Origin of the sequence: Bacillus sp. FSL R12-0074 (genome assembly GCF_038005725.1) — a bacterium.
In the GTDB taxonomy this organism is placed as follows: domain Bacteria; phylum Bacillota; class Bacilli; order Bacillales; family Bacillaceae_G; genus Bacillus_A; species Bacillus_A mycoides.
In genome coordinates, this window is the sequence record NZ_JBBOTR010000001.1 from 3,463,124 (window position 1) to 3,578,466 (window position 115,343).

Here is a 115,343-nt window from a genome sequence, read left to right on the forward strand (position 1 = left end):
TAGCCTTCTTTTTCATTAACAATGCGCCAACCATGCCCTTTAACCGAATCACATACTGTAACAATTCCTTCTTCAAGAAGCACACGGCAAACAGTGCTAATTCCCGCCTTATTTTGCGTTGACGTTGTATATAACACATGTTGATCCACACTTAAATCTAAATAACTACTCGCTTTTTGTTCACTTTGACATGTATGCCAACCTATTTTATCACTTTCGATACTCTCATTTATTCTGCAAAAAGAAATATTTCCGCTAATCCCCTTGCACGATCCACTTGCCGCTACTAAATAGGAATTATGTATAGTCAACGCAGAAATCATCTGATTCATCGCTATTTTAATCCTTTTTAATTTACGTGTCTCTAAATCAAAAAGCCAAACACCACCATATTTAGTATGTATTTTCGTACCGATAAATAAGTAATGTTTATATAAAAATAATGATCGAATAGATGGTGCCTCACTACCGTAATTAAGAAATGGCTGAATAGTCTCCCATGTGGAACCAAAATTATTAGAATGATACAGTGTTTTATCTCCATGAGCAATTACTGTTCCATTCTCATTACTACATACATTCCAGCTCGTTGCTTTCGTTGGAAAGCGCTGGATCGTCCACGTTTCTCCACCATTCATACTACGAATAAAAACTCCTTCGTCTCCTACTCCGTAAACTACGTTACCTTCACTATGTAAATCTCGAATTCGTTTTTGGAAACCAGTTAAAGCCTGTTTCCATTCTCCATCTTTTTCAATGAATAAACCATTATATGTAGTAGCTAACAAAAGCTTTCCATCTCTTAACTTTGTAATAGCAGTTGCACTTAACATTGTTTCCACGTTGACACTCCCGTTCCTAGAACTTCTCGGCAAAAGCAATTGCAAAATCACTGCATTTTTCAACGTCTTCTTTATCTTCTGGAGCTAATTCAATTTTCAATCCTTCTTGTACAAGTTCTGCCCCGCATTTTACAAGACGTTCTTCAAATATCGTTACCGCTTCACAAAACAGTTCATACGCCGTATCACCTGATCCAAAAACAGCCACTTTTTTACCCGTCAAATCTATATTTTCTAACTCATCATGGAAATCTTCCGCTTCAAATGGTAATTCACCATCACCCCACGTATAAGATCCTAAAATGATTCCATCATAAGCTAATAATTCTTCAGCATCCATACCTTCCATCTCTTGTAATACTACTTCATGATCAAAGGCATCTAAACTTACTTTAATTAAATCAGCAATACTCTCTGTATTCCCTGACATACTTGCATACGCTATTAAAATTTTCGCCACTTTGGCATCCCCCTCTTACAATAAATGATTCTCATTCTCATTATATTAATAATGAGAATCAATTTCAATTATATTTTTTGCTATTTTATTTTATTCCATAAAAAAAAAGAACAGATGACTATACAATCATCTGTTCTTTTTTATTACTTTTTAAAAATACCAAAGGGTTTTCCAACTGGTAATACAACTTTTCCGAAGTGTGTATTTAACACAGCTGCTGCTGAACCATAGAAAGATAATAATGAAATACATAGTTCAGAATACGCTGCTAAATTATGCATTGCGTGCGGCATAACACCTAAAGTACTTAATGAAAGACCGATAAATAAGAAATCAATAAGGACGAAAATCATAAATAATACTTTATGTGTTTCCATTGCACCAATTGTCATAAAGATCGTGAAAATCAAGTATCCGATAAAGGCTACACCGAGCTGTTTTGAATCTGCAGTTTGGGCTAATTTTTCGCCAAATACTCCAAGTTGAATTAACCAAGTCATTCCAACACCTAACCAAAATAGGCCGTACGCACCAAATGCTGTTGTACCAAACGTATTGTTATGCTTTGCATCGTGAATGCATGCAAAGATTTGTGCAAATCCTCCTAAAAAGATTGCCCATGGTAATACAAGTGAAACGCCATCTGTTAAGCCTAACTTTTGAGATGATGCTACAAGTGTTACCATCGCTAATCCAAATAGACCGATTCCAGATGGATCTGCTGTTGTCATTTTCACATGATGTGTAGTAGTTTGATTGCTCATATAAACCTCCTGATTATAAACATACTCGAATACAATACTTAAATCAGAAGGCTATGTCAATGTTTTTTTTTGTATGTTGTCAGACCTTATATTCCATAATAATCAAATACACATTTGGCCACATCATAAGGTTTTACATTTAAATTTGGCAACTCATTTACCGGCATCCATAAAGGAATATAACTCCCTCTATCTTTCAGCTCGAACTCCTCGCCTTTACCACTTCCGAAAACTCCACCTATAATATGGGCATTATAATAATACTCCGTACCTTTATACTCCACCTTTGTAATCAGATGCTCCACTTGTATATGTACCCCTAATTCTTCATAAACCTCTCGCTTCGTTGCTTCTTCAGGCGTTTCTCCTTCTTCAATTCCCCCGCCTGGAAAAACAAAATACATCTCACCTTCTCGAACACGTTTTATAAGAGCGATTTTACCACCTTGTATAATTATAGCTACACCGCGATTTCTTCTCACTTTATTACCTCAACACCAATCGCAACTGTTCCCCATTCTTTTTCTTGTTCTTTCGTATATATTCCGTATGTACTTTCTAACATTTCTTTTACACTAAGTTCTTCACAATCAAATAATTTTTTATCAATTTGTTCGTACATTGCTTTAAAGCTTTCGTATCGTTTTATCTCCGTTACTTTTACAGCCATCGTTTCTGCTGTCGTAAGGTTCGTAAATACAATTTCATCGTCTTGTTTTATAAGTTGACGTTTTTTATCGTATAAGCGTACTTCATATACTTTTTTTCCTAATTGAATCGACTGAAAAGGTTTATTATATAATCCCATTTCGTATCTCATACATTTCACTCCCTTTTATTCATCTTGCCTACTAACATTTTTGCACATTACCATTTCATACAACATAGTTCGCCTTACTTCACCTTGCATATAATGTTCCATATCCATTACTTTCTTTAGAGAGGATGTTAAAATTGGTATGTTATATTTAAATCAAAAACCTGAATATAATAAATATGATATCGGTGATTATACTTACAGTAAAGTAGGCCCTATTATTTTTTCTTGGAATGATGAAACAAAATTAAAAATAGGTAAGTTTTGTTCATTAGGAGAAGAAGTCGTTTTCGTACTTGGCGGTGAACATCGTGCTGATTGGATAACAACTTATCCATTTAATGTCCTCTTCGAAGAAGGAGCACACATTTGGTAACGGGGCCATTATCGGGGCCAAGAGTGTTGTTACAAAAGACGTACCTCCATATGCAATCGTCGCTGGTAATCCTGCCAAACTAGTTCGATATCGTTTCCCGCAAGAAATCATTGAAAAACTAGAAAACCTTGCATGGTGGGACTGGGACATTTCCGTTATAAAAGGAGCTATTCCATTTCTACTCTCCAACAAAGTCAACGAATTTTTCACTTCTCCCGAAGAAGAAGCTACTTGATCTAAACAAAAAGAGCATCCTATTCTTTCAGGATGCTCTTTTTGTGTTTATTTTTTATTTATTCGCAACTGATTACACGGAGAACAGTGAAATGGAATTTTGTCTAAACAATTAAAGTTTGTTTCACAAATTTGTTCTATCGTTGGAACGAATGGAATGACAACTATGTTACTATCTATTATTTGTGTAACAGGTGGCAATACTGTGCCTACTTGATGTTCGAAGCGAATACTCGCTTGATTAATATAATTTCCTGAACCACTTGGTGCACTCTGAACTGTTACTTGGAACGAAACTGTCCGTGCTTCACCTGGATTTAAACTTCCTATAAGAAACCCTGATACTGGGCTTACATTTGGCACTGGCGTATTATCAACAGTTACACTTCCAGGAACAAATTGAACACTACTATCTAACATATCTTGAAAACGAATATTTTGTATCGCTGTATCTCCCGTATTTGTAATAACTGTCGTAAACGTAATAACATCTCCAATTGTTGCTGTTTGATGATCTGTCACTTTTACAACAGTCGTTGAAACATTCTGAGGAATAAACGGGATAACAACTGTATTGCTATCGCCTTCAACTACTACAGGCGGTTCATTTGGATTCACAGTTGCAAACCCACTCGCTGTCGCTGTATTTGTAACTAAGTTATTTATTTGCCCTCCTGTTATTACAACTTGGAAATTAATAATTGCTGCATCATTTGGTTGAAAATCACCTAACGGAATACCAGTATTCGGATTAGCAAATGGAAAAGGTACATCATTTACTGTTACCGTGCCATTTATAAATAACGTATTCGGATCAATGATATCCGTTAAAGCAATATTCGTCACAGGAACTGTACTATCATTTATAACAGCAATTCCGTAAGTGACAACATCTCCTACCATCGCTACTTCAAAGTTTGCTCCTTTTGCAACAAATAAAATTGCAGTATTTACCGTTACAATCACAGTATTACTCGTGTCCATTACTGTAACTGGCGGCTCTCCTGGTACTAAAATATACTCAGCTAACGCTCCAGCAACGTTCACTACCGTACTACCATCAGGAAAACTTGTAATTGTAGCTTCATATGTTACAATCGCCGTTTCACCGACTGGGATATCTGGTATCGTAAATCCAATCTGTGGATTTAACCCCGGCTGTGGTATTCCATTTATCGTTACACTATTTGGGACAAAATCAGCTTCCTGAGATAACACGTCTATAAATTGAACATTCATCGCATCAGCCGTACCAGTATTTAATATACGAACAGTATACGTTACCGTTTCTCCTACTCCAACAATTGGATGATCTACTTCTTTTAGCATATCTAAACTACCTCTATTTACTGGAGTTACTGTCGTATTACTCGAACTCGTAATTGTAAACGGTGGTTCTCCTGGAATAAGTTCAAAACTACCCGTTACACTCGCCGAATTCATAATGCTATTAGAAGGCGGGATTGAGATTACAGTTACTTTAAACGTTATGAGTACACTAGCTCCTACTGGGAGATCCGGTAATGAAAAGCCTACAAAAGGATCTAAACCTACTTGCGGAATCCCATTTATCTGTACACTCCCTGGAACGAATTCTAAACTAGGTGATGGAACGTCAATAAATTGCACATTTGTCGCTGTTACCGTTCCTGTATTTGTAACTTGCACACTATACGTTAACGTATCTCCTAATCGTGTCGCCTGTTTGTTGACAGTTTTTATAACATTGAATCGCCCTCTATTTACCCTTGTTATTGTCGTATTACTCGGCTCTGTTACTACAACTGGTGGTTCTCCTGGTACTAAAGTAAAACTTCCTGTTATATTTGCAACATTCGTTATCGTTCCTGAAGATGGAATATTTGTCACTGTCGCTTGGAACGTCACTATAGTCGTATTGCCAACAAGTATATCGCCAATTCCAAACCCAGTAATCGGATTCAAACCAGGTTGCGGAGTTCCATTTACCGTTACACTATTTGGGACAAGTGACGCTCCTGCTGAAATCGTATCAATAAACTGAACATTGTTAGCTGTTACTGTTCCCGTATTCGTTATTTGCACTGTATACGTTAATACATCGCCAACGAGAGTCGCAGCCCTGTTCACCTGTTTTATAACATTAAATCGTCCTCTATTTACAGTTGTGAGTGTTGTATTGCTTGGTTGGTTTACTATAACTGGTGGTTCTCCTGGTACTAATATAAAGCTTCCAGTCACATTTGCCGTATTGGCAATCGTTCCATTTGATGGAACACTGACAACTGTTACTTGGAATGTGACTTCTACACTTTCCCCTGGATTTATATCTGGAAGCGAGAATCCATTATTAGGATTGAATCCAGGTTGTAACACACCGTCTATCGTTACACTGTTCGGTATGAATGTTATAGAGGAAGGTAATACATCACTATATTGAACATTCGTCGCTGTCACCGTTCCCGTATTTTGAACTACTGTTGTATATGTGATTGTATCTCCTACTGCAACAACCGGCTGACTTACTGATTTTAAAACATTCAAACCAGATTCATTTATTTTCGTTAATGTCGTGTTACTTGTCGTTGTTTCAGTTATAGGCGGCTCTGTTTCACTTACAGCAAATGTAGCCGTAACATCCACAAAGTTAACTACTGTTCCACCTTGAGGTATGCTCGTTACCATCTCTTGGTATGTGACAAGTACAAAATCATCTACAGGTATATCTGGAACTGTAAAGCCTATGAACGGATCTAATCCTGGTGCCGGCACCCCGTTTATGCTCACACTTCCCGGTACAAATGCTACACCGGCGGAAGTAGTATCGATAAATTCAACATTGGTCGCTGCCACTGTGCCGAAATTAAAGATTAATACATCATACGTTAAAATTTCTCCTACAGTGGCTACTTCTTTATCTACTAATTTTAATGGGAAAATCGAAGCTATATTAATTGTCGTAACGACTAAATTCGTTAATATCGTTTCCGTAATCGGTGGTTCCTGAGGATTTGGTTGTGAAGTAAATGTAACGTCTGCATCATTTAATATGACTTCATTATCTGGAATTTCTGTAATCGTCACTTGGAACGTTACCTCAATACTTCCACCATTAATTAATAATGGGGTAACTGTAAATCCTATTTCTGGATTTAAACCAAGTTGCTGCACCCCACCTATCGTTACACTATCTTCTACAAATGTCGTTCCTTCTGGTATGACATCTTGGAAGAACACATCTGTAACAGGTATAATTCCTACGTTTGAAATTAGCACGGTATACGTTAATACATCCCCAACCGCTCCAGTTGCAACGTCAACTGTTTTTGTTGCTGTTACTTCACCAGGAGGAGGTAACGGTATCGTAACTACTGTCGTATTACTTGTATTCGTCGTTGTTACAGGGGGCTGTAAAGGATTTAATAAAAAAGTGGCTGTTGCAGATGCGGTGTTTAGTACGGCTCCGCGCGTGGATGGCGCAACTACTGTTACTTGGAACGTTACAGTCAATGATGTTCCAGCAGCAATATTAGGAAGCGTAAAACCTATATTTGGATCAAATCCAGGTTGAGGTGTTCCATTTATTACTACACTATTTGCTACAAATGTTGTTTCTGGAGCAATTGGATCAAGGAAAGAAACATTCATCGCTGTTACCGTTCCATTATTTCTAATGACAACAGAATACGTGTAAGTTTCTCCAAGTGCAGCTTGTTGTACAGATGAAGATTTTTGTATATTTAACTGTGCCGTATTTACCTGTGTCACTACAAAATTACTATTCGTAACAGTCGTTATAGGAGGTCCTGCCGGATTTATAAGAAAACTTGCAGTAACGTTCGATTGGTTTCTTATATTTCCACCGCTCGGAACGCTTGTCACTGTAACTTGAAACGTAATCGTAGCCGTTTGCCCGACCGGAATATTTGGTACTGGGAAACCTGCCATAGGATCCGCGCCTTGCTGTACGACTCCGTTTATTGTCACACTATTTGCTACAAACGCAGTACCAGACGGAATTGGATCCTGAAAAATAATATTCGTTGCAGGAACAGTTCCTGTATTTTGAATAAGAATCGTATACGTTAACGTATCTCCTACTCCTGCTTGTGGTGTATTTACACTCTTCATTACATTAAGTGATCCTACATTCACTCGCGTCACAACAATATTACTAATCGTTACAATTGTAATTGGTGGCTGGAGAGGACTTACTTGGAAATCCGCAGTTACATTCGCATTATTCGGAAGAACTCTATTTGGTGGTACACTCGTGATCGTCACTTGAAAAGTAACTGTTACCATCCCTCCTACTGGAATATTAGCAAGTGGAAATCCCGTTGTTGGGTTTAAACCGGGTTGAGATATCCCGTTTATTGTTACACTATTTGCTACAAACGTTGTTCCAGATGGAATAGGATCGAGGAATGATACATTTGTTGCTGCTACTGTTCCACTATTTTGTATACGAACTGTATACGTTAACGTATCTCCTACACCTGCTTCAGTAGCGCTTACACTTTTCATTACATTTAACCCTGAAGAATTCACGACTGTCATAACAGTATTACTTGGTATTGTTACAGTAATCGGTGGCTCTGTTGGATTTACAAGGAAATCTCCAGTTACATTCGCATTATTTACAACATTATTTCCTTGGGGAATTTCATCAATTAATACTTCAAACGTAACAATTACACTCGCGCCAGTAGGCAAATTATTTAATGGGAATCCAAGTTCTGGATCTGCCCCTTCTTGTAAAACACCATTAACAAATACACTGTTTTCAATAAATAATGTCCCTTGTGGAATTGAATCTTGGAAAAATACATTTGTAGCTGGTACACTACCTGCATTTATGACTTCGATTGTATATACTAAAACATCCCCTACCGTTGCAACATCCGTATTCACTGCTTTCACAACTTCAAAATTCCCTGATTGTACAGTTGTATTCACAATGTTACTAGGAACATTGATTGTTACTGGCGGTTCGCTCGGATTCACTTGAAAACTTGCTGTTACATTTGCTTGATTTAAAATATCTTCATTTTCTGGATCCTGTACAATTAATACGTCAAATGTGACTACAACGGTTTGAGCCGCAGGAATATTTGGAAGAGAAAATCCTGTATTCGGATTCAATCCACTTTGCGGTACTCCATTAATCGTTACAGTATTTGCAACAAATGAAACAGCGGAAGAAATAGTGTCTTGGAAAAACACATTTGTTAACGGAACGTTTCCTGTATTTTGGACGGCAATCGTGTATGTTAAAGTGTCCCCTACTGCCGCTTGCGTTGTATTCACTTCCTTTATTACATTTAAACCACCTGTATTAACTTGTGTTACAACTGTATTCGTTTGTCTATTAATCGTTACTGGCGGCTGATTCGGAATAACGACGAAATTAGCCGATACATTTCCACGATTCGCAATCGTCCCTCCCGATGGCGTAGATGTGACTCGTACTTGAAAAGTCACTGTCCTACTTCCACCTGGAGATATATTCGCTACTGTAAACCCAGTCGCAGGATTTGCTCCAGGCTGTGAAACCCCATCTACAGTCACACTATTTGGAATAAAAGTCGTTCCAGTTGGGATCGGATCTTGAAAAATAACATTTGTCGCAAGTACATTTCCTGTATTTTCAATTGTAACGGTGTACGTAAGAACGTCATTAACTGTCGCAAAAGCTCTATCCACTGTTTTTCTCGTTCTTATATCAGCTATATTAATAGTAGTAAATACAGTATTACTTGTCGCTTGACCTGAAATTGGTTGTTGGCCAGGCACTGGAGTAAAGTTAAATGTCACACTTGCACGGTTCGGAATTGGATTTACAAGAGGATTAGATGTTACTCGAACTTGAAAGCGCACTACAGTCGTTTGTGAAGCATTAATACTTCCAAGATTAATACTACTTGATGGATTCGCTCCTGGACGTGCTACTCCATTTACCGTAACACTATTTGCGACAAATGTTGTTCCTGCGGGTATACTATCAACAAAAATCACATTATTTGCAGCGACATTCCCATTATTCGTCACATTAACTGTGTACGTTAATACATCATTAAGTGTTGCCGTCTGTAAATCTACAGATTTTTGCAAACTTACATTTGCGCGATTTACCGTCGTCTGTACTGTATTTGAAGAAGCTGTACTTGTGATAGGAGGACTTCCAACAAAAGGACGGAATTGGTATGACACCATTGCACGATTTAAAATTGGATTCGGATTCGGGAATGACGTAACTCTCACTTGAAATGTAACAACTCTTTGCGTGTTATTCGGTATCGTTCCTAAATTAATTCCACTAGCTGGATTGGCGCTCGGCTGAGTTACTCCACCTACTGTAACACTGCCTGCTATAAACGTCGTTCCATTCGGAATACTGTCTTGTAATACAACGTTTTCTGCACTTCCTGTTCCTGTGTTCGGGACCGTAATCGTATAGGTGAGAGTATCCCCTACCCCTGCAACTGTTCTATTAACCGATTTAACAGGATTAATGATTGGACCTGTCGCATCAATTTGAACACCAAAACCAGCTGCAGCGTATCCATCTCCATTTGTGACAAAGCGAACAGTTGCTGACGTCTGATTGTTTACTAAAGAAGATGAGGCATCTACATTCGTAATATCCCACCCTTGTCTTCGGACCGCTAAAGCGATTCCTAACGGCTGATTCAAATCTCCAAATGTGCCGCTCGTATCTAGATTGCCACTATCATTACAAATTTGTGATTGAAAGAAATTATTCGCGGGGTTTCTCGGACCGAATAATGCAACTGTAGCATTTGCATTCGGTCCAAAGCGAAGCTGATCTCCAACAATGTTAGAATCACCTTCTTGAGCAGTTACGAGCACTCTTCCTGTAACAGCTCCTGTTGCCGGAGTAGCAAACCCTGAAATAGTAGCATCAACTGGCGGGGATGAAGCATCGATAATTTCTTGACCTGCATATACTGACAAATTCCGAAGTGGTAAACTTGCATTTTGATAAACTACCTCAAGCGTCCAGCCAGCTGAACGACTGATTGTTGGATCAGCTGAAGTTCTTGCAGCTGGCACGGCACCTGTTGTATATGTGCCTGCCCCACCTGCACTTACAAGATTCGTTACATTAGCAGAGCGAGCATAATAAAACTGGTTTCCTACCGAACCTTGCTGCGCAGTTGCAGGATCTGGTGCAACAGAAAATGTTCCTGCTGGTGTTGTAAATGAAATATTATCATTTAAAAATGCTGTAACATCCTCTGTATCGGTCCGGTATGTGCCGGCCCATACTAGTTCTGCGTATAAAACACTACTCCCTGCTGGAAGGTTCAAAATTGCACTTGAAGAATTTAATGGCCAGTCATTCGTTGTTCCTGCCGGGAATCCAGGTACTTGAAGCGATGTATTTATCGTTGTAAACACATCAATCGTGCCGAAGTTATTGTTTGGTGCAGGTGATGTAGGACTTAGTCCCAACGTGTTCCCAGTGAACGTGACGGCACCAGTTACTGTTGTTGTAAAACGATTCATAAAAGGCACACAATCATCTCATTTCATTTATAGTAAAAAGTGCTCTATACTATAAAATGTAGACAAACTATATAATGTACGTTGTCCAACAAAATTCCACACATATGAGAGGAGTTTGCTACACTATGCGCTACGTTATCGTAACAGGAACTTCACAAGGTTTAGGTGAGGCAATCGCCGTGCAATTGTTAGAAGAAAATACAACCGTTATCTCTATTTCTAGGAGAGAAAATAAACAGCTTGCAAAACTCGCAGAGCAAAACGACAGCAATTATATTTTCCATTCCATAGATCTTCAAGATGTACATAATTTAGAAACTCATTTTAACGAAATCTTTTCATCTATTCAAAAAGACAATGTCTCATCGATTCATTTAATTAATAATGCAGGCACAGTTGCACCAATAAAACCCATCGAAAAATCAGAAAGTGAACAATTCATTACGAACGTTCATATTAATTTAATCGCACCGATGATCCTTACTTCCACTTTCATGAAACATACGAAAGACTGGAAAGTAGATAAACGCATTATAAATATTTCATCTGGAGCAGGAAAAAATCCTTATTTCGGATGGGGAGCTTATTGTACAACGAAAGCCGGTGTAAATATGTTTACACAGTGCGTAGCTACTGAAGAAGTGGAGAAAGAATATCCTGTAAAAACTGTCGCTTTCGCACCCGGTGTTGTTGATACAAATATGCAAGCACAAATTCGTGAAACAAATAAGGAAGACTTTATTAACTTAGATCGATTCACCGCATTAAAAGAAGAAGGAAAGCTACTGTCACCTGAATATGTTGCGAAAGCTATTCGTAACTTATTAGAGACTGAAGACTTTCCGCAAGGCGAAGTTATTCGAATTGATGAATAACAAAGAGGCACGCTATAATAGCGTGCCTTTTCATTCTATTTCTCTAAAAATATAAGTACAGACTCCATAATCTTCTCATAACCAATTTCTTGATAAATTTTATTTGATGTTGGATTTGCCAGGTCCGTATATAATGTCGTTGTTTTGTAGCCTTCATCTAACATACGTTGACTAAGTGCAGCGACACAACTAGATGCGTACCCTTTTTTCCGAGCTTCTTTCGGTGTATATACGAAATTAACTGTTATATTGTTTGTAGTCGGTCTCGTTTTTGCAGCTACAGAAACAATCTTCCCGTCTACTTCCAAACCAAATAGACGATGATTAGTAATTAATGTATGAGCAGTTTGTTTCGCTTCTTCTTTCGTAGTAGGAAGCTTCACATCTTCGCAAAATTGATATATCCACTGCTCTATTAATGTTAGCTCATCACTACTTACTTCTCGAAAGATTCCATCTCCGTTCCACTTTTTCTTTACTTGTTTTAATTCATATATACCTTGCTCCATTGCAACATTAGTTTTCTTATTCTCTAACACTGCAATCTCTTCCGCTAATTTCTGTACGATTTTTTTATTACCAATCAATCCAGGAATATGTGGATATACTTTCGTTAACTCTTTTGCAAGTTCCTTAATAGCTACTGCCGAAATCTCAGACGTAGCAACAATTATTTGTTTCTTTTCTTCTGTTTGAAGAAATACAGCTGCAATTTCTTCCTCTTGTTTTGCTACTCCTATAAATATCGGCTCCTGGACCATTTGTAATACACCTAATATGAGATTATTTTCCTGCTCATTCTTCTCTAAAAATGGTTTAACCTCTTCTGTAAAATTAAGAATCTCTTCATATACATGTAATTGAATCATCGACAATCTCTTCTCTCTATTTATAGTTTCATTAAGTATTGGCGATTAATTCATTAAATCCTTCTTTTACGATTTAATAATGTTCGAAGCTAACGTATTCAAATCATTTTCAGCTTGTAAAATTCTTTGTTTTTCCTTTTCAAATACCTCTTCTTCTTTTTGAAATGACTCTTTTCGATTTTTAATCATACGCTCCATCTCTTTTTTACTCGGTCCACCATATACATTTCTTTTTTGAATAAAAGCTTCTGGTGATATAATTTCTTTCCACTCTTCTTCTAATAAATTTAATTTCAAATTTTCTTGTAAGTATACATTTATGTCTTTGAAATTTAATTCATGTAACTCCTTTTTCTGCTCCAATGACATATTCGCAATCACACTTGCTGCATGATGTGCATGCCGAAATGGTATTTCATAGTTTTTTGTTAAAACATCTGCGAAATCTGTAATCGTAATCGCGTGTTTATATGAACGACTTTTTAACGTTTCCTCTTCTACTTTCATCGTTCGAATAACTGCGTTCATCATACAAAAAACACGAATCGCCTTTTCGATCCCTTTATATAAATACGGCTGCAAGTCATCCTCCGTATCGACAATATCGCCAAATGGTGTATTATGAATCATTTGAAATACAGTAAATGCTTCCCCTAAAGCACTACTCGTAATAGCACGGGCATGTTCTATTGAAACAGGATTTCGTTTTTGCGGCATAATACTACTTATTTGCACATATGGCTTCGCTACAGTAATCCCATCATATTCTTTCGTCGCTAATAGTAAAAAATCATGAATCCATCTACTCGTATTCGTCATAATAACCATTAGTAACGAGCTAACTTCTAATAAATAATCTGCTCCAGCAACAGCATCATATGAGTTCTCAATTACATTTGTAAACCCAAGTAACTGTGCCACTCGTTTTCTCTTAATTGGGAAGCTTGTTGTAGAAAGGGCAGCTGCCCCCATTGGAGAATGATTTAAAAGATGATACGCTTTTTTCATTCTTTCTAAGTCTCGTTGCATCGTATCATAAATTGCCAAAACATAATGACCAAATGTTGTCGGTTGCGCCGGTTGTGTATGTGTATACGCGGGCATAATTGTTTCCATATGTTCACCGGCGAGCTCGAGCATACTTTCTTGCAGCAATAAATGATGTTCCATTAACCGCAATACAAATTGCCGTAAACTCATGCGATACATCGTTACACCCATATCATTTCTACTTCTACCGATATGCATATTACTTACAAATTCACACTTTGCTTCTTGAGAAAGCAAATGTTCAACTAAGAAAAAAAGATCTTCATGTTGCTCTGTATATAGCAACTTCTCCTTTGGAATCCCCTCTACTTTTTTAAGTGCGATTAATATAACTTTCGCTTCTTCTCTTTTCATTAGCTTCTCTTCAGTTAACATAGTAATATGTGCCCTATGCACTTGAAACATATCTTTTAATAAATAATTACGCTGAAAATTAAATACGTGCTGTAATACACAATCTACATATGTTTTCCCAGGGAAATCAGCGCCTTCATTCTTAATAAACTCTTCTTTACTCTGTTTCATCACCTTTTCCCCTTTCGCCTAAGTGTTACTACCCATCATACCCAAGGATGGTGAAAAAGTGCTTGTACATAAAAATAAACTCGGCGCTCATAGCACCGAGTTTATTTAATAAAAGTCGCATCATACTTATCACTTTGCAACACTTGAAAGTGTAGATTTGCTAAATGTTTACGTATTTCAGCACTGTCATCTTCATTTAAATTATTTGCCAAGAAAACAATTTCTGTACAGTTTCCGCGTTTATCCATTGCATAAACTGCTTTTGTTACCGTCCATGGTGTATAACCATTCTTTTGTCCAGCATGCCTGAATGTTTTACGATATTTCTTTGCGCTCATATCTGTTTCAACGATATTCGCCCACACTTTTTCTTCCGCTTCTGTAAGACCACCTTGATGATTTGCCTTTTGAAGCAGTACCATATAATCGTTAGCGGAAGCAGCTGGCAATCTATCCGACCAAATTTTGTCGTAACGTTCCTCTAAATACAGAGGAATTTCCTTCTGTAATAATGGTCCCTTCTTTTTTAAGCGTTCATGAATAATCATAGCATATTCACGATATTGCTCTTGAGACATTTCTTTTAACTTTTTCTCTATTTTATATTTTGGAACATGTAATTCTTTATGCAAATATCCCGGAATGTATAAAGATGAAACAATCGGAAATAGCGGTTGATGTGCAGGAAGTGCTAAACTTTGTAAATTCCGATTAATATTGTCTAATCCTAATACCTCCATTAAATATTCAGTATTTGCATTAGAACTAAACTTAACCATTCCTTTTGCAACTTCTTCTAAAGAAACCGCTCCTTCAGTTATCTTTTCTTTTTTTTGCAAATAATTTTGCCATCTATCTTGTGCACCACCATCTGTACCCGGCACATAATAACGATTCACATCATTAATTGAAACGAAACTAGACGGATCGATTTTCCCCTCTGTAACTTGTTTCGTATATTCAAGCGCCACAATTAACTTCATCGTACTAGCAACTGGCAATACAACATCCGGATTTACAGAATACACGACTTTATCATTTCTTTTTATTAAAAGTGCACTATTCTTTTCATCTTTATGTTCTTCAATAAAGGATGCTATGTACTGCGCATCATCATTATTTGAACTCCACACTTTTTTCACTAAAAAGTTACCTGATATCAGCAAAACGAAAATACCCACAATCACTGCGCATACTATAGTTTTTTTCAAGTAAAATTCCTCTCCTATTGTGTAACTCTTCTCTATTTATCTCTTAAAAACAAAATAATGGAGATGATTATTTAAACAATCATCTCCATTATTTTAACTTGTATGCTACTATTATGTCTACGTCATAATTTTCACAAAATCCTCTAGAAACTTTTTATAATGTAAAGACCAGCCAATTTTAACCCAATTTTTCAACGCTTTTGCTTCAGGTTGCGGGCGAAAATCAGCGATACTTTCCCCTTTCGCAACTCCAACCGTATCTACATCAACACGACGATACACGTAATCTAAAATAGATGGATTTGCCGCTACCATCATCGTTACTACATCATGCACTGGGCTCCCTGTTATTTTAGGATTCAGATTTTTATAAGCTTTATAATAATAATTGAAAATCGGTTCTATTAATTTCTTGAAATTCGTTTTAGAATGTTTCGTAATGTATTTCACCATCTCCGGTGTAATAATCGCTTCTGATGTAACGTTAAGCGGTATTAATGTCACATTTTTTGCATTTTGCATAACTAATTGTGATGCAATTGGGTCACCATGAAAATTGGCTTCCGCGACTGGTGTAACATTTCCGGGCATTAAAAAAGCTCCGCCCATTATATAATATTCTTTCACATACTTCATCATTGGTTTTTCTAAAATAAAGGCCGTCGCTAATGTTGTTGATCTGCCGGCATCAACAATGATTAGTTCTCCTTTATATTTTTCAATGATATCGAAAAATGCACAAAAAGGTTTAATATTGGGAGAAAAAGTTTTAGGAGGCTTAATAGGTCCTAAGCCATCTGCTCCGTGAATTTCCGGATAATATGTTACAAACTCCCCAGATAAAGGAATTTTCGCTCCATTAATAACAGGTATATCTTCCCGGCCCGCCATTTGCAATAAATACGCCGCATTACTCGTCGCCTTTTCCTGCGTTACATTCCCATATCCCGTTACTACTCCAACAATATCAATATCAGGATGCAATAATCCATACATAATTGCTAAAGAGTCATCAATTCCTGGGTCTCCTAAAAATAATATTTTTTTCATAGACCTCAACTCCATCCCATCAATTGTTATTACTTTATGAATACATGACGGAATACAGAATGAAAAAGATAAATTTTGTATAAACAAAAAACGTAGGAACTTCATATTAGAAGTTCCTACGTTTTTCTATATTTTTATGCTACTTTTTTCATCGTAACCATACTACCAATTATATAAGAGATAAATGCAAAGCAAATCGGGAAAACAACTGTATGTATACCGAATGGATTAGGGTAGCAAAGGTGAATAAACATATAGGAACCTACTCCAACTAAAATAGATGCGAGAGCTCCAGTTGCATTTCCTTTTTTCCAATATAGACCTAACACAATCGGCCAAATGAACGCTGCTTCTAAACCACCGAAAGAAAATAAATTTAACCAAATTAAAAAGTCTGGTGGCTTAATAGCGGCAGCATATACGAGTAATCCTACGATACCAGTAATCAATAGGCTACCTTTCTTTATCGTACTATCCGCGGCATCTTTATTTATGTAGTTCACATATATATCTTTAATAATTGACGAACTTACAAGTAATAATAATGAGTTCACAGTAGACATTATCGCTGCCATTGGTGCAGCTAAGAAAACTCCAGCTAACCAAGGTGGCAACACTTCCATTGCGAGTAGCGGCATTACTTTATCTGGTACCGTTATGCCTGGAAGGACTACTCTTGCAAACACACCAGTTAAATGCATACCAATCATAATTGTACCGACGACAACCGTTCCAATGATTAATGCTTGGTGCATAGCTTTTGAATTTTTATAAGACATAGCACGCACACTAATTTGCGGTAATCCAACGACACCAATCCCAATTAAAATCCAAAATGATGTGACATATGATTTCGTTAAACTTCCATCCGCTCCGAACGGTGTTATTAGATTCGGATTAATTTGAATAAGTTCCTGCATAATCTTTTCAACTCCGCCACCAGCAATGACAGTAGCAATTAAAATGATTGTTGTTCCGACTAACATAATGATTCCTAATAACGTATCTGATAAAGCGACTGCACGAAATCCACCAATTAACACATACACAAGTACAGAAAATGTAAATAAAAATAGTGCCGTTGTGTAGGAAAGTCCTGTTAGCGACTCAATTAATCGTCCGCCGCCAACCCACTGGGCTACTGTTGCTGAGAACAAAAAGATTATAATACATAACGCAGAAAGAACAACTACCGCTTTATTATTGTATCTGCCCTTTAAATAATCAATAAGCGTAATTGCTTCCATCTTTCTAGCGATAATAGCAAACTTTTTACCAATAACCGTTAAAACGATATATCCTGTTACAACTTGAATCGCTGATAACAGCACCCATCCAAGACCCATATTGTAAGCAATACCAGGCCCGCCGATAAAGCTACTTGCACTACCGTACGTAGCAATCATCGTCATAGCTAATAATAAGCCACCAAGTTCACGCCCACCAAGAAAATATTCTTGTAAAAATTTATTATTAGCGGTTGCTTGTACACGTCTTGATGCATATACACCAATTAAAAACACAACGATAAAAGAAATTATCATTGGGATTATTACATACCAATTCATCTATCATTCCTCACTTTTTTCTTCCTCATCGAGTGAAATATCTTGAAATAAAAAACGAACAACTAAAATAAGCAAAATAACCATTACGATAAATCCAACGATACAGCTATAAAAAAACCATGCTGGAAAACCTAATACATATGTATATTCACTCGGATCCTTACTTCCAAGCCCATAAGCAAATCCATACCATATTATAAAATTAATAATAGCTAATCCAAGACCAATTAACGCTTCTCTATGGGCAACTCGAAAGCGCGGATCATCATGATAATTCTTCATTTTCCCCCTCCTCTCACGATGTATAATTGTACCACTGTTTTTCTAGTTTTTCCTACTAGAAAACAAAAACGCGCAGGATTTTTTGTAATTATATAGAATACAATGTTTCATTACATATTTTTTACAATTGTAACGAAAATGAAATTTGAATTTTCAGCATTTTTTATTTATGATTTTAAGTAGAGGCTTTTCATCTAGTTCCCACATCCTTGATTTCGGAATAAACGCCGTCTCGTACTGCGTTTAAATTATATTTTCAAGGGGGTTATACAATGAGTCAACTAGCTGTAAATCTTCATGAAAAGGTAGAGAAATTTCTTCAAGGCACAAAGAAACTATATGTGAACGGAGCGTTCATTGAAAGCGCTTCCGGAAAAACATTTAAAACTCCTAACCCAGCAACTGGTGAAACACTCGCTATCGTTGCTGAAGCTGGTCGCGAAGACATTCATAAAGCTGTGGTAGCTGCTCGAATGGCTTTCGATGAAGGTCCTTGGTCACGCATGAGCACTGCTGAACGCAGCCGTCTTATGTACAAGCTCGCTGATTTAATGGAAGAGCATAAAGAAGAGCTCGCACAGCTCGAAACGTTAGATAACGGAAAGCCAATCCGTGAAACAATGGCGGCAGACATACCACTTGCAATTGAGCATATGCGCTATTATGCTGGCTGGGCGACGAAAATTGTTGGTCAAACAATTCCTGTTTCCGGTGATTACTTTAACTATACACGCCATGAGGCTGTTGGTGTCGTCGGTCAAATTATCCCTTGGAACTTCCCACTTCTTATGGCAATGTGGAAAATGGGAGCTGCGCTTGCTACAGGATGTACAATCGTTTTAAAACCTGCAGAACAAACTCCACTATCCGCTCTATACTTAGCTGAATTAATTGAAGAAGCTGGATTCCCGAAAGGTGTTATTAATATCGTTCCTGGATTCGGTGAATCAGCTGGACAAGCACTTGTTAATCATCCACTCGTTGATAAAATTGCATTTACTGGTTCTACTCCAGTCGGTAAACAAATTATGCGACAAGCATCTGAATCATTGAAACGTGTTACTTTAGAGCTTGGCGGTAAATCACCAAACATTATTTTACCAGACGCCGACTTATCTCGCGCGATTCCTGGTGCACTTTCTGGTGTTATGTTTAACCAGGGACAAGTATGCTCTGCTGGATCACGCTTATTTATTCCAAAGAAAATGTATGATAATGTCATGGCTGATCTCGTCCTCTATTCTAAAAAACTAAATCAAGGTGTCGGTCTTAACCCTGAAACAACAATCGGTCCTCTCGTTTCCGAAGAACAACAAAAACGTGTAATGAGCTACATTGAAAAAGGGATTGAAGAAGGCGCTGAAGTACTTTGCGGAGGAAGTAATCCATTCGATCAAGGCTACTTCGTTTCTCCTACAGTATTCGCTGACGTAAATGACGAAATGACGATCGCAAAAGAAGAAATTTTCGGTCCAGTTATTTCTGCAATACCTTTTAACGATATTGATGAAGTAATTGAACGTGCAAATAAATCACAATTCGGCTTAGCGGCTGGTGTGTGGACAGAAAATGTTAAAACAGCACACTATGTTGCAAGTAAAGTACGTGCTGGTACTGTATGGGTAAACTGTTATAACGTCTTTGATGCAGCATCTCCATTTGGAGGATTTAAACAATCCGGTCTTGGCCGCGAAATGGGATCTTACGCGCTGAACAACTATACAGAAGTGAAGAGCGTTTGGATTAACTTAAATTAACGAGAAAGAACCTGACCTACTCGGTCAGGTTCTTTTCATTATGTATTCATTTACACTTGCAACCCACCGCTCACATTTAATACCTCTCCTGTAATGTAAGACGCATACTCTGATGCTAAAAAGGCAGCTGCGTTTGCAATATCTTCCGGCGTTCCGATTCTTCCAACTGGAATCGCTCCAACCATTTTCTCTTTTACTTTATCCGGTATTGTTTTTGTCATATCAGTATCCATAAACCCTGGACAAATCGCATTACACGTAATACCAAAACTTCCAACCTCTTTCGCTGCTGTTTTTGTTAAGCCTACAACCCCTGCTTTTGTAGCCGCATAATTTGCTTGTCCAATGTTTCCTTCCCTACTAATAGAAGAAATATTAATAATCCGTCCATACTGTTGTTGTCTCATATAAAGAAGTGCTGGCTGCATACAATAAAAAACGCCAGTTAAGTTCACTTGTAATACTTGTTCCCAAGCAGACTTCTCCATCTTATGTAACATTGCATCTTTTGTAATCCCAGCGTTATTCACTAAAATATGTAATGTACCAAATTTTTGCACCGCATATTCAATTAACGACTTCGCTTCATTTTGATTACTCACATCACATCGATATAAACTCACATCATACCCTTCATCTGATAATTCACGTGTCGTTTCTTGTAGCTTCTCTTCATTTACATCACTAATTAATACTTTGGCCCCTAGTTTTGCAAAAACTCGTGCGATTTCTTTTCCAATCCCCTGCGCAGCACCCGTTACAACAGCTGTTTTCCCATTCAACAATTCCATCTCTATCCCCCATTTCTATTAGTTATATTGTATATTTCGGCTCTATGCTTTCCAAATCCTCTTTGTATAAAAAAGTCTATTTGTGTCAAACTAACTTTGCAACGCCGCATAAAGTGAAACTTTAATCAGTGAGGATTTTGTTCATCCCCCACTGATTATTAGCCCTCACCAATCGGGCATTTACGGGCAGTTAATCTCCCACCTAGCTTCTTTGTTCCATCTGAATTTTGAGGTGGGAGTTTTACTAACCGTTTATGCGGGATAAAACACAAGGAGATTGTGTCGAATGAAAAAAAAGAATGTAAATCGAAACAAAGCTGCCGATGGCATTGATGTTGAGTTCGCTCGCGAACTCGCTGACCACAATGACTTAGAAGCAAACGCACGTGCAAATGCCGCTGATGCACGTCAAAAACGCCAATCAACAGAAAAATAAGGAACTACAAAGTTCCTTATTCTTTTCAACAGGGACCTACTACCCATCAAAATAAACCGAGAGTATCTCTCGGTTTATTTTCCATATTTCTTTACGTAGTGCGCTAAAGCAAGTAACGGATATATATGTCCATAACTATGATAGCGAATATAAAAGCCCCCCGGTAACCCTGTACCAGTAGGATATTTTTCATTCATAGTAGACTGCGCGAGCAAATATGAAATTCCTTTTCGAATAATCGGTGTTTCTTGATCGTAGTAAGAAATGAGTGCATCAAGTGCCCACGCTGTTTGTGACGGCGTACTAAAGGGTAAAGAAATAAATTTTTTCTCTACACTACTTTGACAGGATTCTCCCCACCCTCCGTCTTCATGCTGCAAATGTTCGAGCCATGAAGCTGCTTTTTTCAACGATGGATGAGTAGAAGGCACTCCTAATGCACGTAAGCCTGTCATCGTTGCCCATGTCCCATATATATAACATATCCCCCATTTTCCATACCATGATCCATTCTGTTCCTGTACATCCATTAACCATTTGATAGCTTTCTTTTTTTGCTCTTCAAGCAACTCATTCGGTGCATACGTTCCGAATAATTCTAACACCCTACCTGTAATATCTGGTGTGGACGGATCGGTTATCATATCACTCGCATTTTCAATCGGCAAATTCGATAGTAACTTGCTCGTTACCCCTCGTTCAAAAGCTCCCCAGCCTCCATCATTGTTTTGCAATCCTTTTACCCATTCCACACCTCTTCCCCACGCATCATCTACTCTATCATTCCCTCTACTTCGCGCTAACGCTCTAAGGGCAGCTGTAGTATCGTCTATATCAGGGATCGTCGTATTAACATCTGAAAATCCCCAACCGCCAGCTACAAGTGATGATGCATGTACGCTCCAATCTACCTTTTTAGTTTGTTGTTTTTGCAATAAATACTCCGTCGCCCTTTGAATCATCTTATTTTCATTTGTAACTTTAGCTTCTTGCAATGAATAGCTAAGTAAAGCGGTATCCCATACGGTAGAAGGAGAATTTTGCAAATGACTTCCTCTGTCCATCTTCCATATATAAGATTTTAATCCTGTCACAGCTTTCTCAATAATTGGAGACTGAATAGAGTGCCCTAATGCAAGCAAAGCATAAATCATATAAAACGTAGCACTGGCGTAACTATATAATGTTCCATTTTCATCTATACGCTCCTTCATAAAGCGCTCTACTTCTTCGTATCCTTTATGATGTAACGATAATGGATAAGATATTACCTTTTTCACATCACCTAAAAACGATTGAAACAGCGGAGACCGCTCCTCTCGAAACCATTGCCCACCCCCGCCTGCAATATGATTTAAATTTGGCAATAACTTTTTCTCTACACGGAATCTCTTATTCATACAAATCATCATCGGAATTAAATGTATACGCGCTGAGCTGCTTAGCCCAAATATACTGAGGGGGGAGTCATCTTGTAAAAATAAGATTGGCGTTGGAAAGTGAAAAAGCGCAGGAAATTCATATTCTCCATGAATCGCTAATAAAAATTTAGTCATAAAATGAGCACGAGAAACTCCCCCGTGTTCCTTAATAAACATTTCAGCTCGCCTCATATTCATATCTTCTTTCGAATATTTTTCCGAAGCAAGTAAAGCAGCATATGCTTGAATCGTCGCGGATAAATTCCCTCCCTTTTCATCTTCGTATAATTTCCAAGTCCCTTCATTTGTTTGAAGAGATACTAACCTTTTCACAAACGGTTCTATTTCGTCATTTCGCCCTAATAATTTGAGTAAAAAAATCATGTGACAATCCGTTAGCAAAGCTCCTTCAAAACAAAATTGCCACGTTCCGTCTCGCCTTTGCATCGTTTGAAGTGCAGTCGTTCTCCGCTCTATCTCCTCATGCACTTTGTCATATAGTAGCACACCGCTCACCCACCCTTTCTAAGTCCGTATACGATATTCGAAAACTCATCTAAATATGTATGAAAACAAAGAAAAGCAGAACGTGTATTACAACATTCTGCTTACAAACAATACCCAACCCCGACAACAATTCCTAATAGTGCACCAACAACAACTTGATACGGTGTATGTCCAACGAGCTCATTTAACTTTTTATATTCTGTTTGTCTACCATGAAAAAAATCATTCAATATTTTCGCTTGCTTACTTACCGCAAGCCTTACTCCTGAAGCATCGTACATAACAATAATGGCAAAAATAGCGGCAACCGCAAATATTGGACTCTCCACTCCTTCCACCACTCCGACACCTGTAGCAAGTGCAGTAACAGTCGAAGCATGCGAACTTGGCATTCCACCTGAAGCAAAGAACTTAGCAAAATCAAACTCGCCTGTTTTTATTAATTTAAAAACGACTTTCGTTAACTGTGCTAAAAACCAAGAAATTATAGCTGCTATAAGTGGATCATTATGTAAAATTGTTTCCATGTTTTTCAGCTCCTCACTGACTATAATGGAATTTCTATATAATATAAGTATAAAGAAAAATGCGTAGAAAATACTACGCATTATGATACTTTTGCTGATTTATTTTTAATAAATTTTGGTTGCTTCTGTAGTAGAAACTTTGTTTTCGCCATTGAAAAGACAAATAAAGCAATCCATATACAGAAAAACGCAATCATATGAGTAGATGTGAAATGTTCACCAAAAACGAACACACCTAAAATTAAACTAATAGTCGGCGCGATGTACTGTAAAAATCCTATCATATAGAGCGGAATAAGTTGTGCTCCTTTAGCAAAATAAAAGAGTGGTAACGCTGTAACAATACCCGCCCCTATTAAAAGAAACGTTAATATTGCCGAAATAGAACCGAACGAACCAAAGCCATGAACTCCTGTCATAAACAAATATATAAGTGCAAATGGCGTCACTAACATCGTTTCCATCGTAAGCCCAATTGTTGCATCATAATTTAATAATTTTTTCGTTAATCCATATAATCCAAATGAAAAAGCAAGTGAAAGAGAAACCCATGGAATTGATCCGAAACGTATCGTTAAAATAACAACGCCCAATCCAGCTAAACCAACCGCAACATATTGCCAAAAATTAAGCTTCTCTTTTAGAACAACTGTACCAAGTAAAATACTTATAAGTGGATTAATATAATACCCAAGACTTGCTTCGATTACATGGTTATGATTTACGGCCCATATGTATACAAACCAGTTTCCACTAATAAGTACCGAAGCAATTGTTAATGACATTAATAATTTAGGTCGTTTAAAAAGGGCCACTAACTCCCCACCAAACTGACGAAACCTCTTCGTTACTCCTAAAACTAACAACATAAAAACAAATGCCCAAACGATGCGATGCGCTAATATTTCATCTGCCGGTACTTCCTCCACCCATTTCCAATAAATCGGAAGGACTCCCCACATCGTATACGCACCTGCTGCATATATAATCCCCTGCTTTTGCTCTGCTGTTTGACTCCCCATCTTCCTTTTTCTCCTCTTCTCTTTTTTTCTTCATTATAAAGTCTCACATGCTTACTTTACCAATATTCAATCTGCATTTCTTTCGACATTCCTCTTGCAAATCCTTTATATGTATAAAAACACTCCTACTGTTATAATAACGAGCACTGGAATACCGAAGACAAATTTACTTTTATGTGTCTTATGATGAAACATATACATACCAATCCAAGCTCCAACCGCTCCTCCAGCTGCAGCTGATAAAAACAACGTACTTTCTGGCGTTCTCCACTGTTTTTTCTTTGCTTTTCGCTTATCAAGCCCCATCATACTAAATGCTATAACGTTAATAATAATAAAGTATATCCATTTCATCTTATTCTCTCCCTTAAAAAATTCGCTTTATTGTAACACGAAAAAACCACGCAGGCGAGTAGCCTGCATGGTTTTATAATTCAGTCTCTTGATTTTCTTGTTCTTTCTGTTCTTCCATTTGTTGTTCAGCGATTTCCGCTGAAATCATTCCATAATAAATTTCTGGATATAATCCAAATATTTGATATACACTACCTAAAAACGGCATCGGAATCCCTCATTTCTAAAGTTGTATTGTCATTCTTAAGGATTCCCTTTTCACTCATTATACATTCGTTTTTGGCACTTCTTCTTCATCGGGAACATGTAATATATTTTGCCATTTTTTATAAGGCGCACTATTTGGATCCACATACCCTTTCGCATACGAACGATCCCACAATTGTTTCATAAACATCTCTTTCTCTTTCTTTGCAACCATATCTGCACCTGTTCCGTAATAGTTTTGGAAATACAGCTCAATTTCATCAAGGAATAACCTTAACAAATCGTCAGATGTTTCTTCTAACGTCGGGTCATATTTTGCCTCACGGTCATACATTAAAATCATATCTAAAATATTATGAACATGCTCTTTACGGAGCCATCTTATATCTTGAGCGCCTAATACAAATGCATGTGTATATAAATGTCCACCTTGTATCATTGCCTTTTCTTGTTCTTCTTCAAATCGTGACAAGATGTTTTCATAAATAAACGGATTATGAAGCAATGCTCTGTGCAACTTATAACTTTCACTTGAAATATTTTTCCCCATCGACTGAATTAAAAAGCTACGGCCAACACCATTATATTGATACACGAATTGTCCATCAACAGCAACTAAGCTAATCCAGCGATACATATACGCGTATAGAAGAGCACGATTACATTTGTCGTAATCTAACTTCGTTTGCGTTGCATTCAAGTCTGGCATAAAGGCTGGTAAGTGCCAATATTTATCTAAATGCGGCGTCAAACTAGATTTTTTACTATTTAATTTGTTCACGCGGCGATAATACGATTGAAAATAATCACCTTTATCGTTCATAAAACCATTCGCAATATGTCCAGATGAAAGCTTAGGAAAATCTTGTAGCGATAATCCGTAATGAGCACGATAACAAATCACTTCAAATGGTGAAAACGCCTCGTTTACCGTATCTTTTTCTTTAAACATTTCTTGCAATAACTCTTCTTGCAATTCTTGTTTTAAAGATGGATGTACGCCCCAATATTGTAATTCTCTATGATGAGAAACTTTCGGAACGAACGGACTTGCTAAATGGAAAAGATCTTCAATTTTTTCACGAACGTATTCATCACGATCACGCTTCTTGAAATCTGCTTCTTTTCGCAATGCTTCAACGATATTAAGCTCTAATTTGTCACGATAGCGCACTTGAAGTTCTTCATAACAATAACTCAATATATGTTCACGATAGAAGTCTTCCACCTTTTTCGACTGAATTTCTTCGGCTTTCGCATCACGACAATATTCCCCGTACAAGCTCATATAAATTTCGGACGATATATCTTTCGGTAATACACCTAAATTTAAATGTTGCTGCATATCTTGCCAAATCTTTTCTTGCAATTTCTCTTCAGCTAATACGTATACATTCGTCGGGTTCGTTTTCCCCTCAAATTCCTTGCTTCGCTTTTGGATTTCAAACAATAAATTTTCACGTGTTTCGTATAAATTATCAAAGAATCTTTCCCAATATTGAATCATTTTATCAACTGCTTGGTATAGCGATTGATACACGAGTTCTAACAACATTTCTTTACGATACTCACTTAATTTGTGTACGTACTGCGTTACAATATCTTCAAATTCTTTTTTAAACAAACGCTGCTGATTATTAATCATTTTTCCAAACCAGCCTTGTTGCTGCGCAATTTCAACGCGGCGAACAGCCGTTACAGTTCCATCAATATTACTCACATTAAATTTCTTATCGTAGTTTTGAATTAAATTACGCTTTTGTTCATTATTTTCATGTAGTCGATTCATCTTCTCTACTAACTGCTTACGAATTTCATACAGCATAAAACGTGCTGCAACTGGATGAACTGGATCCGTTTTCTTTAAAAACCATGTATTTAATTGGTAAGACTGTCCTTCTGAGCCACTCGGTGTAAAGCGGTCTGATTCGATCATGTCATATAAAAGGGTAGTAACATGCTCATGTACACGGCTCGGAATGGCATAAGCATATAAACGAACCGCATGATCAACTCTCGCTACTTCCCCCTTCATTTGTTCCATCATTTTAAGCTTTGCAGCCGATATTTTGCACTCATGCTGCAGGCGGTTTAATTCCTCATCTTTTTGCACTGTACGGTGTACGTAACTCTCTACAGCATCTAAAAACAATTTTGATTTTGCAACACCGAGCTTACCACCCTCTGCCCCTTCACGTGTTTCATGGTACATTTGTCTATAAAAAATATGAGCTTGTTCTGGCCGAGTAGCAAGATGCTCTAAGTCTTCTAAATAACTTTTCCCGCGCTCTGGCTTTTCACGCTGCATACCACGTTTGACATCTTGGTCGTATCTTTGCTTTTTTTCTTGAAACAGTTGATCTAAATGAAGCCAAGATTCATCTAAACCTTGCACCGCCCATTTTAAAGCACAGTATTTCAAAACGTGCTCATACGGATAAATAAGTTTTGCCGTTCCTGCTCCGCAATATCTCCCTTTCCCACTCGATTCTGCCAATTGCTGAATTTGATTATCTTCTTGTGCAAAATGATTTGCAGACATTGGACTAAATAACTGTAAATAAATCGTATTTGCCATTTGCTCCATATAATCCGATAAATTGTGCAAATGGTGCCCATGTAAATTTTCATAATCATATAAGAAACAATAATTGTACGGTAAATGATGCTGCTTTATCGTATGGTTTGTTCTTCCGTCCTCATCCACTTGATCAGGACGATATTCTAATTCAATCGTTACGCCGCCTCGTTTTGATAATTCACCAGTCGATCCAAGCGTAATAGCATGCAACTCTTTTAACGATGCATAACCATTCGCTTGCACAGTTTCAAACTCTTTCGCACTAACCGTTCTCGTCTTAACTAAAACATCTGGCATTAAAAACGCACCGCGAATTAAAATGTTATGATGCTGCAATTTCTTCCGGAGCATCTCACGCAAATATAATGCGATTTGTAAAAACATCCCTGAGCCTGTTCCGCCGGCTAGTGATGTTACAATAATGACACGTACACCATATTCCGTCTGATCACTTGTAACTGGAAAAATCTTCTCGATTTCTTGCCAAAACGATGTGAGTTTATCTTCTTTCATCGCAGCACGTAACGCTAACCGTGAAATGACGCGTAACTGTCCAGCCCCTTCTGTTAACGGTTTATCAAGTATAGTCGGGTCCATCGGAAACCACTCTGGAATCGTTGGATCTCCCGCAATATACTCTCTCGGTGTTTTACTCGAGCTCGTTTGCGTCTTAAACTTCCGAATATGATCAAATTTACTCAATGTATTCACATCTGTATCAAATACATGCATCGCTACCTTTTTACGACGCTCCTCAGGTAATCTTTCATATATTTGATGTGTGACAGTACTACCGATTCCACCTAAGCCAATTAAAATTGTTGGAACTTGTAATGTCATGTGAACCACCTTCCTATTCTTGCTTGTTTGAAAAGAAGAATAAAGAGAGCCGGGCCTCCTCCGCCCCTCTTACACCCTATCTACTATTCACATTCGTACCGGTAAATCTCCTTACCATATCCTCTATCAATTACTAAAAGTTCATTTGGATACAACGTCTTATGCTCCATTCCTACCTCTTCCTCTGTTATAAACATCCCATCAATAATCATCCCAACCACTTGCGATTCTTTCGCTACAAATATAGATTTCGATCCTTTTTTCGCTATTAATGTTACAGATTGCACAGTCTTTCTTTCTGCTCGGAATGGAATGCCAAAATAGTGCTTCCACCATTTATTTTTAAGTAACTCTGGTTCAGATTGATAAAGCCAATCTTTCGCTACTTCTTGATCCCATTCGTAATATAGTAATGCTTTCCTATGAAATCTCGGACGAACAATCCATCCTAAAATAATAATTCCTACTATTAAAAGTAATAAAGTGATAGGAATTACAAATTTAAAAATGAGCGCATACTTCTCAAAAAACGGCGCATTTTCAATGTGCAGTACAATCTTTTCCTTTACTTCTTGTAATGTTGAATCATTGATCGTGATGGTAGCCTCTACGGTGCCGGTATCTGTAAAATTGAATGTGTCGGAGTAATAAGGTCGAGGATAAACATAAACTTGACTACCATGCTGTTTTAATTCATAGTTGATCGATTGATTCGATGTGACACCAGTAGATTTTAATAGTTTCTTTACAGCCTCTTCTGTCATCGGTTTACCATTTAACTGGGGCTGTAAAATAAATGGTTTACTATTTTCTAAATTTGTTACCTTTTCTTCATAATCTTTCGTAACAGCTTGAAGTGTTAATTTTGGTTTTTCAGCTGGTTCAATCTTGAATTCTTTCGTCTGTCTATAAAATCCCTTTATATTCATATGGACTTTCCCGCGTACTAACGCTTTACCAACCTGTGTCTCGTAATAAAACACATGTCTTTTATCATCCCACTTCATCGGATACTGCTTTCCATCTATTTCTACTTCTGCTTCGAAATAAGAAGTTTGAATTGGTAATTCAGTAGGTTTCGCTTCAATAACAGCTGTCACACCTTCATACATTTTCTCAACATTTTTTCTATCTTTATCATCTTTGTCGTACGTAGAAACAGTATAATTAAGCGCTGGTTCAACAAGTACTTGTAATCCCTCTTTCTCAATGTCCTGATCCACTTCTATCGTATATGTCCCTGGCTTAATCACTTCCTGGTTCGTTGTACTTACATGCACTATATTTCCGAATAATTTAGCTTCTCCTGGTGCATGTATAGAAAAAGAAGACTGCAATTGTAACGGTTTGGAAAGTTGCATAACTTTATAATTAGACAAAGAAGGTGATTGTCGTACAAGCGTCATACGCTTTAATGGAAACGGTGTTGTAATCTCTACTTTTTTCCCTACTATTTTCGTTTTGACAATCGACTCAACAGAAGAAAATGGATCACGATTTGCAACTAATGCTGCCACTTGATTCACACTTTGTACAATACCATCCTCACCGCTAGACGGCATGACAACTCCATTCATTTCTTTTTTCCAAATCTCTTTAAACGTATTTAACTGCAGCTTCTCTTGCTGCCCTAAATCCTCTTCCATCGTGATTAAGACTGGATGTAAAGAGATCTTTTTCGAATCCATTTCTTTCTTAAACTGCGCTAACTTCTGTGTAATTTGTTCTTTTCCGCCAATCTTATCTTTCTCCAAATCATTAAATGCCCCGTCAGTTAATACAATAAGCCAAAATTCACGTTTCCCATCTATATCTGCTTCCTTTTTTATAGATTGCATCGCCGTTTCTACTGCGCTAAATGGAGTATTTAAATATGTTTTCCACGCCCCAATCCCCTCAATTTCTGTTTGCCTTTGATCCTTTGTTAATGAAATGTTTAATGGAGCATCCGGCTTACTCATTGGAACGTAAGAAAATTTATCTTTCTCATCTAATAGCGCAACTAAACTTTGCAAGGCGTAATTGGCATACTTCCAGCGATCGTTATTTCTCATGCTGCCCGAATCATCATATACAAGTGAAACGACCCTTTCCTTTGCCTCCTCTCCTTTTGCAAAAACTGAAAAAGGTAAACATATAAATAGAAACAGCATGAACGTGGCACAAATTCGAATTTTCATGATGAGGCTTCGCCACCTTTGTAGACAAATTCCTATGTTTAAATTTATGAGAGGAAACAAGATATATGACTTGTATTTTAGGACAACGAACGCACCTTAACTTTATTATGTAAACATATATATAACTTGGTAATATTCCTTCTAGCATTTTCTATCCAATTATATAGGTAAAAAAGCCTGTTTAAGCTCCACCCTTAAAACAGACTTTTCCTACTTTTAAAATTGAAAACTCTTAACAAAAAGTTTGATTTTTAATCAGCACATCACTTCAATTGTATATCCTCCAGGTGCTTCAACATAAAATGTATACGCATGTGCATGTTTAGGCGGTTCGACTGAAAATCCGTCTTTCTTCAATCTTTGATTAATTTTATTAACTTGTTCTTCATTTTTTTGTGGAAATCCTACATGAAATGTTTTTGGATAATGAACTTCTTTTCCCTTCATTAAGGTTAATATAAACCCATCATTATCACGCATAACTGCGAAGCCATTTCCCGTTGTTCCACCACAAGTTAAACCAAAATACTTTTCTAAAAATTCTCTAGCAGCTGTTACATCTGTAACTGTTAAATTAAGATGATTAATTTTCAATTCACTCACCTTCTTTCTTAATTTTCTAACATTTTATCATATAAATAAAAAACACGCCTTTCACAGCGTGTTTCATTGCTTCACATATACCTCAACAATTGGATTATCTTTATTATCTGCATGTAAACGTATATTCTCTTCACCCGTATTATAAATGCTAGCTACCAGCATAACTGTTAACAAATTCGGTATTTTCGCATCACTCCCATATTTTCGTTCAAGAGCTTCTGTATACTCGAAATCCAAATCACCCTGCACATATGTATACACTTCAAAACCATCTTCCAAATTACAAACTACTGTATCTATAATATCCGCTCCTACTTGCTTCTTCATTTCACCTCGCAATGCTTCTATAAATTCTTCCCAAGGAACTTCGTACGTCTGAAATTGATCTGTAGATTTCATTTCATTTCCTCCTCACTATATATCCTGTTCGTATATTTCCCCTTTCCTATAACAATTATGATAGATAGGTCATTCGTACAAGCCGCACTTGTCCCCCTTACATATCGTATTACTGTAATGGGGGAAGGAGGAAAGAACATGCATAGACAAAAATGTTATAATACATGCCAACGTTATTTCGGAAAAGTTGTTCGAATTGAAGATCGTGATGGTCATATCCATTTAGGAAAAATAATAGACGTGACAAATGATTCTGTTTGGATTGAGCCAGTACAGCAGCGTTCATCTTTTGATACAGGATTTGGATACCATGGCGCATATTCAAACGGCGGATGTGATATTTGCGGCGGTCTTAGCAGATGTGATAACTGTGGATTTGGATGTGGTGGTGGATTCGATGGTGGATTCAGTGGTGGATTCAGTGGTGGATTCGGTGGCTGCGGATGTGGCCGTCGTGGTTGCGGCGGTTGTGGCTTTGGTGGCGGCTGGGGATTTGAACTCGGATTTGGCTTTATTTTTGGAATTACTTTGGCTGCATTATTTTTCATCTAACATAGTAAAGAGTTGACTATCTTTAGCCAACTCTTTTTCTCTATTTCTCACATATAAAAATGCGATGCCCTAAAATATGTTGATACATAAGCAGTACTTGTTCGTGTTGCACCCACGCCTCATACAATTCTTCCGGAATAAACGGTGATACATTCCACTCTGGCTCTTCCATATGTCCTGCAACTGTTTCTGCAATAGTTCCGCCACCCAAAATTGTAATTTTTTTAAAATTTGCTGCTTTAAATAAATGAATCCACTCATTCTCAGTTAATAATTCTTTCATACCATATAACTGTCCAATCTTTTCTTCCTCTTTCTTCTCAATATGTTTTTCGGTAATCATTTCAATGACAACAAGCTTTCCATCCTTTTGTAATACACGATAACATTCCGAAATAACCTTTTCTTTATTTGTAAAAGCGAGGATAGATTCTCCAAGTACAAGCTCAAATGAATCATTTAAACACGGTAATCCTTCTACATCTCCTTGAATCAATTGTATATTTAAACCATCAAACAACCATCTATCTTTCGCTTTTTGAATCATAATTTCATTCTTTTCAACCGCTGTCACTTTATAACCCAATTCTTTTGTCATATACGCCGCTGTTTTCCCCGTGCCGCAACCTATCTCAAGGACACTAGCCCCATGTCTAAGTGGCAATTGAGATAATAATTGTTTTGTTAACGTAAATCCACCAGGATGAGCACTCCCTATTCCGTAATAAGCTAAGAAGTCGATGTAAGTATTCCGTTCCATACGATTCTCCCTTTTTTATTTTATATATTCCAGGAAGGAAGAAAAGTGCATAAAAAAAAGGCGCATCGCGCGCCCTCTCTCTTACTTATCTTCACCAATATATGCCCATTTGTAGCTGTAATCTCCACCAACTGGGTGGTGAATAATACCTTTTACTTTCGCTCTTTGAACTAGAGCATCACCACGTTGGTATAACGGTGCAATTGCAGCATCTTCAAGTAACATTTTTTCAGCTTTCAGTAAGCTATCCCAACGATCTTTCGTTTTCGTTAATAGCTCGCCTTTACCTTTTTCTACAATTTCATCATATTTCGGATTTGAATATCCAGTTTGGTTATGAGGTCCATTTGTAACGAACATATCAATGAATGTCATTGGATCTAAGTAGTCAGGTCCCCAACCAGCGTAAGATAAATCATAATCTAGATCTGATTCTAATTTTAATTTTTGTTTAAACGGTTGGTTTTTCAAATTCACTGTTAAGCCCGGTAAGTTCTTCTCAAGCTCTCCTTTTAAGAACTCACCTACTTTTTTCGCATTATCGCTATCGTAGTTTAATAGCTCAATCGTTACTTGCTCTTTTCCAAGTTCTTTTTTCGCTTTTTCCCAATGCTCTTTTGCTTTCTTCACATCTGTTTTTAAAATATCTCCGTTATCTTTACGGAAGTCTTTTCCATCTGGACTCTTCGCAAATTCTTTTGGTACTAAGTAATCTGCAGGTGTAGATCCGTCATTTAAAATTACATTCGTTAAACCTTTTTTATCATATGCCATTGCAATCGCTAAACGTAAATCTTTGCTCTTTAATACTGTATCTTGATTACCACGTTTTTGGTTTAATCGTAAGAAGTACGTTGACGGTGTTTTTTGTGTAAAGAAATCTGGATTTGATTTATATTTGTCAACCATTTCAGATGTAAGTGCTGCACGATCGATTTGTCCACTTTCATATAAGTTGACACGTGTACCGCTATCTTTTACTACGTTAAAGTTGATTTCTTCTAATTTAACTGTTTTATTATCCCAGTATTGTGCATTTTTCTTTAACTTCCAACCTTCTTCATGTTTCCAGTCTGTTAATGTAAATGGTCCGTTGTATAACGTTGTATCTGATTCTAAACCGTATTTTTCTCCTTTTTCTTTTACGAATTTTTCATTTAACGGATAGAATGTTCCGAATGAAGTTAATTCTACAAAGTAAGGAACTGGATTTTCTAATTCTACTTCTAATGTGTAGTCATCTACAGCTTTTACACCTAACGTATCAAGTGGTGCTTTCCCATCATTAATTGCTTTTGCGTTCTTTAAATCAAACATAATGTATGCATATTCCGCTGCTGTACTTTTATCTACCGCACGTTTCCAAGCAAACACGAAATCTTTCGCTGTTACAGGTTCTCCATTTGACCATTTCGCATTTTTATTTAATGTGAATGTATATTTTTTACCATCATCACTCTTTTTATATGATTCAGCAACCCCTGGTGCTGCTTTATTATCTTTATCAAGTCGATATAAACCTTCCATTACGTTGTTTAAAGCAAGAAACGATACTTGGTCTGTCGCTTTAGAAGAATCCATAGATGGAATCTCTTGACTCTCTGTTAAATTAAGCACTTGCTTCGCTGCTAATTTTCCGCCTTCTTTTTCACTACTTTTCGGTGTTGTGTTCGTCTTTTCTTTTTCCCCTGATCCCGAGCAAGCTGTTAATGCCATACTCATTACTAGAACTGGTGCTACAACCGCTGTTAATTTTGTCATCTTTTTTCTCTTCATTTTTTTGTACCCTCCCCAATTATATGTACGATATTAACATTTAGAGATTCTCTATTAACTTTCGTTATCAGAAAATTCTTATTAATTAATATTCTACTATCTTTTTGAGTTTTGTAAAGTATTTTTGTAAATTTTCTAAATATTTATTTTTTTATTATAGTAACTTGTTGTTTTAATTACTATATGAATTATCCCCCGTCTACTATATGTAAACATATCCCCTCTTATTCTTCTCTATTGCCATGCTCTATATTTTTCTCAACAATATGAAATCTCTGCTATCATTTATCTATCCAATTGTTGAATTCCTTTCTAATTTCCATGTGCCTTATTCTCTTATTCATACAAAAAAAAGCATTTCAAAAGCATATTAGCCGCTTTTGAAATGCTTTCATGTTATTTCTTTCCGCCATCCTCAGTTACATACGCCCACTTAAAGCTATATTCTGGACTAATGTTGTGTTTCACAATTCCTTTTACATTCGGTTTCATTACATATGATCTTCCTGTTTGATATAAAGGAACTAATCCTGCATCTTCTTCAAGGAATAATTTTTCTGCTTTTCCTAACGTTTCCCAACGCTTCTTCGGATCAGACAGTAATTCATTACCTGCTTTTTGTACCATTTCATCGTATTTCGGGTTTGAATAACCCATTTGGTTATACGGGCTCTTCGATTCAAACATATCAATAAATGTCATTGGATCCGAATAATCTGGGCTCCAACCTGCAAATGAAACTTCATAATCTTGCGCTGACTCTAATTTTAATTTTTGTTTGAATGGCTGAATTTTCGTGGTAACTGTTACACCTTTTAAGTTTTTCTCAATTTGATCTTTAAAATAATCGGCAATCTTTTTCGCAGTTCCATCATCATAGCTTAGTAATTCAATTGTAACTTGATCTTTTCCGAGTTCCTTTTTCGCCTCTTCCCAAGCTGCTGCGCCTTTTTTCACATCATATTTCAGACCATTTTTAAATGTATCTTGATAATCTTTACCATCCGGTCCCGTCGCAAGCCCTTTTGGAACCAATTGATCCGTTGCTTTTGATCCATTATTTAATATAACGTTTGCTAAACCTTTTTTATCAATGGATAATGCGATTGCTTCACGAAGCTTTTTACTCTTTAACGGTGTATCTTGTCCGTTACGCTTTTGATTTAAACGTAAGAAGTACGTACTTGCTTCTGAATACTCACCATATTCATCTTTGTTCGATTTATATTTATCTACGAATTCTCCTGATAGTAGTGTGAAATCAATTGATCCTGTATCATATAAATTTACTTTCGTAGCAACTTCTTTTACTACACTATAATTAATTTCTTCTAATTTCACAGTCTTATTATCCCAATATTTATCATTTTTCTTCAACTGCCAACCTTGTTCATGTTTCCACGATGCCATTACAAATGGCCCGTTATACAATGTTGTATCTGCTTCTAAACCGAATTTCTCTCCTTTTTCTTTTACGAACTTTTCATTTAAAGGATAATATGACGGGAATGCTAATAAATTTAAGAAGTACGGTACCGGTTTTTCTAATTCTACTTCTAGTGTATAATCATCTACCGCCTTCGCTCCTAATTCAGTTCCAGGTTTCTCTCCTTTATTAATCGCTTCTGCATTTTTAATATAGTAAGCAATAAATGCATATTCTGCCGCTGTGTTTTTATCAAGTAAGCGCTGCCATCCATATACGAAATCTTTCGCTGTTACAGGCTCTCCATTTGACCATTTTGCATCTTTACGCAGTTTAAACGTATATTTTTTACCATCTTCGCTTTTCGTACTTGATTCTGCAGCAGCCGGAATAGGCTTATTATCTTTATCAAGACGATATAATCCTTCCATCGTGTTCCCTAAAATTTGTGCCCCTAACGTATCAGTAGATTTAGAAGTGTCCATCGTCGGAATTTCTTGATTTTCCGTACGATTTAATACTTGCTTCGCTGCATATTTAATATCAGATTTTTTTTCTTCCCCACTATTAGATGTAGTAGTCGTTTTCTTCTCCCCACCTGATCCAGAGCATGCTGTCAATGCAACACTCATTGCTAAAACTGGTACTACAACCGCTGTTAACTTTTTCATCTTTTTTCTCTTCATTTTTGTACCCTCCCCAATTATATGTACATTACCAACCCTTGAGAGACCCCTTGCTAACGATTAATTTTCTGAAAATTATAACTAGTATTATTCTACTCTTTTTTTCGCGTTTGTAAATAGTTTTATTTTTAATATTCTGATTTTCACTTTCGTAATTTAGTATGATTTATCCCCCATCTACTATATGTACATACTATACGCCTTATTCTTCTCTATTTAACTGAGCTAAAAAAAAGCATTTCAAAGTAACTAAGCTACTTTGAAATGCTTTTTTAACTCTATTATTTTTCAGTCACGTATGCCCACTTAAAGCTAAATTCTGGACTGATATTATGTTTTACTACACCTTTTACATTTGGTTGTAAAACATAAGAATCCCCACGTTGATATAAAGGTACAATCGCTACATCTTCTTCAAGTAATGTTTTTTCAGCTTTTCCTAACTCTTCCCAACGTTTCTTCGCATCGCTCATTAATTCTGTTCCAGCTTTCTTCACCATTTCATCATATTTAGGATCTGAGAAGCTCATTTGGTTATGAGAATGCTTAGACTCAAACATATCTAAGAATGTCATTGGATCTGCATAATCTGGATTCCAACCACCGTATGAAATATCATATTGTTGCTCAGATTCTAATTTTAGTTTTTGCTTAAATGGTTGAAGTTTAATGTTAACTGTTACACCTTTTAAGTTTTTCTCAATTTGGTCCTTAATATATTCTCCAACTTTTTTCGCATTACCAGTATCGTAGTTTAAGAATTCAATTGTAACTTGATCTTTACCAAGCTCTTTTTTCGCTTCTTCCCATGATGCAGCAGCTTTTTTAGCATCTGGTTTCAAACCATTTTTAAACGTTTCTTGGAAGTCTTTACCGTCCGGTCCAGTCGCTAATCCTTTTGGCACTAAGAAGTCAGCTTCTTTTGATCCATCATTTAAAATTACATTTGCTAGATTTTTCTTATCGATAGAAAGTGCAATTGCTTCACGCAATTTTTTGCTCTTTAATGGTGTATCTTGTCCATCACGTTTTTGGTTCATACGAATGAAGTACGTGCTCACTTGTGAGAATGTTCCGAATTCGTCTTTCTTATTTCTGTATTTATCTACGAACTCTCCATTTAATAAAGCAAAGTCAACTTGACCGCTATCATATAAGTTAATTAGCGTTGCTGCCTCTTTTACAACACTGAAGTTAACTTCTTCAAGTTTTACAGTCTTTTTATCCCAATATTGATCATTTTTCTTTAATTGCCATCCTTGTTCATGCTTCCAATCTTTAAGAACGAAAGGTCCGTTATAAACTGTTGTATCAGACTCTAAGCCGAACTTCTCCCCTTTTTCTTTTACGTATTTTTCATTTAATGGGTAGTACGATGGGAATGCTACTAAGTTTAAGAAGTACGGTACTGCTTGCTCTAATTCAACTTCAAGCGTAAGATCATCTACCGCTTTCACTCCTAATTCAGCGACAGGTTTTTCTCCTTTATTAACCACTTCTGCATTTTTAATTGGGAATGCGATAAACGCATACTCAGCAGCTGTTTTTGGATCTAATAGACGTTGCCAAGCATATACGAAATCTTTCGCAGTTACTGGATCACCATTTGACCATTTTGCATCTTTACGTAGTTTAAATGTATATTTTTTACCATCTTCACTTTTCGTACTAGATTCTGCCGCAGCTGGCATCGGCTTATTATCTTTATCAAGACGATATAACCCTTCCATCGTATTCCCTAGCATTTGTGAAGATACTGTATCTGTTGATTTAGAAGAATCCATCGTTGGAATCTCTTGTGTTACTGTTCGATTTAAAACTTGTTTTGCCGCTAATTTCCCCTCTGACTTGCTATCTCCACTTGAGTTTGTGCTTGTCTTTTTATCTCCGCCTGATGTAGAACATGCTGTTAGTGCCATGCTCATTGCTAAAACCGGTACTACAACTGCTGTTAGTTTTTTCATTTTTTTCTTTTTCATTTTTGTACCCTCCCTAATTCTAAACGATAGCTATTTAAGAATTTTCTGATAATTCTGTTTTTCTTTATATATTTATCAGACGATTCTTACTACTTCTTATTCTACTAATTTTTTAAAATTTGTAAAGTGTTATTATTGAAAATTATTAAAAAATTATTTTCTTACAGTAATATTCATAAAAATTCCATATAGTTTTTTAACATCGTTTTTTATCGTTACATATACACTAATTTAATAGTGTTAATGATACTTCCCAATAAATAGACTGTAGATTGTCGTTAATAAATAATGTATATTCTAGAGATCTCTTTCCTACAAAAACAAAAAAAGCCCACTTTCTCAGTGGACTTTCTAATTTACAACGGTAAATCCCTCTTCCTAAACACTACAATTGCTACTATGAAGATACAAAGCGCTCCAGCAGTTAAGCCTATACTTACTGGCCATATATTATATATTCCTTCAGCAATTTCTTTCGGACGAAACAATGTAAATAAAGATATATTTCTCATCCACTCTAACTTATCACTTAATTTCCCTACCATATCTAATACGAAAAATAAGATTGTTAAACTGGCTGAGTAGCTAAGTGCCTTTCTTTCATCATTACATATACAAGAAAAGAAAAATGAATAGGCACTAACTACTAAAAATATAAGCCCTCCGACTATGTTTATTTTCAAAAATAATTCTCGATTTAAGTTATTATCTTTTAAAAACCATTCTGCACCTAATATACCAGCTACATAAGTAACAATTACAATTATTAGTAGCCCCAATATGAGAACAGCAGCTTGTGTAATTGCAATTTGCACCCTTGATACAGGTGTTGCTAATAAATATGCCATCGCCCCTTTATCTACATGACGAGCAATTAAATGCGTTGCAACCGTGACACAAAAAATTGTTAAAATGATAATAAACAATAGACTATAATATTCACCAGCTAAAAAATCCATTACATTTTGAATCGGACTTTCCATTCCAACAATTTTTTTCACACTATCAGGCATGGCACTTATTAATTCATTTAAACCTTTGGCTGAAACCATCGATGGGAATATCCAAATTAATAACCATAAATAAAGAGCTGCACCAGTAGCATAGCTCAATATACTTTTTTTCGTTTCTTTCAAACTAGCTAAAAATAGTTGTTTATTCATGCTTTACCCCTTCTTTCTTCTCGTAATAATGCATAAATAAATGTTCTAAATCCGTCGCTCTCGTTTGAAGTGCAGTTACATTATAGTTTGAAAGTATTTGTAGAACAGTTTGATAGTTTCCTTGCACAATAATTGACGCCTCTCTAGCTTTCACTCCTTCAAATTGCAAATCACATTGTTTAAGAGACTCGATTTCTTCTTGAGATGATACTGTTACATCTATCACCTGTCTTCTCATGCCTTGTAAATCATGAATGTTTTCAACGGTTACAAGACAACCATCTTTAATAATAGCTACTCTGTCACAAGTTCTCTCAATTTCAGTGAAAATATGTGATGACATAAGGATTGTTTTTCCTCTTTGCTTTTCCTCTAATATTAAATCTATAAATACTTGTTGCATAAGTGGATCGAGTCCTGATGTCGGTTCATCTAAAATTAACACTTCTGGATCATGCATAAATGCCGCAACTATACCTACTTTTTGTTTCATTCCTTTAGACATTTTTCGAATTGGTGTTTTCACATCGAACTGCAAACGTTCTATCAATTCATCTCGTCTTTTTATATTTTTTAACCCACGCATTCCTTGCATCAAATTTAAAAACTCTAATCCATTCATTCCTTCAATAAAAGAAATCTCTCCTGGTAAATAGCCAACTTCTCTTTGAATTTTCGCAGCATCTTCCCAACAATCTAATCCGAAAATTGTCGCTTTACCAGCCGTCGGTTTTATAAATCCCATTAAATTACGAATCGTTGTTGATTTCCCAGCACCATTTGGTCCTAAGTAGCCAAAAACTTCTCCTTCTTTCACTTCAAATGTAATATCAAACAAGCCTTTTCCATTTGAAAACTGTTTTGTAACATTTTGAACTGAAATCATAAACCCACCTCATTTTTTGAAATATTTAACATGTGATATTTCAAAATTATTGTACTCCTCATCTTTCATATTCGCAACAACTTTTTGAAATATTTATATGTCCATATTTCAAAAATATTGTTTTCAATTATTTTTTCTTGTATATTTTAAATGAGGTGATTGTATTGAACGGCTTTGAAAAAGTGAAAGAAAAGAAAAAACGTGCCATTAAAGATGCGGCCTTTACATTATTTTCAGAACGTGGATTTAATGAAGTGAAAATAGAACATATTGCAAAAAAAGCAAACGTTTCTCAAGTGACAATTTATAATCATTTCGGAAGTAAAGATGCGTTATTTAGGGAACTTATACAAGAATTTATAATATCTGAATTTCAATATTATAAAGAGCTTGCAGAAGAAAAATTACCTTTTCATGATATGATGCAAAAAATGATTGTAAGAAAAATGAATACTGGGGGGTTATTTCAGCCTGATATGTTACTACAAATGATGCAAAGAGACGAAGCGCTCCGAGAATTTATTTATAGTTATCAAAACGAAAAAATCTTGCCTTGGTATTTAGAAATATTAGAACAAGCACAGCGCAAAAATGAAATTAATCCACACCTTTCAAAAGAAATGATGTTACTTTACATTCAAATGTTCACTAAATTAGGTGATGATTTCGGGGCACAGCTTCTTGAAGGAGATCGCGAAAAACATATACAAGATATAGTTACGATGTTCTTTTACGGACTTTCTGTTCCAGAAAAATAATTTTTTCTAAAGAACAAACAAAATCATAAAAAAGCCCTTTGGATATTTAAATCTCAAGGGCTTTTTCATGTCGAAAAGAATTATTAAAACTAACTTTATCTCAAAGAAGTTAAATGATGTTTTATAGATACTACCTTATTATAAATTAAATCTTTCAGCATGACAGGCTGAATTGAGATAATCGTTTTTCCGAAATTCAAAAAATAACTTGAAATAAAATCAATTTCTTTCTTGTTAAAATAGCCTGTTATAATGTAATTTTCTTTTTCTTTTTCTTTTTGTATCCTCATGGAAGGATAATTCTCTTTATCAAAAATGTCTTTTCCTTCTTGATTAACAATGACAATAAAATCAATTGCATCAGGCTTTCTGTGAAAAGTAGTAAGATAACTTAATAGTTCTTCGAGCTTTTTTGGATTAGTATTGCTGGTTTCCATAATAGAAAGAATTTTATCACATCTAATTATTTGAACATTACTTGTCTCAAAATTAAAAATTTTAGCATACCACTGTCCAAATTTAGATTCTATTCGAATAAATTGGGCGACCAATGCTTTCTCCTCATCTTTTTTCAAATATGTTAAACGATAAACCCGTTCAGCAAAAATCCCCTGTAAAAGTTCTTTTAAGAACGGACTAAAGTTACTATGATTTGTTACTTCAAAGGAAAGTGTTCGTTCCATGATTGAAATATTTTTACTCACATTATCAGGTAATACATGTTTAAATTTATTTTCAAGCGCAATACTTTCTATATTAAATGGCTTTGTTTTGTAACCATTTAATGTAAGAATCGAAAAGTATAACGCATACATTTCATCCACACTAAAATATATTGGTGATAACACACTATTTTCTATAATTTTATAACTCCCATTTCTACCTAGTTCAGAATATATCGGTACACCTATTTCTTCCAATGATTGAATGTCTCGTAGAGCGGTACTTTTAGAAATATCATATCTAACCATTAAATCTTTTAAATTAAAATATCTTTTATTATTTAAGAAAATAAGCATATCATTTATTCGTTCAGTTTTTTTCATATTTCCCTCCATAAAAGGTGTCATGTATTGAAACCTTTTTAGTCTATATTATAATTATTAACTAAAAAAGGAGTTAGATATTTATGACATTAGAAATAGCTATTTTTCTTTCAATGAATGGGCAAGCAAAGGAGGCAATTAATTTTTATACACGTAATTTAGAAGCCAAGAAGTTAATGATTGTTACGTATGAAAAACTGGCCAAAAGAGATAGTTCTTTTGAAATTACAAATGAAAATAAAGATCATATTGCCCACTCTGTTTTACAAATTGGGAATACAAAGCTAATGATAGCCGAAGATACAATGAACCCTACTGAACGTTATAGCGTTGGAAATAACATGTCACTTTGCATTCAAAGCGCTGATTTAGAAGAAATACAAAGATTTTATAATAATTTAATTTCCGATAAGCATGTGAAAATAATCTCTCCACTAGAAAAAAATATATTTAGTGAAGCATATGGTATTATTGAAGATCCTTACGGCATACAAATCCAATTAATGTATGACAAACGACTAAAATAAATAATGAGTCATATTCGCATATTCCTAATAAAAAAAGACACGAAATTCGTGTCTTTTTTATTTTACCGCAATGACTCTACCCGTTTCACTACTTTCAGTCGCCAATTGAATCAATTTAATAACGTCTAAACCTTCTTGAGCAGTTACAGGTAGTTTTTCACCATTTAATATGCTATCTCGCACACCTTTATAATACATGTCATAGCAGCCGACTTCTGTTGGAATACGCTCTAAGCTTTCTTCTGTTTCTAAAGTAGCAAAATTCTCTTCAGAGTCTGCTCCATAACCATTATCCCCTGGCTTCATTCCAGTCTTTAATTGTTCTTCCTGTGAATCCATACCATACTTCACGATAGAACCTTTATCTCCATGCAGTGTAAAATGTGGTCCAGCTTGCTTTACGTAACTGCTACTATGTAAAATAACGCGCTTCACTCCATAGTGAAGTACAACATGGAAGTAATCATCCACTTCTGCACCTGGTCGTTGTTTTATTACATCTGCGCTTATCGCATCTGGTTTCCCAAATAATGATAATGCTTGGTCAATTAAATGCGATCCTAAATCATATAATATACCTGATCCTGGTAAGTTCTTTTCTCTCCAGCGATCGCGTACATGTGGGCGGAAACGATCGAAATGCGCTTCATATGCGTATACATTCCCTATTCTTTTTTCTTGTAATAATTTCTTTATCGTTAAGAAATCATTATCCAAACGGCGATTATGATACACACTTAAAACGACATTATGTCGGTTCGCTAATGAAATAAGTTCTTCTCCTTCTTCAATTGAAACAACGAATGGTTTTTCCACAACAACATGCTTACCGTGTACAATTGCTTCTTTTACATATGGAAAATGGGTTGTATTCGGCGAAGTAATGACCACTAAGTCAATATCAGCTCGATTTACTAATTCATCAATTGTACCAACAACTTCAGCATTTGGTAATGCTTGTTTCACTACTTCTTCTTTTGATGATAAAATAGCACGAATATCGTATTCTTCTATCGTTTGTAATAACGGGATGTGAAATGTTGTACTAGAAAATCCAAATCCTACAATCCCTACACCTATTTTTTTCATGTTGCCCCTCCATTTATCCCGCTTTAACGGGCAGTAAGATTCCTAACTCAAAATTCAGCGAAAGCAAAGAAATTAGGTGAGGAATCAACTGCTCGTAAAAGCCCGATTGGTTCAACTAATAATCAGTGGGGATAAAGAAAATCCCCACTGATTAAAGTTTCACTTTATGAGAACGATTTCATTTCATCATTATAACAAGATTATTTTTATATACATAATGATTTGCTTAGAAAAAAGCATCTTGCTATCATTCATAGCAAGATGCTCCCTTTATCCCGCATTAACGCGCAGTAAGACTCCCACCTCAAAATAAGGGGAATGCGAGGGAGTTAGGCGTGAGACCAACTGCCCGTAAAAGCCCGATTGGTGAAGGCTAATAATCAGTGGGGGATGGAAAAACCCCCCACTGATTAAAGTTTCACTTTATTCCGTTCTTTTCTTTGTCCACGTTTCAATTACTTCACCAGTATCATTAACATCTAGTACTAAACTACCATTACTATACCGGTCTTTATTTCGAAACGCTTTCGGATCAATTTCTTCTACAATGTGTTTCTCTGTCTTCATGTAAACTAATTCATCATCTCGAACAATTTCAATACCGACAATGCGGTACGGATTACGTTTTAACTCTTTAAAAATTACAAGGCCTCGCTTCGCCCTCGTTGATTTCTCAATTTCCGATGCCTTTATACGTTTCACAGCACCTCGCTGCGTAACGAGAATAAGTTGATCTTTTTCACCATTTAACGGTTTACCAGAAGCAACATAGTCATCTTCTTTTAAATTAATTGCTTTCACACCAGCTGCTCTGACACCAACTGGACTTACTTCTTCTTCATTGAATACAAGTGCATATGCACCATGTGTTGCAAGAACAATATCACTTGTCCCATCTGTCGCAAATATATCAACAACTTCATCATCTTTTTTCAAGTTTACAGCAACGAATGCCCGTGAATAACGCTGCACTTTATATTGGTTTAATTCTGTTTTCTTAATCATACCGTTTCGTGTAACAAATACGATAAATCGTTTTTCTTCTTCAAAATTCGGTACGACTGTTGCCCAAATTAACGATTCATCTCGCTCGAGCGAAACAAGATTCGCAACGTGTTGACCTAAATCTTTCCAACGAATTTCTGGCATTTCATACACAGGAAGATAAATATAATTTCCTTTGTTCGTAAATAAAAGAACGGTTTCTGTCGTGTTTGTATCGAAACGCTCAAGTAAGATGTCACCCTCTTTCATACCGAAGTATTTCCCGTTCGATGCATTATGCGAACGCCAACCTGTTCGTTTCACATAGCCTTCTTTCGTTACAGTAACGATGACATCTTCTTGCGGAATCATAACTTCCACATCGATTTTAATTTCTTCAATTTCCTCTTCAATTATCGCACGGCGATTATCACTATATGTTTTCTTTACTCTCTTCAAATCTGTTTTAATAACTTGAAAAAGTCTTTTTTCACTTTGTAAAATTGACTGTAACTCTATAATTTTCTTACTAAGTTCCGCTGCTTCTTGCTCTAGCGCTGTAATATCTGTATTTGTTAAACGATATAATTGCAGTGAAACAATTGCTTCTGACTGCGCCTCTGTAAATCCAAATTTCGCACTTAAATTATCTTTCGCATTACGCTTATCTTTAGACCCACGGATCGTTTCAATCACTTCATCTAAAATTGATAATGCTTTCTTTAAACCTTCTACAATATGCTGACGATTTTCTGCTTTTCTTAATTCATATTGTGAGCGTCTTGTAACAACTTCTTTCTGATGTCCAATATATGCATCCAAAATCTTAGGTAATGTCATAAGTGTCGGACGACGATTATTTATCGCTACCATATTAAAGTTGTATGGAATTTGCAAATCTGTATTTTTATATAAATAATTTAAAATACCTTCAGCATTCGCTTCTTTTTTTAATTCTACAACGATACGAAGACCTGTACGATCTGTCTCATCACGTACTTCAGCAATTCCATCTAGCTTTTTATCTATACGTAATTCATCCATTTTCTTAACAAGATTCGCTTTATTTACTTCGTACGGAATTTCTGTAATAACGATTTGTTGCTTCCCGCCACGAATCGTTTCAACCTCTGCTTTTCCGCGAATAATAATTTTACCTTTACCTGTTTCATACGCTTTTTTAATGCCATCTATCCCTTGTATAATACCACCTGTAGGGAAATCTGGTCCTTTAATAACTGTTAACAAGTCCTCCACAGAACTATTCGGTTGATCGATACGCATAATTGTAGCATCAATTACTTCTCCAAGATGATGCGGTGGAATTTCTGTTGCATAACCAGCGGAAATCCCTGTAGATCCGTTCACTAATAAGTTCGGGAACATTGCCGGTAATACAATAGGTTCTTCACTCGTATCATCAAAGTTTGACACGAATTCTACTGTTTCTTTATCAAGATCACGTAATAACTCAGATGCGATTGGTGATAAACGTGCTTCCGTATAACGCATTGCCGCTGCTGGATCCCCATCAACACTACCGTTATTTCCGTGCATTTCAACTAAAACATTACGTACTTTCCAAGTTTGACTTAAACGGACCATCGCCTCATATACAGAGGAATCACCATGTGGATGATAATTACCGATAACATTACCTACTGTTTTAGCTGATTTACGAAACGCTTTATCATGTACGTTTCCTTCTACATACATAGAATATAAAATACGTCTTTGTACCGGTTTTAAACCGTCACGCGCATCTGGAAGCGCGCGGTCTTGAATAATATATTTACTATAACGTGCAAAGCGGTCACCTAACACGTCTTCAAGCGGGAGGTCATGAAACTTCTCTGCCTGCATGTTATTCCACCTCCGTCTCCATAATCATTTCATTTTCTAAAATATTTCCTTCTTCTTGCATACCAAATTGTACATTACGCTCAATCCATTTACGGCGAGGTTCTACTTTATCCCCCATCAATGTCGTAACTCGGCGCTCAGCTCTTGATGCATCGTCAATTTTCACACGGATTAACGTACGTGTTTCAGGGTTCATCGTTGTTTCCCATAATTGATCGGCATTCATTTCGCCAAGTCCTTTATAGCGCTGCAACATGTAGCCTTTACCGACCTTTTTCGTTACATCACCTAATTCTTCATCAGACCATGCATATTCAATTACTTCACTTTTCCCTTTTCCTTTACTTACTTTATATAAAGGTGGAAGTGCGATAAATACTTTACCAGCTTCAATAAGTGGTTTCATATAACGGTAGAAGAACGTCAGTAGTAACACTTGAATATGTGCTCCATCCGTATCTGCATCGGTCATAATAACAACTTTATCGTAGTTAATATCTTCAACAGCGAACTCATTCCCTACGCCTCCGCCAATTGCGTAAATAATCGTATTGATCTCTTCGTTCTTAAAAATATCAGCAAGCTTTGCTTTTTCCGTGTTAATTACTTTACCACGTAATGGTAGTACCGCTTGGAAACGACGATCTCGCCCTTGCTTTGCTGAACCACCAGCCGAGTCACCCTCTACTAAATACAATTCGTTTTTCTGAGGATTACGTGATTGTGCAGGTGTTAACTTCCCGCTTAAAGTACCTTCTGATTTTTTCTTCTTCTTACCAGTACGCGCTTCTTCTCTCGCTTTACGAGCAGCCTCACGTGCTTGTGCTGCTTTAATTGCCTTTCTCACAAGAAGTGTAGCTACATCCGGGTTTTCTTCTAAAAAGTAAGCTAAATGCTCAGATACAATTGCATCAATTGAAGAACGAGCTTCACTTGTACCTAGTTTCCCTTTCGTTTGCCCTTCAAACTGGAGTACGTCTTCTGGTACACGTACAGAAACAATCGAAGCTAATCCTTCTCGAATATCTGTACCCTCTAAATTTTTGTCTTTTTCTTTTAATAAAGAAACTTTACGAGCATACTCATTGAACACACGTGTCATTGCTGTTTTAAATCCAGCTTCGTGTGTACCACCGTCTTTTGTACGTACATTATTTACAAACGAAAGAATGTTTTCTGAGTAACCATCATTAAACTGAAACGCTAACTCTGCTTCAATTCCATTTTGCTCACCCGAGAAATATACAACTGGATGAATCGAATCTTTCTCTTCGTTTAAGTATGAAACGAAAGCCTCAATTCCTGTTTCATAATGAAACACATCTTCTAAATCATTACGTTCATCTTTTATCGAGATTTTCATTCCTTTTAATAAGAATGCAGATTCACGTAATCTCTCACATAATGTTTCATAATTATAATTTGTTGTGCTGAAAATAGTTGTATCTGGTTTGAAGTGCATCGTTGTACCAGACTCTTTCGTTTTCCCGATTTTCTCTAACGTCGTTGCAGGAGTACCACCATTTTCAAAGCGTTGTTCATAAATGCTACCATCTCGCTTAATCGTTACTACTAGCCATTCTGATAAGGCGTTTACAACTGATGCCCCAACACCGTGTAAACCACCACTCGTTTTATAGCCTCCTTGGCCAAACTTACCACCAGCATGAAGTACAGTTAAAATAACTTCAGGTGTCGGCTTTCCAAGCTTATGCATTCCCGTAGGCATTCCTCGCCCTCTATCAATTACGCTAATACTATTATCTTTATGTATTACGACAGAAATTTCGTCGCCAAATCCCGCTAATGCTTCATCAACGGAGTTATCTACTATTTCATATACTAAATGATGCAATCCACGGCTATCCGTACTCCCGATATACATACCCGGGCGTTTTCGAACGGCTTCAAGTCCTTCTAACACTTGAATTGCATCTTCATTATATTGGAACTGATGCTTCGCCAAACTCCTTGCCCCTTTCCTAATCAAATCAGAACATATGTTTCTATTATAGAATAACGCCTCGACTATAGTTTTGGCAAGTTATCTTATCTCTTTTATATACTATTTTCAATAGAAAAATCCTTGTTTTTTTTCACAAGGATTCCTCTAGGCTACTATTTCAGAAAAATAATCGTTTGTCAACGAGAAATGGATATGTATTCCAACATTATACATTCCAAACCTTTATCATGATCCAAATGATCAATATCCAAAATGGGATAACAAGTAACAATCCCCAAAAACAGCCTTTAAAAAATCTCATGATGAACACCTCGTTCATCCGCCCTACTTATGTAAAAAGTGAGGGCTGAATCAATCTTTCTATCTTTAAAATCTATACTATTTTGTCATTACATGCTCTACTTTAATGCAACGATCCATTATTACTGTGTAGCCTTTTTCTTGTAAAAGTTTATATGTATCTTCATCTTGTACTCCTAATTGTGCCCAGAAAACATCTGCATCAATCTCTACAAACTCTTTCGCAACATCCTTTAAAAATTCTGAGCGACGAAACACATTTACAATATCAACATGTTCTTTAATATCCGTCAGTGAAGAAACTGCCTTTTCTCCGAGTACTTCATCTACTGTTGGATTTACTGGAATAATGCGGTACCCAGCATCTTGCATTGCTTTTGAAACCATATACGATGTGCGTTCTGGCTTATCTGATAATCCAACAACTGCAATCGTTTTACTTTTCTTTAATACTTCACCAATTTCCGTACGAGTTGGGTTTTCAATTATCATAATTTATCCCTCCTATTCCTTTAGTATATCCGATAAAGAAAGTCTCTTTCAACATGAAAGAGACTTTCTTTTATTCCGATTATTGATTCTTTGTAGCTGAATTATCTGCTAATGTAGCTGTTTTCGTCATTTTTTGGCCATTGCGATAGAATGTAACTTCTACTTTCTCGCCTACTTTTTTCTTTTCATATAAATATTTACGGAATTGAAGTGAATTCTCTACTTTTTGATCATCTAACGCTACTACTATATCATATTGCTCTAAACCAGCTTTTTCCGCTGGTGATATTGGATAGATTTTACCTAATACAACTCCATTTGTTACTTCTTTTGGCACTTTTAATTGATTTACTGCATAAGCTTGCACATCTTCTAATGAAACGACACCTACTCCAAGAGCTGGACGTTTCACTACTCCGTCTTTTTCAAGGGATTCAATAACTGGCTTTGCAATATTAATTGGAATAGCAAATCCAATTCCTTCAACTTCTTGTTGTGCAATTTTACTTGAATTAATCCCAATTATTTCACCGTTTTGGTTAAATAACGCACCACCACTATTACCTGGGTTAATCGCTGCATCTGTTTGAATAACTTGAGCATTCCAATCTGCACGCTTATCGCCATCAATATCTACTGGAATTTCACGTTCTTTGCTACTAATAATACCTTCTGTTACACTTCCATCAAACCCTAGTGGGTTACCGATTGCAATCGCTTTTTCACCCGCACGAAGTTTACTTGAATCACCTAAAGTGGCAACTTTATTTACATTAGATCCATCAATTTCTACAACCGCTAAATCTAACCAAGGGTCTTTCCCTACAAGCTTTGCATCTACCTTTTTACCATCACTTAGTTTTACAGCAAGTTTATTTGCTCCATCTACTACATGGTTGTTCGTTACAATATACGCTTTATTTCCTGCTTTTTTATAAATAACACCTGATCCTGAGCCAGCTTGTTGCTCTTGGCCTGTCGGTTGCATTGCAAATGGATCAACACTTTGTTGCATATTAATAACACCTACAACAACATCCTTCGCGCCTTCGATCATTCCCGGTAAATCAGTTTCATTTTTCGCTTTATTTACAACTGGAACTACAGTTCCTTCTACTTGTTTATTAGAATTGAATGACGAAACAGCTGCATCATTATTTTGCACCCATGGCATGTACGGTGCTGCAAAACTAATCGAAACCGCCCCGACTACAGCTCCAACTAAACCTGTGAAAAAATATCCTTTTTTACTACCTGATTTTTTCACTTCTCTCGTTTCACTATGCTCTTCATTCAAATTCGGTCCGTCGTAATATCCCATGTTTTATTTTCCCTCCCTGGTGAATTCTTACTTTCAGTATAGTCACATTTTGTGTCCTTCTTGTGAACTCATCGTGAAATCCAATTAAAAAAATACTCCTATCTACCATTGTAGACAAGAAAAGTATTTTTTGTACATTCCACCTACAAAGGAGAGTGTAAATTTGCTATATCCCAAAGCCGGGATGCATAGTAACTTAAAGGTTATTCTTCGAATTTGTAACCTACTCGAATAACAGTGCCGATATGCTTCGCCTTATCTCCTAGCTTATTTCGCAGTTTTTTAATATGTGTATCAACCGTTCGGTCATCACCGTAGTAATCATACCCCCATAACTGATCTAATAAATGTTGACGTGACAACACAATTCCTTTGTTCTCCATTAAATAAACAAGAAGTTCAAACTCCTTATGTGTCAATATAATTTCTTCACCATCTACTAAAACTGTTCTAGATAGTCGATTCACTTCTATTCCAGCTAAAGACATAGTATTTTCTTCTGATACTCCTACCGCTCCATCCGCACGTTTCAATAACGTCTTTGCACGAGCTACTAACACTTTCGGACTAAAAGGTTTTGTTACATACTCATCTGCACCTAGTTCAAAGCCTAGTAATGTATCATCCTCATCAGAACGTGCTGTCAGCATAATAATTGGTACCGCTGACTCTTTTCTAATTCGTCTACAAACAGACCAACCATCTATTTCTGGTAACATAATATCTAACATAATTAAATCAATTGTATGTTCAGCAAATAATTCTAGCGCTTTTTTTCCATCTTCCGCTTCGATTACTTCAAAGCCTTCATTACGAAAATAATCACTAACAATTTCACGTAATCTTCTTTCATCTTCAACAAGTAATACTGTTTTATTCATATAACCTATCCCGCCTTTTTACTCTTTCAATCGAATAATACGTTGATTGGAGCTTCCGCGAAATGGAAGTGTTAAATCTTTTTTATCAAGTTCAAATCTTCCATCGACCAAAACATCCCCATAATGTAACAATTCTATCATATCATTATTTTGAGCACTCTGTATCTCTTCTAACCTGTAACCTGTATAAATCCATAGATTTTTTCTCAAATCCTTCACTGCTTTTGCTACTTTTTTCACTTCAGCAGCTTGAAAAAATGGATCTCCGCCTGAAAATGTTACATCGGTTAATGAATTTTTTTCAATCTCTTTCACAATTTCTTCTACCGTCATTTCAGTTCCATTGCAAACATTCCATGATTTCGGATTATGGCAACCGATACAACGATGCGGACAGCCCGCAAAAAACACGACTGTCCGCAATCCTTCTCCATCTACTACACTATCATGAATGATATTCATAACTTTCATTTATGCTTCACCCGATCCATCTCTTCACTACGTTTCGCGCTATTCCACTTTGACATATCTCCAACAAGATATCCTGTTATGCGGCGAATTCTTTCTATTTCATTCTCATCTTCATTCCCGCAACTCGGACATTCATTCCCGATAATGCCATGATAACTACAGCACTTACAACGATCAACAGGATGGTTAATTGAACCGTACCCCACTCCGTACTGCGCCATCGCTTGTACAATTTGCTTTAACGCTTTTTGATTATGCACAGCTGCACCATCTAGTTCAATGTACGTAATATGTCCGCCATTACAAAGAGCGTGGAACGGTCCTTCTAATCGAATTTTATCTACCGCTTGAATATTGTAATACACCGGTACATGGAACGAATTTGTATAATAATTATGATTTGTCACACCGCTAATTACACCAAATTCTTCTCTATCTTTTTTCACAAACTTTCCTGATAACCCTTCTGCTGGCGTTGCAATTACAGAGAAATTGAGTTGATGTTCTTCCATCGCCTTATCCATTCTCTCTCTCATAAAGGAAATAATTTCATATCCAAGCTTCCACGATTCTTCATTTTCTCCATGATGCTTTCCAGTTAACGCTACTAAACATTCTGCAAGACCGATAAAACCAAGACTTAACGTCCCTTGTTTTAAAATCGGTGCCACAGCATCTTCAGGTTGTAACGTCTCTCCACCACGCCATACACCTTGTGAATATAAGAACTGAAAATCTCTTGCTCTCTTTGTACATTGATAAGCAAATCTCTCTAATAATTGCTTAACGCCTAAATCTAAATAATAACTTAGCGCTTCAAAAAACGCTTCTTTTGAACCACTAATTAGCGCTAATTTCACTAAATTAATAGAAGTAAACGATAAATTCCCTCTTCCAATTGCTGTTTCTTCCCCATGTATATTAGACATAACACGAGTACGGCACCCCATATAACATACTTCACTTTCAGGTCGACCATCATAATGCACAGCATTAAACGGAGCATCTAAAAACGAAAAGTTAGGGAATAATCGCTCAGCGGTCGTTTCTAACGCTAATTCAAATAAATCATAGTTCGGATCACACTCTTCAAAGTTCACGCCTTTTTTCATTTTGAAAATTTGAATAGGAAAAATCGGCGTTTCCCCTTTACCAAGTCCAGCTTGCGTCGCTTTTAAAAGTTGCTTAATTAAAAGTCTTCCCTCTTTCGATGTGTCTGTTCCGTAGTTAATAGAAATAAATGGTACTTGTCCCCCGCCCCTACTATGCATACTATTTGAATTATGAACGAAAGCCTCACACGCCTGATACGTATCATTTTCTGTCTCTTTCCATGCAAATTCCTCTATTTGTTCTTTCGTAAGCGGATATGACTGTAGTCGTTTTTTATGTCTCTTTACTGTTTTTCTCACATATGGAGCTAAATCAATATCAAAGAGTGCAAACGATTGACCACCGTGCTGCATATTTTGATTCGCCTGAAAAATAATTGAAGAAAGCGCCAACGCACTTTTAATGTCTTGCGGTTGTCTCATATGTCCATGTCCAGTATGAAAACCGTTAGCTAGCATTTGCGCTAACGGAATTTGCGAACAAGTCGTCGTTCCTGTTGCATAAAAATCTAAATCATGTGGATATAATATATTTTGATCTATCGCTTTTTTCACTTGATCTGATAATAATTTTTCTACTGCATAATACTTTGCGCTCTCAGATGCGAACGTTCCCATTACTCCCATTGGAGATCGACCATCTACATTTGCATTTTCCTGCATTAAATCTTGTTCATTACCGTGGATAATTGTCTCAAATACTTTCATTAATTCTTCTCCACGTACATTTTGTTTCAACATTCATAACCCTCCACCAACATGTTGTTGTCTTTTGATTAAAATCATACAACATATAGTTCTTCTGTTCCTGTGAAAAATGTAACATTCCTGTGAAAGTTTTTTTAAAAATTAATGACTTTTTCATTTATAAAAAAGAAATGTGCTCTTTACAAATGTATGGTACAATAAACGGGAAAAACTCTTTTTACCCTTTATCAACACATTTGTATAAAGGAGACTGAACTCATGGTTATTACATATCTTTTATTTATCGTTGCCTACTTACTTGGCTCGATTCCGTTTGCATTAGTCGTTGGAAAAATTGGCTATGGAATTGACATTCGTGAGCATGGAAGTGGTAATCTAGGCGGAACAAATACATTCCGTACATTAGGGAAAAAAGCAGGTTTTATCGTTACAATTGCTGACATTTTAAAAGGCACATTAGCAACAGCTCTACCGATTATTTTCGGATTAGATACGCACCCACTATGGTTTGGATTAGCCGCTGTTCTTGGACATGTCTATCCAATCTTCGCAAAATTCCGCGGGGGGAAAGCAGTTGCAACTTCTGCTGGCGTGCTATTATGCTACTCACCAGTTGTATTTGCAATATTAGCTATTGTATTTTTCACCCTTTTATTTACAACAAGATACGTATCACTTTCTTCTATGGTAACAGCTGTCGTTGCTGTTATTGCATCCATTGTTAGCGGGGATAAAATCTTCATTATTGCGATGTGTTTATTAGCAGGTATGGTTATTTATAAACACCGTGCAAATATCGGACGAATTATAAATAAAACTGAACCGAAAGCAAACTTTTCAAAAAAGCAAAAATAAGATCTTAACCCACATAACGCAAAAAGAAAACGTGAAGCATATTAATAGCGTCTTTTTGCGTTATTTTTTATACTAAAGAAAAAGCAACATAATTTGGAGGAACTATACATGAATCTTTCCGTAACAAAAGAAGCAGCACAATGGTATAAAAACGAATTAAACTTACAATCGGGTGAAACAATACGCCTTTTCGTACAATACGGCGGTTGCAGTACTGTGCAAAAAGGACTTTCTTTAGGTATTCGTAAAGATGACCCTGCACATCCTGCTGTTCAAACTCAAGAAGAAGGTATTAACTTCTTTATTGAAGGTGATGATGAGTGGTTCTTCGATGGACATAATTTATCTGTTACACTTAACGACGGTGATGATTTCCCTCAATTTAATTATGAAAAATAAAAAAGCGTGGCTTCTGCCACGCTTTTTTATTTCTTTTTAATTTCCTCATATTTCGCATACCACTCAGGATATAATTTTTTAAATGATACAGGGCGGAATCCTTCTTTTTTCGCACAAATATTCGTTGTACTTGCAGTAATGCAAAGCTCACCATCACCGTTATATATTTCATAACCATATACAACACGAAGCGGGCTCACAGTATCAACCCACGTTTTCACAATAGCTTTTTCTCCGTAACGCATCGCTTTACGATATGAAATTTGCAAGTCTAATACAGGAGAAATAATTCCCTCTTTCTCCATTTCAACATATGAAAATCCTAATTCTTGTATAAGTTTAGTGCGCCCAAGTTCCAGCCACACTAAATAGTTTGAATGGTAAACAACACCCATCTGGTCTGTTTCCGCATAGCGGATTTCAACTTCATGTTCTGCTACAAACATTTCTATTCGCCTTCTTTCACTTCTGCTACCTTGCATACATTTAATCATAATACAGTGGAATCAAAAATAAAATAAAAACAGTGAATCTTTTACCGAAAGGGGCAAGCACATGATCCAAATTGTAACTGTTCGTAGCGGTGATAGTGTTTATGGTTTAGCATCAAAGTACGGATCTACACCTGAAGAAATTGTAAAAGACAATGGACTAAATCCAGCTGAAACACTCGTTGTTGGTCAGGCACTTATCGTTAATACAAAAGGCAATAATTATTATGTACAGCCAGGTGACAGCTTATATCGAATTTCTCAAACGTATAACGTTCCTCTCGCTAGCTTAGCTAAAGTTAATAATCTTTCATTAAAATCTATTCTCCATGTCGGACAACAATTATATATACCGAAAGGAACAAAACGAGCAGTAGAATCCATCGCTTATTTACAGCCTTCAACAATACCGATAAAAGAAAGTTTAGTAAATGCTACACGTGCTATTAATCCATTTTTAACATATTTAGCCTACTTCAGCTTTGAAGCAAAAAGAGACGGCACTTTAAAAGAACCGACGGAAACAGCGAAAATCGCTAATATTGCAACGCAAGGTAACACCATCCCTATGCTCGTTATTACAAATATTGAAAATGGAAATTTCAGTGCCGATCTGACCTCGGTTATTTTACGCGATGCAACAATTCAAAACAAGTTTATTACTAACATTTTGCAAACAGCTGAAAAATATGGCATGCGAGACATTCATTTCGATTTCGAGAGTGTGGCACCTGAAGATCGCGAAGCGTATAATCGTTTTTTACGAAATGTGAAAACACGCTTACCTAGCGGGTACACATTAAGTACAACACTTGTACCGAAAACGAGCTCAAATCAAAAAGGGAAATTTTTTGAGGCTCACGATTATAAAGCACAAGGACAAATTGTAGATTTCGTCGTCATCATGACATACGACTGGGGTTGGCAAGGCGGACCACCGATGGCGATTTCCCCTATTGGTCCTGTAAAAGAAGTACTTCAATATGCAAAATCTCAAATGCCTCCACAAAAAATTATGATGGGGCAAAATTTATATGGATTTGATTGGAAACTTCCTTTCAAACAAGGGAATCCACCCGCAAAAGCAGTTAGCTCTGTCGCAGCTGTTGCACTTGCTCGTAAATACAATGTTCCTATCCGCTATGATTTCACAGCCCAAGCTCCACATTTTAATTACTTTGATGAAAACGGCGTACAACACGAGGTTTGGTTTGAAGATTCGAGGTCTATTCAAAGTAAATTCAATTTAATGAAAGAACAAGGCATTGGCGGTATTAGTTACTGGAAGATTGGTCTACCATTCCCACAAAATTGGCGTTTACTCGTTGAAAACTTTACAATTACGAAAAAAGGCTGACGAAAGTCAGCTTTTTAAATATTTTTATAATATTATCAACACACAAAAAGGAGAATGATGACATTCTCCTTTTTTTAACCGTTATCAACAATTGGTTGTTTGCCAGTTTGGTCTTGCATTTGCTTCCCTTTATTGCCACCAGCTTTTTTCGATTGTGTTCCAATTTGATTTGGTGCAAAGTCTTTTGAATTCTTTTTCGGATTACCCATTACTATCGCCTCCTTAACACTAGTATCGTACTAGTGTTAAGAATTATTCAGCCTGCTTAAAAAGTTTCATTTCATAACGTTTTTCAATTCGTTTTTCAATTCGATCCATTGCATCACGATCGCTTAATAATTGTTGTTTATTTTCATTTACAAGTTCTTCAAACGATCTACGGCGACTTCTTCTCATGTTGCTCACCCTTTCTTCTACGCTTTCTTATTACATAGTATGAGCAAATGAAAAACTCTTTAATCAGATTTGTAAGAAAATTTTATGTTTTGATAAAAAATCCCATGCGCATATATTGCACATGGGATTTTTTACACCATCGTATTTAAATATTTTTTAATTTCTTCATCCGCATTTACTTTATTTGCTCTATATTCATCCAGCGCTCGTAATACAGAATCGTATTCTGCTACAATGTAGCTCTCTAGCTTCAAAATGTCCTCTACACTGTCAATCATAATTCTCGTGTTGCCAATCTCACTTTTCAATGCTGCCTCGTATGTTAAGTTCGTACAAATTTCTCTTACATCGTCTTCCATTTTTTCTGTTAACACATATTTCTTTCGCCCTTTGACCTTTAACCTTATAATTGGGTAAAAAGCTTTTATATCTAAATAACTCCCAACATTCATACAACGAATCCACTCAATATCACGTTTATTTCGTACAAGCATTTCTTTTACCGCTTCAAATACCGCTGTTTCATCAAGTACTTCCTTATTCGCTTTTCTTTTTCCTTCTTCTTCAACGGCTGCACATTTTTGATAAACAGCCGCACACGTAATACAGTCGTCAAATGCATTATGAGAACTTAAGCGAATTCCAAGCATTCGTTTTAACGTTTCAAGTTTATGATTAGGCGCATGCTTCATATATTTTTTCGCTAAAAACACAGTATCAATAACGTTATTTTTAGGCTCAGGTAGTCCAAGCATATTTACATTACTCTTTAAAAAACGCATATCAAAAGAAGCATTATGTGCCACGATAATATTTGTATCTAGAAATGCCAAAAACAAAGGCAATACTTCTGCAATTGTTGGTGCGTCTGAAACACGATAATTCGTAATACCTGTTAAACTCGTAATTCGGCTCGGAATTGGACGCTCTGGATTCACATACGATACAAATTGATCTACTAGTTCATGATTACGATATTTCACTGCTGCCACCTGGATAATCTTATCATTATAGGGGTTAAACCCTGTCGTTTCAAAATCAATTACAACATAATCTAATGGTAAGGATACATTCCCCAATCCATACACTCCCTCATCTGTTATTAACAGTTACATTTCTTTTACCCCGCTATTTACGGGCAGTAAGACTCCCACCTCAAAATTCAGCTGTAAAGCAAAAAGGTTTAGTGAGAGTCAGGCTGCCTGTAAATGCCCGATGGGTGCGGGCTAATAATCAGCGGGGGATGAACATCCCCCCCACTGATTAAAGTTTCTCTTTATCATATCACGAAGTCATCACTCCATGAAAAAGAAAAGGCAGAAATGGTCCATTTCCATCTCTGCCTTTTTACTAATTATTTTAATTTTGCGATCCGTTTTTCCATCTCTTTTTGTGTCATCGGTCCAATAAACTTATCTTGAATAACACCTTCTGTATCAATAAAATAAGAAGTTGGAATGGTAATTACTTTATACGCTGTTGTCACATCAATGTTCTTGTCCAATAAAATAGGAAAAGTAATTCCTTTTTCTTTAGCGAAGTTCCTTACCTTTTCTTCTCCCCCTCCTTTTTCTGAAGGAGTATAGTTTATAGCTAAAATTTCTACGTTTTCTTTATGTTCTTTATAAAAGGCCTCCATATCAGGCATTTCTTGCTGACAAGGCCCACACCACGTTGCCCAAAAGTTTAAAATAACTTTCTTTCCTTTTAAATCGGATAACTTTACATTCGTTCCATCTATCTTTGCTAATTCAAAATCTGGTGCGCTCTTTCCAATTTCAATACCGTTCCTTGCGAAAATCTCTTTCATAGCAGCTTCACTTTTGGCAGGTTTTTCTTGTACTACTTGATCCTTTTCCGCAAATTGTTCATAAGCTGCATATCCCGCTAAACAAAGTAACACTACAATAATGGTAAGCTTCCGCCACATATTATATCACCCTTACGTGTTTATCTTCTTATAACATAATCACCAAAATACTATATACCTTATTTTAGCTTATACGGTCAAGCTTGGAAATATTCACATTCGAAATAGTTAGAATATTTTCGGTTAATATGAAATATTTACCTTTTTATCATATAATTAGAAATAAATACAAAACCTGCGAGGTGATATGTATTTTACAATTACTTATCAACCCTTTTACTTTTGTTTTCTTCACTTTACCGTTACTATGTATTTTTTTTAGCGCCTTACTATACAAATTCAAATGGGCTGTAATTATTATTTCTTTTACTGTTCCACTTATATTTTTCGTTATCGTCTCGGGATTTGATATACACCTCGCTTTACAAAACTTAGACGCTTGGATTGTTTATAGTGCTGTTTATTCTGTACTTTCCTACATAACGCCAGCGCTAATACGAAGAAAACTGCACATGTAGAACTTTCAAAAAGGGGGATTTTTATGAATCTATTTGAAAAAATACTATTATATATTCTTAGTTTTATATTTTCCCCAATCGGGATTATCACTTGGATCATCTCGCTCTTCAGTAAAGATCCTGAAAAAAAGCAAGTTGGGCGTATTTGTCTCTTTATCGCTTTAATCTCATTTATCCTTTTAGCCGGTCTCGGTATTCTTAGTTTCTTCACGATGACTACCACTACTATACAATAGTTATAGAAAGGATGATTATTTTGGGAGAACATCCTATAAGTAAAGAACTTCGCTATATACGAATATGTTTAGTTGTTTTAGTAATCGTTCTTTTATTTTTCAACGGTGAAAGAGTTGTTGAAATTTCTACAAATCATGATGCCGTAGAAAACGTTTCAACCAGTAATATGACACAGATTGCTGAAAATACATTTGCTATTCAAGAATATAATCCATCACTAAGTAGTGAACGTACGCTCAAAATTTTCAAATATAATCCGGATACAAATCAACTTACTCTAGTCAAAGAGTTTAGCACTAACGATACTGATTCTTATACGTATCAACTTAATAAGAGTGAATAAAGATAAGAGCGCTATATAGCTCTTATCTTTTTATTAGCATCTCTTTAAACAATGACTTACAATTTAATAATTCTCTAGGATCCCCACATTCCACAATAATTCCATTCTTCATGACAACAATCCGATCCGCTATCATCGCCCTCTCGACATCATGTGTCGTCACAATTCTCGTTACATTCTCCTCTAGCCCTTTAAGCATATTCCAAACCACTTCTTGATTGCTCAGATCTAATCCCGCAGTCGGTTCATCTAGAATAATGAGATTCGGATTTGATACAATCGCTCGCAATAATGCAAGACGCTTTCTCTCTCCTCCCGAAAACTCTTCACCGCTTTTATGTAGTACAGTCTGAATCCCTTTAGATAAACTCCTGATAATTGACTTCGCATTTACAAGTTCAATATTTTTTTCTAACTGTTTTTCTAAGACCCCTTCCCCAAAATACATATTCTCTTTTACTGTCGTTCGAAAAAAACGAGGTTCCTGCCATATAGTAGTCATACGAGCTTTATTACCGTAATAAGCAATACTACCAGTAGATGGTTTATATAAACCCGTGATTAATTTTAAAAGCGTCGTTTTTCCTGCACCACTTTCCCCCACAATAATAACGAGTTCACCGGGAATAATTTGCAAATGTATATTTTTAATTCTACATCTCTCTTCACCGTTCTCTTGAAATGAAACGTTTGTTAATTTCATTCCCATCGCTCTTTCTACATTTCTGTATTCAGCCGGTATATCTAAAAAGCCAAAAACTCGATTTGCCGAAGCAATAGCAACTTGTGTCATCATCAATAAATCACTCGCATAACGAACGGGGAAAAATAACATCTCAATTGTAGCTAATACCGCCACAAGCGAACCGACTTCCATATCCCCTTTTATTATTTTTTTTGCTCCTATAATAAGAACAACTATATATGCTCCTGTTTCTTTTACCGTTCCAACTATCCCAATACAATGTTGTATCATCGTCTTCTTTACTTCTGTTTTATAAGATTGTGCCGTCACTCCTTTAAACAAATGAATTGCCCATTTTTCTTTTTGTAAACTACGTAAATCTTGTATACCTTTTACAAACTGTGACATCATCTCTACAACACTTGATTGATTTTTTTGAGCAATACTTGCAATATTTCTTACTTTTCCCCCCATAAGCATTGGAACAATTGCACTTAAAAATAAAAACGGGGTTATCCACCATATGAACTGTACATCGATATGTTGTAGAGCTATGAACGCACCAATAAATTGTGCAATGGCGTGGATGTATTCTATTAATATAGATCCATATAACCTTACCCAATTCGGAATATCAGAAACGACTAATGTTTCTAACTCCCCTTGTTTTACCTTCTCACTTTCTTCAAACGGTAATAAGAAAAAATGACGTAATACATCTATACGCTTCTCTCGTAATATTCGCTGACTTACTTTTGAGCTTACATAATTAAATAACAGATTGTTCACCCACATCAAAAAGCGGCTCCCCGCAAACAAAGCAATATATACATACGTACCTTTTAACTCCCGCTGAATAAGGTTATCTACAATTAGCCCCATAAATAGCGGACGGGATAAATTTAAAATGGCAGCTACTATTCCGCTACAAATCGCACTAATTAGCAATAGCTTTTCTTGCAACAGCGGCAACATTATTCTTCTATACTCATTCATTGTCATTCCCCCAATTTTGCATAATAAAAGGAAAGGGATGAAACCAAGTGGTTTCATCCCTTTCCCTCTGTACATAAAGTAAGGAAGCTAACAAATGTTAGCTTCCTTATCATTCATTTCAATTATTTAGTTTGATACTTTAGACTCTTCGATTTTCGAACGAAGAACCATTTGCAAGATACCACCGTGACGGTAGTAGTCAATTTCAACTTCACTATCGAAACGAGCTACTACTTCAAATTGCTTCTCTTTTCCTTCTGCATCGATTGCAACTACTTTTACAAGATCACGTGGTCTAACCGTTTTGTCAATTTGAATTTCAAATGACTCGTCACCAACAAGACCTAATGTTTCAGCACTGTCGCCATCTTTAAATTGTAATGGTAATACGCCCATTAACACTAAGTTACTGCGGTGAATACGCTCGAAGCTTTCTGCGATTACTGCTTTAATACCTAATAAGTTTGTACCTTTCGCAGCCCAGTCACGAGAACTTCCCATACCGTAGTCTTTACCAGCAACAACTAGAAGGCCTGTGCCATCTTCTTTATATTTCATCGCAGCATCATAGATAGATGTTACTTCACCAGTTGGCCAATATGTTGTATATCCGCCTTCTGTTCCTGGTGCGATTTGGTTTTTAATACGGATGTTTGCAAATGTACCACGCATCATAACTTCATGGTTACCACGACGAGAACCGTAAGAGTTAAAGTCGACTGGTTGTACGCCGTTTTCTAGTAAATAACGTCCAGCTGGCGTGTGCTTACCAATTGAACCTGCTGGTGAAATGTGGTCTGTTGTTACAGAATCACCAAATTTACCAACTATGCGTAAACCTGATAACGTTTCAACTTCACCTGGCTCTTTAGATAATCCTTCGAAGAACGGTGGGTTTTGAATGTATGTTGAATCATTATCCCAAGTATATAAAGCTTCATTTGAAGTTTGGATTTCATTCCAGCGCTCATTGCTGTTAAATACTTGTGCATATTCTTTTTTGAACAATTCAGATGTAACAACACTTTGAACTACATCTTCAATTTCTTTAGCTGATGGCCAAATATCATTAAAGTAAACAGCATTACCATTTACATCTTTACCGATTTCATCATTTTTCAGGTCAATATCAACAGTACCTGCAAGTGCATATGCCACAACAAGTGGTGGTGATGCTAAGTAGTTTGCTTTTACAAGTGGATGAATACGACCTTCAAAGTTACGGTTACCAGATAGAACAGATGTTACTAATAAATCATTTGCTGCGATTGCTTCTTCTAATTCCTCTGCTAATGGACCAGAGTTACCGATACAAGTCGTACAGCCGTAACCAACTGTTTGGAAACCTAATTGATCTAAATACGTTGTTAAACCAGACTTATCTAAGTACTCTGTAACAACTTTAGATCCTGGTGCTAACGATGTTTTTACGTAACCAGGTACTTTAAGTCCTTTTTCAATTGCTTTCTTCGCAACTAACCCTGCTCCAATTAACACGTACGGATTTGACGTATTTGTACAGCTTGTAATTGCAGCGATTGCAATTCCACCTGTTTTCATCGTTACTTCTTGATCTTTCAATGTAACTTTCACTTCTTTATCAAACTCTTGCTCATTGAATCCAAGTCCTTGTGTTCCAACTGGTGCTACAACAGCTTTATGGAACTCCTCTTTCATATCTGAAAGCGAGATTAAATCTTGCGGACGTTTCGGTCCAGAAAGGTTAGATTCGATTGTATTTAAATCAATTTCAACAAGATCAGTATAGATTGGATCTTTACTATCTGCTGTATAGAATAAACCGTTTGCTTTACAATATTCTTCAACAACGCGAATTTGCTCTTCATCTCTACCTGTTAAACGTAAGTATTCTAATGAAATATCGTCGATTGGGAAGAATCCACAAGTTGCACCGTATTCTGGTGCCATATTTGAAATTGTTGCACGGTCAGCTAAAGGCATGCTCTTTAGTCCACTACCGAAGAACTCAACAAATTTACCAACTACACCTTTTTGACGTAACACTTGTGTTACTTTTAATGCAACATCAGTTGCTGTTGTACCACTTGGAAGTGTACCAGTTAATTTCACACCGATTACTTCAGGTACTGGGAAATATGAAGGCTGTCCAAGCATTCCTGCTTCTGCTTCAATACCACCAACGCCCCATCCAAGAACACCAATACCATTAATCATTGTTGTATGTGAGTCAGTTCCAACTAATGAATCTGGGTATGCAACTAAGTCACCTTCAGCATTTTTCACCGCATGAACAACCGGTGCCAAATATTCAAGATTTACTTGGTGTACAATACCTGTTGCTGGTGGAACTGCACGGTAGTTATCAAATGATTTCTGTGCCCAGCTTAAAAATTTATAACGTTCTTCATTACGTTTAAACTCTAAGTCCATGTTGAATGCAAGCGAGTCCGCTGTACCCGCTCTATCAACCTGTACAGAGTGGTCAATTACAAGGTCTACAGTAATTTCTGGATTAATTTTATCAGGATCTCCGCCCATATCTGCCATTGCTTTACGAAGCGAAGCCAAATCTACAACAGCTGGAACACCTGTGAAGTCTTGTAAGATTACGCGAGATGGTTTAAACGGAACATCGATATCTTGAACATCTTTCGTTCCCCATTTCGCTAAATTTGTAACGTGTTCTTCTGTAATTACGCGTCCGTCTACTTGACGAAGTACAGATTCAAGTAAAACTTTCACGGAATATGGTAATTGAGATACGTTGCCAACCCCTGCGTTTTCAAGCGCTTTCAATTGATAATAATGATACGTCTTTCCATCTAGTTCAAAAGTTGCACGTGATTGAAATGGATTATGTTTGACCATTATGTTTCCCCCCTGTTAAACGTGACTAATTTGTCTGAATATAAAATGTAGACAAACTTTTCAATACCTTACGATAATATCTTATTACAACTTTCTAAATAAGTAAATAATAAGAAACTTATGGATTATCATAAGTTTTCTTTATCTTTCTAAATTTGAATAGTGTCCATGCTCTTTATTAATACTATTACTATAAAGTAAAGCACTCTTTCAGCGTTTTACTTTACGTTCATATATGCTATGAACGACTCATAGTTCGTCTATAAAAAACATTATAGAGGTGAGAAAAATGGGTAAACGAAAAGCCAATCATATTATTTCAGGAATGAATGCTGCATCCGCCCAAGGGCAAGGAACTGGCTATAATGAAGAGTTCGCAAATGAACCTTTAACTCCGGCAGAGCGACAAAATAATAAGAAACGAAAAAAGAATCAGTAACGAAAAATCCCAAAAGGTATACCTTTTGGGATTTTCTCTAATGTTTATAACGTAACAACTCCGAAACTGTTACAAATCGATAACCCTGCTTTTTCAGCTTAGGTAAAATTTTTGCTAATGCCGCCACTGTTTGACTACGATCACTTCCTCCATCGTGCAACAGTACAATATCTCCACTTTTAGCATTTTTCACAACATGATTTACTATGGATTCTGTACCTGGATTCGCCCAATCACGAGGGTCTTGATGCCATGACCATAGAACAATTTGATACCCAGCTCTTTTTGCCGTAGTAAATACAGCATCATTAATATATCCACCTGGTGGACGGAACAATAAAGGTTCTTTCACCCATTTTTCAAAATATTTCTTTCCATTTAAAATATCATGTTCTAATTTTTCATCTGATGAATTACTCGCATAAAAATGATTCATCGTATGATTTCCGATTTCATGCCCTTCTTTCAACACTTGCTTTACTAAGTACGGATTACGCTGAACTCGAAAGCCAATCATAAAAAAAGTCGCTTCCGCTTTATATTGACGTAATAACTCTAATACTTGCGGTGTATAAGTTGGGTCCGGTCCATCATCAAATGTAATTGCGATAATTTTTTCATTATTTGGCACTTCCCATGTTACATAGCCAGTTGGCTCTAGCTCTTTTCTTAACAACATTTTAGCTTCCACTTTGTCCACTTGAAATATATGTACTGCACAAATTAAAGAAAAAATTGATAGAATAATTTTTCGTTTCAGCATAGTAGCACTAAAAGTAATGAGGTTGTTGAATTCACAACAACCTTTTTCACTTTTCTATTTGATCTACATTTCGCATAATATTTTGGAGATTACTTTCATATTGCTCAAGTTGTGGACGCTGCGTTTCTGATGCTACTTCAAGTGCATTTTGAATCTGTTCGTACGCCTCTTGCACTTCTTGGCGTAACGCTTTTAAATCATGGCCGTAATTCGGGTCATTTTTCACAATATTATTGAATATATTTTCCGCTTGAACGACCCCTTGCTGCGCGGCCTGAAAAGCCTGTTGCTTATCTTTATGATATGGCATAACACTTTCACCTTCCTATATGAGTTAGTCCTACTTATCTTTACCCGTTTCTCAAAAAACATTCTCGTATAAATTCGCAAACTTCTCTCATTCTAAATAGGGAGAGGAGGTGTAAAATACAATGGGTAAAAACAATAATCAATCTAATCGTCAAAACGAGAAAAAAGGGCAATCTTCTGGACAGCCCGAACCTTTAAGTGGATCTCACAAAGTTAAAAATCGTAATCATTCACGTCAAAAAAATCATGCACATCATGATATGTAAAGCAAAAGCATTCACACACACTGTATCTTTCACATAAAATGTTTATATTTTTCTATTTGTTCTTCACCTCTATTTCATTCATGCATAACATAGTATGAATTGAGATTTTACGGAGGGTGTCTTTCATGGGCAAGAAAAAGAAGGATTGTCTTTTTCATGTTGATGGTTTCGAAGAATGGATGGATCAATTTTGTTCTGATTCTTGTAGTAACTTTAGTTTTCCAAATCAAATTCATATTGACCTTTGTGAAACAGAACAAGAATACATTTTGGAAACAGATGTACCAAATGCAACTGCACAAAATGTACTCATTAAAAAGATGGAGACAGGCCTAAACATTTGTATACTTTATAAAAACACTTCTTTACAGCGGATTGTTCCTTTACCTACTAATATCATTTATAACAAGATGCTAGCCTGTTTAGAGAATGGATATTTAGCCATTCATATTTCCAAAAACGAAGTTGCCAATAAACATGAAAAGAAAGTTCTTTTTTCAAATTAAGGATTACTATAAACACAAACATGAGCCCGAGCAACCTTCTAGTTTGCTCGGGCTCATGTTATTTCGCATGTATTTCTATTTTAGAATTTCTAACATATCTTTTTTTCATTAAACCTTTTGTCACTAAAAGAACTGGGAACGCTACGCTTGAAAATATAGCTAATATTAAAAATACTATAAGGCCATTTTGATATCCATAATGATCGAGAAGTATCCCGCCAAACCAAGGACCAATTACTACTCCAATTCCTGAAAAGCCCATAGCTCCAAAATATGTCCCTTTCAAATGTGAAACAGCTATCTCATCAATAAATACATCTGTCATTGAAAACATTAATACTTCTCCGAATGTAAAAATAATTGTACATATAGCAGCCCCTAACATAGATTCTACTAGTCCAAATCCAAACAATCCCCCGCTCACAAATAACGTTCCAACCATAATAGATGCTAACGGCGTATACTTTTTACACATTTGAATAACAGGGTATTGAATAACTACTACTGTAATCGCATTTAAAGTTAGCATATATGAAAACAACTTTACTCCATCTTGAAATATATGTGCGTTTGCAAAATATTGAGATAGTGTCGTCGTTAACTGTGAAAAACCACTATTACTCAAAATGATTCCGACTAAAGCAACTAAAAATACTATGTCTTTTCGCAAAATCCGAACCGCACTTAACATTGTGACCGGATTTTCTGTAGTTACTTTCTTTTTATCAAGTGGATATTTCTTAAATTGAAACGCTAATATAACTGTATATAAAATGTACACTCCAGCGGCTACTAAAAAAGGAATCGTTGATTTTGCACTTCCAATCTGTAATCCAACAAGTGGACCCATCGCTACTCCAACATTTATTGCACCGTAACGCAAATTATATACGAGTAAACGATACTCTGGTTTCGTTAAATCTGATAATAAAGCTCTTGATGTCGGTTCAAAAAAAGAACGACATAATCCATTCAAAGCGTTTAATAGAAAGAAACTAAAAACATGATCTGCAACTGAAAACCCTATAAATACAAACACCCAAACAATCATGGACCATATTATAATCATCTTTCGACCAAATCGATCCGATAAATTGCCTCCAATAAAACTAGCAAACACTCCAACAAGCGCACTCGTTCCAATGATAGCACCGGTCATTCCAGCCGATACGTCTTTAACAGTCGTTAAATAAATCGCTAAAAAAGGAATGCTCATTGAAGTTGCAAACCTAGCAAATAATGTCCCTATAATGATACTCATTCCAAGTGGATGAATATGCTGTAACTTCCCCTTCATCTTTAAACCTACTCTCCCTTTTCCTACATAAAAAAAGAAAGCAAAGGATCTGCTTTCTTTTTCCTTTTTCTATACTTGAGATGTTTATACCCGAGCTGTTCTCGTTATTTCCATATCAATTCCATATGTAAACTGTAGTTCTTTACAAACATCTTTAATCAAAATAGCTACATTATACTTTTCATTAAATTCTAAAACAATGCTTTCTACTTCTTCATATGTATACTTATATTCGCCAGTAATTACACTTTTTAAATCAAAGCATTCATTAATACAAAGCTGGACGAGTAATTGTTCATACTTCTCTATGACATCTTCTTTTTTCCAAAGTAACTCCTTTACATATAACCGATCAAATTTCACACTTTCTCGATTACAATCCGTTAAAATCCGGGTCATCTCATTTAATTCTCGATATAATTCGGAAATATTTCTGCTTAAACTAAGCAACTTATCTACGCCGTTTTCATATGGCATTTTCATTCCCCCCCGCATTTTCTTCTTATTATAGCAAGAAAATTCTAAAAATAGTTTCTTTCTTCTGAAATATTAGGAAACTAATTTCAATTGCTTTACAATGAAACTAGCTAACACGAAAGGGGAAAGAAAATTGGAGAAAAAATTATATTACATCGACGCTTATAAGAAAGACTTTACTACTAAAGTTATAAAGCAAGATTATTGTACAGAAGGAAACTTATATGTTGTCTTAAATGAAACTGCATTTTATCCAACAGGCGGCGGACAACCACACGACACTGGAACTTTAAATGGTATTCCGGTAAGTAACGTTGAAGAAGTAAATGGAGAAATTCGTCATTTCATAATAGAACAATTACATACGGAAGAAGTAGAGGGTAAAATAGATTGGCAACGTCGTTTTGACCATATGCAACAACATACGGCTCAGCACATTTTATCCGCTGCTTTTTGGGATCACTTTAACATACCGACGATCGGGTTCCATCTTGGAAAAGAAACTATAACCATTGATTTAGAAACTGCCAATCTTTCTACAGAAACTGTTGAGAAGGCCGCACAAATTGCTAATCAAATTGTTTTTGAAAACCACCCTATTCGTATTGAATGGATGAACTTAGAAGAGGCCAAAGCATTACCCCTTCGCAAAGAACCAACTATGACAGAAAATATACGGGTTGTTATCATCGAAAACTATGACTACAACGGTTGTGGTGGAACACACCCGAAACATACAGGTGAAGTAGGCCCTATTCAAGTACTAGGATGGGAGCGCAATAAAGGTGGTATACGCTTAACATTTATCGCTGGTTGGCGCGCTCTTAAATTAATGGGACAACAGCAACAAATTATGAAAGATGTTTCTAAACAATTGAACAGTAGCGACACTGATATTCCAGCAAAAGTAGCACAACTTCTTACCTCTCAAAAAGAAAACGAAAAGGCAGTACAAGCAATGAATGAAAAACTATTATTTGTAGAAGCAAATGAACTATTACAACAATCGGAAGAAATACATGCTGGAACACTTATCTCTCGAGCATTTACAAATCGTTCCATGCAAGAAATCGCAAAACTATCCGCTATTATTACAGAACAACAAGAACACGCAATTACATATTTCGTTATTGAAAATGAGGACAAATTACAATGTATTCTTGCTTGTGGTAAAGCAGTGACACTCGATATGAATACACTTTTAAAAGATGCCCTCCCTTCTATTGAAGGAAAAGGCGGAGGAAATAAAAAGAGTGCTCGTGGTGGTGGGAAAGCGATTATGAGTGGGGATGAGTTTTTAAATCAACTTGTTTCTTCTTTACAGTCAGCAGTGTAAAACATGTTTATGAAGGGTAGCTAACGGCTATCCTTCAATTATTTACAGGCCTATATTTTGTTTCAAGCCTTGATAACTCCCTGCACTTGCAAAACCTTCACTTATAAGAGTTATAAAAGTTTCCGAAAAACTATAATGACTTAAGTCTTTAATCGGTACAATTTGCACATCATGAATCGGATTATGGTCAAACTCGTTAGAAGGTAGCGTAATTTCACCTTCAATCCTTTCAAGCAGAAACGTAATATGCAATAAAGATGGGATAGCATCTGGTTTATCACAAACATAGAGTAGTCTCTTAATCTTAACTTCTAATCCGGTTTCTTCTCTCATTTCTCGAATCATCGCTTCTTCTAACGTTTCACCGTTCTCTACTCTTCCTCCAGGTAAAGACCAATTCCGATTAGCGACTCTTTGTTTTACTAACAATACTTTTTCATCTTCAATTAAAATTCCAGTAACACGAACTTGCATTACATTTTCCATATGTAATCTCCTCTTCCCATTAAATTTATAAATTAATCCTCCCACAAAAGGAACGTACGTTTTATAATTAAAGAAAATTATGGAAGAAAGAAGTTGTTATATGCATGCGCCCACCTTTAACGAAGTCTATATCTCTTGAAGATTTCCAAAACTATTATTGGTTAAAAACAGAACTGCAAACATTTTGTCGTGAGCATGATTTACCAGCTAGTGGCTCTAAGATTGAAATAAGCGGGCGTATCTCACATTATTTAACTACGGGTAAAGTATTAAAAAACAGTTCTCATCAAAAAGTGAGTAAAGCTTCCCTCTCTTATAAAGATCTTTCTCTTCAAATAATTATTACTGAAAATCACCGCTGTAGTGAAGATGTGCGTGCTTTTTTCAAAGAAAAAATTGGAGCAAACTTTCGCTTTACAGTAGCTCTTCAAAAGTTTTTTAAAGAGAATATTGGAAAAACATATGAAGACGCGATAACGTTTTGGTACGAAGAAAACGAACGTAAAAAAGAACCATCCTATAAAACAACTATCGGTACACAGTTTGAATACAATCGCTTTACTCGCGACTTTTTCGAAGATCCAAATAACAAAGGAAAATCAAAAGCTGATGCTATCGCTGCTTGGAACAAAATAAAAGCAAAACCTGGTAACAACGCCTATATTCCTGAAAAAATAGAAAACTAGTTATCTTGCTAGTTTTCTACTTTCTCAAATAATAGAGCAAGCCCTATCCCTCCCCCAATTCCTAATGTAGCAATTCCATATTTCATATACTCTCTTTTAGCCTGATAAAACAAGCGCGTTACAAGCATAGCTCCAGACGCACCGTACGGATGACCAAGTGCTATTGCACCACCATTTACATTTAACTTTTCATACGGAATTTGTAACGTTTGCGCACATGCAACAACTTTAGCGGCGAACGCTTCATTCATCTCAATACAATCAATATCTTCTATTACTAAATTCATTTCTCTAAGTAGTTTTTGTACGGCAAATATCGGACCAGTTCCTGGAAGATTTGGGTCAACTCCAACTACAGCACTATGAACGAAACGAAGAACTGGCTTGTACCCTAATTTCCGAGCTTGCCCCTCTTCCATTACAAGAACAGCACATGCCCCGTCATTTACACCACACGAATTCCCTGCTGTTACCGTTCCATTTTGTAAAAATACAGGTTTCGTTCTCTTAATCATTCTTTCATAATTCATTTCTCGCTTTATAGATTCATCTAATAATCCATTAAAATAATGAGGTAATATCTCTTCTTGTATATATCCTTTTTCTAATGCTTGCAGCGTTCTTTTATAGCTAAGATAAGCATATTCATCTTGCATCTCTTTTGTTATGTTATATTGCTCTGCAACATACTCAGCCGCTAATCCCATATCTGGATCCCCAATTGTTTCAGGTGAAAACCGCGCTCTATTTTGAAAAGGTGACGTACTTGTACTCTCTACGCCCCCAGCAATATAACAATTACCTGCATCCCCTTGAATAAAATGACACGCAGTACGAATTGCTTCCAATCCAGCGCCGCATTGCCGGTCAATCGTTACACCAGGTATATGATAACCAAGCCCAGATTCTAAAGCAGATAATCTTGCAACATTACCTCCCGGTCCAACAACATTCCCTAATATAACATCGTCTATTTCTCTCTCAATTCCTCTACTTAAAAACGTAAGAAGTGGTGCTGCTAATTGCTGAACTTCAAAATCTTTCAACATCCCGTTTTTTTTACCAATAGGTGTTCTTTTCGCTTCTACAATAACCGCCCTATTCATATATCTTCTCCCGGTTTTTAATCATACTTTTTGCTGCAATACGAGCGATTTTCCCGCTATTTGTATACGGTATTTCATCTACAAAATGCCATTCTTTCGGTATTTTAAACGAGGATAATCGTTGTAAGCAAAAACTTTTTAATTGTTGCTTCGTAGCACTTCCTTTTACGATGGCGACAGGTTTTTCACCCCAGTAACTATCTTCTACACCAACCACAACTATTTCTTCAACAGCTGGATGTGTCTGTAATACCCTTTCTATTTCTTCTGGGAAAATATTGATTCCTCCAAATAAAATCATATTCTTCTCTCTACCAACAATATATATAAAGCCTTCTTCATCTTGGTAGCCCACATCTTGCACTGTCATCCAGCCACCTTCGGACAATTGCGGGATTATAGCTCCATCCGATACATAGCCCATAAAAAATTGATCACTTTTCACATACACAGTTCCTATCTCACCTGTCTGTACTTCTTCTCCTACTTCATTACATATTCGAACTTGTACATTATGACAAGGTTTCCCTACTGAATTCGGTTTTCTTTCACTCTCTTCATCAACCAATGCCGTTACAAAGCTTAGCTCAGACGCACCATAAAACTCATACCTTTTTGCATAAGGAAACACATTCTTCATCTTCTCTTTTGCTTCAGCTTCCCATTTCGCTCCTGACGAAATAATTTTCATTTCACTTTCAATTACTTTATTTTCTTTATACAAAGACTCAAGCATTGTAGGAACTGTATACATTACAGAAATATTCTCTATCCTTATACTAGATAGCACTTGAACTGGTACAAACTTTCTCATTATGTGTACCGTTTGCCCTAAAAACAATGCACTTATTGCGCCGTATAAGAAAAGAGAATGAACGAGCGTCCCAGCTATTAAAATAGAATCTTCTTTTTTCATATGAAAGTCATGTATATTGCAATCAAAACTATGAACCCACGATTGTTGTGCACGTAAAAATGCTTTTGCCTTCCCAGTCGATCCTGATGTAAATCCCATATAAAACGGAGCATTTTGTACACTTTCTACAGGATTATATGTAGGAAGATAGTTCTCTATCATTCTTTTCCACTCATCAATTTCAATTACTCTTCCTTCTTCATCCGGTAGATCATTTACCTTATATCGCTCTGTCACAATCACATCCGGATTACTAATTGCAATTCTTTCTTTGAGCTCATCCTCTTTCCACTTTATATCTAACGGCACACAAACCCATCCAGCCATCGCAGCACCAGCAAATAGTTGTAAAAACTCCATACTATTTTCTAATACAATTGCTATCGTTTTATTCTGCGATTCTTTTTCATTCAACCAGTTTGCTACTTTACAAACTGACTCCAACCAACCTTTATATGTTAATACTCTATCATCTTCTTTAATCGCTATTTTATTTGGTTGTAAAGAGGCATACTTTTTATATTCTTTTGTAATCCCCATATGAGACGTCCTTTCTTTACAAAATAATAAAAAGAAACACGCAAGTAACGTGTTTCTCCTTTTTCTTACCCTGCATTTGTAATTTTTTTATTCTTCAAAGCAGGCGTAATAATATGTTTCAATGAACGATGTAATTTCGTTACAAGAATTGCTGCTATAATCGCTTTTATGCAATCACCTGGTAAAAATACGGCACTTACTTTCATCGTCTGCCATATAGAAACATCCATAAAGAAAGCTTGTACAATAATACCAAATACATAAACTACGAAAATACCACCAATTATATTAATACATAATACCTTTATTATAGAAACTTCACGTAAACGCTCAATTAAATAACCAATGACAAACGCTCCAACGATATAACCAAGTAAATATCCTGCACTTGGCCCAACAAATACGCCTGGACCACCGCGTCCACCAGCAAGTAATGGTGCTCCAACTCCAACTATAAGTAAGAAAATAAGCTGACTTAACGCACCAAGACGTGATCCTAACAATCCACCAGCAAGCATAACACCGAGTGATTGTAATGTAATCGGAACTGGTGTAATAGCAAGAGCAATTGGAGGTATTAACCCTAACACTCCCATAATAGAACTAAATAAAGCGACGAAAACTAAGTTTTTTGTATTCATATTTGCTTCTCCTATTTGTAAACTTAAATTAGATTTTAGATAACATATTATAGGAGTTATCTTATCTTTCTATCCACCGTCTGTCAACCTTGTCTCCATATAAGTTTACAAACGTAAATTCAATTATTTCTCTTTATGCAAATGCTCAAGTTCTTTCCGAAGCGCCTGCTTTAAAAACTTCCCAACAGATGTTTTCGGAATTTCCTCCATAAATACAATATCGTCCGGTAACCACCATTTAGCAAACTGTGGTTTTAAAAACTCATATATTTCTTCTTTTGTAACCGTACTATTTTTCTTTTGAACAACACAGGCAACTGGGCGTTCTTGCCACTGCGGATGAGGAATTGCAACGACAGCCGCTTCAAATATAGCATCATGTGCCATTAAAGCATTTTCAAGATCCACTGAAGAAATCCATTCTCCCCCGCTTTTAATAACATCTTTCGTACGATCAACAATTTTCACGCAGCCTTCCTCATCAACTGTAACAACATCACCAGTATATAACCAACCGTCTCGGAATCCTTCGACAGTACGATCATCGTTATAATAGCTTTCAGCGATCCAAGGTGCTCGTAAACATAACTCTCCCATCTCAGTACCATCCCACTTCACTTCACCATTTGTACCGACTACTTTCATCTCTACACCAGGGACAAGATATCCTTGTTTTGAGCGGATTTCTAATTGCTCTTCATATGATAATTCTGTTTCATAACTTTTTAAACGTGCAAGTGTTACGAGTGGGCTTGTTTCAGTCATACCATATGCATGTACGAAAGGAACATTATATTTTTGCTCAAATGCTTTAATAACGCTTTTCGGTGCAGCAGCACCACCGCATAATATTCTCGTTATACTAGATAAATCGTAACTATTATTTTCTAACTCTTGTAATACACCGAGCCAAATTGTCGGCACACCTGCTGCTATCGTTACTTTTTCAGCTTGAATCATCTCTAATAAAATTTTTGGAGTAAACATTGGTCCTGGCAGAACTTGTTTAGTTCCAAACCAAGTAGCTGCAAAAGGAAGCCCCCAAGCGTTCACATGGAACATCGGTACAATTGCCATCGCCGCATCACTTTCCGATAAAGCAGCTGTATCCGCTAAACCGAGTGCCATACAATGCAATACAGTACTACGATGCGTATATACAACACCTTTTGGGTTTCCTGTAGTTGCTGACGTATAACACATACCAGCAGGTGTATTTTCATCAATATCTTTTACAAATTGGAAAGTTGGATCGCCTTCTTCTAATAGCTTTTCATAATGATATACAGGTTCTAGCGTAGTATTGGGAAGTTCACCTTTATCAGTCATAATAATGTAGGCTTGTACAGTTGATAATTGTGATTGAATATTTTCAACAAGTGGTACGAGATCTTCATCTATAAGTAGAATTCGATCTTCTGCGTGCTGAATAATGTATGAAATATGTTGAGGAGATAAACGAATATTAATTGTGTGTAAAACGGAAGCAATACCTGGAATAGCAAAATACGCCTCCACATGTCGATGATGATTCCACGCTAACGTTCCTATACGCTCGCCTTCTTTAATTCCTAATTTTTTTAGCGCACTTGAAAGTCTTCTCGTCCTTTCACCTAACTGCTTATACGTTAACGTCGTAACTTTATCATGTGTCCGTGAAACAATTTCTTTCTTCGAAAACAGTTTCTCTGCTCTTTCCATCATAGAACTAATTGTTAGCGGTACATTCATCATCATATTGGTTATATCCCCCTTTAAAGCGTTTTCATTTTTCGTTTATTATAACAGACTTCTACAAATGATTACGATATTTTTCTGTATTTTCTGAATTATTTCTTTGGAAATAATTCAGAACGATAAAAAACATGTTTTGAATACATTGATTCGAAACATGTTTTTTATTTTTTATAAACTATCTACCTTTTTTCTTACTTTCTTTTTCATTTTAAAAATAAAACGATTACTGTATTCCTTATTTTCTACTAAAATTCGATACATCTCCCACACTCCTACAACACGAACAAAAAGATAGACTCCAATAGCAATAAGTACAACACAGTACGGATAATACTGCACTAATTCTCCTGAAGTGATATGCTTTTTCTCAAATAAAAATGGTATCGCTCCTGCTGCTATAAAACAAAATCCAACGATCATTACTGCAGCATACTTCTTTTTAATAGTCGCATATCTTTTTGTCAATTCTTTTAAAAAGCTTGGATCAAATAGTAATTCTTCTTTTTTTAATACATTGTATCGACTCTCTTCTATAGTTACAGGTACCATCATTGCTCCAATTCCAAGGACAGCAATGATAATAACAAGGAATGTCGACATTGTTGCATTTTCTTTAAATAATAAATACGGTATTGTCGATAAAATGAGCAAACTAAATCCTAACGCAATATATTTAGAAATTTTTTGCCCATACACTATATACCCTTCCGCCATTTCCTGACTTACATAATAACCATTTTCCTTTTCATTACTTTGCTCAGCAGTTTCTTTTAATAAGTAATCAAGAGATACTTCAAATACATTTCCAATCATTATTAGTTTTTCGGTTTCAGGAAAACCTTGACCATTTTCCCATTTACTAACCGCTTGTCTTGTTGTGTTTAATTTCTCAGCTAACGCTTCTTGAGAAAGGCCTTTTTCCTTTCTTAATTTAAAAAGCTTCTCACCAAATCCCATATGTGTGTCCCCCTTTGTTTTCTTAACTAAATTGTAGGTAAACATTGCTCTTATCTCTATCTTCCTCTGGTTGCACTTTGTCAACTTACGGTTGCGATTGTGTTATATAGCGGTTTTGTATACGATTTAGCTAGTTTTCTTCTATGATTGTGGTATTAAGAAAAACAATATTTCTCAATAACCAATTATAACAATTAAAGGTAATTATTGTTATATGTAAAACAAAAACCCCCTTATTCAATTAAAGGAGTTTTCAATATAAAATATTTCATTGATTCATATATCTTTTCCTAGATATACAATACCGTTTTGTATCACGATACTTACCTTTAACGAACAAATCATCTTGAATCGTACCTTCATACTTCATATTTAAACGTCTCATTAATCTTTCAGATGCTTCATTTTCTGAATTACATCCCGCTTCAATGCTATTAAGATGTAACTCATTAAATCCATAACTAAAAAAAGCTAACGCAGCCTCGGTAGCTAATCCTTTTCCCCAATATTTTCGCGATAAGGTGTATGCAATTTCCGATTTATGTATAGTTGAATCATAACTTATAAATCCACATGTCCCTATGAGTTTCTGCTTCTCTTTTAATACTATTCCAAGAGGAGCGACTTTTTCTTTCTCATATCTTTCCATGATTTCATAAATAAACTTTTTCGTATCATTTAACGATCGATGTTCATCCCATACCGTATAAGTTGTTAATTTATTATCCGAAGCATACTCGAATATATGTAAAATATCACTCATATCAATTTTTCTTAAGATAAGACGTTCTGTATACAACGTTGGATACGACCACTTCTCAACAATCATAACGGCTTTTGTTTAAACTTTTCATAATTTCTTACTTTTAATGAGAGAATATGGCCACAATCCGTACAAATATAAGCATCTACTGGCGATGATGTGAACATCGTTTCCTTTTTCCGTATTTGTGCATAACCGATAAACTCACCTTCTCCTATGTTTTGAGAACCGCAATGAGAGCATGTCTGCACGTCTTTCTGTTTCATGAGAGCACCACCTTTAATCTGTTTCCACTCCCTTCGACAGTTCGCTTCCATTTCCCTTCCAAAAAACCTCTTATTCTCTTACATTTCAACAGGAATCTCAGAACAAACATCGTATATGTACTATGAAATATATTTATTGACGGAGGAATCGTATGAGTAGAATTATGACAGTCAATACAGCACAAGAAATTGAGAACGCAGAAATACATATGCTTTCTTCTAGATTAGAGGCACTACAAGAAATAAACGGAAATCCAATGCAAGTACAAATGAAAAAGTTCGGGAGTGCTACTGCCTTTTCATCAAAAATAATTGCTGGTCCTACTTTTAACACAGTAAAGGGCATTGCATCTACAAATACAGATGAGATAGATGAAATCATCTCTTATTATCAATCACTACAAATCCCTTGCCGTTTTGAAATTACACCGGCTCAAGGCACAACTGAACTATTTCAATACTTATCTCAAAAAGGCTTTTACCAATCTAGCTTCCATACCGCTTTATATAGTATACCGGGACAAGATTTTTTACTTCCCCCTTCTAACATTTCAGTACGCAAACTGAAAGAAAATGAGTTTCATACTTTTGCAGATATTTATGTACGTGGATTTAATATGCCGTCCTTTACAAAAAATGGTGTTCGTCAAAATAATGAAATTCTTTACAATAAACCAGGATGGCATTTTTTCATAGCCGAAGTTCAAAACACTCCTGCTAGTATAGGGGTACTTTATATAAATAAAGGTGTTGCTTCATTAGCTGCTTCTGCTACTTTGCCAGAATTTCAACGTAAAGGTTGTCATACCGTATTAATTCAAAAACGAATTGAGACCGCTGTTGCATCCAATTGCAATTTAATAGTTGGACAAGCTCGATTTGGTAGCGGCAGTCAAAATAATATGGAACGTGCCCATATGAAAATTGCTTATACAAAATCAATATGGACTGCGAAAGACATATAATTAACTTTCTTTTTCTTTCCATTACGAATGTATACATTTTATGACAACTACCTTTCTATCCTGTTACTCATTTGAATATTCAAACTAAATTTGTTACGCTATTACTAGATACATCATTCAACTTGCAATATGAAAAGAGAATTCTACTCAAACTACAAGGAGGAGAAATGTATGACTAAACATGATCATGGTTTAAAAGAAAAAGTAGAAGGTGCCATTGATAAGGTAAAGGGTGAAGTAAAGGAAGTTGTCGGGAAAGTAACTGACAATAAAAAATTACAAGCCGAGGGAAAATGGGATAAGGTGAAAGGCACTGCTAAAGATACTGTCGGTAATGTAAAAGAAAAAGTACATGAATATAAAGAACATAAAGAAAACAAATAAAAAAAGAGCCATCTGGCTCTTTTTATTTACCCTCATTCTTCTCTAACACATACAAATCTTCTTCAATATTCGTTAATTTCTCACTTACAAGCTTTCTTGCATCTCCAATTGCTTGATTGTATGCAAATGGTCCTACTAACTTTATCATTTCTTCTATTAAACGTTCTGCTTGGAAACGTCCAATTTCATCTAAATCTTCTTCAACGAAAAATTGCTGAATTTGTGCTACAAGCTCTTCTTTTTTATCATTCGCTATTTTTATGTTCATCATCATTCGTTACTCCTCTATATTTAAGATAATACTTTTCTTAACTCTACCATAGAAAAGCGATTTCCTGGACAAGTTTTTGTAACCCCTTCTAACTCCCTATGGCCGAGTATATTTCCTTTCTCTATGGCAAACTGCTTCATAAACATTTTACATAAAGAATATAATGAATTCATTTGTGCAGTATTTGGATCATATTTATCAAAATTTCCCGTCATACATATTCCAATTGTGTCACTATTATTATCTTTCGCATGTGCTCCAATATGTAAACCTCGCCCTTCGACTACAGTTCCATCTTCTTCAATAAAATAATTGTAACCAATCCCGCTCCATCCTCTTACCTTTTGATGAAATTCGTGGGTTTTATACACATCCCATCCATCTTCTGACGTATGGTGGACAATCAGTTTATTTACTTTCTCTAAAGGAACTAATTCATCTTGAAATGTTAAATTTACACATTTAATTTCCATTTGAACTTCCTCCCCTTAAAAATCAATTATAATAATTGTTTTATCATCTGGTCTTATTCTATTTTCTCCTTCTAGCCTTTCAATGATTGCTACATATTCTTTTATACTATTCTTTCTTATATATGCTACAGTTTGTTCTAACGACCACTCTGGGTGAAACAATCCGTCTGAACAAATAAAAATCCCACTTACTTCAGCTACATGTAATTCACCATATTGTAAATAATCCATAGCTTCTTTCATCCCATTTGCAACTGAGTAGCCGTTTGGCATATTTGCAAGATAGCGATTGTATTTTAACTGCTCCCGAACATCTTGAAAAACGTGTTCCTCAGGTACAGGTAATCCCTTTTCTCTATCTTCCTCTCTCTTCTTTTTTGCACGTTTACTAATTCCTTGAACCGTATCTTTCGTTAATACTCTCATCGCTCCATCCTGAAGTATTGCAACGATCATACAATCACCTAACTGTGCATATTCAAGTTTTTCGCCTTCTATTTGAACTGCTGCAATACATGTACACCACAGATGTTCTTTTTTTCTCGTATCAACCTTGTACTCTAGCATCTTGTTTTGCAATAATTCATTCGCCTTTGCAACTTCATCTTGTAAACTATTGATCTCTCGTAGCGAAGTAAAATGACTTGCAAATAAATGTGAAGCGATGTATGCTCCATTATGTCCTTCTTCATCACAAAATGGAACTAACGGTGTTGCTCCATCGCATACACCGTAAATCATTTTATCTTCATTACAAAAAAATGAATCCTCACACTCTTGTTTTAAAGGACTCTTCTGTTGATACGTCGTTATCTTCATATCTGTATCCCCTCCCAATTTATCAAACACTCGAACTATTTAGATTAATCTAATTTTCCAAAATAAACTGTTTTCCCCAAAAACTTTCAATTTCATATATAATCTTGAAATAATATGATTATTTAGTGAAGGACGGGAAATAGATGGTCAGATTTCTTGGTGTTATTTTTGGTTCTATTATTATCGCAATTGCCTTTAATCTTTTCCTTATCCCCCATAAAATTTTAAGTAGTGGAATTGGCGGAATTGCTATCATTTTAGGGATTGTAACCCCTGTAAACACAGGTATTATTAACTTTGTATTGAACTTACCTATCCTTATTTTAGGATACATAGGTCTTGGAAAAAAAGTAATTTTTAACACGGTTGTTTCTGTAATTGTATTATCTGTTGCATTATACTATGTTCCAGTAAAAGTCGTAGCAACAGATCCACTTTTATCATCTGTATTTGGCGGTGTCATCGCCGGAGCTGGTATTGGTCTTGTCTTTAACTGCCATGGTTCAACTGGTGGATTTGATATTATCGGTATGTTGTTATCTCGTAAGCGAGATATTAAACTTGGTGGATTCCTTATTGCATTAAATACTATTGTTGTTGTCATTGCAGGATTTTTCTTCACTTGGGATGTTGCCCTTACAAGCTTACTTTCAATTTATGTAACTGGTAAAGTAATTGATGCCGTTCATACGAAACATCGTAAAGTTACACTTATGATTGTAACAAATCAAGCAGAAGAAATGAAAAAAAAGCTTCTTTCAACTGTAGTACGTGGAATTACGTTACTTGATGGTGAAGGTGCTTATTCAAACGAGAAAAAACGTGTACTTATGACAGTCGTTTCACGTGAAGAATTGGCAAGTATGAAACTAACGATTTCGGAAATTGATCCTCATGCATTCGTTAATATTACGGAGACTGTTGAAGTATTAGGATTGTTTAGAAAAGTGTAAAAAACTAGGTGGACCTCCACCTAGTTTTTATTTTCCATAAATTCAATTCGATTTCCAAACGGATCTGACACGTAAAATCTGATTACATCTGGTCGTGCATGATCATCTATTACTTCAATACCTTGCTTTATTAACCCTTGTTTAAATTCATTAATTTTCAAAACATAAACAGCTGGATGCGCTTTTTTAGCTGGATTAAAATTTTGCTCAACTCCGATATGAATCTCTTGATTTCCACACTTAAACCAACACCCACCACGCTTCTTTAATTCCTCTGGCTTTGGAATTTCCTCCATACCAATTTTATTACCATAAAATTCTCGTGCTTCTTCTTCACATCCTACGGGTGCAGCTACTTGTACATGATCAATTCCTTGAATATAATTTTTCATATTCCTTCCCCCTCTTCTATTCTAATATTATAAAGAAAACGCATCTCTGTAATTTACAGAAAATTAATAAAACAATATAAGATTCTCTTATTACTACCTTTTATACCTTCCACTAAAAATAAAAAAAGAAAATTTACTATGTAATTTCCATTTTTTATAGAAATATATGTCACACCTATATTATAGTTATTAATAGATTAATCTTTTTTAGATGCTAGTTGTACGGAGGAAATATTATGAGTCGTAAAAAATATTCATCTACTCAAAAAAAGCGTCATCCGAACGTATCTGGACGCTTGCGAAACCATATACAAAATCGTTCTTTAGCAGAAATGTATGCATCTCTTTTTGAACATAATCCTGATAGTATTATTTCATTGAATTTAGAAGGAGTTATTTTACATATTAACCCCGCTGCTGAAAGAATATTAGGTTATACTTCTAGCGAATTAGAGCGAAAAATAATCACTTCTATTTTAGAAGCACATATTTCTGATCAAGTACTACAATACATAAAAAATACTGCAGCTGACAATCAAAAAGAGTATATCGTCTCTATTTATCATAAAGACGGATATTCACTAGATGTCGTAACAAAATTAGTTCCTATTTTTGTTGAACACCGTTTAACAGGTGTATACGCCATTATGAAACCCCTTGAAAAATCAGAAAGAATTGAGAAAGTATTACAAGAGAGTGAGAAACGATTACGCACATTAATGAATTCAATGCCTGCATTTGTTATTTTTAAGGATCATGAAGGGCGCTGGCTTGAAGCGAATGACTATGCGCTTTCTTGTTTCAATTTCCATAACGTTCCTTATCATGGAAAAAGAGATAATGAACTCATTCAATATAACGAAGCGTATCGGGAAGCTTTTTTGCATTGTGAAGAAGTTGATGAACTAACATGGCAAAAAGGACAAATTCTTCACGGAGAGGAATTTATTATACATAGAGATGATTTCGACCTAATTTTAAGTATTTCAAAGGTCCCACTCTTCCACCCTGATGGCTCACGCAAAGGTCTTATAGTGATGGGAAGGGACGTTACCGAACTAAAAGAAACTGAAAAGTTATTACGAAAATCCGAAAAGCTTGCAGTAGTAGGACAACTGACAGCTGGAATTGCCCATGAAATTAGAAACCCACTCACTTCATTAAAAGGATTTTTAACATTATTACATCCAGAAATAAATGAGGAAAATAAATGGTATGTAGACGTTATGTTGAGTGAAATTTCACAAATGGAATCTATAACAAGCCAATTTATGGCGATGTCTAAACCACAAGTGTTATCTATTCATACATGCAACGTACAAACATTAATTGAAGAAGTTGTAACTTTTATTTTACCAACAGCAGTTATGCATAGCGTTCATATCATCATGGATCATTTCGATTATATTTCTGACATTCAATGTGACAGTAATCAATTAAAACAAGTTTTGATTAACATATTAAAAAATGCAATCGAGGCGATGCCTGATGGTGGTAACATATTCATTCAAACAGCTTCGTTAGAAAATGATTTTGTTTCAATACGCATTATGGATGAAGGTTGTGGGATTCCTGAAGAGCGCATGGCTCGTCTTGGCGAACCTTTTTATAGCTTGAAAGAAAAAGGAACTGGCCTTGGCTTAATGATGTGCTATAAAATCATTCAAGAGCATCACGGAAAATTATTCATTTCCAGTGAATTAAACATAGGAACAACTGTCGATATCCAATTACCGATTGCTACAGCTCATCCTGTAACAAACTCGTAACTATACATCTACAAGATATTATAAGTAGTTCAGTTGTTGTTGAAAACATCTACACTAAAAAGCTCAAAGTCCCTATATGACTCTGAGCTTTATTTTTGTATAAAACGTATTTCATTACATCCATTCTCTTCCATGTTTACGAATAAACTGAATATCATTTTCATAATGTTCAAGATGCCCTTCATCTATCATCTTTTGGAAGTTCATATCACCTTCTAGTGCTTTTCTTTTCATGTATTTACATAATCCTTCTAATCGTAGAAGTACCATCTCCAAATAATCCTCGGCGATGCCATCACTTTTATAGGACTCAAAAAACAATTTAACTCTTTGCTTTATGCGGTCTGCATGCTGTAATGAATTATAATAAACCGCCGCACCTGTTTCCTTATAATAAACTCTACTTAATGGGACACAAGTGTAAAGAGTATAGGCTATGTCCCAAAGTCTTGGTCCAGGACCAGCAACATCAAAATCAATAATACCTACTGGTTTTTCGTTATTAAAAATAATGTTGTATATTGCAAAATCATTGTGGCATACAACCTCTATTTTATTTGGAGTATTATCCATCGGTTTCCAATCATCTGATAACGGGAAATCACTCACAGCATCATGATAAAGACGGAGCATCTTCGCTATTTCTTTTAAAACATCATTAGACCACATGTACTCTTTTAAAGGGTAATTACCAGCTTCTCCTTCAATAAATGATAATATCTCTCTATCTTTATCATCAATACCTAAAAACTTTGGTGCATAACTAAAACCTTTGTTTTCCAAATGGTTTAATAGCTTATGAATTCGGGTACTGCCTTTCTTTAATTCTCGTCGAACAGTATCTTCCGAACGATATACGTTTGAGACATTCCCTCCCGTTAGCATTTCTTCATTTTCGTAGTTTGACATCTAATAGTTCCCCTCCATTATTCTACATTTTCTTTATATTTTAACATAACTTTCCTATTCTCTTTTAACCCCTTAAATTGCAACAAAAAAATCGAGTATAAAATCTTTATGATTTTACACTCGATTTAGTCTACTATTTATGCATGTGAAAATATTTTTTCATACCATTCTGTTGCCTTCTCTACTTCATTCATCGTTAATTGATGTCCTCTATTTTCCCAATGCATTGTTACATTAGCATCTACATTTTCTAATATCATCTTCAATTCCTCTGACTCAGAAGGTGAACAAATTGGATCATTTGTTCCAGCAGCGATAAACACGAATTTCTCTGCTAAATTAGGTAATTGTATTCCTCTTCTAGGCACCATTGGGTGATGAAGGACTGCACCTTTTAATGCATTTTCGTAATGGAATAATAAGCTCGCCGCAATATTTGCTCCATTTGAATACCCAACAGCTACGATATTATCTCTATCAAATTCATATGTTTTTGCTGCTTCATTTAAAAATTCATTTAATTCCTTCGTACGGAAAACAAGATCCTCTTCATCAAAAATACCTTCTGCTAATCGGCGGAAGAAACGAGGCATCCCATTTTCTAATACATTTCCACGAACACTTAATACAGAAGCTTCCCGATCAATTCTTTCTGCAAGCGGTAATAAATCTAATTCATTTCCTCCTGTACCATGAAGCAATAACAACACTGGTTTTGACGTATCTTTTCCTTTTTGAAAAACATGTTTCATCATATTCCTTTTCCCCTTTCAATCACTTTAATCTAGATTTCTCACTTCAAATGGTAAGAGTGTCTGTTCAATTTGTTTTCTATGTTGTTCATATCGATCCGGTAATTTTAACTCCTCACCCATCGTCTCTAAAGATTCGTCATGGGCAAAACCAGGAGGGTCTGTTGCAATTTCAAATAAGATTTCGCCGTGTTCTCTAAAATAAATTGCGTTAAAATAGTTTCGGTCTTGTACAGGGGTTACACCATATCCAAAGCGAGAAACATGCTCTTTCCAGTCTAATTGATCAGCATCATCACTCGCTCTCCAAGCAATATGATGAACTGTACCAACACCCATTTGCCCACGTCCAATTGTTGATAATCTCAAATCGATAATATTTCCAATATCAGCAGAAGAACGGAACCGCATAAACTCTCCCTCTTCTCCTACTTTCTCAAGACCCATAACATGCTCTAACAATTCAGCAGTTTTTTGAGGTTGTGCAGATAAAAGAACAGCACCGCCAAATCCTTTAATTGCTACTTCTGGCGTAACTTCCCCAAAAGTCCAATTATTTAATTCGCCCTCTTCTCTTTCAACTAATTCTATATGCAAACCATGTGGATCATCAAATTCTATATACTGTTCTCCAAACCGAGTCATTTTTGTATACGGTACGTCGAATTTTTCTAATCTATTTTCCCAAAACTCCATTGTACCTTTTGGTACGACATAAGACGTAATGCCTACTTGACCGTCCCCAATAATACCTTGACGAGCACCTGCCCATGGGAAAAACGTAATAATTGTTCCAGGCTTTCCTCCTGTATTACCAAAATAAAGATGATACGTACCTGGATCATCAAAATTCACTGTTTGTTTTACTAAACGCAATCCTAATACACCTGCATAAAAATCTACATTTTCTTGTGGGTGTCCTACGATTGCTGTAATGTGATGAATTCCCATTGTTTTCTTTTCCATTTTCTCCGCCCCTTTTTATTTCATTTTAAAAACTTTTATACATTAAAATTCATTATTCATTTTGTCCATACTGCAAAGTAAAATCCATCGTTATGATTTTATCTTTAATTCGAGATATAAGCTGTGAAATTACGCATTATCTTCTATATCACTGAATTCATCTCGAATTCGAGATAATTCCAAAAAAATATTTACTCCATCTAAAATCTTTATTCGGAAATAAATTATCTTGAACTCAATATTTATTATAAGTTACTTACTTTTAGTTGTCAACAAGCACTTATTTTCATTTTAAATCAAAAGAGAGTAAATGCTAGTTAGCATTTACTCTCTTCGCTAATTATTTCGTTTCCTCTTCCAACACTGCTTCCATCTCGTTAAATTCACGATGAATTGCTTTCACTGGTTCTTTCGTTAATAAACTTACAACTATAACAGCTAATAAACTACAGAAGAATCCAGGTACCATTTCATACATAGTCGCTTTTAAACTTGGAATTTGTACCCAAGTAATAACAACTACTGCACCTACAATCATACCAGCAAGAACGCCCCATTTGTTCGTTCTCTTCCAATATAAACTTAATAAAATGGCGGGTCCGAATGCTGAACCAAATCCTGCCCAAGCATAACCGACAAGTGTTAAAATTGTATCACTTGGATGATACGCTAAAACAACTGCGATCATAGCTACTACTAATACTGACAGTCTACCGATAAATACAAGTTCTTTATCACTTGCGTTACGACGGAAAAATGTTTTATAGAAATCTTCCGTTACAGCACTTGAAATAACGAGTAATTGCGAGGAAATACTACTCATAATCGAAGCCAAAATAGCTGACAATAAAAATCCAGTAATATACGGATGGAATAAAATGTTTGAGAATGTTACAAAGACCATTTCTGGGTCTTGTAATTTCTCATTATTTTTAGCGTAATAAGCAATACCAATTAGACCAGTAAGCATTGCACCTATAATTGAAATCGTCATCCAACCGATACCGATTCTACGAGAAGTTTTTAAATCTTTAACAGAGGTAATTGCCATAAAGCGAACAATAATATGCGGTTGACCAAAATACCCAAGACCCCATGCTAAAAATGAAATAATACCAAGAATTGTAGTACCTTTAAACATATCTAAATGCGATGCATCAACTTGCTTAATCGTATTGAATGTTTCTGTTACACCACCGACATCTGTAAAAGCTACAATTGGCACTAACACAAGAGCAATAAACATAATACAACCTTGCACAAAGTCGGTCCAACTTACTGCTAAAAAGCCACCGAATAATGTATAAGCAACAACGACACCGACAGTTACAAATAAACCAATTTTATAATCAAGATTGAAAGAATTCTCAAACAAACGTCCACCTGAAACTAAACCAGCTGACGCATAAAATGTGAAAAACACTAAAATGACGATAGCGGAGACAAAACGAAGTATTTTCGTACGATCTTTAAACCGATTTTCTAAAAAATCTGGAATCGTAATTGAATCATTTGCCATTTCTGTATACGTTCGCAAACGCGGGGCAAGAATTAAATAGTTTGCATAAGCACCTATTAATAAACCTATCGCAATCCATACACTTGATAATCCTGTTGCATACATCGCACCAGGTAATCCCATTAGCATCCAACCACTCATGTCAGAAGCACCAGCTGATAAAGCTGTAACTGCTGGACCGAGTCCCCTTCCGCCTAACATATAATCTGATAAATCGGATGTCTTCTTATAAGACCAATAGCCGATATACAACATACCTGCCATATAAATAGCAAGCGAAACCATAATCTCAATCTTCACCAAATCTCTCCCTTAGTTACATAAGCCATTCAAAATTTCGAAAAATGACTTTTTCTATTTTCTTGTTTTCGCTTATGGTTCCCTACCTTAACAAACATTTTTTGTTCTTTCAAGTGAACAAGCCCTTTTCACTACATGTGAAAACCTTTATAAACGCCTTTATCCCAGTGGATTACCCGGTTTTTAAAAGGAATTAAAGTAAAAATATTCAGAAAATAAAATAGCGTTTTTTCACACCTTATTTTCATTCGTTTATTAGTTGAATTTTAAAAGAAAAAAGCCATACGAATGTATGACTTTTAATGTATTAAACATAGCATATCTTCTATTTACTAGTAGGAAACAATTCTGAAAGAGGAACTATCCGCCCCACCTCATCTTTAAACACAATATGCTCTCTCGTTAAATGGCGCGGGCTCTTTACTCCCGCTGCTGCCGCAAGTGAGAACAAACTATATCTCATACTAACAACATAATTCATTACTCGCCATTTCTTCTCATACGGATCTAGCGCTTTTTGATAGTGCGGATTCGTCGTGGCAACTCCAGATGGACATTGTCCGGAATTACATTGAAGTGCCATTATACAGCCACTTGCCATCATAAATCCGCGTGCTGAATTTACAGCATCTGCACCAATGGCTAAAGCAATTGCCACTTTATCTGGTGTAATTAATTTCCCTGAGGCAAACACTTTGAATTTTTCCCGAACACCGTAATGATTCGCTGTATCAATACATGTCAGTAATGCTGGAATAAGCGGTATTCCCATACTATCTGCCATTGATTTATACGTAGCACCTGATCCACCTTCTGAACCATCAATTGTAATGAAATCTGGATAAATGTTTAACTCTTTCATCGTTTTGAATAAATCTTCCAACGGTTCCTGCTGTCCAATTACAATCTTCATCCCAACTGGTTTACCACCGTTTTCTTGCAAACGTTGAATAAAATAAAGTGTATCTACTGCATTCTTTAAAAATGGAAATCGATTCGGTGAATTAATCGTTTCTCCTTCTCGCACATTCCGAACAGAAGCAATTTTCTCATTTACTTTTTGTCCCTCTAGATGACCACCACGTATTTTCGCACCTTGCCCAAATTTAAATTCGAATGCTTTAATATTACTTTCTTTCGCTTTCTCCATAAATTTCTTCATTGAAAACTTACCATCCTCATCACGATATCCAAATAATCCTGGACCAATTTGCGCAACGATATTTGCACCGGTATGTAAATGTTCCGGTATTACACCACCTTCCCCCGTATTAATCCACGAACCGCCAGCCATCTTCGCGCCAAATCCACTTGCCAAAATATAATTTTCGCCAATCGCACCGTAAGAAGTTGCTGATGCGCCAAACATGCCATACAGTTTCCACGGATATTTGCGGTTTTCACCGACGATAATTGCATCGTCTTCTTCATATAACCAAAGATTCGTTGTATCCGCTGTCAATTTTTCTCTTCGTGAAAATAACCCTTCTTTATGAATCACATACTTTTTCCCTTCACGTTCTTGCGTTACATTCACACTTAATTCATCTGTTAATTTCGGAAATAATGTATTAGCGATATAATATCCAGATGCATCAAAATCTCGTTTTGATCCAAAACCGAGTATTTCTGAACGGTATTTTGCTAGAAACATTACACTTTGAAAATCATAACGTGAAAAGGGCTTTCCATCCGTATCATGATCAAACCAATATTGCCTAAATTCCGGTCCTATCTTTTCAAGTAAATAACGCATCCTTCCTAAGTATGGATGTAACTTTAATATAGAATGATGCGTCCGTTTTTTAATAAAAAATGTAATAATAAAAAAAATGATTAATAGTAACATCAATAAGAGCAATATACTAATAATAACGAGTAGCGTTTCACTCATCCCGCTTCCTCCTATGAAAATCCATAATAAAAGGAGAACACCTGATGTGTTCTCCTTTTATCTTTATTCAAATTAATGTAGCAAGATGCTCTTTCGCGTCATATTCAACCAAACTTTCAGCATTTTTAATTCGCTGAACAAAATCTGGATTAGCGATTAATGGTCTTCCGAACGCCGCTACATCAATTGTACCTTCTTGCAGTGCTTCTTCTGCCTCTTTCGGATTCAAATTACCTACTCCTACGATAGTACTATCCCAATACTTTCTTACTAATTGATGAAAATTCTTACCGTCAGCAATAACTTGCGTATAATTCATCGTTGAAGGGTGAATCATCGTTAATCCAACTTCTTTAAACATATTTACAAACGTTTCAATTGCAAGTTCAGGATGTTCCCACATATAAGTAGGATTATCACCTTTAAAGGCAGAGAAGCGAAGAAGCGTTTTATCAGCTCCAACTGCTTCAATTACAGCCTGAACAACTTCTTTCATAAACGTTAACCTTTGTTTTAAGTCACCGCCGTATTTATCAGTACGTTTATTCGCAAATTCATAAGTAAATTGGTCAATTAAATATCCGTGTGCACCGTGAATTTCTACACCATCAAATCCAGCTTCGATTGCGTTTTTTGCAGCCTGTGCATATTGATCGACAACTTCTTTTATTTCTTCTATTGTCATTGCTTCTGGTGTATCAAACGGTTTACGAAAACGCGGAACATTACCCTCCGCAGCAATAGCAGACGGTGCTTGCGGCATTTGACCACCAATTATTTCGTGATGACTCATACGTCCAACATGCCATATTTGAGCAATAATCGTTCCGCCTTCTTTATGTACTGCCTCTGTAACAGGTTTCCAAGAATCAATTTGCGCTTGTGTATAAATACCTGGTACTCCCGGATTCCCTTTTGCTCTCGGGCTAATGACAATTCCTTCTGTAATAATTAATCCAATCCCATCAGCAGCACGTTTTTGATAATACTCTACTACATCAGTACCAACTACCCCAGTCTCATTATTTGCAAAACATCTCGTCATCGGTGCCATCGCTATGCGATTACGAAGAGACCAAGATCCAATTTGAATCGGATGAAATAACTTCGTTTCTTCAATATTTTCAAAAGACCCCCAAGCGTTTATATTTGTTCCTTCATAAATACTTGCCGCTTTATTATTTGAACTTGTCATTTTTCTTCCCCCTAAAAAAATCTAACTATAATCGCATCATACTTACTTTTAGATAGTAACGTCAATTTATACGCTCTTAAGTAGGAATATTCGCATAATAAAACTAACCGTTTTTAACTTTAAGGGTTCTGAAATTCAGGAATCTACTGTTTATTCTAATGTCCAGTAAGTGGATGAGGAAAATACTTATTAAGTGGATGTTTTCTTTTTTTCTAGTTTTATTACTATAGAATATATTGGTAATTAATTATTTAACTATTTACTAACCAAATAGAACCTGTTTCCAATGTACTATGTTCAAACTTACACTAACGAGGTTTCAATAATTCATTTGTTTTTTAATTATACCAACGAAATTTTAGGAACTAATAAAAGACTCCTAGATAGTTGAAAGTATTTTTTCTTATTTAATTTTTAGAAAGAAGGATAACAATGAAAACAAAAGCTTTCGTTTCTACACCTGAACAAGATTTTAATATGCAAGAAGTATACTTAGACGAGATTAAAGACGATGAAGTATTAGTAAAAATTATCGCTTCGGGTATATGTCATACAGATGCAACAGTTTTAGACGGTACAATACCAACACCCAAACCAGTTGTTTTAGGACATGAAGGTTCTGGTATTGTAGAAAAAGTGGGAAGTAATGTAACATCGGTTAAACCTGGTGACCATGTTGTACTTGGATTTTCTTACTGTGGTCATTGTGAAAATTGCTTAGATGGTAATGCTGCTGCTTGCGAAAATATGATTGAATTAAACTTCTCTGGAAAAAACAAACGCCATGTAACACCTATACACGATCTTAACAATAATGACATTTCTCAATTCTTCGGCCAATCTTCATTCGCATACCATGCCGTGGTTGATGAGAATAATACTGTAAAAGTACCAAAAGATGTTGATATACGTTTGTTAGGACCACTTGGTTGTGGAATTATGACTGGTAGCGGTACGATCCTAAATTCATTACAGCCAAAACCAGGTAGTAGCCTAGTTGTATTTGGAACCGGTGCTGTTGGCCTCAGTGGCTTAATGGCAGCTAAAATTGCTGGATGTACTACAATCATTGCCATTGATATTCATGATAGTCGTTTAGAATTAGCGAAGGAATTAGGGGCTACACACACGATTAATAGCTTAAACGAAGATCCAGTTGCCAAAATTAAAGAAATTACAAACGGTGGAGCTAATTACTCATTTGAAACAACTGGCGTAAATACTGTTACACTGCAATCCATTCAATGCTTACGAGTAAAAGGTACAATGGCAACTGTTGCTGTTGGTAAAAAGGATTTAACTTTAAACGTAACAAATGAAATTGTCGTAAAAGCTATTACAATTAAAGGGGTAGTTGAAGGTGATGCAGTACCGCAACTATTCATTCCAAAATTAATTAATTTCTATCAAAAAGGACTATTCCCATTCGATAAGTTTGTACAATTCTATTCTTTTGAAGAAATTTCTCAAGCATTTGAAGATTCTAAAACAGGAAAAACGATTAAACCTATTATCGTAATGGAGTAACATTTGTTTACTTTTTCCCGATAACTAACAAAACAAAAATATCCTGAAATGGAATAAATAAAATTAAAAAGGTTTCCTAAGTAGGAAACCTTTTTTAGTTGACCATATAAGGCTAACAATTCGTTTATCTCTTTTAAATAAAGAAAATAAACAATTATTATCTCCTCACATATGGAAAATCTCTTAACAATAGAAGTGGGAGTGGTTCAGTATTCTTCTAAAAATAATAACTTATATACCTAAAACAATGAAAGCCCTACCTCTCTTTCATCCTTACGGCTCCTCGTCCGTGCCAGTGTGAATCAGGATTGCAAAAATCAAGTAACTATTTTATCGAGTTATTTAATTAAACTTCGAACATTCGTAAAAGAAATTAAAAAATAAAAATGGATTAAATTGTAGTAATAACAAAAGAGGTTAATGCTCTAAAAGTGGTTTGAAAGAGTTGAATGTCTTTGAAATGATTGATTTTCTATAATTATATTCCCAAAAAATTCAAGATCTTTTTTGGGATGTAATACATTATCTACAATGAATCTTAACAAAAGCTTTTTATTTGATTTTCTGTGATACCTTCAATTAATCCCAGCTCACTAATCAAAAATTCATGTGCGTTATCTAACATTTTCTTTTCGCTTGCATTAAGTGCTTTTTCTTTCTGCATACGTAATAAATCACGTACAACTTCAGCACCTTCTTGTATTTTACCCGTTTTTATTTTATCAGTGTTTAATTTATACCTTTGTTTCCACGTAAGTAATCTATCTGATTCCCCATGCTGAAAAATATCTATTATGTTTGTTAATGCCTTTATATCTGTAACTGGTCGTATATTTGAACTCAATATTTTCCCCATAGGAATCATTACTTCCATATTACTAGCCGACATTTTTATAACATAATACTGTCTTTTTTCTCCTGAGATTTCCTTTTCTTCTATGGCTTTAATTATACCTGCTCCGTGCATTGGATAAACGATGTTATCGCCAATTTGAAACAAATAATCCACCTCCATATATGGTAACCTTCTCAATCTTAACACACATTTATTTTTTTAGCAAAATTTTTATAATATCACAAAATTATTTTCTATGTCAATTTATTTACACATAAAAATTCAAGCTGTACAGAAACACTAAAAAACCCGCGATTTTGTTACATTTCTACACCCATTTTCTCCAATTTTATATACCTTATAAAACAAAAAAAACACATCACTACATATAAGTAGCGATGTATTTTTATATAATGACAAAAACGGTTGCTTCAAAACTTCACACACGATCCTTCGCTTATATACTAACCTGTTTACTAATCGTTTCTCGCGCTAAAAGAAAACTCATAATCACTTGCGCAGCTACTCTACTCGTCATATCCCTAAAATCAAGAGTTGGATCAATTTCTACTACATCCATCCCTTGAACGAGTGGCTCTTTACCAAGGAATTCAATTGCATCAAGTAAAGTTGTACTATCCATCCCACCAGGGCCAATTGCTGGACAGCCTGGCGCAAACGCTTGGTCTAGTACGTCCATATCAAGAGAAATATAAATAGAAGTCACATCTTGTTTTCTTAATACTTCAATACTTTCTGAAATAAGATCTTTTATTTTTCGCTCTCTTACATCTTTCATTGTATACACTGTCACGCCATGCTCTTTTGCATATTCATGGTACGCTCGTGCATTTGAAAAATTACGAATCCCAATTTGAACGAGTTGTTTTCCTGTAATCACATCATTTTCTAGCAAACTACGGAACGGTGTACCATTTGATGGACCACCAGCATCTAAATTACGTAAATCATGATGAGCATCAAATTGAATAATACCGACCTTCCCTTTACTATTTGCAAAACCAGTTATACTCGGAAAACTAATCGAGTGGTCACCACCAAGAACGATTGGTATCATTTTCGGATTTACTTTCGTCAAGTGACCAACTGTTTTCGCAATTCGGTTATGACTCTCTTTTATATCTGTCACATGCATCGTAATATCACCGCAATCATGAAGAACACTTTCTTTCATATCGTGTTCTTCTGTGATTGCGTACGTGCTATATGCATCTAACATCGCACGAATTGTTTTTGGCGCAAAACATGCTCCTGAATGACTAATAGATGGTTTAGAAAGGGGCGCTCCAATTAAGGCAGCACCGAATATTTCCACACCTTCCTCCCAATTTTCAATCATTTCGCTCCATTTCGTCACTTCCCGATCGATAAACTTTGCATTTTTCTTTAAATAGTGGCCGTGCTCCACGATTGTTCACCTCTTGTATATGCGATATTCCCATTCTTCCATACTGTATTTACATGACTTACGCCGTAATGGTACGGTACGTAAGCGTAATTATAAGCATCCCATAAAACTAAATCCGCCTTACGACCAACTCTAATTTTCCCAGCTACATCGCCTCGATTAATGGCATAAGATGAGTTCACTGTTACCGCATTCCAAACTTCTTCTGGTGTCATTTTCAGTTTCAGCATCGCAATGCTCATAATAAGCTGAATGTTTTCAGTTGGACAGCTACCTGGGTTAAAGTCTGTAGCTAAAGCAACTGCAACACCTTCATCAATCATTTTGCGGCCGCGTGCGAAGCTTTCTTTATTTAAATAGAAAGTTGTTCCTGGTAATAAAGTTGCTACTGTATTAGAATTCGCAAGCATTTCAATTCCTTTATCAGAAGCGCCAACTAAATGGTCCGCTGATGCTGCACCAATTTCAGCCGCTGCTTCCGCACCACCAAGAGGGTCGATTTCATCTGCATGAATTTTCACATCAAAGCCAAGCTCTTTCGCTTTTAATAAAAATTCTTTTGATTCTTCTACAGAGAACACACCTGTTTCGCAGAAAATATCAACGAACTCAGCTAATTGCTTCTCTTTCATTTCCGGTAATAAATCTAGCATCCATTGTAAAAATTCTTTCGATCTTCCTTTATACTCTTTCGGAACTGCATGAGCACCTAAAAATGTTGAAACTAAATCAATTGAATGCTCTTTTTGTAATTGTGCAGTTGCCTCTAATTGTTTCCATTCTGTCTCATCATCCAATCCGTAACCACTCTTCGCTTCTACAGTTGTAACTCCGAAAGATAGCATACGGTCTAAATGGAATTTAGCTTTTTGAACAAGTTCTTCTTTCGACGCTTGTTTCGTTGCATTTACAGTTGAAAGAATACCTCCACCTTGTTCTAAAATTTCCAAGTACGGAACTCCTTGTAGTTTTAGCGCGATTTCATTTTCACGAGATCCACCAAATACAAGATGAGTATGCGGATCAACAAGACCAGGAGAAACCATTTTCCCGTCGCAATCAATAACCTCTTTCGCTTGTAATCCTTTAGCTTCTTCCGCTGTTCCAACGAAAGTAATTACACCATTTTCAATTCCAACCGCACCGTTTTCAATAACAGGAAGCGTATTCATCGCTTCCCGTCTTAACAAGCCATCTTCTTGATCCATTGTTAGTAATTGACCGATATTAATTAGTAAAGTGTCCAGCATGTTTCTTCCTCCTTATTTCATCATTGGGATGTTAACGCCTTTTTCTTTCGCAGTTTGAACCGCTAAGTCATAGCCAGCATCAACGTGACGAACAACACCCATACCAGGGTCAGAAGTTAATACGCGTTCAATACGTTTTGCCGCTGCTTCTGTTCCATCTGCAACGATAACCATTCCAGCGTGAAGTGAATACCCCATACCAACGCCACCACCGTGGTGAACAGATACCCAGCTTGCACCGTTTACACTGTTAATTAATGCATTTAAAATTGGCCAGTCTGCTACTGCATCACTACCGTCTTTCATAGTTTCTGTTTCACGGTTTGGAGATGCTACTGATCCGCAATCTAAATGGTCACGGCCGATAACGATCGGTGCTGATAATTCCCCATTAGCCACCATTTCATTAATAATGCGGCCAAATTTTGCACGCTCGCCATAACCAAGCCAACAAATACGTGATGGAAGACCTTGGAACTCAACTTGCTGGCGTGCCATACGAATCCAATTACATAAATGCTCATTATCCGCGAACTCGCGTAAAATAACTTCGTCTGTTTTATAAATATCTTCTGGATCACCAGAAAGTGCTACCCAGCGGAATGGTCCTTTTCCTTCACAGAATAATGGACGGATAAATGCTGGAACGAATCCCGGGAAATCGAAAGCATTTTTTAATCCTTCATCGAAAGCAACTTGGCGAATGTTATTTCCGTAATCAAATGTAATCGCGCCTTTTTCTTGCATTGCAAGCATTGCTTCTACATGTTTTTTCATACTTTCTTTTGATAATTGTACGTAACGTTCTGGATCTTCTTCACGAAGCTTCGCTGCTTCTTCTACTGTGTAACCTACTGGAATATAACCGTTTAATGGATCATGGGCAGAAGTTTGATCCGTAACTAAGTCAGGGATAATATTACGGTTTACTAACTCAGGTAAAATTTCTGCTGCATTACCTAATAATCCAATTGAAATAGGCTCTTTCTTCTCTTTATATTCGTTTGCAATAGCCAATGCTTCTTCTAATGATTCTGTATACTTATCACAATATCTCTTTTCAATACGACGATCGATACTACGCTTATCTACATCAATAGCAATTACAACACCGCCGTTCATCGTTACAGCAAGCGGTTGTGCGCCACCCATGCCACCTAAACCAGCAGTAATCGTTACAGTACCTTTTAATGAACCATCGAAATGTTGACGTGCCGCTTCACCAAATGTTTCATATGTTCCTTGTAAAATCCCTTGTGTCCCAATGTAAATCCAGCTACCCGCTGTCATTTGTCCGTACATCATAAGACCTTTTTTCTCTAGTTCACGGAAGTGATCCCAGTTCGCCCACTTCGGTACTAAGTTTGAGTTCGCTAAAAGAACGCGAGGCGCATCTTCATGTGATTTAAAAATTGCTACCGGTTTTCCTGATTGAACAAGTAACGTTTCATCGTTTTCTAACGTTTTTAATGAATCAACAATTGCATGGTAGCTTTCCCAATTACGAGCTGCACGGCCAATTCCGCCATACACAACTAATTCTTCTGGTTTTTCAGCTACTTCAGGATCTAAATTGTTCATTAACATTCGAAGTGCAGCTTCTTGAACCCATCCTTTCGTTTGTAACTCAGTACCTCTTGCCGCACGAATTGTTTGTTGTACTTTTTCCATTTCAATCTCTCCCTTTTCTCGTTTTATAGTGCTGCATTTACATCCAATCTTTCCTTTATTGAATAATTCGTTTTTAACCAATGCGCGATATTTTCAATATCCGTTGAGAATATACGGTCATTTGTAATAGAAGGCACTTGCTGACGACCTTGATGATAGAACGTTTTTGTAACTGTACTCATGTTTTCAATTCCGCGATATTCTGCTGCTTGCATCGCACAGATCATCTCAATTGCAAGAACGCGTCTTGCATTTTGAATAATTTGATGCGCATGACGTGAAGCGATTGTTCCCATACTTACGTGATCTTCTTGGTTAGCTGAAGACGGAATTGAATCTACACTCGCTGGATGAGCTAACGTTTTATTTTCTGAAACGAGTGAAGCCGCTGCATATTGCATAATCATGGCACCTGATTGAAGTCCTGGTTCTGGACTTAAAAATGGTGGTAAGTCATTTAATTGCGGATTTACTAGGCGTTCAATACGGCGCTCTGAAATATTTGCAAGCTCCGCCATCCCTACTTTTAAGAAGTCCATTGCAAATGCAATTGGTTGTCCGTGGAAATTACCACCAGAGATTACTTTTTCACCGCCATCAAAAATAAGTGGATTATCTGTTGCTGCATTCATTTCAATTTCTAATTTTTCTTTCACATAATTTAAAACTTGCCAAGAAGCACCGTGAACTTGCGGGATACAACGAAGTGAATATGCATCTTGTACACGAAGTTCTCCTTGTTTTGTCACAAGTTTACTATCATGAAGAATATCACGAATTCTGCTTGCCACTTCGACTTGCTCTTTATAACCACGCGCTTTATGAACATTTTCATCGAATGCATCAATAATGCCGCGTAATCCTTCCATTGTCATCGATGCAATTAATTCTGATTGATAAGCACTTGCTTCAGCTTCTATATAAGAAAGAACCCCTTGCGCTGTCATTGCCTGCGTACCATTGATTAACGCAAGACCTTCTTTTGCTTCAAGTTCAATAGTTTCAAGTCCTTCTTCTGTAAGAGCAACCATCGCATGAACTCGTTTTCCTTTGTAGAACACTTCACCTTCACCTAACAAAACGAGAGCAAGATGAGATAAAGGTGCTAAATCACCGCTCGCTCCTAGTGATCCTTGTTGCGGAACGACTGGATGAATTTTACGATTTACAAACTCAAGAAGCATGTTTACAACAAGTGGTCTAACACCCGATACTCCTTTTAACATCGTATTAGCTCGTAAAATCAACATACCGCGTGATACTTCTTCAGGGAATGGATCGCCTATTCCGCACGCATGTGACTGAATTAAGTTGTGTTGAAGTGCTTTTACATCATCTTTTTGAATAAGTACATCACTAAACTTTCCAAATCCAGTTGTAATACCGTAAACGACTTTTCCGTCCTCTACAATTTTCTCGACAACTTCGCGGCACTCTGCCACTTTTTGCATACTAGTTGGGCAAGCTGTTACACCTTCACCTTCAAGTAACAACCTCTTCATTTCTTCAACTGTCAATGTGTGTCCTGTTAACGTAATCATTCTTTTTCCTCCTTATAAAGGCAAAAGGGGACCTTATCTTTTTAAGACAGACTTCTGTCCTAAAAAATAAGGCCCCCTTCTAACTAATAGACTATGGGCAAATCATATGTGATTAATTCCTAAACCAATCGCCTCATGCTCAGATCCTTTTACAGGTGCACCAATCGTTCCATAAAGTGCAACAGCAACCCATTCGCCTTCTTTTTTTCCGTCGTATGGTGTACCGCGCACAATCGCAAAGCGAAGTCCTACTGTACGAAGAACGTCTGCTAACTGAATTTGACCTCTCGTCACTCCGTACAAAGCTTCCATAATTGCATGATAAAGTGCATGTGTTTCTCTGTAAACATCTGTTTCAATAACTCGGTTGCTCTTAGCCGCTGTTTCCATTGCTGCTACTACTTTTTGCGAATTCATAGAACCAACTTTCCCAGTACAATATTTCCAACCTTTCGGAATAGATAATACGGGACTTTCATTCTCATCCGCAAGTGCCAACAGCATGGCCATACGACCAATTCGATGTGTTCCTTGAAGAAGCATGTGACTCTCTCATTTCTTTTGAATTATTTGAATATTACTTAATTTAAGAATATATGAAAACGGTTAAATCGTCAATAGTTTAAAATATTATTCAAGCAATTTTTTATCCCTCTCATACTTGTACTTGTGTACACAATTTATTTACAGATTTTTTTCAGACGTGCTATAGTCTCACTAACAGATGCAAAGGGGCGAAATTTCAGTGGCGAAGCGAAAAGATATTCATTTTCGAATTGAAGAAAAATTACTTACAAGGTTTGAAGACGCACTCCATTACGAAGGTTTAAATAAAACAGATGTATTAACACATGCGATTCAGCAATTTTGCATAAAGGTGGAATGTGAAAAAATGAATGATGTAAAACGCCAATACAACGTAAGTAACCATTTACAAACACGTATCGATACGCATAAACATTACGAAGAAAAACAAGTGAATGTAGATGAAGTCGTCATTGAACATTTACAACTCCAAGGTGAAGAAAAAATATTAGAGGTCGGGTGTGCTAACGGAAAATTTCTTTCCCTTTTGCAAACTAATGGTCATAAAGGACATCTAACTGGTTTTGATCAATCCGAAACTATGCTTTCTGAAGCTGCTATAACGAATAATATGATTGAATGGAAACTCGGTGACGCTAGTAAACTTCCTTTCGAAGCTAATTGTTATGACCTGCTAATCGCAAGGCATATGTTATACCACATGAAAGATGTCGAAAAAACTATTCAAGGATTCCATAAGATAATTCGTCCTGGCGGCGCCCTTTTAGCTACAACAAATTCTAAAGTTTCATTACCTCGTATAGATGAAATGTGTAACAAAATGTTAGTCACATTTGATTTACCAAAAACATCACCGTCAGTAGCTCCATTTTGTTTAGAAAATGGTAAAGATCTATTACACTCTGTTTTTTCAACTGTTGAAGAAACAATTATTCATAATGCACTTGTTTTTCATCATGCCACTCCAATCGTTAACTATATTTCTAGCATGTTCCCGTCGCTGAATATACCTGATAATATGTCCCTTCACACCGAAATGAAGGAATGGCTAAAAGAAGAAATAGAAAATGATTTATCATTTCATAACGGTATATGGCGCGATCCGAAAACGTTAGTGATTTATCGATGTAAAAAAGAAAAGAGCTAGCATTCGCTAGCTTTTACACGTTTTCCGGTAAAAGATTCTCCATCATTATATTGCCCTTTCCACTATAAAAATTTGTATTATGTTCATTCACTACTCCAAAATAGGAGGCAATCGCTAGTCCAAATGGCACAAATGCATGTCCTTGTGCTGTAATAATATTTGCGTGCTGTACAACTTCTGTATACACAAAATTTTCTACTGGAAAACAATCTAATTTTTGATAATCTATGGTCACTGTATAAGAGATTTCTTTTAGTAAACCTGCCCTTGCTAACGCATACGGTCCAGCACAAATCGCTGCCACTAATTTTCCTTGCTCAGAAAATTGACGAATAACTGAAAAAAGCAGTTTCGCCTCTTTCATATGTATTTCATCTCCGCCCGGAATGATAATCCCCTCATATTCTTCTACACGCACTTCACTTAATTCTATATGCGGCTGTACTTGTAAGCCTGTTTCACTTATAATCATTTCTTTTGTTAAACCCGCTGTAATGATTTCATATTTCTTTTTCAGCAATGCTGTTGCTACCGTTATTTCAAACTCTGCAAATGTCGGGTATACGAATAATAATATTTTTTTCATAGCCTTTTCTCCCTTAGCCACCCTATAAAATATGCCTCTAATTCGTCCACTGATAATATATTAGTGTCCACATAAGTTACGGGAAATTGTTTATACCATTCTTTTTCAACTTCTACTAATTTAAATTGTTCCTCAAATGTACTTCGATTTCTTGTCCTATCATTATTTCTCCTATCATACAAACTCTCTTTCGAAACATCTAAATAAAAAATTGCATCCGAACGGCATTCTCTTAATTTATACAATTCATCTTTTAATTCTGTTTCTATACCCCACTCTTTCCCTATCATCTTCGGATAAAAGAGTGTATAAAATTCAATATCTTCTGGTCCACGATCAAAAATCACGACTGAGCTTTTCACATTTTGAAACTCTTTTATTTTTGCTTCAATAAACATTTTTTGATTTGTAATAAACCCCTCTTTTGAGTTCATATCTAAATGTAATTCTTTTCTTTTTTCTACAATTGGATATGGATTTTCGTATATAATTGAAAGCTCATATTGCTCTAACCTTTTTGCCAATGTTGTTTTCCCACTTGCCATCGGTCCTTGGAGTGAAATTACGTATGTCATCCCTCTCATTCCCTTGTACTGTATTACATAAATAATAAACAGAATTTTGAAAACTATCAACAAGATATATATCATCTTGTTTCTTATTCTTATCTAACTTATAATAAAAAATAGAGATTATGACGGACGCAAAATAATGTAAGCTTGGAAATCCAAGCTTACATTATTTTTTGCTTTCCCTTTTCTTATAAAAAGAGTATACTAGATTAGAACGTATGTTCTTAATAATTACATACAGTAAGGAGATAGAACAATGGTATACGACACAAAAGCAATTTCTTGGAATGCATCTTTAAAACAACTTCAACGCCGCTATACAAACAAACAAGTTGACCGAAAAGAATTTGAAGATATTGAACTGATGGAATTCTTCCGCGATAACGACTACATTCCTTTACCTACACATATAAGCGGCCTATCAACAACACGTTTTACTTCTTACTCTATTTTCACAACTGAAGATAAAGATCGTAAAGTTGGCACACTCATCATTGAATATGTAGAAAATGACAATGATATTTTATGTGTTGAACAACTATACTTCGTTTAAATCACAACGCTTGGTCAAAATGATCAAGCGTTCTTGCTTTCTATGAATCTCATTGCTTATAATATAAATAAAATACAAAATATTGCTTTCGTTAAAGGAGGGCATACAATTGCTTGAAGGATGGTTTAGTTGGTTTATAGTCGTTTGGACTGTTGTATTATTAGGGCTTATGTCCATTGGTGGATATTTCATGTTCAGAAAATTCCTAAAACGGTTGCCAAAAGAAGACGGTATGTCCATTTTGGATTGGGAAGATCACTATATTAATAAAACAAGACACTTATGGGCTGACGAACAAAAACAATTGTTAGAAGAACTAGTAAGTCCCGTTCCGGAATTATTTCGCGATGTTGCCAAATCAAAAATTGCCGGTAAAATTGGGGAACTTGCAATAAAGGAAAACGCTCCAAAAATTACACAAGATTTAATCATACAAGGATATATCGTTGCCACACCGAAGCGCGATCATAAATTTTTAATTAAGAAACTACAAGAAAAAGAGATTGATTATTCTAACTATAAAACTTTACTTGCAAAGTAAGCCCATTATTCCTTATAAAAAAGATTGCTATTTTATAGCAATCTTTTTTATAAGCTCAACTTACAGTTACTGATTTTGTAGCAATTAATCTCGCTTTCGCTAAATCTATCTGTAACCCTACAGCACTCGTATAAATCGTATCACCAGTACCTGTAATATTTACAGAGGTATATGTTGTATTCGCAGCAATTCATCCTGTTGCATTTATATTTGCAATATTAGATTCGGCTCAAGACACTTAAGCTAAGCGAAATTTCGTCATTAACATTCCACTTTCATGTTGTATCAGTACCATCAAGTGGAGTAATTGTTAATGAAGGAACGTCTCCTATACGATCCAACCTAATCTAACTTAGCCACCAATTACCGGTGATAAAACTTCAAACCAAATAGTATTCCTTATATCGGTCCATTCGTAACGTCAAACTTAAATTGCTTCTTCGATGGTCGACAATTTATACATCACAACTAGAATTGAGGAAGTTACCTTTCAGTGATTAACAAAAAACAACGTCTAATCAGACGTTGTTTCTTTATACATATAACACTCTTTACGTTAACTTCATATCTTTTTCATTATAAAAACCATCTTCTTTTTCCATTTCCTTCTGTAATTTCGTAAAGGAACGGTACATTGCAATTCTCCATGAAACAATCATTGCAAACGCAAGTAAGAAGAACATACCGCTAAGTTGTCCTAAATCAAGAGATTGACTTAAGTATGTTTTAAACACGATACGCACGACAAGTAATCCAATTAGTATAAAAACAAATGCTTTTGAACGCTTCAAATAAATCTCTTGTCCTCTAATTTCAAATTTAGATGTTTTAATAAGAAAAATAGAGAAAAACAAACCGACGCCAATTGCTTCTAACATTTCTGCTGGAGTTAATCGAAATTCAGGAAAAACAAACATCAACGCTCCCGTGCTCATAAAAAATGGGGGAAGTATAATTTTTTTCAATGTTGCAGGTTTCTTAGCTGCTTTTAAACGAATAAACATCGCACCGACAGCCATACAAACAGCAACGATACTTGATAACAGAACTATGTTCATATTTTCTCATCCTTTTTTGTGGCTATATGCAAAATATAATTTTATTATATGCTTTTCCGTTAGTATTTCCAACATTTTCACAGAATAATACTAAAAACCGGTAAAACCACCAAATAAACTTGAGAAATATACGATAATTTTCGTCATCCAGTTAAAATATAGGAAGATACCCATGACAATCATAACGTATCCTCCAATCTTCATGAATTTCATACTATTTCTTTTAATCCAAGACATTTTCGTAATAAAGAATGAAAGTACGAAAAACGGGATAGCAAACCCAAGTATGTATGCTATCATATAAATCATTGCTGATTCTGGATTTGTTGCTGCTAATCCAATGACAGACACTAAAATAGGTCCAGTACAAGGCGTCCACCCTGCAGCAAAGGCCAACCCAATTAGAACGGATCCAAAATAGCCACTCGGACGATTTTTAAACGTAAATTTACGGTCTTGCATTAAAAACTTCGGTTTAAACACACCGACAATAATAAGACCGAACACGATGATAAATATACCACCTAACTGTCTAATTAAATCTTTATAATTTGTAAAGATGCCTCCAATAAAACTTGTACCAAATCCAATTGCAATAAAAATAATTGAAAAACCAAGTAAGAAAAACGCTGTATGTATCATACTTCTTTTGCGAAGCATTGCATTTTCTTCTTTCAATTCAGAAACCGACATACCTGTTATGTATGATAAAAATGCCGGATAAAGCGGTAAGCAACATGGGGATATAAATGATAAGAACCCAGCTCCAAACGCTAAAAAAATACTAATATCTTGCATTATTCCACTCCTCTCCTCTTCAATATTGTAGCAAAAACAATTGAAAATACTATGGACATTTCATGAATTCACTTTTCCAACATGACAATAAGAAAAACTACCCTTTCACACACTTTCTAATAAAACGTTTTCATTCCCTTCTATTATATAGAAAAATCTCAATTGAATTATGAAACTCTTTCTAATTGTTACTAACATAACAAAGGTTCCACAGTTTCTCAAATGATTAGCACATTACAATTGACTTCACACCTATTGGCCTTAAAATTTTTTTTCAAATGCTATCTTTATACAACATAAAGCTGATTTTACAATACTTTAATTATTATTAATTTCAAGATTATGCATAAATATCATACTTTTATTATTATTCTATAAAATTTTGCACTTTTCTTTCATTTGACCCTTCATTTTTAATTTTGTATACTTCCCTCTAGTTATATATGTCCGTTACGGAACAATTTCATATAGATGGGAGGAATTTTTCATGCTTCGTTATTCTCTTTTAGTTTTATTAGGAGCGTGTAGTTATGGGGTTTTAGCTATTTTTGTTAAACTTGCATATGCAGAAGGGTTTTCACTTGGAGAGGTAATTGGTAGCCAGTATTTGTTCGGTTGGATTATTTTACTTGCTATTACACTTCTATTTTCTAGACATCGTGTTCCACTAAAACAAATGTTAATTTTATTCTTTGCAGGAACGTCTGCAAGTTTTACTGGAATTTTTTATTACGCTTCTTTAAAAACTGTACCAGCTTCTATTGCAATTATACTTTTATTCCAGTTCGTTTGGGTTGGGATTATCATTGAAGCAGTCGCAACAAAAACATTACCTTCCAGAGAAAAAGTTATTTCAGTAATCTTCTTACTTGCAGGTACATTTTTATCAAGTGGGTTATTAGAAACATCAGCTGGTGATTTCGATACGACTGGAATCATTTTAGGCTTATTATCTGCTGTTACATTTGCAACATACATTTTCGTAAGTGGGAAAGTTGCCGTTGAAGTACCTTCATTAACACGCGGTGTCCTTTTAATGGCTGGCGCTTTAACTTTAGTCATGATCGTATTCCCGCCAACATTTATTTTTAACGGGGCGATCTCTCAAGGCCTTTGGAAATACGGCTTAGGATTAGGAATATTTAGTATCGTTATTCCGTCCATTGCCTTTACAATTGGCATTCCAAAAATCGGTTCTGGATTAGCAACTATTCTTGGTGCAGCAGAACTGCCAGTTACAACAATTATGTCTGTATTCGTTTTAAAAGAAGCTGTGCTATCTTCACAATGGATCGGTGTATCACTTATTTTAATCGGTATCGCAATTCCGCAAATTGCATACGCAATGCGTGGACGTTATAAAAAACAGCATACTCATAAAAAAGTTGCCGCATAAAACGAGAGAGGATTTTCATTTGAGAATCCTCTCTTTTATTATTGTATAATTAATACAAATACTTCACTTAAGAAAGAGGGCATAATAAGTGGCATCTATTCCTGATCAATTAACAGAAAAACTTATTTCCATTCGTCGGCATTTACATGAAAATCCAGAACTATCATACGAAGAATTTGAAACGACAAAAGCGATAAAAAATTGGTTAGACGAGGCCAATATCACTATTATTGATTCCAATTTAGAAACAGGAGTTATCGCTGAAATTTCTGGTAATAAAAACGGACCGGTTGTAGCGCTTCGTGCTGATATCGATGCCCTTCCTATCCAGGAAGAAACAGACCTTCCATACACTTCAAAAATACAAGGTAAAATGCATGCTTGTGGGCATGATTTTCATACAGCTGCTATTATTGGTGCAGCCTATTTATTAAAGGAAAAAGAATCTTCTCTTAACGGAACTGTCCGCCTTATATTCCAGCCAGCTGAAGAAAGTAGTAATGGCGCTTGCAAAGTTATTGAAGCTGGGCATTTACGTGGCGTGCAAGCTATTTTCGGTATGCATAATAAACCTGATTTACCAGTAGGTACAATCGGTATTAAAGATGGGCCACTAATGGCCGGAGTTGATCGATTTGAAATTGAAATCCATGGTGTTGGTACACATGCAGCTGTGCCTGATGCCGGCGTCGATCCTATCGTTGCATCATCTCAAATCGTTATGGCACTTCAAACGATTGTAAGCCGAAATATTAGTTCTTCTCATAACGCTGTCGTAAGTGTAACAAACATTCATTCAGGGAATACGTGGAACGTTATTCCCGAAAAAGCAATATTAGAAGGAACTGTCCGTACATTCCAAGCTGAAACACGTGAAAAGATTCCGGCATTAATGAAACGTATCATTAAAGGCGTTTCTGATGCACTAGGTGTAAAAACAGAATTTCGATTTTACCCAGGTACTCCTGCTGTTCAAAACGATAAAGTACTCACTGATTTTTCTATTCATATTGCAGAGAAAATGAATCTAAACGTTATCTCTCCTACACCATCAATGGCTGGAGAAGACTTTTCTTTTTACCAACAAGAAATACCAGGTTCATTCGTCTTTATGGGAACAAGTGGTACACATGAATGGCATCATCCAACTTTTACAGTAGATGAAAAAGCATTGCCTATTAGCGCAGAGTATTTCGCCCTATTAGCCGAAGAAGCTATTCATCAATTATTACAAACAAAAAGCCGTTAAGTTACCCTTAACGGCTTTTGCTTATGCTGTTAAATCTCGTTTTATAAATACAGTATAGGAAACCCCTAAAAATACAGCTAAGTATAGAAGAAGCATACAAGAAGCAAATGGGAATGTTACTCCATCAATAAAGCTTCCACCCTTTAAAAGCCCATATAAATCTGTATTCGCTGGTAATAAATATTTCGCCCATTCATATCTTGCTGCCGGAATTAGCGCTATTCCCCCTGATAATGCAAGAAATAAAGAAATCCCGATTGCACCTCCGCTCGATCTCGTTAAAACGGAAATCATAAAGGCAAATGCAGCATACACAAGAGTTGGTAACCAAGATAAAATATAATATTTACTTGCTTCTACGAAAATATTTTGTTTTATTATATTTCCATTTTGAACGACAAATTCAGCCCAAGCTGGTTGTTGGAATTTATAAATAATCAACCCGCATAATACGGAAAAAATCATATTAAATATAAATAATAATGCCGCAAATATAACGATTGCCAAAAACTTAGATGTTAAAATTTTAAATCGGCTCGCTGGACGAATTGTTAAAAATTTATATGTTCCCCAGCTATATTCATTCGCAAAAATCGTACTCGCATATACGAGAATAAACGGAAGTAAAATTGGAAATACGATAAAACCTGTATCTCTCATAAATGAAAGCGGAGAACTACTTGCTGGCGCTGTATTCGTATCTAAATGCTTCATTTTAAGCTGGTATTCCTTTACAAGCTCGTCTCCTGACTTTTCTGTTAAAATATCCTCTTTTTTCATGCCGAGCTTTTTCTCAATTTCTACAGTGCGTTCTGTATAATCCGCTTTCCACCCTTTTGTTTCTGGCTCTAAATATTTTACCGTAACCCATCCTAATCCAATAATTAATACCGCAATAACTGCAAAAGGAATAATCGTTCGCTTTCGCTTAAATATTTTATACAGCTCGTTATAAACTAAATTAAACAATATCTTTTCCTCCTGTTAATTCTAAAAACTGCTCTTCTAGCGTTTTTCTTTCTTCATATACACGATAAACTTGAATGTTTTTCTCCATCAATGTACGAAGAATATTTGGAACTTCTTCATCTTTCACGTTTATAATTAATTCGTTTTCTTTTACTAAAACATCGTATTCTAAAACCTCTGCCGCTTTATTCGCATCATCTACACGTATATGTATTTCTTCTGTTTCTTCCTTTTTATCACTTTGAATATTTTGTGTTGCGACATATTCTCCATGCTGAATAATAATAACCCTGTCACACATTAATTCAACTTCTGAGAGTAAGTGACTAGAAACAAGAACAGCTTTTCCTTGTTCATGCGCAATTTTCTTTATGTACATCCGCATTTCATGTATACCACTAGGATCTAATCCGTTCGTCGGTTCGTCTAGTATTAATACATCTGGATTATGTATAAGTGCCTGAGCAATTCCTAAACGCTGTCTCATACCGAGTGAATATGCTTTTACTTTACGGTCAATTACTTGTCCCATTCCTAACAATTGCACTACTTCATCGATACGCTCTTCAGTCACATTCCCATTCATTCGTCCGAAATATGTTAAATTTTCATAGCCGCTTAAGAAAGGATAAAATTCTGGTGTCTCAATTACAGCACCAATTTTCGCAGCAGTTTTTTCAAATTGCTGTTTTACAGATTGACCATCAATCCATACTTCTCCTTCTGTCATACGAATCATTCCGACCATCATTCGCATTAATGTCGTTTTTCCAGCACCATTTGGTCCTAATAAGCCAACTACTTCACCTTTTTTCACTTCAAAACTAATATTTTCTACTAACGTCTTTGAACCAATTCGCTTTGTTAATCGATCAACTTTTACGATCGCTTGCTCATTTATCATTCCATACAACCTTTCTTCTTAACTCTTTTTTTCAGTTCTTCCCACTGTATCATGATTAATAACATGTGTAAAATGAAGAAAAAGCCATGATTTCTCATGCCTTTCTCCTCGTTTCATATGACTTTTCACCCTTTAACCTTTGTGTAAACCTACAACATTGCCACATTGATATTATAATGACAGTTATCATAACAACTGCTGTTATCACTACCGCATACATCGTAATCGGTGCATTGGTTATCCCTTGGATTCCTACTGCTTTCATAAAAATAATAATAAATAATTTCAAAAATAACATACCATGAATTAATCCGAAAACAAAAGCTCCTCCGTAAGTTAATAATTGCTCCTGACATAATAAACATAACATTTCTTTTCTTGTCATCTTCACTACTTCATACGATTTAAACTCCTCTCTTCTTACCTGTAAAAGAGAGGTTGTCATTTTATATGTAACGAAAATACACACAAAAACTATAAATAGAAACATAGCATAAAACCACTTTACAAATATAGGTGTATATTCCGCTTTACTTATTATAGCTTCATTGAATCGGAATGATATCATAAAAAAACAAATCATTGTATTCATAGCAATCCACATAAATTGTTTTAACCTTTTGGTAGCAAATATTTGTATATTTTTTCTCGCTAACCGAAATAAAGACATAATCTCCCCCTACCTTACTTCATAACATACGCATTCTATACTACTAGTGTATAAGAATATGACATTTTAAACATCGCACTTCAATCGGAATCTTTACTAAGCCTTTAGTCCTAGAAACCAAGCATATTTACCTCTTTAGCATTGAACAAAAAAACAAAAAACGGAAATGCACTTTAGTTACATTTCCGTTTTTTGTTTAACGAGGTGAATCTTTATATAACTTAATTATCATGACTACCTTGTAACTTCATCAACTATTCAGCCTTCGCATCTTCCACTTCAATCCTTTTTTTCTCTCTTGCAATTTTCAAAAACTCTAACAACTCTGGATTGTTATTCATTTTTTTATAAGCCACTGACATTTCTGCAACAAAATTAGAATCACATAACTCTTTATATACAACTTCTGTTTTATACAATTTATTTGCGGATACAGGTATTACCGTAATTCCAATACCTGCCGCTACAAGCCCCATAACAGTTTGATACTCCGTTGCTTCTTGTACAATGTGCGGACTAAAACCTACATCACGGCAAAGCGATAAAATTGTATCATATAACGCTGGCCATACTGGTCTCGTAATAAATACGAACGGTTCATCCCTTAAATCTTCGATATGTATTTCGTCCTTTTCAGCAAGAGGATGTGCCTTCGGTAAACATAAGGTACACGAAAGTTTTTGAATTGGTTCTAACTCAAGTAATTGCGTCGGAATTGGCGGACGTAAAAATCCAATATCAATTCGATTATCATGAAGTGCATGCACCTGATCTGGTGTTGACAATTCATGTAATGCGACAGACACCCTTGGAAATTTCTTTCTATACTCCCTGACGATTGACGGTAAAATATCATATATCGCTGCACCTACAAAACCGATTGAAAGTGATCCTACTTCTCCCCTTTGAGCACTTTGTGCGACTTCTACTGCTTTTTCAATTTGTTCAAACGCTTTTTTCACTTCTTTTAAAAACATTTCTCCAGCTTCTGTTAATTCAACCTTTCTCTTCGTTCTTGAAAATAACATAACTTCCATTTCTTTTTCTAATTGCTGAATTTGTTGACTAAGCGGGGGTTGTGTCATTTGTAGACGAGCAGCCGCTCGTCCAAAGTGCAATTCCTCTGCCACTACAACAAAATATTGCAAATGCCGTAATTCCATTTTGGACACCCTTTTCACTTTCGATTAATACATCTAATATATTAATAACATATAATTTATATATTAGACAAATATTTCGAATGAACGTATAGTAGAAATTGTTAATTATTTTTTACAATTTTTATGTAAAAAACAAAGAGGTGGTTACTGTATGAAATGGTGGAAGTTAAGCGGACAAATTTTATTATTATTTTGTTTCGCTTGGACAGGTGAATGGATTGCAAAACAGGCACACCTCCCAGTTCCAGGAAGTATAATCGGTATTTTTTTATTATTAATCTCGTTAAAATTTAACATAGTGAAAAAAGAATGGATACAAGACGGTGCAGACTTTTTATTAAAAGAACTTATTTTATTTTTCATCCCTTCTGCAGTCGCTGTCATTCGTTACAAAGATACATTATCACAATATGGAATCGATCTCATTTTAATTATCGTGATTAGTACACTTTGTGTCACTCTAGTAACAGGGCTTTTAACAGAATTGCTATTAAAGCGGAAAGGATCAACACAATGATCGGCTTTCTTTGTTTACTATTAACACTATTCACATATTGGGTATCTAAAAAAATGTATCAACGCTGGAATTGGAGCTTACTTTCTCCCCTTCTTGTATGTCCAATCATTTTAATTGCTTTATTACTCGGATTAGACACACCGTACGAAACCTACGAATCTGGTAGTCATTGGCTAACAGAATTATTAAAACCTGCAACAGTTGCTTTCGCATGGCCAATCTATAAATATTTTGATCTATTAAAAAAACATGGAACTGCTATTTTAATTAATGTCATTGTCGGTTCTTTTCTATCTGTTATTACTTCCGCACTATTAGCTAATTTTTTTCAAATTGACTCTACAATAGAACAAAGTTTAGCACCGCACATTGTAACAACACCTATTGCAATGGCTATTTCAGAAATGATTGGCGGCATGTCACAATTAACAGCAGTTTTCGTTGTATTAACTGCCTTAACTGGAGCATTACTCGGTCCTACACTCATACGCATATGCCGTATTAAAACAGCGCTCGCAAAAGGTATAATGCTAGGTACTAGCGCGAATGGAACCGGAACATCAAAAGCATTTGAAATCGGCCCTGTAGAAGGTACAATTGCAAGTTTATCAATGCTTTTAACAGCTGGAGCTAGTTTAGTTATCGTTCCACTTTTCTTATCGTGGATACACTAAAAAAGCAAGTATCTACACACTTGCTTTTTTATTTATATATCGGCATATTAGCTCATAATCCTCCGGAAAAGCTAACGATAATTTTCCAACTTCATGTATCCCTTTCCAATCAATCTCATGTATTAACTCATCCGGATCTTGGATTTTCATATTACCGCCTATTTTTTTAACAAAGTAATAATGAACATACACCGGAATCCCATATGTAATACCTTCTTTTTCGTATATTTTATTTACAACCTCCACATTGTAACCTGTTTCCTCCCAAACTTCTCTGATACAACATTCTTCTAGTGTTTCTCCCTTTTCAAGTCCTCCACTTGGGACAGACCATCTTTTTTCTTCCCCTTCTTTTCCTTGCAATACCATTAAAATTTCATTTCCTTCATTCATACAAATAGCTGCCGTACCTATCCATCTCTCCATATACATCCCTCCCCTACTAAAATTCGTCTTCTTTTTTATTTCCCCTTTGAAAAAAGAGGAAATAAGTAAAAAGATGCCGAAAGTTTACATCAACTTCATGAGCAGTCCCTTCTTAGAAATTCAAACCGGAAGGATGAAATTATGATTTCTAAATATGTTGTGGAATGTGTTTTTTGTGAAGAAAACCGAAAACCTCGGCAAGCCGTTGTCACAGTGCCTGCTACTTCTCAGCTACTAGCCATTCAAAAAGTACGAGCTGAATGTAAACGTCGCTTCGGAAAAACTTTATTATTGCAAACAGAAATTAAAGAAGGCTTACTCATTGAACAAAAAGAAAGCTGACCATAAATTGGCCAGCTTTCTTATCCGATCATATTTTCACATGAAGATTAGGGGCATCCTCTTTAAGGATCGGGATTTACCCATTATGTGCGTTCCATAATGGTCATCGAACAATATATTTCTA

Annotated in this window: 110 protein-coding genes and 1 pseudogene (1 of these 111 cut by a window edge); 30 read left to right on the plus strand and 81 right to left on the minus strand. The window is 35.8% G+C overall.

Annotation, left to right across the window (positions count from 1 at the left end; translation table 11 throughout):
- From NSS97_RS17975 to NSS97_RS17995, 5 genes are all read right to left on the minus strand, one after another.
- Nucleotides 1-842, minus strand: partial view of a WD40/YVTN/BNR-like repeat-containing protein gene (locus tag NSS97_RS17975; RefSeq protein ID WP_002087724.1) — the 5' portion only. It extends 58 nt beyond the left edge of the window; the window shows 842 of its 900 coding nt (coding positions 1-842); its start codon is at nucleotides 840-842; its stop codon lies beyond the left edge, outside the window.
- Between the two features lie 16 nt (nucleotides 843-858).
- Nucleotides 859-1,302, minus strand: coding sequence for a flavodoxin (locus tag NSS97_RS17980; protein ID WP_001062757.1), 444 nt, complete (start codon nucleotides 1,300-1,302; stop codon nucleotides 859-861).
- Nucleotides 1,303-1,445: 143 nt separating this feature from the next.
- Nucleotides 1,446-2,066 (minus strand): acetate uptake transporter, encoded by a 621-nt coding sequence (locus NSS97_RS17985; RefSeq protein WP_000070943.1) that lies wholly within the window; start codon nucleotides 2,064-2,066, stop codon nucleotides 1,446-1,448.
- Nucleotides 2,067-2,152: 86 nt separating this feature from the next.
- Nucleotides 2,153-2,548 carry an NUDIX domain-containing protein gene (locus NSS97_RS17990; protein ID WP_107886532.1) on the minus strand — a complete coding sequence of 132 codons (396 nt, stop codon included), beginning with the start codon at nucleotides 2,546-2,548 and terminating at the stop codon, nucleotides 2,153-2,155.
- Complete coding sequence (locus NSS97_RS17995) at nucleotides 2,545-2,886, minus strand: ASCH domain-containing protein (RefSeq protein ID WP_044439966.1); 342 nt, start codon at nucleotides 2,884-2,886, stop codon at nucleotides 2,545-2,547. The genes NSS97_RS17990 and NSS97_RS17995 overlap by 4 nt, the downstream gene beginning before the upstream one ends.
- A 139-nt stretch (nucleotides 2,887-3,025) precedes the next feature.
- Here NSS97_RS17995 and NSS97_RS18000 point away from each other — a divergent pair.
- Nucleotides 3,026-3,494: pseudogene (locus NSS97_RS18000) on the plus strand (CatB-related O-acetyltransferase).
- Nucleotides 3,495-3,541: 47 nt separating this feature from the next.
- On the opposite strand, the gene NSS97_RS18005 reads toward NSS97_RS18000, so the two are convergent.
- A complete protein-coding gene (locus NSS97_RS18005) occupies nucleotides 3,542-11,014 on the minus strand; it encodes a DUF7507 domain-containing protein (protein WP_341113683.1) in 7,473 nt (2,490 codons plus the stop codon).
- Between the two features lie 116 nt (nucleotides 11,015-11,130).
- Here NSS97_RS18005 and NSS97_RS18010 point away from each other — a divergent pair, with 116 nt between their 5' ends.
- Nucleotides 11,131-11,880, plus strand: coding sequence for a (S)-benzoin forming benzil reductase (locus NSS97_RS18010; RefSeq protein WP_107886530.1), 750 nt, complete (start codon nucleotides 11,131-11,133; stop codon nucleotides 11,878-11,880).
- Between the two features lie 35 nt (nucleotides 11,881-11,915).
- On the opposite strand, the gene NSS97_RS18015 is transcribed toward NSS97_RS18010, so the two are convergent.
- The 6 genes from NSS97_RS18015 to NSS97_RS18040 form a co-directional block, all read right to left on the minus strand.
- The gene (locus NSS97_RS18015) at nucleotides 11,916-12,749 is read right to left on the minus strand and encodes a GNAT family N-acetyltransferase (protein ID WP_063225719.1); all 834 of its coding nucleotides are present in this window, start codon (nucleotides 12,747-12,749) and stop codon (nucleotides 11,916-11,918) included.
- A gap of 66 nt (nucleotides 12,750-12,815) precedes the next feature.
- Nucleotides 12,816-14,324, minus strand: coding sequence for an argininosuccinate lyase (gene argH, locus NSS97_RS18020; RefSeq protein ID WP_131929138.1), 1,509 nt, complete (start codon nucleotides 14,322-14,324; stop codon nucleotides 12,816-12,818).
- 101 nt (nucleotides 14,325-14,425) lie between these two features.
- Nucleotides 14,426-15,535 carry a serine hydrolase gene (locus NSS97_RS18025; protein ID WP_002128464.1) on the minus strand — a complete coding sequence of 370 codons (1,110 nt, stop codon included), beginning with the start codon at nucleotides 15,533-15,535 and terminating at the stop codon, nucleotides 14,426-14,428.
- Nucleotides 15,536-15,652: 117 nt separating this feature from the next.
- Complete coding sequence (locus NSS97_RS18030) at nucleotides 15,653-16,585, minus strand: nucleoside hydrolase (protein WP_044439956.1); 933 nt, start codon at nucleotides 16,583-16,585, stop codon at nucleotides 15,653-15,655.
- 134 nt (nucleotides 16,586-16,719) lie between these two features.
- Nucleotides 16,720-18,153, minus strand: coding sequence for a sodium/pantothenate symporter (gene panF / locus NSS97_RS18035; protein WP_002087740.1), 1,434 nt, complete (start codon nucleotides 18,151-18,153; stop codon nucleotides 16,720-16,722).
- Between the two features lie 3 nt (nucleotides 18,154-18,156).
- The gene (locus NSS97_RS18040; protein WP_002014357.1) at nucleotides 18,157-18,435 is read right to left on the minus strand and encodes a YhdT family protein; all 279 of its coding nucleotides are present in this window, start codon (nucleotides 18,433-18,435) and stop codon (nucleotides 18,157-18,159) included.
- Between the two features lie 272 nt (nucleotides 18,436-18,707).
- On the opposite strand from NSS97_RS18040, the gene dhaS reads away from it, so the two are divergent.
- The gene (dhaS, locus tag NSS97_RS18045) at nucleotides 18,708-20,192 is read left to right on the plus strand and encodes an aldehyde dehydrogenase DhaS (RefSeq protein WP_002087742.1); all 1,485 of its coding nucleotides are present in this window, start codon (nucleotides 18,708-18,710) and stop codon (nucleotides 20,190-20,192) included.
- Nucleotides 20,193-20,242: 50 nt separating this feature from the next.
- Here the strand turns inward: dhaS and fabG are convergent, their stop codons facing one another.
- Nucleotides 20,243-20,983, minus strand: coding sequence for a 3-oxoacyl-ACP reductase FabG (gene fabG, locus NSS97_RS18050; RefSeq protein ID WP_002014354.1), 741 nt, complete (start codon nucleotides 20,981-20,983; stop codon nucleotides 20,243-20,245).
- A 286-nt stretch (nucleotides 20,984-21,269) separates the two neighbouring features.
- On the opposite strand from fabG, the gene NSS97_RS18055 reads away from it, so the two are divergent.
- Nucleotides 21,270-21,419 carry a YfhD family protein gene (locus tag NSS97_RS18055; RefSeq protein ID WP_002066466.1) on the plus strand — a complete coding sequence of 50 codons (150 nt, stop codon included), beginning with the start codon at nucleotides 21,270-21,272 and terminating at the stop codon, nucleotides 21,417-21,419.
- Between the two features lie 74 nt (nucleotides 21,420-21,493).
- On the opposite strand, the gene NSS97_RS18060 is transcribed toward NSS97_RS18055, so the two are convergent.
- From NSS97_RS18060 to NSS97_RS18100, 9 genes are all read right to left on the minus strand, one after another.
- The gene (locus NSS97_RS18060) at nucleotides 21,494-23,347 is read right to left on the minus strand and encodes a prenyltransferase/squalene oxidase repeat-containing protein (protein ID WP_107886527.1); all 1,854 of its coding nucleotides are present in this window, start codon (nucleotides 23,345-23,347) and stop codon (nucleotides 21,494-21,496) included.
- Nucleotides 23,348-23,448: 101 nt separating this feature from the next.
- Nucleotides 23,449-23,874, minus strand: coding sequence for a divergent PAP2 family protein (locus tag NSS97_RS18065; protein ID WP_000447809.1), 426 nt, complete (start codon nucleotides 23,872-23,874; stop codon nucleotides 23,449-23,451).
- A gap of 80 nt (nucleotides 23,875-23,954) precedes the next feature.
- A complete protein-coding gene (gene rarD / locus NSS97_RS18070; protein WP_002160953.1) occupies nucleotides 23,955-24,896 on the minus strand; it encodes an EamA family transporter RarD in 942 nt (313 codons plus the stop codon).
- 105 nt (nucleotides 24,897-25,001) lie between these two features.
- Entirely contained in the window at nucleotides 25,002-25,250 is a 249-nt protein-coding gene (locus tag NSS97_RS18075; protein WP_000871335.1) for a DUF1294 domain-containing protein, read from the minus strand.
- 73 nt (nucleotides 25,251-25,323) lie between these two features.
- Nucleotides 25,324-25,458: a hypothetical protein gene (locus NSS97_RS18080; RefSeq protein ID WP_002014348.1), complete on the minus strand. Its 135-nt coding sequence runs from the start codon at nucleotides 25,456-25,458 to the stop codon at nucleotides 25,324-25,326.
- Nucleotides 25,459-25,515: 57 nt separating this feature from the next.
- On the minus strand, nucleotides 25,516-28,878 hold the full coding sequence (locus NSS97_RS18085) for a tubulin-like doman-containing protein (protein ID WP_107886526.1): 3,363 nt from the start codon (nucleotides 28,876-28,878) through the stop codon (nucleotides 25,516-25,518).
- Nucleotides 28,879-28,961: 83 nt separating this feature from the next.
- Complete coding sequence (locus tag NSS97_RS18090; protein ID WP_107886525.1) at nucleotides 28,962-31,058, minus strand: vWA domain-containing protein; 2,097 nt, start codon at nucleotides 31,056-31,058, stop codon at nucleotides 28,962-28,964.
- Between the two features lie 255 nt (nucleotides 31,059-31,313).
- The gene (locus NSS97_RS18095; protein ID WP_002185202.1) at nucleotides 31,314-31,652 is read right to left on the minus strand and encodes a VOC family protein; all 339 of its coding nucleotides are present in this window, start codon (nucleotides 31,650-31,652) and stop codon (nucleotides 31,314-31,316) included.
- A 72-nt stretch (nucleotides 31,653-31,724) separates the two neighbouring features.
- Nucleotides 31,725-32,060 (minus strand): hypothetical protein, encoded by a 336-nt coding sequence (locus NSS97_RS18100; protein WP_002185200.1) that lies wholly within the window; start codon nucleotides 32,058-32,060, stop codon nucleotides 31,725-31,727.
- Nucleotides 32,061-32,198: 138 nt separating this feature from the next.
- Here NSS97_RS18100 and NSS97_RS18105 point away from each other — a divergent pair, with 138 nt between their 5' ends.
- Nucleotides 32,199-32,612, plus strand: coding sequence for a hypothetical protein (locus NSS97_RS18105; protein WP_002185199.1), 414 nt, complete (start codon nucleotides 32,199-32,201; stop codon nucleotides 32,610-32,612).
- 40 nt (nucleotides 32,613-32,652) lie between these two features.
- On the opposite strand, the gene NSS97_RS18110 is transcribed toward NSS97_RS18105, so the two are convergent.
- The 6 genes from NSS97_RS18110 to NSS97_RS18135 all read right to left on the minus strand — a co-directional run bounded on the left by NSS97_RS18110 (nucleotide 32,653) and on the right by NSS97_RS18135 (nucleotide 41,288).
- Nucleotides 32,653-33,372, minus strand: coding sequence for a methyltransferase domain-containing protein (locus tag NSS97_RS18110; RefSeq protein ID WP_107886524.1), 720 nt, complete (start codon nucleotides 33,370-33,372; stop codon nucleotides 32,653-32,655).
- 81 nt (nucleotides 33,373-33,453) lie between these two features.
- Entirely contained in the window at nucleotides 33,454-35,148 is a 1,695-nt protein-coding gene (locus NSS97_RS18115) for a peptide ABC transporter substrate-binding protein (protein ID WP_044439943.1), read from the minus strand.
- A 396-nt stretch (nucleotides 35,149-35,544) separates the two neighbouring features.
- Nucleotides 35,545-37,260 (minus strand): ABC transporter substrate-binding protein, encoded by a 1,716-nt coding sequence (locus NSS97_RS18120; RefSeq protein WP_131929139.1) that lies wholly within the window; start codon nucleotides 37,258-37,260, stop codon nucleotides 35,545-35,547.
- Nucleotides 37,261-37,541: 281 nt separating this feature from the next.
- Nucleotides 37,542-39,239 carry a peptide ABC transporter substrate-binding protein gene (locus NSS97_RS18125; RefSeq protein WP_044439939.1) on the minus strand — a complete coding sequence of 566 codons (1,698 nt, stop codon included), beginning with the start codon at nucleotides 39,237-39,239 and terminating at the stop codon, nucleotides 37,542-37,544.
- Between the two features lie 356 nt (nucleotides 39,240-39,595).
- Nucleotides 39,596-40,402: an ABC transporter permease subunit gene (locus NSS97_RS18130; RefSeq protein ID WP_044439937.1), complete on the minus strand. Its 807-nt coding sequence runs from the start codon at nucleotides 40,400-40,402 to the stop codon at nucleotides 39,596-39,598.
- Complete coding sequence (locus NSS97_RS18135; protein ID WP_002167840.1) at nucleotides 40,395-41,288, minus strand: ABC transporter ATP-binding protein; 894 nt, start codon at nucleotides 41,286-41,288, stop codon at nucleotides 40,395-40,397. The genes NSS97_RS18130 and NSS97_RS18135 overlap by 8 nt, the downstream gene beginning before the upstream one ends.
- A gap of 164 nt (nucleotides 41,289-41,452) precedes the next feature.
- Between NSS97_RS18135 and NSS97_RS18140 the strand changes: the two genes are divergently transcribed.
- The gene (locus NSS97_RS18140; protein ID WP_044439934.1) at nucleotides 41,453-42,046 is read left to right on the plus strand and encodes a TetR/AcrR family transcriptional regulator; all 594 of its coding nucleotides are present in this window, start codon (nucleotides 41,453-41,455) and stop codon (nucleotides 42,044-42,046) included.
- Between the two features lie 95 nt (nucleotides 42,047-42,141).
- Here the strand turns inward: NSS97_RS18140 and NSS97_RS18145 are convergent, their stop codons facing one another.
- Nucleotides 42,142-43,116 (minus strand): helix-turn-helix transcriptional regulator, encoded by a 975-nt coding sequence (locus NSS97_RS18145; protein WP_060750795.1) that lies wholly within the window; start codon nucleotides 43,114-43,116, stop codon nucleotides 42,142-42,144.
- A gap of 59 nt (nucleotides 43,117-43,175) precedes the next feature.
- Between NSS97_RS18145 and NSS97_RS18150 the strand changes: the two genes are divergently transcribed.
- On the plus strand, nucleotides 43,176-43,619 hold the full coding sequence (locus NSS97_RS18150) for a VOC family protein (protein ID WP_341113699.1): 444 nt from the start codon (nucleotides 43,176-43,178) through the stop codon (nucleotides 43,617-43,619).
- Nucleotides 43,620-43,676: 57 nt separating this feature from the next.
- Here the strand turns inward: NSS97_RS18150 and NSS97_RS18155 are convergent, their stop codons facing one another.
- From NSS97_RS18155 to NSS97_RS18190, 8 genes are all read right to left on the minus strand, one after another.
- Nucleotides 43,677-44,708 carry an oxidoreductase gene (locus tag NSS97_RS18155; RefSeq protein WP_002128492.1) on the minus strand — a complete coding sequence of 344 codons (1,032 nt, stop codon included), beginning with the start codon at nucleotides 44,706-44,708 and terminating at the stop codon, nucleotides 43,677-43,679.
- Between the two features lie 423 nt (nucleotides 44,709-45,131).
- Nucleotides 45,132-47,555, minus strand: coding sequence for a DNA topoisomerase IV subunit A (gene parC, locus NSS97_RS18160; RefSeq protein WP_002014315.1), 2,424 nt, complete (start codon nucleotides 47,553-47,555; stop codon nucleotides 45,132-45,134).
- Nucleotide 47,556: 1 nt separating this feature from the next.
- The gene (gene parE / locus NSS97_RS18165) at nucleotides 47,557-49,521 is read right to left on the minus strand and encodes a DNA topoisomerase IV subunit B (protein ID WP_107886521.1); all 1,965 of its coding nucleotides are present in this window, start codon (nucleotides 49,519-49,521) and stop codon (nucleotides 47,557-47,559) included.
- Between the two features lie 378 nt (nucleotides 49,522-49,899).
- On the minus strand, nucleotides 49,900-50,313 hold the full coding sequence (locus NSS97_RS18170; RefSeq protein ID WP_002014313.1) for a CoA-binding protein: 414 nt from the start codon (nucleotides 50,311-50,313) through the stop codon (nucleotides 49,900-49,902).
- Between the two features lie 79 nt (nucleotides 50,314-50,392).
- The gene (locus NSS97_RS18175; RefSeq protein WP_002185182.1) at nucleotides 50,393-51,634 is read right to left on the minus strand and encodes a S1C family serine protease; all 1,242 of its coding nucleotides are present in this window, start codon (nucleotides 51,632-51,634) and stop codon (nucleotides 50,393-50,395) included.
- A 203-nt stretch (nucleotides 51,635-51,837) separates the two neighbouring features.
- Nucleotides 51,838-52,515 carry a response regulator transcription factor gene (locus NSS97_RS18180; RefSeq protein WP_002087776.1) on the minus strand — a complete coding sequence of 226 codons (678 nt, stop codon included), beginning with the start codon at nucleotides 52,513-52,515 and terminating at the stop codon, nucleotides 51,838-51,840.
- An 18-nt stretch (nucleotides 52,516-52,533) separates the two neighbouring features.
- Nucleotides 52,534-52,986 (minus strand): anaerobic ribonucleoside-triphosphate reductase activating protein, encoded by a 453-nt coding sequence (gene nrdG, locus NSS97_RS18185; RefSeq protein ID WP_002128495.1) that lies wholly within the window; start codon nucleotides 52,984-52,986, stop codon nucleotides 52,534-52,536.
- Nucleotides 52,983-54,839, minus strand: coding sequence for an anaerobic ribonucleoside triphosphate reductase (locus NSS97_RS18190; RefSeq protein WP_044443531.1), 1,857 nt, complete (start codon nucleotides 54,837-54,839; stop codon nucleotides 52,983-52,985). Before NSS97_RS18190 ends, nrdG begins: the two co-directional genes overlap by 4 nt.
- Nucleotides 54,840-55,064: 225 nt before the next feature.
- Between NSS97_RS18190 and plsY the strand changes: the two genes are divergently transcribed.
- Both plsY and NSS97_RS18200 read left to right on the plus strand, forming a co-directional pair.
- Entirely contained in the window at nucleotides 55,065-55,661 is a 597-nt protein-coding gene (gene plsY, locus NSS97_RS18195; RefSeq protein WP_107886519.1) for a glycerol-3-phosphate 1-O-acyltransferase PlsY, read from the plus strand.
- 108 nt (nucleotides 55,662-55,769) lie between these two features.
- The gene (locus NSS97_RS18200) at nucleotides 55,770-56,060 is read left to right on the plus strand and encodes a HesB/YadR/YfhF family protein (protein WP_088031050.1); all 291 of its coding nucleotides are present in this window, start codon (nucleotides 55,770-55,772) and stop codon (nucleotides 56,058-56,060) included.
- Between the two features lie 26 nt (nucleotides 56,061-56,086).
- On the opposite strand, the gene NSS97_RS18205 is transcribed toward NSS97_RS18200, so the two are convergent.
- Nucleotides 56,087-56,506 (minus strand): acyl-CoA thioesterase, encoded by a 420-nt coding sequence (locus tag NSS97_RS18205; RefSeq protein ID WP_002128497.1) that lies wholly within the window; start codon nucleotides 56,504-56,506, stop codon nucleotides 56,087-56,089.
- Nucleotides 56,507-56,615: 109 nt separating this feature from the next.
- Between NSS97_RS18205 and NSS97_RS18210 the strand changes: the two genes are divergently transcribed.
- Nucleotides 56,616-57,908: a glycosyl hydrolase family 18 protein gene (locus NSS97_RS18210; protein WP_002066644.1), complete on the plus strand. Its 1,293-nt coding sequence runs from the start codon at nucleotides 56,616-56,618 to the stop codon at nucleotides 57,906-57,908.
- A gap of 74 nt (nucleotides 57,909-57,982) precedes the next feature.
- On the opposite strand, the gene sspN is transcribed toward NSS97_RS18210, so the two are convergent.
- The 4 genes from sspN to NSS97_RS18230 all read right to left on the minus strand — a co-directional run bounded on the left by sspN (nucleotide 57,983) and on the right by NSS97_RS18230 (nucleotide 60,234).
- The gene (gene sspN, locus NSS97_RS18215) at nucleotides 57,983-58,117 is read right to left on the minus strand and encodes an acid-soluble spore protein SspN (protein ID WP_000527988.1); all 135 of its coding nucleotides are present in this window, start codon (nucleotides 58,115-58,117) and stop codon (nucleotides 57,983-57,985) included.
- Nucleotides 58,118-58,160: 43 nt separating this feature from the next.
- Entirely contained in the window at nucleotides 58,161-58,304 is a 144-nt protein-coding gene (locus tag NSS97_RS18220; protein WP_002014298.1) for an FbpB family small basic protein, read from the minus strand.
- Between the two features lie 131 nt (nucleotides 58,305-58,435).
- Entirely contained in the window at nucleotides 58,436-59,383 is a 948-nt protein-coding gene (locus tag NSS97_RS18225) for a 3'-5' exonuclease (RefSeq protein ID WP_107886518.1), read from the minus strand.
- 275 nt (nucleotides 59,384-59,658) lie between these two features.
- Complete coding sequence (locus tag NSS97_RS18230; protein ID WP_044443541.1) at nucleotides 59,659-60,234, minus strand: TlpA family protein disulfide reductase; 576 nt, start codon at nucleotides 60,232-60,234, stop codon at nucleotides 59,659-59,661.
- Between the two features lie 481 nt (nucleotides 60,235-60,715).
- Here NSS97_RS18230 and NSS97_RS18235 point away from each other — a divergent pair, with 481 nt between their 5' ends.
- On the plus strand, nucleotides 60,716-60,928 hold the full coding sequence (locus NSS97_RS18235) for a hypothetical protein (protein ID WP_002033553.1): 213 nt from the start codon (nucleotides 60,716-60,718) through the stop codon (nucleotides 60,926-60,928).
- A gap of 11 nt (nucleotides 60,929-60,939) precedes the next feature.
- Complete coding sequence (locus tag NSS97_RS18240) at nucleotides 60,940-61,272, plus strand: YmzC family protein (RefSeq protein ID WP_080784617.1); 333 nt, start codon at nucleotides 60,940-60,942, stop codon at nucleotides 61,270-61,272.
- A gap of 22 nt (nucleotides 61,273-61,294) precedes the next feature.
- On the opposite strand, the gene NSS97_RS18245 is transcribed toward NSS97_RS18240, so the two are convergent.
- On the minus strand, nucleotides 61,295-63,010 hold the full coding sequence (locus NSS97_RS18245; RefSeq protein ID WP_107886516.1) for an ATP-binding cassette domain-containing protein: 1,716 nt from the start codon (nucleotides 63,008-63,010) through the stop codon (nucleotides 61,295-61,297).
- Nucleotides 63,011-63,079: 69 nt separating this feature from the next.
- Entirely contained in the window at nucleotides 63,080-65,803 is a 2,724-nt protein-coding gene (gene acnA, locus NSS97_RS18250) for an aconitate hydratase AcnA (protein ID WP_107886515.1), read from the minus strand.
- A 289-nt stretch (nucleotides 65,804-66,092) separates the two neighbouring features.
- Between acnA and sspO the strand changes: the two genes are divergently transcribed.
- Complete coding sequence (gene sspO, locus NSS97_RS18255; RefSeq protein ID WP_002033549.1) at nucleotides 66,093-66,242, plus strand: small acid-soluble spore protein O; 150 nt, start codon at nucleotides 66,093-66,095, stop codon at nucleotides 66,240-66,242.
- A 37-nt stretch (nucleotides 66,243-66,279) separates the two neighbouring features.
- Here the strand turns inward: sspO and pdaB are convergent, their stop codons facing one another.
- On the minus strand, nucleotides 66,280-67,005 hold the full coding sequence (gene pdaB / locus NSS97_RS18260) for a polysaccharide deacetylase family sporulation protein PdaB (RefSeq protein ID WP_107886514.1): 726 nt from the start codon (nucleotides 67,003-67,005) through the stop codon (nucleotides 66,280-66,282).
- A gap of 46 nt (nucleotides 67,006-67,051) precedes the next feature.
- Nucleotides 67,052-67,315, minus strand: coding sequence for a hypothetical protein (locus NSS97_RS18265; protein WP_341113703.1), 264 nt, complete (start codon nucleotides 67,313-67,315; stop codon nucleotides 67,052-67,054).
- 121 nt (nucleotides 67,316-67,436) lie between these two features.
- On the opposite strand from NSS97_RS18265, the gene NSS97_RS18270 reads away from it, so the two are divergent.
- Nucleotides 67,437-67,580 carry a small acid-soluble spore protein P gene (locus NSS97_RS18270; protein WP_002014281.1) on the plus strand — a complete coding sequence of 48 codons (144 nt, stop codon included), beginning with the start codon at nucleotides 67,437-67,439 and terminating at the stop codon, nucleotides 67,578-67,580.
- A gap of 125 nt (nucleotides 67,581-67,705) precedes the next feature.
- Nucleotides 67,706-68,086 (plus strand): Hsp20/alpha crystallin family protein, encoded by a 381-nt coding sequence (locus NSS97_RS18275; protein WP_002087791.1) that lies wholly within the window; start codon nucleotides 67,706-67,708, stop codon nucleotides 68,084-68,086.
- A 58-nt stretch (nucleotides 68,087-68,144) separates the two neighbouring features.
- On the opposite strand, the gene NSS97_RS18280 is transcribed toward NSS97_RS18275, so the two are convergent.
- Both NSS97_RS18280 and NSS97_RS18285 read right to left on the minus strand, forming a co-directional pair.
- Complete coding sequence (locus NSS97_RS18280; RefSeq protein ID WP_044443555.1) at nucleotides 68,145-69,383, minus strand: MDR family MFS transporter; 1,239 nt, start codon at nucleotides 69,381-69,383, stop codon at nucleotides 68,145-68,147.
- An 84-nt stretch (nucleotides 69,384-69,467) separates the two neighbouring features.
- A complete protein-coding gene (locus NSS97_RS18285) occupies nucleotides 69,468-69,860 on the minus strand; it encodes a hypothetical protein (protein WP_002137716.1) in 393 nt (130 codons plus the stop codon).
- A 133-nt stretch (nucleotides 69,861-69,993) separates the two neighbouring features.
- On the opposite strand from NSS97_RS18285, the gene NSS97_RS18290 reads away from it, so the two are divergent.
- The gene (locus NSS97_RS18290; RefSeq protein ID WP_152630543.1) at nucleotides 69,994-71,196 is read left to right on the plus strand and encodes an alanyl-tRNA editing protein; all 1,203 of its coding nucleotides are present in this window, start codon (nucleotides 69,994-69,996) and stop codon (nucleotides 71,194-71,196) included.
- Nucleotides 71,197-71,238: 42 nt separating this feature from the next.
- Here NSS97_RS18290 and NSS97_RS18295 read toward each other — a convergent pair whose 3' ends face one another.
- Nucleotides 71,239-71,682 (minus strand): NUDIX domain-containing protein, encoded by a 444-nt coding sequence (locus tag NSS97_RS18295; RefSeq protein WP_107886512.1) that lies wholly within the window; start codon nucleotides 71,680-71,682, stop codon nucleotides 71,239-71,241.
- A gap of 104 nt (nucleotides 71,683-71,786) precedes the next feature.
- Here NSS97_RS18295 and NSS97_RS18300 point away from each other — a divergent pair, with 104 nt between their 5' ends.
- Nucleotides 71,787-72,368, plus strand: a complete 582-nt coding sequence (locus NSS97_RS18300; protein WP_107886511.1) for a DUF6434 domain-containing protein — start codon at nucleotides 71,787-71,789, stop codon at nucleotides 72,366-72,368.
- Between the two features lie 8 nt (nucleotides 72,369-72,376).
- On the opposite strand, the gene NSS97_RS18305 is transcribed toward NSS97_RS18300, so the two are convergent.
- The 7 genes from NSS97_RS18305 to NSS97_RS18335 all read right to left on the minus strand — a co-directional run bounded on the left by NSS97_RS18305 (nucleotide 72,377) and on the right by NSS97_RS18335 (nucleotide 79,294).
- Complete coding sequence (locus NSS97_RS18305) at nucleotides 72,377-73,474, minus strand: acetyl-CoA C-acyltransferase (protein WP_107886510.1); 1,098 nt, start codon at nucleotides 73,472-73,474, stop codon at nucleotides 72,377-72,379.
- On the minus strand, nucleotides 73,467-74,930 hold the full coding sequence (locus NSS97_RS18310) for an AMP-binding protein (RefSeq protein WP_107886509.1): 1,464 nt from the start codon (nucleotides 74,928-74,930) through the stop codon (nucleotides 73,467-73,469). Before NSS97_RS18310 ends, NSS97_RS18305 begins: the two co-directional genes overlap by 8 nt.
- A 65-nt stretch (nucleotides 74,931-74,995) precedes the next feature.
- Nucleotides 74,996-75,571, minus strand: a complete 576-nt coding sequence (locus NSS97_RS18315; protein ID WP_107886508.1) for a biotin transporter BioY — start codon at nucleotides 75,569-75,571, stop codon at nucleotides 74,996-74,998.
- A gap of 123 nt (nucleotides 75,572-75,694) precedes the next feature.
- Complete coding sequence (locus tag NSS97_RS18320; RefSeq protein ID WP_044443574.1) at nucleotides 75,695-77,308, minus strand: long-chain fatty acid--CoA ligase; 1,614 nt, start codon at nucleotides 77,306-77,308, stop codon at nucleotides 75,695-75,697.
- A gap of 168 nt (nucleotides 77,309-77,476) precedes the next feature.
- Entirely contained in the window at nucleotides 77,477-78,265 is a 789-nt protein-coding gene (locus tag NSS97_RS18325) for a helix-turn-helix domain-containing protein (RefSeq protein ID WP_107886507.1), read from the minus strand.
- Between the two features lie 268 nt (nucleotides 78,266-78,533).
- Nucleotides 78,534-79,094 (minus strand): GNAT family N-acetyltransferase, encoded by a 561-nt coding sequence (locus NSS97_RS18330; protein ID WP_107886506.1) that lies wholly within the window; start codon nucleotides 79,092-79,094, stop codon nucleotides 78,534-78,536.
- Nucleotides 79,091-79,294 carry a hypothetical protein gene (locus NSS97_RS18335; protein WP_107886505.1) on the minus strand — a complete coding sequence of 68 codons (204 nt, stop codon included), beginning with the start codon at nucleotides 79,292-79,294 and terminating at the stop codon, nucleotides 79,091-79,093. The genes NSS97_RS18330 and NSS97_RS18335 overlap by 4 nt, the downstream gene beginning before the upstream one ends.
- Nucleotides 79,295-79,446: 152 nt before the next feature.
- On the opposite strand from NSS97_RS18335, the gene NSS97_RS18340 reads away from it, so the two are divergent.
- Both NSS97_RS18340 and NSS97_RS18345 read left to right on the plus strand, forming a co-directional pair.
- Nucleotides 79,447-80,259, plus strand: coding sequence for a GNAT family N-acetyltransferase (locus NSS97_RS18340; RefSeq protein WP_107886504.1), 813 nt, complete (start codon nucleotides 79,447-79,449; stop codon nucleotides 80,257-80,259).
- Between the two features lie 171 nt (nucleotides 80,260-80,430).
- Nucleotides 80,431-80,643 (plus strand): CsbD family protein, encoded by a 213-nt coding sequence (locus NSS97_RS18345; RefSeq protein ID WP_000160409.1) that lies wholly within the window; start codon nucleotides 80,431-80,433, stop codon nucleotides 80,641-80,643.
- A gap of 22 nt (nucleotides 80,644-80,665) precedes the next feature.
- Here NSS97_RS18345 and NSS97_RS18350 read toward each other — a convergent pair whose 3' ends face one another.
- The 3 genes from NSS97_RS18350 to NSS97_RS18360 are packed head-to-tail and all read right to left on the minus strand — an operon-like array spanning nucleotide 80,666 to nucleotide 82,206.
- Nucleotides 80,666-80,917: a DUF2164 family protein gene (locus NSS97_RS18350; RefSeq protein WP_131929140.1), complete on the minus strand. Its 252-nt coding sequence runs from the start codon at nucleotides 80,915-80,917 to the stop codon at nucleotides 80,666-80,668.
- A gap of 17 nt (nucleotides 80,918-80,934) precedes the next feature.
- Nucleotides 80,935-81,387 carry an N-acetylmuramoyl-L-alanine amidase gene (locus tag NSS97_RS18355; RefSeq protein WP_107886502.1) on the minus strand — a complete coding sequence of 151 codons (453 nt, stop codon included), beginning with the start codon at nucleotides 81,385-81,387 and terminating at the stop codon, nucleotides 80,935-80,937.
- A 15-nt stretch (nucleotides 81,388-81,402) separates the two neighbouring features.
- Nucleotides 81,403-82,206 (minus strand): protein phosphatase 2C domain-containing protein, encoded by an 804-nt coding sequence (locus NSS97_RS18360; protein WP_107886501.1) that lies wholly within the window; start codon nucleotides 82,204-82,206, stop codon nucleotides 81,403-81,405.
- 143 nt (nucleotides 82,207-82,349) lie between these two features.
- On the opposite strand from NSS97_RS18360, the gene NSS97_RS18365 reads away from it, so the two are divergent.
- The gene (locus tag NSS97_RS18365; protein WP_107886500.1) at nucleotides 82,350-83,159 is read left to right on the plus strand and encodes a YitT family protein; all 810 of its coding nucleotides are present in this window, start codon (nucleotides 82,350-82,352) and stop codon (nucleotides 83,157-83,159) included.
- A 20-nt stretch (nucleotides 83,160-83,179) separates the two neighbouring features.
- Here the strand turns inward: NSS97_RS18365 and NSS97_RS18370 are convergent, their stop codons facing one another.
- Entirely contained in the window at nucleotides 83,180-83,551 is a 372-nt protein-coding gene (locus NSS97_RS18370) for a VOC family protein (protein WP_107886499.1), read from the minus strand.
- 236 nt (nucleotides 83,552-83,787) lie between these two features.
- On the opposite strand from NSS97_RS18370, the gene NSS97_RS18375 reads away from it, so the two are divergent.
- Nucleotides 83,788-85,320 (plus strand): BA3702 family sensor histidine kinase, encoded by a 1,533-nt coding sequence (locus NSS97_RS18375; protein ID WP_107886498.1) that lies wholly within the window; start codon nucleotides 83,788-83,790, stop codon nucleotides 85,318-85,320.
- Nucleotides 85,321-85,434: 114 nt separating this feature from the next.
- Here NSS97_RS18375 and NSS97_RS18380 read toward each other — a convergent pair whose 3' ends face one another.
- From NSS97_RS18380 to NSS97_RS18405, 6 genes are all read right to left on the minus strand, one after another.
- Nucleotides 85,435-86,229, minus strand: a complete 795-nt coding sequence (locus NSS97_RS18380; RefSeq protein ID WP_060750820.1) for a phosphotransferase — start codon at nucleotides 86,227-86,229, stop codon at nucleotides 85,435-85,437.
- A 137-nt stretch (nucleotides 86,230-86,366) separates the two neighbouring features.
- Nucleotides 86,367-86,981 carry an alpha/beta hydrolase gene (locus NSS97_RS18385; RefSeq protein WP_060750840.1) on the minus strand — a complete coding sequence of 205 codons (615 nt, stop codon included), beginning with the start codon at nucleotides 86,979-86,981 and terminating at the stop codon, nucleotides 86,367-86,369.
- Between the two features lie 27 nt (nucleotides 86,982-87,008).
- Nucleotides 87,009-87,947 (minus strand): ring-cleaving dioxygenase, encoded by a 939-nt coding sequence (locus NSS97_RS18390; protein WP_002167825.1) that lies wholly within the window; start codon nucleotides 87,945-87,947, stop codon nucleotides 87,009-87,011.
- Between the two features lie 340 nt (nucleotides 87,948-88,287).
- On the minus strand, nucleotides 88,288-89,766 hold the full coding sequence (putP, locus tag NSS97_RS18395) for a sodium/proline symporter PutP (RefSeq protein ID WP_002142737.1): 1,479 nt from the start codon (nucleotides 89,764-89,766) through the stop codon (nucleotides 88,288-88,290).
- A gap of 325 nt (nucleotides 89,767-90,091) precedes the next feature.
- Nucleotides 90,092-91,660, minus strand: a complete 1,569-nt coding sequence (locus tag NSS97_RS18400) for an FMN-binding glutamate synthase family protein (protein WP_341113720.1) — start codon at nucleotides 91,658-91,660, stop codon at nucleotides 90,092-90,094.
- Nucleotides 91,661-91,727: 67 nt separating this feature from the next.
- Complete coding sequence (locus tag NSS97_RS18405) at nucleotides 91,728-92,855, minus strand: alkene reductase (protein ID WP_088031076.1); 1,128 nt, start codon at nucleotides 92,853-92,855, stop codon at nucleotides 91,728-91,730.
- Between the two features lie 432 nt (nucleotides 92,856-93,287).
- Here NSS97_RS18405 and NSS97_RS18410 point away from each other — a divergent pair, with 432 nt between their 5' ends.
- Entirely contained in the window at nucleotides 93,288-94,382 is a 1,095-nt protein-coding gene (locus NSS97_RS18410) for an NAD(P)-dependent alcohol dehydrogenase (protein WP_341113722.1), read from the plus strand.
- A gap of 538 nt (nucleotides 94,383-94,920) precedes the next feature.
- Here the strand turns inward: NSS97_RS18410 and NSS97_RS18415 are convergent.
- The 6 genes from NSS97_RS18415 to hutP form a co-directional block, all read right to left on the minus strand.
- Nucleotides 94,921-95,382, minus strand: a complete 462-nt coding sequence (locus NSS97_RS18415) for a CarD family transcriptional regulator (protein WP_170935206.1) — start codon at nucleotides 95,380-95,382, stop codon at nucleotides 94,921-94,923.
- A 292-nt stretch (nucleotides 95,383-95,674) separates the two neighbouring features.
- Nucleotides 95,675-96,646, minus strand: coding sequence for a formimidoylglutamase (gene hutG, locus NSS97_RS18420; RefSeq protein ID WP_107886494.1), 972 nt, complete (start codon nucleotides 96,644-96,646; stop codon nucleotides 95,675-95,677).
- Nucleotides 96,625-97,896, minus strand: coding sequence for an imidazolonepropionase (gene hutI, locus NSS97_RS18425; RefSeq protein ID WP_107886493.1), 1,272 nt, complete (start codon nucleotides 97,894-97,896; stop codon nucleotides 96,625-96,627). The genes hutG and hutI overlap by 22 nt, the downstream gene beginning before the upstream one ends.
- Before the next feature lie 12 nt (nucleotides 97,897-97,908).
- A complete protein-coding gene (gene hutU, locus NSS97_RS18430) occupies nucleotides 97,909-99,567 on the minus strand; it encodes a urocanate hydratase (RefSeq protein WP_107886492.1) in 1,659 nt (552 codons plus the stop codon).
- 23 nt (nucleotides 99,568-99,590) lie between these two features.
- Complete coding sequence (gene hutH, locus NSS97_RS18435; protein ID WP_341113727.1) at nucleotides 99,591-101,108, minus strand: histidine ammonia-lyase; 1,518 nt, start codon at nucleotides 101,106-101,108, stop codon at nucleotides 99,591-99,593.
- Between the two features lie 102 nt (nucleotides 101,109-101,210).
- A complete protein-coding gene (gene hutP / locus NSS97_RS18440; protein WP_000926519.1) occupies nucleotides 101,211-101,651 on the minus strand; it encodes a hut operon transcriptional regulator HutP in 441 nt (146 codons plus the stop codon).
- A gap of 181 nt (nucleotides 101,652-101,832) precedes the next feature.
- On the opposite strand from hutP, the gene NSS97_RS18445 reads away from it, so the two are divergent.
- The gene (locus NSS97_RS18445; RefSeq protein ID WP_085960791.1) at nucleotides 101,833-102,801 is read left to right on the plus strand and encodes a class I SAM-dependent methyltransferase; all 969 of its coding nucleotides are present in this window, start codon (nucleotides 101,833-101,835) and stop codon (nucleotides 102,799-102,801) included.
- A gap of 13 nt (nucleotides 102,802-102,814) precedes the next feature.
- On the opposite strand, the gene NSS97_RS18450 is transcribed toward NSS97_RS18445, so the two are convergent.
- Together NSS97_RS18450 and NSS97_RS18455 are read right to left on the minus strand one after the other, a co-directional pair.
- Nucleotides 102,815-103,387 carry a DJ-1/PfpI family protein gene (locus tag NSS97_RS18450; protein WP_002167821.1) on the minus strand — a complete coding sequence of 191 codons (573 nt, stop codon included), beginning with the start codon at nucleotides 103,385-103,387 and terminating at the stop codon, nucleotides 102,815-102,817.
- On the minus strand, nucleotides 103,384-103,962 hold the full coding sequence (locus NSS97_RS18455) for an AAA family ATPase (protein ID WP_002128548.1): 579 nt from the start codon (nucleotides 103,960-103,962) through the stop codon (nucleotides 103,384-103,386). Before NSS97_RS18455 ends, NSS97_RS18450 begins: the two co-directional genes overlap by 4 nt.
- Before the next feature lie 253 nt (nucleotides 103,963-104,215).
- On the opposite strand from NSS97_RS18455, the gene NSS97_RS18460 reads away from it, so the two are divergent.
- Together NSS97_RS18460 and NSS97_RS18465 are read left to right on the plus strand one after the other, a co-directional pair.
- Entirely contained in the window at nucleotides 104,216-104,512 is a 297-nt protein-coding gene (locus tag NSS97_RS18460) for a hypothetical protein (protein WP_002033506.1), read from the plus strand.
- Between the two features lie 109 nt (nucleotides 104,513-104,621).
- Nucleotides 104,622-105,053 carry a DUF2621 domain-containing protein gene (locus NSS97_RS18465; protein ID WP_002142746.1) on the plus strand — a complete coding sequence of 144 codons (432 nt, stop codon included), beginning with the start codon at nucleotides 104,622-104,624 and terminating at the stop codon, nucleotides 105,051-105,053.
- Between the two features lie 551 nt (nucleotides 105,054-105,604).
- Here the strand turns inward: NSS97_RS18465 and NSS97_RS18470 are convergent.
- On the minus strand, nucleotides 105,605-106,111 hold the full coding sequence (locus NSS97_RS18470; RefSeq protein WP_002014224.1) for a CcdC family protein: 507 nt from the start codon (nucleotides 106,109-106,111) through the stop codon (nucleotides 105,605-105,607).
- 90 nt (nucleotides 106,112-106,201) lie between these two features.
- Entirely contained in the window at nucleotides 106,202-106,909 is a 708-nt protein-coding gene (gene ccdA / locus NSS97_RS18475; RefSeq protein ID WP_001152684.1) for a cytochrome c-type biogenesis protein CcdA, read from the minus strand.
- Between the two features lie 487 nt (nucleotides 106,910-107,396).
- On the opposite strand from ccdA, the gene NSS97_RS18480 reads away from it, so the two are divergent.
- Both NSS97_RS18480 and NSS97_RS18485 read left to right on the plus strand, forming a co-directional pair.
- Nucleotides 107,397-108,305: an EamA family transporter gene (locus tag NSS97_RS18480; protein ID WP_107886490.1), complete on the plus strand. Its 909-nt coding sequence runs from the start codon at nucleotides 107,397-107,399 to the stop codon at nucleotides 108,303-108,305.
- Between the two features lie 88 nt (nucleotides 108,306-108,393).
- A complete protein-coding gene (locus NSS97_RS18485; RefSeq protein WP_107886489.1) occupies nucleotides 108,394-109,554 on the plus strand; it encodes an amidohydrolase in 1,161 nt (386 codons plus the stop codon).
- Between the two features lie 21 nt (nucleotides 109,555-109,575).
- Here the strand turns inward: NSS97_RS18485 and NSS97_RS18490 are convergent, their stop codons facing one another.
- The 4 genes from NSS97_RS18490 to alsR form a co-directional block, all read right to left on the minus strand.
- Nucleotides 109,576-110,523, minus strand: a complete 948-nt coding sequence (locus NSS97_RS18490) for an ABC transporter permease (protein WP_002128553.1) — start codon at nucleotides 110,521-110,523, stop codon at nucleotides 109,576-109,578.
- Complete coding sequence (locus tag NSS97_RS18495; RefSeq protein ID WP_002014392.1) at nucleotides 110,516-111,427, minus strand: ABC transporter ATP-binding protein; 912 nt, start codon at nucleotides 111,425-111,427, stop codon at nucleotides 110,516-110,518. The genes NSS97_RS18490 and NSS97_RS18495 overlap by 8 nt, the downstream gene beginning before the upstream one ends.
- A 94-nt stretch (nucleotides 111,428-111,521) precedes the next feature.
- A complete protein-coding gene (locus NSS97_RS18500) occupies nucleotides 111,522-112,097 on the minus strand; it encodes an FtsX-like permease family protein (RefSeq protein WP_044443670.1) in 576 nt (191 codons plus the stop codon).
- A 254-nt stretch (nucleotides 112,098-112,351) separates the two neighbouring features.
- Entirely contained in the window at nucleotides 112,352-113,260 is a 909-nt protein-coding gene (gene alsR / locus NSS97_RS18505) for an acetoin biosynthesis transcriptional regulator AlsR (RefSeq protein ID WP_002146263.1), read from the minus strand.
- 151 nt (nucleotides 113,261-113,411) lie between these two features.
- Here alsR and NSS97_RS18510 point away from each other — a divergent pair, with 151 nt between their 5' ends.
- A complete protein-coding gene (locus NSS97_RS18510; protein ID WP_000872360.1) occupies nucleotides 113,412-113,777 on the plus strand; it encodes a CidA/LrgA family holin-like protein in 366 nt (121 codons plus the stop codon).
- Complete coding sequence (locus NSS97_RS18515; protein WP_002128560.1) at nucleotides 113,774-114,451, plus strand: LrgB family protein; 678 nt, start codon at nucleotides 113,774-113,776, stop codon at nucleotides 114,449-114,451. Before NSS97_RS18510 ends, NSS97_RS18515 begins: the two co-directional genes overlap by 4 nt.
- A gap of 12 nt (nucleotides 114,452-114,463) precedes the next feature.
- Here NSS97_RS18515 and NSS97_RS18520 read toward each other — a convergent pair whose 3' ends face one another.
- The gene (locus NSS97_RS18520) at nucleotides 114,464-114,877 is read right to left on the minus strand and encodes an NUDIX hydrolase (protein ID WP_341113735.1); all 414 of its coding nucleotides are present in this window, start codon (nucleotides 114,875-114,877) and stop codon (nucleotides 114,464-114,466) included.
- Between the two features lie 141 nt (nucleotides 114,878-115,018).
- Between NSS97_RS18520 and NSS97_RS18525 the strand changes: the two genes are divergently transcribed.
- Nucleotides 115,019-115,219 carry a DUF3903 domain-containing protein gene (locus tag NSS97_RS18525; protein WP_002128562.1) on the plus strand — a complete coding sequence of 67 codons (201 nt, stop codon included), beginning with the start codon at nucleotides 115,019-115,021 and terminating at the stop codon, nucleotides 115,217-115,219.
- The last annotated feature ends 124 nt before the right edge of the window (nucleotides 115,220-115,343 follow it).

What these genes read in the sequence shown, in the direction of transcription:
- NSS97_RS18455 (WP_002128548.1), bottom strand. Translation starts at nt 103,962, where the DNA reads ATGACATACGTAATTTCACTCCAAGGACCGATGGCAAGTGGGAAAACA.
- sspO (WP_002033549.1), top strand. Translation starts at nt 66,093, where the DNA reads ATGGGTAAACGAAAAGCCAATCATATTATTTCAGGAATGAATGCTGCA.
- NSS97_RS18220 (WP_002014298.1), bottom strand. Translation starts at nt 58,304, where the DNA reads ATGAGAAGAAGTCGCCGTAGATCGTTTGAAGAACTTGTAAATGAAAAT.
- NSS97_RS18200 (WP_088031050.1), top strand. Translation starts at nt 55,770, where the DNA reads ATGAATCTTTCCGTAACAAAAGAAGCAGCACAATGGTATAAAAACGAA.
- NSS97_RS18285 (WP_002137716.1), bottom strand. Translation starts at nt 69,860, where the DNA reads ATGCCATATGAAAACGGCGTAGATAAGTTGCTTAGTTTAAGCAGAAAT.
- NSS97_RS18040 (WP_002014357.1), bottom strand. Translation starts at nt 18,435, where the DNA reads ATGAAGAATTATCATGATGATCCGCGCTTTCGAGTTGCCCATAGAGAA.
- NSS97_RS18345 (WP_000160409.1), top strand. Translation starts at nt 80,431, where the DNA reads ATGACTAAACATGATCATGGTTTAAAAGAAAAAGTAGAAGGTGCCATT.
- NSS97_RS18280 (WP_044443555.1), bottom strand. Translation starts at nt 69,383, where the DNA reads ATGAAGGGGAAGTTACAGCATATTCATCCACTTGGAATGAGTATCATT.
- rarD (WP_002160953.1), bottom strand. Translation starts at nt 24,896, where the DNA reads ATGGGGAGTCAAACAGCAGAGCAAAAGCAGGGGATTATATATGCAGCA.
- sspN (WP_000527988.1), bottom strand. Translation starts at nt 58,117, where the DNA reads ATGGGTAATCCGAAAAAGAATTCAAAAGACTTTGCACCAAATCAAATT.
- NSS97_RS18335 (WP_107886505.1), bottom strand. Translation starts at nt 79,294, where the DNA reads ATGAAACAGAAAGACGTGCAGACATGCTCTCATTGCGGTTCTCAAAAC.
- NSS97_RS18515 (WP_002128560.1), top strand. Translation starts at nt 113,774, where the DNA reads ATGATCGGCTTTCTTTGTTTACTATTAACACTATTCACATATTGGGTA.
- NSS97_RS18400 (WP_341113720.1), bottom strand. Translation starts at nt 91,660, where the DNA reads ATGAGTGAAACGCTACTCGTTATTATTAGTATATTGCTCTTATTGATG.
- NSS97_RS18135 (WP_002167840.1), bottom strand. Translation starts at nt 41,288, where the DNA reads ATGATTTCAGTTCAAAATGTTACAAAACAGTTTTCAAATGGAAAAGGC.
- NSS97_RS18090 (WP_107886525.1), bottom strand. Translation starts at nt 31,058, where the DNA reads ATGAAAATTCGAATTTGTGCCACGTTCATGCTGTTTCTATTTATATGT.
- panF (WP_002087740.1), bottom strand. Translation starts at nt 18,153, where the DNA reads ATGAATTGGTATGTAATAATCCCAATGATAATTTCTTTTATCGTTGTG.
- NSS97_RS18375 (WP_107886498.1), top strand. Translation starts at nt 83,788, where the DNA reads ATGAGTCGTAAAAAATATTCATCTACTCAAAAAAAGCGTCATCCGAAC.
- NSS97_RS18340 (WP_107886504.1), top strand. Translation starts at nt 79,447, where the DNA reads ATGAGTAGAATTATGACAGTCAATACAGCACAAGAAATTGAGAACGCA.
- NSS97_RS18150 (WP_341113699.1), top strand. Translation starts at nt 43,176, where the DNA reads ATGACATTAGAAATAGCTATTTTTCTTTCAATGAATGGGCAAGCAAAG.
- pdaB (WP_107886514.1), bottom strand. Translation starts at nt 67,005, where the DNA reads ATGCTGAAACGAAAAATTATTCTATCAATTTTTTCTTTAATTTGTGCA.
- NSS97_RS18155 (WP_002128492.1), bottom strand. Translation starts at nt 44,708, where the DNA reads ATGAAAAAAATAGGTGTAGGGATTGTAGGATTTGGATTTTCTAGTACA.
- NSS97_RS18170 (WP_002014313.1), bottom strand. Translation starts at nt 50,313, where the DNA reads ATGATAATTGAAAACCCAACTCGTACGGAAATTGGTGAAGTATTAAAG.
- NSS97_RS18120 (WP_131929139.1), bottom strand. Translation starts at nt 37,260, where the DNA reads ATGAAGAGAAAAAAGATGAAAAAGTTAACAGCGGTTGTAGTACCAGTT.
- plsY (WP_107886519.1), top strand. Translation starts at nt 55,065, where the DNA reads ATGGTTATTACATATCTTTTATTTATCGTTGCCTACTTACTTGGCTCG.
- NSS97_RS18190 (WP_044443531.1), bottom strand. Translation starts at nt 54,839, where the DNA reads ATGTTGAAACAAAATGTACGTGGAGAAGAATTAATGAAAGTATTTGAG.
- NSS97_RS18310 (WP_107886509.1), bottom strand. Translation starts at nt 74,930, where the DNA reads ATGGGGATTACAAAAGAATATAAAAAGTATGCCTCTTTACAACCAAAT.
- NSS97_RS18205 (WP_002128497.1), bottom strand. Translation starts at nt 56,506, where the DNA reads ATGTTTGTAGCAGAACATGAAGTTGAAATCCGCTATGCGGAAACAGAC.
- NSS97_RS18380 (WP_060750820.1), bottom strand. Translation starts at nt 86,229, where the DNA reads ATGTCAAACTACGAAAATGAAGAAATGCTAACGGGAGGGAATGTCTCA.
- NSS97_RS18010 (WP_107886530.1), top strand. Translation starts at nt 11,131, where the DNA reads ATGCGCTACGTTATCGTAACAGGAACTTCACAAGGTTTAGGTGAGGCA.
- NSS97_RS18015 (WP_063225719.1), bottom strand. Translation starts at nt 12,749, where the DNA reads ATGATTCAATTACATGTATATGAAGAGATTCTTAATTTTACAGAAGAG.
- NSS97_RS18405 (WP_088031076.1), bottom strand. Translation starts at nt 92,855, where the DNA reads ATGACAAGTTCAAATAATAAAGCGGCAAGTATTTATGAAGGAACAAAT.
- NSS97_RS18235 (WP_002033553.1), top strand. Translation starts at nt 60,716, where the DNA reads ATGAATCTATTTGAAAAAATACTATTATATATTCTTAGTTTTATATTT.
- NSS97_RS18355 (WP_107886502.1), bottom strand. Translation starts at nt 81,387, where the DNA reads ATGGAAATTAAATGTGTAAATTTAACATTTCAAGATGAATTAGTTCCT.
- NSS97_RS18230 (WP_044443541.1), bottom strand. Translation starts at nt 60,234, where the DNA reads ATGTGGCGGAAGCTTACCATTATTGTAGTGTTACTTTGTTTAGCGGGA.
- NSS97_RS18510 (WP_000872360.1), top strand. Translation starts at nt 113,412, where the DNA reads ATGAAATGGTGGAAGTTAAGCGGACAAATTTTATTATTATTTTGTTTC.
- NSS97_RS18055 (WP_002066466.1), top strand. Translation starts at nt 21,270, where the DNA reads ATGAAAAAAAAGAATGTAAATCGAAACAAAGCTGCCGATGGCATTGAT.
- NSS97_RS18240 (WP_080784617.1), top strand. Translation starts at nt 60,940, where the DNA reads ATGATTATTTTGGGAGAACATCCTATAAGTAAAGAACTTCGCTATATA.
- acnA (WP_107886515.1), bottom strand. Translation starts at nt 65,803, where the DNA reads ATGGTCAAACATAATCCATTTCAATCACGTGCAACTTTTGAACTAGAT.
- NSS97_RS18275 (WP_002087791.1), top strand. Translation starts at nt 67,706, where the DNA reads ATGGGCAAGAAAAAGAAGGATTGTCTTTTTCATGTTGATGGTTTCGAA.
- dhaS (WP_002087742.1), top strand. Translation starts at nt 18,708, where the DNA reads ATGAGTCAACTAGCTGTAAATCTTCATGAAAAGGTAGAGAAATTTCTT.
- ccdA (WP_001152684.1), bottom strand. Translation starts at nt 106,909, where the DNA reads ATGCAAGATATTAGTATTTTTTTAGCGTTTGGAGCTGGGTTCTTATCA.
- NSS97_RS18080 (WP_002014348.1), bottom strand. Translation starts at nt 25,458, where the DNA reads ATGCCGTTTTTAGGTAGTGTATATCAAATATTTGGATTATATCCAGAA.
- NSS97_RS18350 (WP_131929140.1), bottom strand. Translation starts at nt 80,917, where the DNA reads ATGATGATGAACATAAAAATAGCGAATGATAAAAAAGAAGAGCTTGTA.
- NSS97_RS18305 (WP_107886510.1), bottom strand. Translation starts at nt 73,474, where the DNA reads ATGAATAGGGCGGTTATTGTAGAAGCGAAAAGAACACCTATTGGTAAA.
- NSS97_RS18125 (WP_044439939.1), bottom strand. Translation starts at nt 39,239, where the DNA reads ATGAAAAAGAAAAAAATGAAAAAACTAACAGCAGTTGTAGTACCGGTT.
- NSS97_RS18390 (WP_002167825.1), bottom strand. Translation starts at nt 87,947, where the DNA reads ATGGAAAAGAAAACAATGGGAATTCATCACATTACAGCAATCGTAGGA.
- NSS97_RS18265 (WP_341113703.1), bottom strand. Translation starts at nt 67,315, where the DNA reads ATGCCATATCATAAAGATAAGCAACAGGCTTTTCAGGCCGCGCAGCAA.
- NSS97_RS18365 (WP_107886500.1), top strand. Translation starts at nt 82,350, where the DNA reads ATGGTCAGATTTCTTGGTGTTATTTTTGGTTCTATTATTATCGCAATT.
- nrdG (WP_002128495.1), bottom strand. Translation starts at nt 52,986, where the DNA reads ATGAAAGTTATGAATATCATTCATGATAGTGTAGTAGATGGAGAAGGA.
- NSS97_RS18325 (WP_107886507.1), bottom strand. Translation starts at nt 78,265, where the DNA reads ATGGGATTTGGTGAGAAGCTTTTTAAATTAAGAAAGGAAAAAGGCCTT.
- NSS97_RS18210 (WP_002066644.1), top strand. Translation starts at nt 56,616, where the DNA reads ATGATCCAAATTGTAACTGTTCGTAGCGGTGATAGTGTTTATGGTTTA.
- NSS97_RS18100 (WP_002185200.1), bottom strand. Translation starts at nt 32,060, where the DNA reads ATGAAATCTACAGATCAATTTCAGACGTACGAAGTTCCTTGGGAAGAA.
- NSS97_RS18175 (WP_002185182.1), bottom strand. Translation starts at nt 51,634, where the DNA reads ATGGGATATTACGACGGACCGAATTTGAATGAAGAGCATAGTGAAACG.
- NSS97_RS18330 (WP_107886506.1), bottom strand. Translation starts at nt 79,094, where the DNA reads ATGATTGTTGAGAAGTGGTCGTATCCAACGTTGTATACAGAACGTCTT.
- NSS97_RS18065 (WP_000447809.1), bottom strand. Translation starts at nt 23,874, where the DNA reads ATGGAAACAATTTTACATAATGATCCACTTATAGCAGCTATAATTTCT.
- NSS97_RS18410 (WP_341113722.1), top strand. Translation starts at nt 93,288, where the DNA reads ATGAAAACAAAAGCTTTCGTTTCTACACCTGAACAAGATTTTAATATG.
- NSS97_RS18180 (WP_002087776.1), bottom strand. Translation starts at nt 52,515, where the DNA reads ATGAATAAAACAGTATTACTTGTTGAAGATGAAAGAAGATTACGTGAA.
- NSS97_RS18145 (WP_060750795.1), bottom strand. Translation starts at nt 43,116, where the DNA reads ATGACACCTTTTATGGAGGGAAATATGAAAAAAACTGAACGAATAAAT.
- NSS97_RS18245 (WP_107886516.1), bottom strand. Translation starts at nt 63,010, where the DNA reads ATGAAACCACTTGGTTTCATCCCTTTCCTTTTATTATGCAAAATTGGG.
- NSS97_RS18315 (WP_107886508.1), bottom strand. Translation starts at nt 75,571, where the DNA reads ATGAATACAAAAAACTTAGTTTTCGTCGCTTTATTTAGTTCTATTATG.
- NSS97_RS18270 (WP_002014281.1), top strand. Translation starts at nt 67,437, where the DNA reads ATGGGTAAAAACAATAATCAATCTAATCGTCAAAACGAGAAAAAAGGG.
- alsR (WP_002146263.1), bottom strand. Translation starts at nt 113,260, where the DNA reads ATGGAATTACGGCATTTGCAATATTTTGTTGTAGTGGCAGAGGAATTG.
- hutP (WP_000926519.1), bottom strand. Translation starts at nt 101,651, where the DNA reads ATGCTTCTTCAAGGAACACATCGAATTGGTCGTATGGCCATGCTGTTG.
- NSS97_RS18320 (WP_044443574.1), bottom strand. Translation starts at nt 77,308, where the DNA reads ATGATGATGAATGTACCGCTAACAATTAGTTCTATGATGGAAAGAGCA.
- hutI (WP_107886493.1), bottom strand. Translation starts at nt 97,896, where the DNA reads ATGCTGGACACTTTACTAATTAATATCGGTCAATTACTAACAATGGAT.
- NSS97_RS18500 (WP_044443670.1), bottom strand. Translation starts at nt 112,097, where the DNA reads ATGTCTTTATTTCGGTTAGCGAGAAAAAATATACAAATATTTGCTACC.
- NSS97_RS18460 (WP_002033506.1), top strand. Translation starts at nt 104,216, where the DNA reads ATGGTATACGACACAAAAGCAATTTCTTGGAATGCATCTTTAAAACAA.
- NSS97_RS18300 (WP_107886511.1), top strand. Translation starts at nt 71,787, where the DNA reads ATGCGCCCACCTTTAACGAAGTCTATATCTCTTGAAGATTTCCAAAAC.
- NSS97_RS18450 (WP_002167821.1), bottom strand. Translation starts at nt 103,387, where the DNA reads ATGAAAAAAATATTATTATTCGTATACCCGACATTTGCAGAGTTTGAA.
- argH (WP_131929138.1), bottom strand. Translation starts at nt 14,324, where the DNA reads ATGAAACAGAGTAAAGAAGAGTTTATTAAGAATGAAGGCGCTGATTTC.
- NSS97_RS18075 (WP_000871335.1), bottom strand. Translation starts at nt 25,250, where the DNA reads ATGAAATGGATATACTTTATTATTATTAACGTTATAGCATTTAGTATG.
- NSS97_RS18295 (WP_107886512.1), bottom strand. Translation starts at nt 71,682, where the DNA reads ATGGAAAATGTAATGCAAGTTCGTGTTACTGGAATTTTAATTGAAGAT.
- NSS97_RS17995 (WP_044439966.1), bottom strand. Translation starts at nt 2,886, where the DNA reads ATGAGATACGAAATGGGATTATATAATAAACCTTTTCAGTCGATTCAA.
- NSS97_RS18085 (WP_107886526.1), bottom strand. Translation starts at nt 28,878, where the DNA reads ATGACATTACAAGTTCCAACAATTTTAATTGGCTTAGGTGGAATCGGT.
- NSS97_RS18470 (WP_002014224.1), bottom strand. Translation starts at nt 106,111, where the DNA reads ATGAACATAGTTCTGTTATCAAGTATCGTTGCTGTTTGTATGGCTGTC.
- NSS97_RS18105 (WP_002185199.1), top strand. Translation starts at nt 32,199, where the DNA reads ATGCATAGACAAAAATGTTATAATACATGCCAACGTTATTTCGGAAAA.
- NSS97_RS18030 (WP_044439956.1), bottom strand. Translation starts at nt 16,585, where the DNA reads ATGAAAAAAATATTATTTTTAGGAGACCCAGGAATTGATGACTCTTTA.
- NSS97_RS18480 (WP_107886490.1), top strand. Translation starts at nt 107,397, where the DNA reads ATGCTTCGTTATTCTCTTTTAGTTTTATTAGGAGCGTGTAGTTATGGG.
- NSS97_RS18495 (WP_002014392.1), bottom strand. Translation starts at nt 111,427, where the DNA reads ATGATAAATGAGCAAGCGATCGTAAAAGTTGATCGATTAACAAAGCGA.
- NSS97_RS18115 (WP_044439943.1), bottom strand. Translation starts at nt 35,148, where the DNA reads ATGAAGAGAAAAAAGATGACAAAATTAACAGCGGTTGTAGCACCAGTT.
- NSS97_RS18445 (WP_085960791.1), top strand. Translation starts at nt 101,833, where the DNA reads ATGCAAAGGGGCGAAATTTCAGTGGCGAAGCGAAAAGATATTCATTTT.
- NSS97_RS18525 (WP_002128562.1), top strand. Translation starts at nt 115,019, where the DNA reads ATGATTTCTAAATATGTTGTGGAATGTGTTTTTTGTGAAGAAAACCGA.
- parC (WP_002014315.1), bottom strand. Translation starts at nt 47,555, where the DNA reads ATGCAGGCAGAGAAGTTTCATGACCTCCCGCTTGAAGACGTGTTAGGT.
- hutU (WP_107886492.1), bottom strand. Translation starts at nt 99,567, where the DNA reads ATGGAAAAAGTACAACAAACAATTCGTGCGGCAAGAGGTACTGAGTTA.
- NSS97_RS18370 (WP_107886499.1), bottom strand. Translation starts at nt 83,551, where the DNA reads ATGAAAAATTATATTCAAGGAATTGATCATGTACAAGTAGCTGCACCC.
- fabG (WP_002014354.1), bottom strand. Translation starts at nt 20,983, where the DNA reads ATGGAATTGTTGAATGGGAAAACAGCTGTTGTAACGGGTGCTGCGCAG.
- NSS97_RS18110 (WP_107886524.1), bottom strand. Translation starts at nt 33,372, where the DNA reads ATGGAACGGAATACTTACATCGACTTCTTAGCTTATTACGGAATAGGG.
- NSS97_RS17985 (WP_000070943.1), bottom strand. Translation starts at nt 2,066, where the DNA reads ATGAGCAATCAAACTACTACACATCATGTGAAAATGACAACAGCAGAT.
- hutH (WP_341113727.1), bottom strand. Translation starts at nt 101,108, where the DNA reads ATGATTACGTTAACAGGACACACATTGACAGTTGAAGAAATGAAGAGG.
- NSS97_RS18520 (WP_341113735.1), bottom strand. Translation starts at nt 114,877, where the DNA reads ATGGAGAGATGGATAGGTACGGCAGCTATTTGTATGAATGAAGGAAAT.
- NSS97_RS18360 (WP_107886501.1), bottom strand. Translation starts at nt 82,206, where the DNA reads ATGAAGATAACGACGTATCAACAGAAGAGTCCTTTAAAACAAGAGTGT.
- NSS97_RS18385 (WP_060750840.1), bottom strand. Translation starts at nt 86,981, where the DNA reads ATGAAACATGTTTTTCAAAAAGGAAAAGATACGTCAAAACCAGTGTTG.
- NSS97_RS18130 (WP_044439937.1), bottom strand. Translation starts at nt 40,402, where the DNA reads ATGAATAAACAACTATTTTTAGCTAGTTTGAAAGAAACGAAAAAAAGT.